Genomic DNA, 113786 nt, shown 5'->3' on the forward strand with positions numbered 1-113786 from the left:
ATCTGCACACCCTGCCGCGCCTTCGATGCCGCGCTGACGCGCAGCACTCAGGCTTGGCGGTAATGGTGGTGGTGGTCGTGATCGGTCGCCGTGGTGTGACAGTCACCTCGCCACGGGGCAACGGCGGGCCACCCCCTCTTTCCCCCTAATGAAGGGGAAAGGGTGTATTATGATTGTGCCCAGTTTCGGGCATTTTCTCTGCAAGCCTGTAGCGCCCGGCCAGCTTGCGCCCCTTGCTCGGTTCGTTGATCTCCACGAGGAACCCGCGTTGCAGAAGCACGTCACGCGCATTCTCGATCCTGCGGCGCGGCCACGGTGGGCTTTTGGCCTCACTCATTGCGCGCGGTGCGATTGCAAAGGAAGGCCGGTTGCTATGCCACCTCTTGAAATACTGGAGCAGCGTGAACGCCTCGGGTTCGTCCAGAAGTGCATCCATCGTCACATCGCCTCTCGTAACCTGCGGTTTGCGCACGCCCAGAAAGTTGCGTCCCGTGCTTTCGTATCCCCACGCGGATCTTGCGCACCGTTCAATTTCACCGGACGACAGCGGATCAGGAAAGGCTTCTGCCCATGTCGCCGCAACGTCGATCAGCGAATCCACCTCGTCGCAATGTCTGGCCTGCACCATGCACCAGCGCCACAAACTCGCGTTGCGCTCGCCCTGAAGCACCGCCTCTGCTGCCCGCGTGAACCCGGCGCCCAGCGCGTTCGGGTCGATCATCGGCAGTTGCGCCAGATCGGCCAAACCGCCATTGCGGAAAGTGTAGGCGGCCCCGAGGTCTTCGCGCCATGAAGGCGGGGCGACGGTGAACCCATTCCCGAGAACGTCGATCGGCAGGCCATCAAAGGGCCGGATGCGCCGCCCCTCGCCATTGTGCCGATACCAGAGCTTTGCCTTGCCGGATGCCGTGCGGATCACGACAGGCGTTTCTCCGAAGCGTTCCAAGGATGCCGCAATCCATGCCTCGCCAGCGGCATCAACGTCGATTTCGGTTAGGCCGGACGCAGCCCCCATAAGCAGCCCCAGCCCGTCCGCATTTCCGAGAGCCTCGATCTGCGCCCATGCCTGCGCCCGCCTCGGTGTTGCCCTCTGCCAGCCCTTGATTGCCGGTCGCTTCGATCTGGTATCAACCGGAAACACGGGCAGCCCTGCGGCGGCATACTCAGGGCCATGTCTGGCAAAGATGCGAAGGGCGCTCATCGCGCCCCCCAGAAAAGAACTGCGTCGGGCGCATATTCTGCGACCAGATCGCGCATAAATTCGAGTTGGCGGGTGCCGGGTTCCCAGCCGGGGCGCCGCCGCTGTTCCTCGATCCGCAGCGCGAATGCGCGTTCCAGCGAATGCTCGGGGGTGCGGGCGAGAACGCGCGGCCAGGCACGCAGGCAGGTTTCGAGGTCAGCCATCACGCAGCCCCCTTCGCTTGGGCCATCTCATCGTCAGTGAGCGTGGGGTATTTGCCGCCGAGGCCCACCCATTCCATGGCGTGCGCCCGTTCGACTTCATCGAGCTTTTCGAGCGCCAGCGTCATCAGCGTTGCGGCATATTTTTGCCGCTCATACTCGGCGGGCAGCCGCGCCAGTTCATCGCTCGCGAACATGAGGGCGCGCAGGTCGTCGAGGCATTCCGCCGTGCGTTCGTAGTTCGTGCGTTGGTGATCAGGGACCATCACGCGGCCCCCTTTTCGGCCTGCGCGTCGATCCATGCGAGGATTTCAGCTTCGATCCAATAGCGGCGGCGCGCGATCACGCGCGGCTTGGGGAATGCCATTTCGGGATTATGGAGCCATCTCCACAGGCTCATGTCAGAGATACCGCCGCAGAGAGCGCGCACGGTGGCGGAGTTGATCAGCTTGTTTTCCACTTGGAAGGCCTCACGTTTTAACGGGTTACGTCAGGCCCCCAGATATTCACACGCTCGGGCTTAGGTCGTGCACACTTGATCCGCTTTTTTCGCCGCAAGTGTGCACGTCTGTCCCGTCATTGCGTAGCTGCCCACGCCCGGAACGCCGCGCGAGGATCGCCCCCGATCTCGAATGCCTCGAACAGATCGCACAGAAACTTTCCAAATCGAGAGGCGGGGTTGAGCGCCTTGTTAGGCGCATCATTTCCGGTCGCAAAACGCCAGACTTCTCGGGCGGATTTCACAAGTTGAATTCCGCTGAAGTTAATTCTCCCGGTTCCTATACGGGCACTGGGGGATTTTTCTATATGCCGCTTCGTCGACCGGATCGCGCCTCGAATTGTCAAGAAATTATCTTCCAACGCCTGCAAGGAATCGGCGGCTTTTCTTCCGACCTTTTCGGGATACGATAGAATTTCTAAATCGAAAGAAGAGGCTTCCTCACCAGATCTTGAAATTAGCGTATCCGTATGCGGGCCCCAAATCAATCTGCGCCCCAAATCATCGCGAGCAGCTTGTGTCATGGCCCCAAAATCAAGCGCCTCAAGAACCAAGTTCAATGCACGTTCTAGGTTTTCAAGATTTTCGACATCACGTTTCAGGTCGTAAATTACAGGGTCATGCCCAAAAGTCAGATTTTCGATGTAATCCACCCAAACGGCTGCCGCTTCTTCATTAACTTCGAGGTGCTGCATAAGCACTCGAATTGCAATGGCATCCCCCATCACCGCGCCCTCTCGATCCGCACCACGTTCTCGGCCTCGCCCTCGATCAGCGCCGCCACGCGCCGCGCCCATGCGTCCAGCGCCGCCCGCTTTTCGTCGGCATAGTCAAAGCGGTTGTAAACGCCCGCCACGCCGCGCCGGGTGCCGCTGCGGTGGTTCAAGACGGCTTCCACGACATGCGGCGGAAACCGCAGCCCCGCCATGCCGGTTGCCGCCGTGCGGCGCAGATCGTGAATTGTGAAGGGCGGGATTTTCACCGGCTCGGCCCCCTCGGGAAGATCCTTGTTCACCGCCTCGCCCATCAGCTTGTCGAGCCGTTCCTTCGCGCGGGTGAAGCCGGAAACCGGGGTTTCGCCCGTGGTCGAGAACAGATAGCGACCAATGCGGGGAAGCCCCCCAAGGATCGCCAGCACCTCGGGCGACAGCGGAATGACGTGTTCGTCACCATTCTTCGAGCGATCGGCGGGCAGGGTCCAAGTGTTTCCGTCCACCTCGCGCCACGTCATTTCGGCCACCTCGCGCAACCGCTGCCCGGTCAACAAGAGGATGCGATAGAGCGGCCCGAAGGGATAGGCCAGCCCGTCGCAGGCATTCCAGAACAGCCGGATTTCGTCGTCGGTCAACACCCGGTCGCGGGGTTTCTCGGGCGCCGGGGGCTTGATGCCGTCCAGCGGGTTCGCCTGCACAATGTCCCGGCCCTTCGCCCAATTGAACAGGGTGTTCAGATGCGCCCGAAGCCGGTTCGCCGTCACGGGGCTGCCCCGGTCAACAATCGCGTCTAGCACCTCGATCACGTCGCGCTTGCCGATCGACTGAATTTCCCGCTCGCCCCATTTCTTCATGATCTCGCGCTTGAACATCGCCGCCACATCGTCGCCGCGCCGGTTGTGGCTCGCGTGCCGCCTCAGAAAGAGTTCGATCACCGCCGCCACCGTGTCGCGGTTGGTTTGCGCCGCCGCTTCCTCCCGTGCCTTTTTCTCGCCAGCCGGGTTGCGCCCGTGGTCGAGAGTATCAAGCGCCTCGGTGGCGGCGGCCCGCGCATCGGCAACACCCATCACGGGCCAGCGCCCAAGGGTCAGTTTCGCAGGCTTGCCGCCGAAGCGGTAGCGCAGCGCCCACGATTTCGAGCCGCTTGGCTGCACCACAAGATAGAGGCCGGAAAGCGCCGGGTCGGGCACTTCGATCCGCTTTTCAGGGTCCGCTTTGAGAGCTTCCACCGCCTTCGCCGTCAGTGCTCGCGCCATGTCAAGAAATCCTCATGCACAGTCAAGAAACCTTGTCGGGGTAACATAGGGGTAACGGATTTGGCTGTTTTGGCTCGTTACCCACCATCCCGAACACCGCCTAACATAGCGACGAAAAGTCAATAAAACAAGGCGCATGGCGGCAATCAGGCGTTTTGATGCGTTATGCCGCGTTGGCACTAGATTTTTGAATGGCATTCAAGAGGTCAGGGGTTCGACTCCCCTTGGCTCCACCAAAATTATCTTGAAAAGTAGCGGATAGTTCTGCCTTTCTCGTCAGAGGATTTGCCTCTTCCAGGCACACCGGTGCTGTTTTCCCTACGAAAATCCATGCTGCTTTGATCCTTGGCTCAGGCCAAGTTGATCCCGTCGCAGCCCTTCCCCTTGTCAAACCCGAAGATGGCCCATGAGCGACCGTTTCTTCGTCGTGACGGGCGGCCCAGGTGCGGGCAAGACCAGCCTGATCACCGAGCTCGCCCGCCGCGGCATTCACACGATCCCCGAATCCGGCCGCGCGATCATCCGCGAGGAGCTGCAGAGCGGCGGAGATGCCCTTCCTTGGGCGGATCGCACCGCCTATGCCGCACGGATGCTGGAACATGACCTGCGCGCCTACAGCGCCGCGCAGGCACTCTCAGGCCCCGTGATCTTCGACCGCGGCATTCCCGACATCATGGGCTACCTGGCCCTCTGCGCCCTCCCCGTGCCGCCCCATGTGGCCAGAGCGGCGAGGGATGCTTGCTACAACGCCCGCGTCTTTCTGGCCCCGTTCTGGGACGAGATTTTCACACAGGACACCGAACGCAAACAGACCCGCGCCGAAGCCGAAACGACCTGTGCCGTCATGCGCGAGACCTACGCCGCGCTCGGATACGAAATTATGGAACTTCCATGCGGCGACATCACAATGCGCGCTGACTTCGTTGAGGCCTGTCTGCGATCGTGACGTGTATTCCGCCTAGGCCTTAGCGCACCGAAGGCACTCGAAGGGTCCCGCCAGTCCCACCCCAATGCCGCAACGGCGCCTATTGTAACATGACATGCCTCTTTGACGGAAAGGGCGGAGAGCCGTCTGATGGCAGTGCGGCGTGGCAGTAGCAGCATCGGACGAAAGCAGCCGTTAGCGCATGGTACCGCGATTCCAGCCGGCTCTTGACGTGGAGGGCGGGAAGCCGCCTGACGGCAGTGCGGCGCTGAAATTGCAGCAACCAGAAAGAAGCAGCCATTCCTTCTAGTCGAGAAAAATGTCATTAAGCATAGCATAGCTCTCCTGGATTCAGTTCAGGAAACCAGTGCTGCTGGTCTAAACGCCAACAAGTCACAATCCGTCACCTCTGCCACGGGAACAAATGCCTTCACGCCGCCAATGGCGTTGAACAGCAAGAGCCGTAGACTTGTCTGAACTTCCGGTTCATCGACGATCTTGCTGCTCACCACATCAGCGTGCGCGTTGCGCTCACTTAGTGGCGTATCGACAACACAGCAGATCTGTTCGATACTTCCCGCTGGCCGTCTAGCAGCTACCGCAGCGAAATCGACCACTCCCAAGACACCGCCGAACTCGCCGTGTTCGCGAACCTGGTATTCATGCAATATCTGAGCGCTAAAGTTCAATTCGGCGCGCGAAGCATGAGTCAAGCGGCAGACAGACATACCCGATTTGAAGCATCTTTTAAAAATACTTGAGGTTATCGACTTCTTTGGGGACCGCTTTAGGTCAATGTCTGACCGTGAAACGGCAAAATAGCGCAGTCGTTCCTCATCGTTAATCGGTCCAAAACCTCCAAGTACGGGGTCAGCCGTTTCACATCCACAGTATGGAAAGGACGTAGCCATATGAGCCGCGTCGCCGTTTTCTTTCCACCAGTCCAGATATGCTCTTTTATGTTCGTCGTCTGTCACGAAACTCTACGCAGCCAAAAAGTTAAAATTCTGAAAGAACTGAATGACTTCTGTCGTCGAGGCAGTATTCAGTTTTCCAGCCGCAGCGATAGAGCTTCCATTGACGATAGAGAAAGCAGCTACGTGATCTTTACCCAAGAAATCAATTGCCCCAACCGCCAAACCATCTTCGTTCAGGACTTCTAAGCTGACCTTTCCGTCGTCGTCGACTTCCACACATGGTGCCGGCAATTCACTCGGCCATGCCTGGGCCACCACGATCGCGTCGTCGATTGAAGCTGACACAACGGTCGTGTGTTCAGAGACCGCAAGAAGAAGAGAGCGAACACGAAGCGTTCTAAGGTCTTTCAAGACCTCATCTCTTGCTTTCGCGACAGATTCGTCTGCAACTGGTGCCGCTGCCGAGCTACTACTTCCAACAGATGGCGCAGGCTGAACAGCGTCAAAAAGGCTATCCACACTTAGCGAAGCAGGCCTAAAGGTGCCCATGTCCCCCCAAAGACCTGCGCGTTCCTGCCATTTAATGGAGTGGTCGTTCAGGAAGTCAGCAGCAGCGGGAGACACGATGGAAATGCTCGTCATGCCTCCAAGTGCGATTGCTCTCCAAGGATCAATAAGGCGGGTTGCTGTGGCTGTCATTGAAGATAATCCAAAATATTCAGGCCAATATTGTTTCTTTGTTCTTCGGTAAGCGACGCGCCAAAGAGAGCAAGACTGCGGCGATGCAGATGATCAAGGGTGCTCTTGCAAGTATGCACGCTATCGATCGCTTGCGTGGCTCGAAGCTCCACAAGTGTGAAAATATTGCATTGGCGGCGAGGACCTGCTGAAGATGCCTCATCGATCACATCTATGTTGCGGTTTACGAGCACAATGCTACCATTATGATCTTCAAACCATCCGGAGTGTGAATGCCATAGCATAGCGCCCGAAACCGCACTTTTTGGAATAACCGGATCAACTGTCGCCAAGAGGTCACGAATATCCGCGCTTGTAGGCTCGCCGTCGAAAACAAAGCGATCCCAGTACTCAAGTTTTATACTGCTGATGTCGGTGCTATCCAGAGCAATCGATAGAGGCACTTCGAAGACATCCCAAAATCGCGTGGCAAGGTTATCCCATCGGCCATATTCCGTTGACAAGTAGCCGAAGACGCCGTCGCGAAAGCCCGCCTCCTCGGTGAGTACGCCGGCGGAGCCTCGCTTCAGAACCCAACCATTCTGAGCGATTTCGGGGGCGATAGGTCCAGGCGGTATCGCGATCATGAAGCCCTGAATCGTGCTTTCAGCACGATGAAGCTGCTCAAATCCAAGTTCTTGGAATTTGGACGTCGCCGGTGCAGCAGCTTTTGTCAGAATTTTGTCGGTCAAAGGGCTGTTGAACTGCACAAGAATGCGCACACGGTCGATCGCGTGCGCTTCATGTATCGGCTTCCAACCCATCAGAACGCTCCTCCAATCTCGAACGAGGCCGTTGTGCCATCTTCGACGACAAGTGTCACTCCTTTTCCTTGACAAAACAAGAAGGCAGCGATCCCAGTCGCGGCGATGTGCAACCGATACATGGTAGGTTAAGTGAAACGTAGCAAGTAGTCTCGATCTGTATGGCCGCCAGCATCAGCGGAAACGACTAGGACTGCTTCAGCTTAACGATGTCAAATTTTTCGATATCCTGCTCACCGTCCTCTGCGACAGCGCCGATCCGCCTGCGGTTGGGGATGCTGTAAGCTCTCAGCGATGGCCGTTGATCGCCGCGGCAAGCCTCAATGTCCGGTCTGGGGAAGCCGCAAGGCAGCATGCCTGCATGCTGAAGGGCAGCAAAGGGCCGATCTGGTCGATACGCCGCGCTGGCCTCAAGAAAGGCTCGCCGCGCCGCCGCCTGGCCGCTTCGAGCCCGGAACGGACGCTGGCATCGGACCGTCCAAATCTATGTTCCCATTCTGTTCTCCCGCGCTACGATGGCCATTAGATCTGTTGCGGAGGAAGCCATGTCGAATCGAGAGACCAAGTTTGAACGCCTTAAAGCTCTTCATGAAGATGACCGGGCCTTTGTGATTCCCAGTCCTTGGGATGCGGGCTCAGCACGTCTGCTTGCCAGCTTGGGGTTCGAGGCGCTTGCAACCACCAGTGCAGGATATGCTTTCGCCAGGGGCAAGCGAGATTCCTTCGCGGGCCTTGGCCGGAGTGAATTACTTGCGAACGCCGCTGAAATCGTCACGGCAACAGAGCTTCCGGTTTCTGCCGACCTGGAGGATGGATTTGGCGCAGCACCGGAGTTTTGCGCAGAGACCATCCATATGGCCTGCGAGGTTGGGTTGGCAGGCGGGTCGATTGAGGATGCTACGGGAAATGAAGACACCCCGATTTATGAGCTGTCACAAGCGATTGAACGGATACAAGCGGCAGCGGAAGCGGCTCGCAGAGGCCGTTTTTTGCTAACGGCAAGAGCAGAGAACTACCTCTGGGGTAAACCTGATCTTGATGACACGATCAAACGTCTTCAGGCGTTTTCCGAGGCGGGCGCAGATGTTTTGTATGCCCCCGGTCTTCCTGATATCGAAGCGATCACAGAGGTGTGCCGCGCGGTCGACAAGCCGGTAAACATCGTGATGGGGCTGAAGGGGAAAACCTATACCGTCGCCGAACTGTCCGAGGTCGGCGTTCGGCGCATCAGCGTTGGCGGCTCGTTTGCGAGAGCTGCTTTCGGCGCGTTGATGCGCGCGGCGCAGGAAGTGAAGTCGTCCGGAACCTTCACCTACGCAGAAGATGCGATCCCCGATGCTGTCCTGAGCCAACTGATGTCGCAGGACAAATGCGCTGAGCGCCTATGACCGTTTTGTCCCGATCAGCGACATTCGCCCCGGATTTTGCTGCACAATGCCACGACCGACCGCTTCGGGGAAGCTGCGCCGCGGCGGCGACGCATGCTCGACCGCCGGCTTAGGGCCGGGGGAACGTCATTTACTCTGTCAGGCCGATCACGCGACCTGCCGCAGTGCCGCATGAAGGCTTGGAGCCCTTCCGGACATTCCCTGAGAGCGTAGTCGGCGAGTGATGCTTCGACTGGTTACGGATGTTATGCCAAGGCCTCCGTCAGAAAGCTTGGAAGGCTTTCGCTCACCGGTGTTGCGTGTTCCTGTGAGTTCAATCTGCGGCATGTGCCCCGGACGTTAACCAGGGCAGAGGCCATGACCGGGCATATGCTTCTCAACTGAGTAGGCCGCATCGCCCCCTTCGATGAGTTTGTGGTCAGCGAACTGTCATGGCGGGAGGGTTGCTTCCGGCCCGTCTTCTGACGGTGTCGGGTAATTGCTCTCAGCGTGGACGGTCTGTCTGGAGGTCAGTCGCTGAAGGGGCAGGCGACAAGCTCCCCATGGGGGCCTGTCGACATGCTGGCAATTACCGAAGGAATGTAATCGACCACAGGGTCAACTGCACTCGTAGACGGCCCCAATCATGTGTGGGTCAAAATAGCTCCCGGTCCAGATCATCGTCCAGTAGATGTCGGGTTCCGGAGCCAGGTCCGAATTTCCGCACACGGCGCTGAGGGTTTCGTAATTTTGATCCGGCGTTTGGAACCAGGAAAACGTCATTCCATGGTCTTCGATTTGGCTGGCCGCGACGACACGCACGACATTTCCGCTTCTCCTGCTTCTCTTTGGAGTCTTCCCAAAGTCTGGGCGCAAGCCTGGGCATCTCCGGAACCGCACATGTATGTATATGGGCTATCCATGTTCAGATCAAAGCCACAGCTGCTGACCGAGATCTTGTCCATTCGGGAAAGATTCTCCAGGAAGGAGTTTGATCCCAGGTACCATTCTTTTGGGAAATTGGCTGGGACCATGATCGGGTTTTCCCCGTTGTTCGTGATCACCCTGCAGACGCCATGTTTGTCCAGTGTGACGGATGTGCCCGGGGCGACCTTGGCGCCGAGTTGCGCAGCCTCCTGTGCGAATGCCGTCTGGGCAGCAGTCATGGAGACCATAGCTGCGGTGATGATGAAGAGGGTTCTGGTGTTCATGTCGGTCCTCGGTGTTTCTGGCTCACCAAGAATTATAAGATGACACTTGGAAAATACGTATGCGCCTGGAGAGAATGGTATGCGGAATTTGTGGATAACTTGGCATTAAATGGCTGGAGGTAGCCTGAGGCGAAATAATTAATTGCAAAAACTCCGTGGTGTTAGGTCATGTTGACAAATGGCGGAGCCAGAGGCGGATCGACGTGATGTCGGTGAAGCTCAGGAATCTCTCGGCGGTCTTGTCGTGGCGGGTGGCGACGCGGCGGGCGTTCTTCAGTTTGTTGAAGCAGCGCTCGATCAGGTTGCGCAATCGGTAGAGGGTGCGATCCACGGCGATGCGCAGCTTTCGGGACTTGCACATCGGGATGACCGGCACGACGTTGCGCGCTTCCATGGTTTCTCGAACCTTGTCAGAGTCATATCCGCGATCCGCCAACAGGACGCTCGGTTCGGGCAAGTTGTCGTCCATGACCAGATCGAAGCCCAGATAGTCTGACGTCTGGCCCGGCGAGATGTCCGGCCTCATGGGCAGGCCTGCGGCGTTGACGCGGAGGTGGATCTTGGTAGTGAAGCCACCGCGTGAACGGCCGAGACCTTGTTGCTGCCCCTCATGGAAGCTTCGCAGACCGTCCGGGTTTTGAGAGCACATCAACGTATGCCACGCCTTGGGCTCCATTGCCGCGCCAGACACTTACCCTTATCCCTGTTCTCAAAGCGACTACAGTCGCGCGAATACCTTTTGGGGCCCTCCATTGAACCAGACTTCCCACAACAGCCTTGTCTCCTTCATCTGGCGCATCGCCGACGACTGCCTGCGCGACGTCTACGTGCGCGGCAAATACCGCGATGTCATCTTGCCGATGGTCGTCCTGCGCCGCCTCGACACGCTGCTTGAGCCGACCAAGGACGCCGTTTTGGACGAGGTCCGGTACCAGAAGGAAGATCTGGCCGCGACGCAGCTGGACGACGAGCCGCTCCGGGACGCCTCTGGATATGTGTTCTTCAACACTAGCCAGTGGACCCTGAAGAAGTTGCACGGCACCGCCACCAACAATCAGCAGATCCTGCTCGCCAACATCGAGGACTACCTCGACGGCTTCAGCGACAACGTCAAAGAGATCATTGGCCGCTTCAAGCTGTTCGAGCAGATGCGCCACATGGCGGAGAAGCAGGTCCTGCTCGACGTCATCGAGAAGTTCGTTTCCCCCTGGATCAACCTGACCCCGCACGACATTGAGGACCCGGAGGGCAACACGCTGCCGGGCCTGTCCAACCTTGGTATGGGCTATGTCTTCGAGGAACTGATCCGAAAGTTCAACGAAGAGAACAACGAGGAAGCCGGGGAACACTTCACCCCGCGCGAGGTGATCCACCTTATGACGCACCTCGTCTTCGACCCGATCAAGGATCGGCTCCCCCCGGTCATCACGATCTACGACCCGGCCTGTGGGTCGGGCGGCATGCTGACCGAGGCACAGAACTACATCAAGGATCCGGGCGGTCCGATCCGGACCAACGCTGACGTCTACCTCTACGGCAAGGAGATCAACGACGAGACCTACGCGATCTGCAAGTCGGACATGATGATCAAGGGCAACGACCCCGCGAACATCCGCGTGGGCTCCACCCTGTCGACCGACGAATTCTCGGCCAACCGCTTCGACTTCATGCTGTCCAACCCGCCCTACGGCAAAAGCTGGAACAGCGAGGTCAAGTACATCAAGGACGGCAATGACGTCATCGACCCCCGCTTCCAGGTCGAGCTGACCGACTACTGGGGCAAGGTCGAGACCATGGACGCCACGCCCCGCTCCTCGGACGGGCAGCTGCTATTCTTGATGGAGATGGTCAGCAAGATGAAGTCCACCAGCGCAAGCCCGCTCGGCTCGCGCATCGCGTCGGTCCACAACGGCTCCAGCCTGTTCACCGGGGACGCGGGCAGCGGGGAATCCAACATCCGCCGCTTCATCATCGAGAATGACTGGCTGGACACCATCATCCAGCTGCCCAACAACCTGTTCTACAACACCGGCATCACCACCTACATCTGGCTCCTGTCCAACGCCAAGCCCGAGGCGCGGCGCGGGCGGGTCCAGCTGATCGACGCCAACCTCATGTTCCGCAAGCTGCGCAAGAACCTCGGTGACAAGAACTGCGAGTTCTCGGACGAGCACATCCAGCAGATCACCGACGCCTTCCTCGCCTTTGCGCCGATCGAGCGCGAGATGGATGCCAACAACGATCCCACCGGCATCGCCGTGCAGGTCTTCGACAACGCGGACTTCGGCTACCACAAGGTCACCATCGAACGCCCGGACCGCCGCCGCGCGGGTTTCAGCGCCGAACGCCTCGCCCCCCTGCGCTTCGATCGGTCGCTGCGCGAGCCGATGGAATGGCTCTACGAGGAACACGGCGATCAGGTCTATCAGCCGGGTTTCCTCAAGGAGCAGACCAAGGCGATCACCGCGTGGTGCGAGGAAGCGGGCATCACCTTGAACGCCAAGGCGAAGGCCAAGCTGCTCGACACCAAGTACTGGGTCAAGCTGCGCGACCTGCTGGCCACCGCGACCCAGATCATGGCTGATATCGGCCCCGAGGAGACCGACGATTTCAACGCCTTCCGCAAGGCGGTGAACGCCGCGATCAAGGCGCGCAAGATCAAACTGGGCGTGACCGAGCAGAACGCCATCCTGAACGCTGTCAGCTGGTATGACGAGAAAGCCAAGAAGGTCATCGCCAAGAAGCACAAGCTGACGGGCGCGGAGGTCGAGGAGCTGACCACGCATCTGGGCTGTGCGGCGGGCGATCTGGCCGATTTCGGTTGGTACCGACAGCCGGACGGCAGCTACCTGACCTACGAGAGCACCTCTGACCTGCGCGATGCGGAAAGCGTGCCGCTGAAGGACGACATCCACCGCTACTTCCTGGCGGAGGTAAAGCCGCATGTGGAGGAAGCCTGGATCAACCTCGACAGCGTCAAGGTCGGCTACGAGATCAGCTTCAACAAGTACTTCTACCGCCACAAGCCGCTGCGCAGCCTCGAAGAGGTGACGCAGGACATCCTGGCGCTGGAGGAAAAGGCGGACGGACTGATCGCCGACATCCTCGGCGTCGAGGTCGCAACCAAGCTGGAGCCGGCGGAATGAACATCGCGGCTTATCCGAAATACGAAAGCTATCACGACAGCGGCGTCGAATGGGTCGGGGCGATCCCGGCAAGCTGGAAGGTCCGGCGCGGCAAATGGCTGTTCAAGAAAATGGACCGCCCCGTTCGAGTTGAGGACGATATCGTGACTTGCTTCCGGGACGGCGTCGTGACCCTTCGCGCCAACCGGCGAACCGAGGGCTTCACCAACGCGCTCAAGGAACATGGCTATCAGGGCATCCGAAAGGGCGATCTGGTCATCCATGCAATGGATGCGTTTGCCGGGGCTGTTGGAGTGTCTGACTCCGACGGCAAATCTACACCCGTTTACTCCGCCTGCGTTCCGAGAGTAGACGGCAGGGTCAATCCACACTTCTACGCCTACTACATGCGCCATATCGCACTGTCCGGGTTGCTCGTAGCGATGGCAAAAGGCATCCGTGAGCGGTCGACAGACTTCCGCTTTAACGACTTCGCCGACCTTGCATTGGCTGCCCCTCCGGTCGAGGAACAGACCGCTATCGTCGCGTTTCTGGATCGGAAATGCGCGACGATTGACGAGGCGGTGCGGATCAAGGAGGAGCAGATCACACTCCTGCGCGAGCGCAGGCAGATCCTGATCCAGCAGGCCGTCACCCGCGGTCTGAACCCTGACGCCCCCATGAAGGACAGCGGCATCGACTGGATCGGCCAGATCCCCGCGCATTGGGAGAGCAAGAAAATTTCACACATCGGAGTTGTCGGAAACGGTTCCACTCCGAGTCGCAGCAACATGCTCTACTGGGATGGCGGGGATATTCCCTGGCTCAATAGCTCCAAGGTCAACGATTTCATCATCACCGAAGCAGAGCAATTCGTAACCGCGAAAGCAAAACGTGAATGCCACTTGCCGTCTGTCGAGCCGAATGACTTAGTGATGGGAATTACCGGTCAAGGTAAAACGCGTGGAATGGTTGCCGTATGCAAGATCGCGACCACCATCAACCAACACCTCGCGTACATTCGGATCAAATCGCCCGATGTGTTCAACGAATATGTCCTGCATTTTTTCGTCGCCGCCTATGACTGGCTACGGAGACAGTCCGACTCTAACGGAAGCACCAAGGGGGCGATAACTTGCGATGACATCAAAGGCTACAGCGTTTTGATGCCCCCTATCGAGGAGCAGAAAGCTATTGTGAGCCATATTCGCGCAGGCAGCGAGGCAATTGAGCGGGCCATCGATCTCAAGCAAACCCAGATCACCGCATTGCGGGAATACAAGACAAGCTTGATCAACGCTGCGGTGACTGGAAAGATCAAGGTGATTTAAGTGTCCGGCCCCGGCATGGGGCCCCGGGCGATATGACGTGAGAGTACAGCCATGAATGTCGCGGTCAGCAACACCAAGGAAATCGCCCTAGAACAAGCGATCGAACGACGGCTCTGCGGCGCGAGCTCCGAAGAGCTGGCCGCCGGGGCCGAGGCGCCGGGCCCCTTCCGCATTGGCCAGCCCTCGGACTTCGACGCGCCCCTCGCGTTCGACCGCGCCAAGTTCTGGGAGTTCCTCGAAACCACACAGTCCAAGGACCTCGACAAGCTCAAGAGCCACAACCCCGCCGACTGGCAGGCCAAGATCACCGGCCAGCTCGACAAGCTGATCAAGTCCAAGGGGCTGCTGCATGTCCTGAAAAAGGGCCTGCCCGTCGACAACGCACATTTCACCCTGATGTACCCCGCGCCGCTGGCGAGCTCGGCGCAGAAGGTTCACGACAACTTCGCCGCCAACATCTGGAGCGTGACCCGACAGGTCCACCACAGCACCGCCAACCCGAATGAATCGGTGGACATGGTGGTGTTCCTCAACGGGCTGCCGCTGGTCACCCTAGAACTGAAGAACGCCTGGACCCACCAGACCGCCCGCTACCACGGCCAGAAGCAATATCGCGAGCGTGACGCAAACCAGACCCTGCTGCGCTTTGGCCGGGTGCTGGTCCACATGACCGCCGACACCGACGAGGTGTGGATGGCGACGAAGCTGGACGGGGCCAAGACCTTCTTCCTGCCGTTCAACAAGGGCCACAACGAGGGCGCGGGCAACCCGCCGAACCCGAACGGCCACAAGACGGCCTACCTGTGGGAAGAGGTGCTGCAACCGGCGAGCCTTGCCGGGATCATCCAGCATTTCGTCCTGCTGGAGGGCAAGAAGACCGACCCGCTGGCGAAGAAGACGCTGATCTTCCCGCGCTATCACCAGCTGAACGTGGTCCGGAAGCTGTTGTCCCACGCCGCCGAGACGGGCGTGGGGCACAGCTACCTGATCCAGCACTCCGCCGGGTCGGGAAAGTCCAACAGCATCACCTGGGCCGCCTACCAGCTGATCGAGACCTATCCTGCGGAATTGGGCCTGCCGGGGGCAAAGGCGCTGGACGCCCCGCTGTTCGACAGCGTGATCGTCGTGACCGACCGCCGCCTGTTGGACAAGCAGCTGCGCGACAACATCAAGGAGTTCTCGGAGGTCAAGAACATCGTCGCCCCGGCCCTGAAGTCCTCGGACCTGAAGGCGGCATTGGAGACCGGCAAGAAAATCATCATCACGACCATCCAGAAGTTCCCGGTGATCTACGACAGCATCGCGGACCTCAGCCACAAGCGCTTCGCCGTGATCATCGACGAGGCGCACAGCGGTCAGAGCGGGCTCGCGAGCGGGAAGATGAACCAGGCCATGGGCGGTCCGGTCGATGATCCCGACGAGGAGGATAACCAGGACAAGATCCTGAAGGCGATGAAAGCCGGGAAAATGCGCGGCAACGCCTCCTACTTTGCCTTCACCGCGACGCCGAAGCCGATCACCCTGGAGAAGTTCGGCGAGAAGCAGCCTGACGGTCGCTTCCGGCCCTTCCATCTGTACAGCATGAAGCAGGCGATCGAGGAGGGCTTCATCCTCGACGTGCTGGCGAATTACACGACCTACAAGGGCTACTACGAGATCCAGAAGTCCATCGAGGACAATCCCCTGTTTGACACGTCCAAGGCGCAGAAGAAGCTGCGCGCCTATGTCGAGCGGAGCCAGCAGACGATCAACACCAAGGCCGAGATCATGGTCGATGACTTCATCGACAACGTGGTCAACCCGAAGAAGCTGCGTGGCAAGGGCAAGGGGATGATCGTCACGCAGAACATCGAGATGGCGATCCGGTACTACAAGGCCGTCCAGGTGGAGCTTGCCAAGCGCGGCACCCCCTTTAAGGCGCTGATCGCCTTTTCCGGCGAGAAGGACGTCGATGGGGTCAAGTACACCGAGGCCGACATGAACGGGGTGGCGGAGGACAAGACCCGCGGTGAATTCGACAAGGACGAGTATCGGCTGCTCATTGTCGCGAACAAGTACCTGACCGGTTTCGATCAGCCGAAGCTATGCGCGATGTACGTCGACAAGAAGCTGCAATCAGTGCTGGCGGTTCAGGCCCTGTCCCGGTTGAACCGGTCCTCGCCGAAGCTGGGCAAGCGGACCGAGGACCTGTTCGTTCTCGATTTCTTCAACTCGACCGAGGACATCAAGGCGGCCTTCGACCCGTTCTTCACAGTGACCACCCTGTCCGAGGCGACGGACGTCAACGTCCTGCACGAACTGAAGGCATCCCTGGACGATGTTGGCGTGTACGAATGGTCCGAGGTCGAGGAATTCTGCACGCGGTTCTTCGACGGCGAGGATGCCGAGAAGCTGAGCCCGCTCATTGATGTTGCTGCTGAGCGTTTCAACACCAGCCTGGAGCTGGATGATCCCGAGAAGATCGACTTCAAGATCAAGGCCAAACAATTCGTCAAGATCTACGGCCAGATGGCCGCGATCATGCCGTTCGAGGTTCTGGCCTGGGAGAAACTGTTCTGGTTCCTGAAGTTCCTGGTGCCGAAGCTGAACATCCAGGACCCCAACCAGGATGCCCTAGATGAGCTTCTCGAGGCCGTTGACCTGTCGTCGTACGGGCTGGAGAGGACCAAGCTGAACCATGCCATCGACCTGGACAGTTCGGAAGCAGAACTAGAGCCGCAGAATCCCAATCCCCGCGGCTACCGCGAAGGAGAGGTGCAGGAAGACCCGCTCGAAGAGATCATCCGCAGCTTCAACGAGCGTTGGTTTCAAGACTGGGGCGCTACACCGGAAGAACAGCGGATCAAGTTCTTGAACATAGTGGAGAGTGTTCAGGCCCATCCAGACTTCGAGGAGAAGTTCGATGGAAACCCTGATCCTTACAGCCGTGATTTGGCGTTCGATAAGATCATGAAGGAAGTCATGCTAAAGCGCCGGAAAGAGGAGTTGGAACTTTACAAGCTGCATAGTCAGGACGAGGCGTTCAGGTCTTCGCTTTATCAAAGCGTCAGGGAAGCGATCGCGAAGAGCGTGGGCTAATCAGCATTGACCTGCCCTCTTGGGGCCCACGGTTAAAACGATGGTCTGCGGGTTTGAGCCTAGCCGTTGGCTCGATGGCATTGGGCTCGGAGGGACATGCTGTGATGCAGCACCCCGCGCGTAGTGACCGTTACCTGGTGTGAAGCCGCACGGTCATCCGAGATCAACCGCATGGCCAGCGTCTTCGAGCATGAAGATCTGCAGCGCGCGCTGGCGCTATGACGCGACCATGCCTCCGCGGATTTGACACGCCATCGGTCAGGGTGCAGCCTCTTGAGGGCGCGTGCCATTTGCTTGCGCCCAGGATGACCTCCAGAAAGGGAAGCCCATGATTGGTCCGTTGATCTGCATAGCTGGCATGGTGATCAGCGTGGTGGGATCCGTCCATTGCTGGCTGGTCTACCGGGAGTCTGCGCGGAGTGCCCACGTCGACCCTGAGAGAGTTCGGCGCTTTGTGGAGAGCGCGCCGCTGCACCGCCTCGAGGAGTTGAAAGCGAAGCGCCCGGTATGTCAGTGCTGCGGTGCGCCGCTCCGGCTGCAAGAAGAGTGACTGTCGGCGCTACATTTTATCTGAAGAGTTATCTGAAAAACTTTTTCGTATAACTTGACGCATGAAATGTCGGGTGGCATAACGCTCCCAACGACACATCGTAAGGGCTCTGTTGCACAAATCCCTGAGGGGATTCATCTTTTGAATCCAGCCTGATAGCTGGGTGGCATGAGCAGACCGACACCCCCGGCCTACAAGACCAGGAACTGGCCAGCCTATAACGAAGCGCTCAAGCGCCGGGGCTCGCTGACGATCTGGTTCGATCCCGAGATGAACTGGGAGGCTGTGCCGGCAGGCGTGGCCGCCAGCAGAGCTTCAGCGGTGAGGAGAATCGGAAAACAGTCCGGCGGACTGTTTTCCCGACGAACGCCATCCAGACCTGCCTCTCCATGAAGGTGCTATTCGGCATGGCGCTCCGCCAAACGACCGGCTTCGTCGAGAGCCTGCTTCGGTTGGTCGGCCTCGACTGGGCGGTGCCTGACTTCAGCACGCTGTCCCGTCGTCAGAAGACCCTGGCGGTGAATATCCCCTATCGCGGGTCCAAGGGGCCACTGCACCTGTTGATCGACAGCACGGGCATCAAAGTCGAGGGCGAAGGTGAGGGACATGCCCGCAAGCATGGCGGCGCCAAACGACGGGTCTGGCGCAAGATCCACCTTGGGATCGACGAGCAAACGCTGGAGATCCGGGCCGTCGAGATCACCGGCAGCCATATCGGCGATGCGCCGGTGCTGCCCGATCTGCTCGACCAGATCCCGGAGGATTAGGAGATCGGCAGCGTCACGGCAGATGGCGCGTATGACATCCGGAAATGCCATGACGCCATCGCCGACCGCGGCGCTCATGCCGTCATTCCGCCCCGCAGGAACGCCAAGCCCTGGAAGGTGATCACTGCTGGTGCCATGGCACGCAACGAGGCCCTCCGCGCCGCGAGATACCTTGGCCGGGCACTCTGGCGACGATGGAGCGGATATCACCGCCGAAGCCGCGTCGAAATATGAGGAGGATCAGAAAACGATCCGGGGGATCGTTTTCCCGACGATTGGATGCACTGCGTGAAACTGCTGGGCCAGCGGCTCATGGCACGGGATTTCGATCGGCAGGTCGCCGAGATCCAGGTCCGCATCATTCGCCATTGTCGCTTGGACCAATGGCGCGACATGGCTCATTCCTGAACGGCTACACCGCGCTCGGCATCCCTGTCACAGAGGCCGCGGGATAGGTCTGTCCGGGGAAAGGGGAGCCCCGGACATCATCCGATTTGTGCAACAGAGCCCAGGGATGACCCCGGAAGGTTTTCGCACTGCGTCGTCGTGAAAGCTGTCATGAACAGCGAAGACAACGCGCAATTTAGAGAAACGTCATCCTGCTCGCGAACGAGCGTTTCTGTCGTGAGCCGACGTTTCAGTAGTGTTCAGCGACCGACAGAGATTGGGGACAAAATCGCCGTTCTATAATTAAGCTGGGGATGTCGGCTTTCCGCCCTCAGTGGCCGCGGGGCAGGAGGCTCGCCGCACCGTGCGCGGATGACCGCTTTCTCAGCTCTGCCGCGGCTGCCATGCTGCACTGCCGTCAGGCGGCTCTCCGCCCTTTGTGTCGGCGCCTGGCGTAAATTTGCGCCTTACACGAATGCCGCTTGGGCCGACACCCGCTATGTGCGGCCGTCAGCCCAAGCGGCTGCTATGGTCTTGACCGACCTAAGGCGCGCGCCTGCACCCACTGCTCAATGCAACAGCGGGCTGCTTGCCATGGCCTCTGCTCTCGCCAGCATTCTGGCCACATGGCGCGGGTTGAGCTCTTGCGTGTCGGCAACTTGCTCAATCACCTCGCAGATGGCGCTCAGGGCAGCAACACCCAGCCCTCGTCGTGCGCCCTCGCGCTCCGTGAAGGAGATGAGGTCTCCCTTGCCGGGGCCGGCAAGACGCAAGATCTCCAGGCGGCTCAGGAATGGGGCCGGAAGCGTCGTCAGACTATTCGAGGTCAGGACCCAGCTGATCCAGGACATGTCGAAGCCGACCTGGTAGTAGGGGCATTTCCAAGCCACGGCAGACGAGCGTTCCAGCAGCGGCAGCAGCCCCTCGGCCAAGCCGTAGGCCTGCCCCTTGGTCGAGGTCGGCGTTCCGGCCTTCTCGATCTCGTCTATCACCACGATCGGGTTCGCGCAGAGGCTCTGCACGATGGTTTGCAAGGGCCGCCCCGGGAAGGCCGAGCCCCAGCCGCGTTGCGAGCCGTTGACAACGAAGGAGGCCTGCTCCGCGGTTCCCTCGATGCCACAGCGCGGCACCCCGAGATGGCGCCCGAGTTCGCGCGACCACACGCTCTTGCCGATCCCCGGCGGGCCATCGAGCAGCACGGGCGGCAGCCGGAATCCGGGCTCCCCCACCCGTACCGAGCGGCGCATCGCTTTCCAGAGGAAGTCGGTCGCCGCCGCCATCCAGGGCATCTCGGCATGGATGGCGGCGGCGATCTCATCGGCACGGTGCTCGCTGGCAATGCCAACCAGATCCGCCCCGCCACGAAACGCCTCGAGCGCGCGCCGGTCATCCGCGCTGAGATGGCTGAGCCCGGAAGCCTTGGCACGCGCGCCCATTACCCGGCGCGCACGGCGCAGCACCCTGGCCCGGTCCTTTTCCGAGAGCGGCACGGCGATGAGGTCCTCGTTCCAGCGCAACTCATCTTCGAAGTCTCCCGGCACCTTCGGGGACACCCCGTCCTGAAGGGCACGGAGCTTGCGCAGGTGCAACTCGAAGCGGCGCTTGAGCGCAAACTCGTTCTCGTCGGGATCCGCGAAGCGGGCATCGATAAACTTGATCTTCGTCATGGAGGTCCTTTCGGCGCATCGCGCCACGCCCTCGGGCAGAGGTTCTGCAGGAGGGGGATGTTGGAAAGAACCCGGCCGGATTGGCCGTGAGGGATGGCGAAAGCGCGGCTGGCCGTCAACGGCGCCCACCAGGACGGAGCGCTAGGACGGCGCATCACAGGCCACAAATCCGCCAGTCACACAAGTCATTGAAATAAAAAGAAACCACCGACTGCAGTGCAGCCGATGGTCATTAATCCTGTGCCGGAATGGTCAAATTACCCCGGAAATGGACAAGATTTAGTGGGTCCTACACACACTTGTGGGGCCGACACCCCTCAGCCGCATTTCGAATGGCCGCAGTCGGCGCAGGTCATGCAGCCCTCGACCTTGCGCATCGCGTAGCTGCCGCAGGCCGGGCAGGCCGGGCCGCGCGGGGCTTCGCCCACCACCATCACCTCGGCCTTCGGGTCGGACTTCAGCCCCATCCCCTCGCCCGCGATGAAACCGATGGCGATCAGGTGGCGCTCGATCACGCCCCCGATCGCGGCGAGGATCGAGGGGATGTACTGCCCCGCCATCCAAGCACCGCCGCGCGGATCGAACACCGCCTTCAGCTCCTCGACGACGAAGCTGACGTCACCGCCGCGCCGGAACACCGCCGAGATCATCCGCGTCAGCGCCACGGTCCAGGCGTAATGCTCCATGTTCTTCGAATTGATGAACACCTCGAACGGGCGCCGGTGGCCGCCCTGCACGATGTCATTCACCGTGATGTAGATCGCGTGCTCGCTCGCCGGCCATTTCAGCTTGTAGGTCGCCCCCTCGAGCGCCGCGGGGCGGTCGAGCGGCTCGGTCAGATAGACCACCTCGGCGCCCCGGTCGGCATCGGGCGCCTTCTCCGAGGTCTCCGACACGCTCAGCACCGAGCCGGTCACGTCGTTCGGCCGGTAAGTGGTGCAGCCCTTGCAGCCGGTCTCGAAGGCTTCCATGTAGACGTTCTGGAACTCCTCGAAGGAAATGTCCTCGGGGCAGTTGATCGTCTTCGAGATCGAGGAGTCGATCCATTTCTGCGCCGCCGCCTGCATCCGCACGTGGTCGAGCGGGGCGAGGGTCTGGGCGTTGACGAAATAGTCGGGCAGCGCCGCATCGCCCTTCAAGTCGCGCCACATCTGCACGGCATAATCGACGACCTCTTCCTCGGTGCGCGAGCCATCCTTCTGCAGCACCTTGCGCTTGTAGGCATAGGCGAAGACCGGCTCGATGCCCGAGCTGACATTGCCGGCATAAAGCGAGATCGTCCCGGTGGGCGCGATCGAGGTCAGCAGCGCGTTGCGGATACCATGGGTGCGGATCGCCGCGCGCACATCCTCGTCCATCTGCAGCATGGTGCCGGTGGCGAGGTATTTCTCGGCGTCGAACAGCGGGAAGGCGCCCTTCTCCTGCGCGATCTCGACCGAGGCGAGATAGCTCGCCCGCGCGATCTCGTGCATCCAGCGCTCGGTCTGCGCCGCCGCCTCGTCCGCGCCATAGCGCAGCCCGAGCATCAGCAGCGCATCGGCCAGCCCGGTCACGCCCAGACCGATGCGGCGCTTGTTCATCGCCTCCTCGGCCTGCTGCGGCAGCGGGAAGCGCGAGGCGTCGACGACGTTGTCCATCATCCGCACCGCGGTGCGCACCAGCCGGTCGAGCGCCACCGGGTCCAGCTTCGCTGCCGGGGTGAACGGATCGGTGACCAGCCGGGCGAGGTTGACCGAGCCGAGCAGGCACGCGCCATAGGGCGGCAGCGGCTGCTCGCCACAGGGGTTGGTCGCCGAGATCTGCTCGCAATAGCCGAGGTTGTTCATCTTGTTGATGCGGTCGATGAAGATCACGCCCGGCTCGGCGTAGTCATAGGTCGAGCGCATGATCCTGTTCCACAGGTCGCGCGCCTGCACGGTGTGATAGACCTTGCCGCCGAATTTCAGATCCCAGGGCCCATCGGCCTTCACCGCCGCCATGAAGGCATCGGTCACCAGAACCGAGAGGTTGAACATCCGCAGCCGCGCCGAATCCTGCTTCGCGGTCACGAACTGCTCGATGTCGGGGTGGTCGCAGCGCATCGTCGCCATCATCGCACCGCGGCGCGACCCGGCCGACATGATCGTGCGGCACATCGCGTCCCAGACATCCATGAAGGACAGCGGGCCCGAGGCGTCGGCGGCGACGCCCTTCACCTCGGCGCCGCGCGGGCGGATCGTCGAGAAGTCATAGCCGATGCCGCCGCCCTGCTGCATGGTCAGCGCGGCCTCCTTCAGCATGTCGAAGATGCCCGACATGCTGTCCGGGATCGTGCCCATGACGAAGCAGTTGAAGAGTGTCACCGTGCGCCCGGTGCCGGCGCCCGCGAGGATGCGGCCGGCGGGCAGGAACTTGAAATCCTCGAGTGCGTCATAGAAGCGCTCTTCCCAGGCCACCGGGTCCGCCTCGACCGAGGCGAGATCGCGCGCCACGCGCCGCCAGCTGTCCTCGACGGTGATGTCGATCGGCGTGCCATCGGCCTCTTTCAGACGGTATTTCATGTCCCAGATCTGTTCGGCGATATTGGCGGCGAATCGGGTCATCGGCTCCTCGGTCCTGTCGTGGCGGCCCCGGTGCAGTGGCAACATCCGGGGCAGAAAAAGAAAAAGCCCCGGAACATCTGGTGTCTGACGGGGCAGAAGGCCACAATAGCATGAGTGCCGGGCGAGATTCCAGCCGCGAAATGGCGCCGCAGTGCAGTTGCCCGCCGGCGCCCTGTGGCCTATGTCGAAAGCCGCGAAACCGGGGGTGCGCGATGATTCACCTGATCAAGCTCTGCGTCGGCGCCGAGAAGGTCGAGGACCTGATCGACTGGCAGGCGCAGCAGTACGGCACGGGCCCCGCCCGCCACGTCACCCGCATGGGCCCGAAACGCGGCGAAGAGCTCGTCGACGGCGGCTCGCTCTATTGGGTGTTCAAGGGCGTGGTGCTGGCCCGGCAGCGGGTGATCGGGCTCGAGGATGTGCTGGGCGCCGACGGCATCCCGCGCTGCGCCATCATTCTCGACCGCGAGGTCGTGCGCACCGAGGCGCTGCCGCGCCGGCCGTTCCAGGGCTGGCGCTACCTGACACCCGAGGACGCACCCGCCGATCTGCGCCCGACGCGCGAGCGCGAGGAGCCGCTGCCGCGCGATCTGCAGGCGGCGCTCTCCGAGATCGGCCTCAGATAGGGGGGCTATCTGCCCCCCTCCCGGCCTGCGGCCGGTTCACCCCCCGAGGATATTTGCAGCAATTGGAAGCGGAGAAGGCACGCCCTGCCCCTTCCAATCGCCCGAAATATCCCGGGGGTGAGGCCGAAGGCCGAGGGGGCAGCGCCCCCTGCCCCGCTCAGCGCAGAATCGGCGGTTTCGACGGGTCCATCCCCGGCGCGGTGATGGTCAGCTCCTGCACCTCTTCCTCGACCGCCTCGGGCAGGTGCAGCACCAGTGCCTTCTCGAGCAGAACTGCCGCTGCCGGGTCCGCCTCGGTCAGGAAGGTGACATCGAGTTCGCCCGCCTCGAGCCCGGAGAAGGCGAGCGCCTCGGCCATCGCCTTGGCGATGCCGGGCTGCGCCGGCTCGGGCGCGCCGAGGAAGGCAAGGACATGGCCGCGCCGGCCGCCCTCATAGGTCACGCCGCCCAGAAGCGCGTGGCTCGCAAGCCCGGCAAGCTGGTCGAATTTCGCCTCGAAGGCCGGCAGCAGCAGCGCCAGCATCGCCGGCGGCAGCGCCGGCGCATCGAAGGCCACCGGGCGCGCTGCGGTGGTCTCGGGCGCATGGGTCAGCGCATGGGTCAGCCACTCCAGCGCCTCGGGCGGCAGCAGCAGCGCCGAAGGGGCGACGCCGAGATTGACACCGAGCCCCACCGCCTCACCCGCGAGGTTCTGCGCGATCACCCGGCCGGGCAGCGCCACATAGGGCGCGGGGGTGGTGGTGAACTCGGCCAGCCGTTCCTCAGTGTCGAAGGCAAGGACGAAATCGCCCTCCTCGGTCTCGAACAGCTGCGGGATGATGTCGTTGTCCTCGTCGGGCTCATGCTCGAGCAGCAGGAACAGCTCGGCATCGGCGAGCCGGTCATAGACGGCAAGCCGCAGCGCCTCGTTCTCGGGATCGGCCTCCATCGCGGCATGGGCGCGGTCATAGGGGGTCTCGGTCATGTCACCTCCTTCACCCGGGCGCGCAGGGCGGGGATCAGCTCCGCCTCGAACCACGGGTTGCGTTTCAGCCATGCCGTATTGCGCCAGGACGGATGAGGCAAGGGAAAGACGCGCGGCGCATGATCGCGCCAGGCGGCGACGGTCGCGGTGACGGCGCGCGTGCCGAGGTGCCAGCGCTGCGCCGCGCCGCCGACGAGCAGCGTGAGGTCCATCGGGCCGAGTGCCGCCATCACCCGCGCCCGCCAGGTCGCGGCGCAGAGCGCCGGCGGCGGCAGGTCCGCTCCCTTCGCGTCATAGCCCGGAAAGCAGAAGGCCATCGGCACGATCGCGATCCGCGCGAGGTCGTAGAACGTGTCGGGCCCCCCCCCATCCAGGCGCGCAGCCGGTCGCCCGAGGGGTCGGTGAAGGGCCGGCCCGAGGCATGCACCCGCGCGCCGGGTGCCTGACCGACGATCAGCACCCGCGCCCCGGGGCGGAACCAGACCACCGGGCGTGGCGCATGTGCCGTTGCGGTTGCGGCAAAGCGCGCCGCACACAACCTGCAGGCGCGGATTTCCTCTTCCAGCGATCCATCGGCGGGCCTGCTCACCCTTCCTTCTCCGTTTCATGCGGCGAAACAGCCGTCACCCGATTGTAACTGGCCGCACAGTTCGGACATAATGTCGCCGGAATGCACATATAGATACCTTTTCACACATGATCCGGTCGTGATCTACGAAACGGACGGGGCACGGTCGGCAGGAAGCGATGCTGGAATTCGAGAATGTCAGCAAGTCGTTCTGGACGGGAAAGCAGCGCAAGGTGATCCTTGACCGGGCGAGCTTCCGCGTCGAACTGGGCCGGTCGCTCGGCATCCTTGCGCCGAACGGCACCGGCAAGACCACGATCATCAACATGATGGCCGGGCTCGAGAAGCCCGACGAGGGCGAGATCCGCAAGACCTGCCGGGTCTCCTTCCCGCTCGGCTTCATGGGCGGTGTGGTGAACAAGCATTCGGCCCGCGAGAACGCGCGCTTCATCGCCCGGCTCTACGGGCTCGACCCCGATTACGTCGAGGCCTTCTGCCGCTGGCTGACCGGGATCGCCGAATATTTCGACATGCCGGTCGGCACCTACAGCCAGGGCATGCGCTCGCGCTTCACCTTCGCGCTGATGCTGGCGCTCGAATTCGACATCTACCTGATCGACGAAGGCATGCCCTCGACCACCGATGTCGAGTTCAACCGCAAGGCCGGCGCGATCCTGCGCGACCGGCTGAAGGAGGCGACGGTGATCGTCGTCTCGCACCAGGCCGCGACACTCGAGAAGTTCTGCCGCTCGGCTGCCGTTCTGCGCGACGGCCAGCTCTACATGTTCGACACTCTGGAAGAAGCGAAGCGGATGTATGATTACACCTCTTAAAGTTGCCAAGTACCGCATTCGCCGCACGCCGATCCCCGGCGTGACCCCGGTGCCGCCCACGGCGGCGGAAACCGGCCGCGGCGCGACCATCGCCGACCTGCTTGCCCATCGCGCCGCCACGCGACGCGGCGTGGCGGCCCCGGCGGATGATCCCTCCGCGCTCTTCGAGCCGCAGGACGACGGCTTTGCCGCGCTCGATTTCCCGAGCGCGCATCCCGATGACGCCCCGCAGGTGCTCGGCCCCTCCGAGATGACGCCCGAGGAGGAGATCGAGGCGATCCGTGCCGAGGGGCTGACCGGCCGGCAGCTGCGGCTGGCGCGGCGGATGGCGAAGAAATACGGCATCGAGGCGACCTCGGATTTCGAGGCGGTGCGGATGCTGCGCCGGCGCGGTCTCGACCCGTTCGACCGCTCGGCGCTGATGCATCTCGAGCAGGACGACGAGGACAGCGCCGACGCGCTGACCGCCTCCGCACCGGCCGGCATGAGGGCGGGCTCGGCCACGACCAAGGCGCTTGCCCGGCTCGACGGTGCCGGCGCCGACACCCGGGTGAAGCTGCCGCAGACGGTGAAGGACGCGCCGCCCCCCGCCGCGCCGCTCGACGAGGGTGCCCGCGCCCGCGAGATCATCAAGATCCAGCGCGACATCGCCCGCCGGCGCCGGCGCAAGCTGCTGCTGCTGGCGGTGCGGCTGGCCTTCTTCATCGTCCTGCCGACGCTGATCGCGGGCTATTACTACTATTCCGTCGCCACGCCGATGTACGCCACGAAAAGCGAATTCGTGATCCAGAAGTCCGAGGGGATGGCGGGCGGCAGCGGCCTTGGCAGCCTGTTCTCGGGCACGCAGCTGGCCACCAACCAGGATTCGGTCACGGTGCAGAGCTATCTGCAATCGCGCGACGCCTACAAGCGGCTCGATACCGACCAGCATTTCCGCGAGGTCTTCTCGGCGCCGAACATCGACCCGCTGCAGCGGCTCGAGCCGGGCGCCTCGAGCGAAGCAGGCTACAAGGTCTATCAGCGCAACGTGAAGATCGGCTATGACCCGTCCGAGGGGCTGATCCGGCTCGAGGTCATCGCCCCCGATCCGCAGACCTCGGAACGGTTCTCGAAATCGCTGATCTCCTATGCCGAGGAACAGGTCGACCAGCTCACCTCGCGGCTGCGCGGCGACCAGATGAAGGGCGCGCGCGACAGCTATGACGACGCCGAGGCGAAGGTCTTTGCCGCCCAGGCCAAGGTGCTCGAGCTGCAAGAACAGGTCGGCGTGCTCGACCCGGTGTCGGAAAGCAGCCTGGTGATGGGGCAGATCTCGGCCTTCCAGACCCAGCTGCAGCAGAAACGGCTCGAGCTCGGGCAGCTGCTCGACAACTCGCAGCCCAGCTCGGCGCGCGTGCAGGGCGTGAAGGGTGACATCGCCCGGCTCGAACAGCTGATCGCCGAGCTGCGCAAGCAGCTGACCGACAAGACCGGATCGACCGACTCGCTTGCGGCGGTCACCGGCCAGCTGCGCATCGCCGAGGCCGAGCTGGAAACCCGCCAGGCGCTGCTCTCCGCGGCCGCCCAGCAGATGGAGACGGCGCGGATCGAGGCGAACAAGCAGGTGCGCTACCTCGAGATGGGCGTGCGTCCGGTCGCCCCCGACGAGCCGACCTATCCGCGCGCCTTCGAGGACACGGTGCTCGCCTTCCTGATCCTGTCGGGCATCTATCTGATGCTGTCGCTCACCGCCTCGATCCTGCGCGAACAGGTCTCGAGCTGAACCAGCGCGCCGGGGTCCGCCCCGGCGCCGCCCGTTCCGGCGGGTTGCTCAGGCGACCTGCCCCGCGGCCCAGCCCGACGACCAGGCCCACTGGAAGTTGTAGCCGCCGAGCCAGCCGGTCACGTCGACCGCCTCGCCGATGAAGAACAGGCCGGGCACGGCGCGCGCCTCCATCGTCTTCGCGTCAAGCGCCTCGGTCGCGACGCCGCCAAGCGTCACCTCGGCGGTGCGATAGCCCTCCGAGCCCACCGGGCGCACCTGCCAGCGATGCACCTGCGCCGCAAGCCGTTCGAGCGCGCGGTTGCCGTGATCGGCCAGCCGCCCCGCAAGCCCCGCCTCGGCCACGGCGAAAGCCGCAAGCTTTTCGGGCAGCAGCCGCGCCAGGGCGTTGTGCAGCGCGACGCGCCCCGCCTCGGCCCGCATCGCGGCAAGCGCGGCGGCGATGTCGCGGCCGGGGGCAAGATCGACGACGATCGCCTCGCCCTCGCGCCAGTAGTTCGACACCTGCAGGATCGCCGGGCCGGACAGCCCGCGATGGGTGAACAGCACCGCCTCGTCAAAGCCGGTGCGCCCGGCGCTCACCCGCCCCGCCACCGCGATGCCAGCGAGCGGCGCGGTCTTTTCAAGGTCCTGCGCCGCGAAGGTCAGTGGCACGAGGCCGGGGCGCGTCTCGGTCACCCGCAGCCCGAAGCTTTCCGCGATGCGGTGGCCGATGCCCGTGGCCCCCATCTTCGGGATCGACTTGCCGCCGGTCGCCACGATCACCCGGCCCGCACGCAGCGGGCCGTCCGAGGTGTCCACCACGAACCCCTCGCCCTCGCGCCGCACCGCCTCGACCGCGGTGCCAAGCCGCAGTTCGGCGGGCCCAAGCGCCGCGAGCAGCATCTCGACGACCTGCGTCGCCTTGCCGTCGCAAAAGAGCTGCCCCGCCGTCTTCTCGTGCCAGGCGATGCCCGCGCGCTCGATCCGGGCCAGGAAATCGGCCGGCGTGAAGCGGCTCAGCGCCGACAGCGCGAAGCGCGGGTTTTCCGACAGGAAGCGTTCGGCGGCATTTTGCCGGGTCAGCTCGCGGTTGGTGAAGTTGCACCGCCCGCCGCCCGAGATGCGGATCTTCTCGCCCGGGCGGGCGGCATGGTCGAGCACGGTCACACGGCGGCCGCGACGGGCGCATTCGCCCGCCGCCATCAGCCCGGCGGCCCCGGCTCCAAGAATGGCGACATCGGTTTCAGACATGCGCGAGCCCTATCCTCTCGGCCGTTGCGACCGCAACAGGATTCGGAAGTTTCTTCTTGCAGCACTGCCCCCCCTTGGCTAAACACCGCCCCACGTTGGGGCGTGGCCAAGTGGTAAGGCAACGGTTTTTGGTACCGTGTACCGTAGGTTCGAATCCTACCGCCCCAGCCAGATCTCCGCAAAATCCTCGGAATATTGAAGAAACCACCGCGGGCATGCGGCCGGGTGCCGGTCTGTCGGGTGCACGCGGCAGGTCGGACGGTCAGCCACAGCTGCCCCATGCAAAGCCCGCCCCCCGGACGCCGGGCAGACGGCGGCAAAGGCCCGGGCCACGCCACGATAAGCGAAGAAGGCGTCGCGCCGGGACGCGAATGCATCGCGCGGCGGAAGACATGCCCTGCCCCGCCGCCCGATGTTGCCTGCCCCCCTTCCGCGGGCGGGCAGGAGGTCAGACGCCGCGCGATACGGCAGATCCCGCCGCGAGCGCGGAAAAGGCGCCGCCGTCAGTTCCCGGGGATCAGGACCTTGTCGATCACCTGAACCTCTCCGTTCGACCGCCGCAGATCCGGCGCCAGGATGGAGACGACGGTGCCGCGCTCATCGCGCAGCTGGATCATCGCGCCATTGGCCTCGACCCCCAGATAGCAGCCGCCGAGGGTCTTGATCATGTAAGGGCCCGCCTGCACCGCAAGCAGCCGCCGCAGCGTTGCCGTGTCGATCCGGCCGAGGAGGATGTGGCAATTGAGAAACCGGGTCAGCTCTGCCCGTTTCGCCGGGTTCGTGTATTGATCCAGCATGCCCGGATGCAAGGCGCTGAACGCCGAATTGACCGGCGCGAAGACCGTGAACATGCCGTTGCCCGCGAGGGTCTGGTCCAGCCCGGTCGTCTGCAGCATCGCCGCCAGGGTCGAATGCTCGGGCGAGCTCGCGATCATCTGCATGACGCTCCCCCCGGAGTAGGAAGACGTGCCGCCCGCAACCGGAATGTTTCCGGAAAGCGCGCCGCCCGCCGAGCCAAGGACAAGACAGCCAGCCAGGAACGCCTTGAGAATGAAATGCATGTGAGATGGTCCTCCTGCTCGGGGCTGCCCCGGCGGCAAGCCTGATGCGCGATCATCATGAATACGATACTTTAGTTTGTGAAGATGTAACTTAATGATATAATCCGTGCAAGGGAGGGATGGCCTGCTCCTGCCATCACAGCGCCGCCCCGGACCGAAAATGCGCACCGGACGCCAAGTTGGCGTTGCGGTCGGCGCGGGCCGCATCCTAGAGTGCCGCCAGAAACCGAAGAGCCCGCCGTGACCCAGAAACCCTCGAAAAACAGATGGTTCTCAGCAGAAGGCTCGATCTCGATCCTGCTGCTCCTGCTCATTCCGGCAATCCTGCTGATCGGCGGCATCGGGACGGACATCTGCCTGATCAACGCGCAGAAGAAATACGTGCAGTCGCAGTCCGACCTCGCGGCACAAAGCGCCGCGCGCGTGCTGCCGAACCTCGCGCTGGCCCGGCAGACGGCTCAGGGCGTGGTCAGCGCGAACAGCGCCTATGGCACGGTGACGCTGGCGCGCGCGGATGTGATCTTCGGCAGCTACAATGCCGGCGTCTTCGTTCCCGCCGCCGACCAGAATTCGGCCGGCGGGGTCAATGCCGTCAAGGTAGTCGTCCCCTCGCCCTACACGCCGCTGCTGCTGCGGCCGGTGATGGCGACGGACCTCACCGTCACCCGCAGCGCGATCGCCACGCAACGGGCGGCCATCGCCTTCAGCCTGCGCAACTCGCTCCTGACCCTGAACACCTCGTCCTCGATTCTGAACGTTGTCCTCAAGAGTCTGCTGGGCGTCGACATCTCGGCCGCGGTTCTGGACGCATCGGGCGTGCTCGGCCTCGGTGTCGACGTGAACAAGCTCCTCGGTCTGCTGAGCCTCGATGTCGCGGGCCAGGTGCTCGACTATCGCGATATTCTCAACCTCGGGATCGGAACGCCGCTGGTCGTGCGGGCGCTGTCGACGCTCGGGGTGCTGCCCGCCGGCACCACTTCGGTTTCGGGCGGAACACTCTCCCTCGGCTCGCTTCTGAACCTGTCCCCCTCCGCCCTCGATGTCGAGATCGGTCAGATCCTGCCGAACCTGTCGCTCAATGCCTTCGACCTGCTGATGGCGACCGCCAGCCTCAACGGCAGCCTGAAAAACGGGCTGGTCAGCGTGCCGCTGAGCCTCGGCATCCCCTATATCCTCAACGTGAACCTGTCGCTTGGCATCGTGCATTCGGCGGTCATGGCGGCCGGTTTCATCGACGATATTCCGCCGGTTACCGCCACGGTCAGCCAGCTCTCGCTGCGGCTGAAAGCCGAGCTGCTGTCCTATATTAAGCTCGACCTCGGCCTTTCCGGCGCGCAGGCCACCGCGACCGCGACCAGTCTGAACTGCGCGGCGCACGCGCCGGCCGACACGCTCGCGACCTTCGACGTGCAGACCGCACCGGTCGCCCTCGACCTCAGCCTGACCGTCCCGGGCATCCTGAACGGCAGCACGAAAAGCGACAGCGACAGCATCTCGCTGTTCGGCGGCTTCCAGCGGGTGTCGGTGCCGCTCGGCTCGCTCGGCGAGAGCGTGCTGGTGGAAACCCCGATCCGGATTTCGGGGCTGACCTCCTTCGTCTCAGGCCTGCTCGGCAATCTCAGCAGCAGCCTGCGCACCGACAAGAACCAGTGCGGTTTCCTCGGGCTCGCCTGTCTGCTCGATCTCGTCAACAGCGTCATCAGCGGGCTGACCTCGCTGATCGCCGGGACCTTCCTCGACACTCTGGTCGACGATCTGCTCAATGCCCTCGGCATCGAGATCGCCCCGGCCGAGCTGATCGTCAGCGACTACAGCTGTTCGTCGCAGCTGGTGCAGTGACGCCTCAGCGGACGATGACCGAGGCGGAGCGGGTGATCTGCCCGAGGTTGACGCCCAGCATCTGCCCGAATTGCGACGCGCCGCCGCCCGCCAGATCGTAGGTCACGCGGATCGTCAGCAGACCCGAGGCCGCGGGCTGGCCGGGGCAGCTGGCCATCGGCTCGAATTTCGCGGCCGAGAGCGTGACGCTGTTCTGGGCAAGCGCCGGCAGATAGTCCTGCCCGAGCTTGAGGCAGATGTCGCCGTCGTAATTCTGTCCGACCAGCGAGAACCCCTTGCGTGCAAGCTCGAAGGCGACCTGCTGCACCTCGCTTTGCGAGGCGATCAGCAGGCTGACGAAGGCGATCAGCGCCAGCATCAGCAGCAGCGCGGGGAAGATGATGACGAATTCGACGGTCACCACCCCCGCCTCCGAGCGCAGCCGGTCGCCGAGTTTTCCGAAACGCCCGCCCCGCATCAGTTTGCCCCGGAGATTGCGGTGATGCTGTCGGTGCCGCCGCTTTGCGTCGGCACCGCCTGCGGCGGCGGCGGCACATGGTAGGTCGGGCGCGCCGTCCCCGAGGGATAGAGCAGCTCGTCCGGATAGGCCATCTGCGCCGCCATGTTGTTGGCGACAGTGCAGCCCGCCCCCGGCGAACAGCCGGACTGATCGACCTCGATCGCGTCGATCTGGATCATCCGCACGATGCCCGTGGTTCCCGAGGCGTCGGCGGGGTCCGGCATGCGCAGATCGACGCGGGGAATGCGGCTGCCGATCAGCTTGCGGACGGCACCGGCCCGCGCCTCGTCCTGCCCGGCCGAGCAGCCACGCGGCACGGTGACGATGACGGCGCCGGCGCGCGCCGCCTCGGCCGAGCCAATGAAGGCACGGATGCGCTTTTGGTCGGCCGACGGGATCCGCGCCGAACACTGGCCGAAGGAATAGCTGATATGGGCGCTGACGATCTCGGGCGAGAGCCGGCCCTGCACGGTCTGCACCGGCTCGCCCTCACAGCCCGACAGCAGCATCAGCGCGAGGCCGGCAGCAACAAGGGGGCGGTCGAAAATTGCAAAGATCATGGCATCACCTGTTGATGAGGAAGCCGGCCTGACTGCGGGGCCGCCCCCCCGTCGCCGCGTCGGGCCGCACCATCTGCCCGGTCACCATCTGCTGCACCCCGTTCGGCGCCAGCGCCGCACCGTCCAGCGGGGTCTTCAGCTGGTTGCGGGTCGTCGGGCGGACGACATAGGGGGTCACGATGATGACGAGCTCGGTCTCGCCGCGCTTGAAGGCGGAAGAGCGGAACAGCGCACCGATGATCGGCAGCTTCGCAAGCCCCGGAAACTCGGTCAGCGACTGTTGCCGGTCGGCGCGGAACATCCCGGCGATGGCGAAGCTCTGCCCGCTGCCCAGCTCGACCGTCGTCGAGGCCGAGCGTTCGGCAATCGCCTTGCCGTCGGGGGTCGACTGCGACTCGTCGATCGACCGCACATTGGTGTCGAGCTGGATATGGATCTGGTCCTTGTCATAGACCGTGGGCGTGAAGGTCAGCTCGACGCCGATCGGCTCGAATTCGATGCGCGTGTCGTCCTGCGTCGCACCGACACGATAGGGAATGCGCCCGCCGGCGAGGAAGGTGGCCTGCTCGCCCGAACGCGCGGTCAGGTTCGGTTCCGACAGGATCGTGGCAAGGCCCGAGCGCGACAGCGCATCCATCACCAGCCCGAGGTTGTTGCCCATGGTCGCCGAGACCGAATAGCCCTCGATCGTCGAGGCGGGCGAGGTCAGGCTGCGGTTCCTCGAACTGCCGGTGACGGAAATGCCCAGATCCTGCTCGATGCTGCGCGAGACCTCGGCGATGGTGACCTGCAGGTTGACCTGCGGCGGCGTCGTCAGCTTCAGATTGTTGACCACCACGGCGGCGTCGCCGGCCAGCTTGGTGACGACGTTCTCGGCCGCCTGCGCGTCGGTGTCGCTCTCGACCGTCCCGTTGACAAAGATCGCCCCGTCGGCGGTCGACAGCCTGATCGCGCTGCCCGGCACCGCCTGGCTCACGGCGGACTGCAGCCGGCCGAGGTCGATGTCGACCTCGACCTTGGCCTCGATCAGCGCCTTGTTGTCGGCCCCCAGAACGAACAGGTCCGACGAGCCGATCCCCTTGCCGACGACATAGACATATTGCGCCGACTGCATATCGACATCGGCGACCTGCGGGCTGGACAGAAAGACCGCACTGGCGGGCTCGGTCAGCCGGATGAACTTGGCCTCGCCGACCCTGAGCCGGATCGCCATGTGCTGGGTCGGTGTTCCGGTCTCGATCTGCGGCGCGGCGGCGCCGTCTCCGCCGCTCTGCGCCCGCACGGGCGGGGCAAGGAAAAGCCCGCACAGCGCCACGGTGCCGGCAAGGATCAGGGGGGGACAGGCGGCAGGAAAGATCGAACGGGTCATCTCATGTCTTTTCAAGGCGGCTTTCGACGCGGCGGAGAACAGGTGAGCACAAGAAATACCGACCGGCCCATGCGCCGGCCTCACAGTTATCGCAGCTGCGCCCGGATCAGCGGGCGGATCAGATAGCTCAGCACTGACCGGCGCCCGGTCTGGATGTCAACCTCGGCAATCATGCCGGGCCGGATCGGGTAGCTCTCCCCGTGCCGTTCCAGATAGGCGCGGTCGGTCTTGACCATGACCTTGTAAAAGCTCTGCGTGCCGTCGGCACCATCGGCATCGACGGTGTCGTCACTGATCTGCTCGACGGTTCCCTTCAGGTCGCCATAGACCGAGAAATCGTAAGCCGTGATCTTCACGCTTGCCGGCATGCCCGGCGCGATGAAGGCCACATCGCGCGGCGCGACATGGGCCTCGATCAGCAGCTGGTCGTCGATCGGCGTCACTTCCATGATCGCCTCGCCCGGCTGCACGACACCGCCGAGCGTGGTGATGTTGACGTTGTTCACCCGCCCCGCCACCGGCGAGCGCAGATCCGTCCGTGCGAGCTGATCCTTCTTCTGCACGATGCTCTGCTGCAAGGACAGAAGCTTCGCCTTGGTGTCCGCCAGCTCGCTGTAGGCGTCCTGCACATAGACGTTGCGGACCTCGGTGATCTTGCCCTCGAGCGTCGTCTTCTGCTGCTGCAGTTTCAGCAGGTCGACCTGGCTGACCGCGCCGCCCTTGGCCAGCGGCGCGGTCAGGTCGATCTGCGTCTGGATCGGCTCGATCTGATTATGGACGGAGTCGATGGACTCCAGCAGCTTGGTGCGGCGCGCGCGGAACAGCCGCTCTTCCGTCGCCTGGATCTCGGTCATCGGCTCGGAAAAGCCGACATCCTCCTTCTCCAGCACCTCGGCCTCGAGCCGCTGCACCTCGGCCGCCAGCACCTCCATCTCGGACTTCGCCTGCAGATAGGCCGAGCGGAACTGCGTCGGGTCCATCTTCACCAGGATCTGCCCGGGCTGGACGGTATCGCCCTCGCCCACCTGCAGCTCCGAGATGATGCCGCCCTCGAGGCTCTGGATCGTCTGCTGGCGGCGCAGCGGCACGACGCGCCCCTCGCCGCGCGTGATGTCGTCGATCTGCGCCAGCGCCGCCCAGATCAGCGCGATCAGCGCCGTCGCGGCGATCACCCAGATCGTCTGCCGTGCGACGCGCACCGCCTGCAGCCGGCGCGAACCGTCGGCGAAGCTCGGGGTATCGGTGGACAGGCTGCTCATTTGACGGTCTTGATCCCGTTGGCATGGGCGCCGAGGTCGATGACCTGACCGAGCGGCCCGTGATAGGCAACGCCTCCATCCTTGAGAACGAGAGCCGTCTCGGCCAGCGCCAGAACCTCGCGCTTGTGGGTGGCGATGATCGCCGTGCGCGAGCCGAGCCATTCGCGCAGATAGCCGATGACGTGCTTCTCGGTGATCTGGTCGAAGGCCGCCGTCGGCTCGTCGAGCAGCACGATCCGCGGGTCCTGCAACAGCACGCGCGCAAGCCCGATCGCCTGACGCTGCCCGCCCGAGACATTGGCGTTGCTGTGGATGCGCAGGTCGAGGCCGCGCACATGGCGCCGCACATAGGCGCCAAGCCCCACCGCATCGAGCGCGGCCATCAGCTCGTCATCCGAATGCATGCCGCGGTCGAGCAGCAGGTTGTCGCGCAGCGTGCCCTGAAACAGCGCGACGGATTGCGGCAGATAGCCGATCTGGCGGCGCCGGTCGATCGGGTCGATCTGGCTGAGCGACAGGTTGTCGATCAGCAGGCTGCCGCTGGTCGGATTGGTGAACCCCGCCAGCATCCGCAGCAGCGTCGATTTGCCCGCGCCATTCGCCCCGATCAGCGCGGCATGCTCGCCGGCGGCGATCTCGAGGCCGTTGATCGTCAGCTCGGGCGGTGAATCCTTCTCATGCGAGAAGGTGATGTCCTGCATCCGGTAGGCGCCGGCGAAATGCGGCGCGCGCAGGTATTGCCGGTCGGTCGGGCGTTCGACGGGCATCGCCATGATCCGGTCGAGCCCCTCCATTGCCGCGCGCACCCCCTGCCAGCGGGCCAGAAGCCCCGCCACCCGGCTCATCGGCGACAGCGCCCGCCCCGACAGCAGCGTGCAGGCGATCAGCGCGCCGACCGTCATGTGCCCCTCGCTGATGCGGTAGACGCCCACGATCACCACGCCGCCATAGCAGATCTGCTGCGTCGAGGCGACGAATTGCGAAATCAGCGTGGTCAGCTCGCGGCTGCGGATCGACGAGCCCGCGATCGTCGCCGAAAGCTGCGCATAGGCGCGCTGCAGCCGGTTCTCGGCGCGGGCGGCCTTCACCGTCTCGAGGTTCGACACCGCCTCGAGCAGGATGCCGTTCAGCGCGGCGCTTTCCTGATTGTGCTCGCGCGAGACCTTGGCGAGATGCTTTTGCATCACGATCCCCGGCAGCACGATGGCGATCGAGCCGCACAGCGTCACCAGCGCCACCGGCCCGCCGATGAAGGCGATGATGCTGATGAAGATCAGGGTGAAGGGCAGGTCCGACAGCGCGGCAACGGTGCTCGAGGTGAAGAATTCCCGCACCACGGCGAAATCGCGCACCTGATTGGCGAAGACCCCGGTCGACTTGGGTTGCTGCGACAGGTGCAGGTTGGTCACCTGCTCGAACAGCTGCGACGACAGCCGCAGGTCGAGATCGCGCCCGGTCACGTCGACCAGCCGCGCGCGCATGATGCGCAGCACGAATTCGAGGCAGATCGCGATGGCGACGCCGCTGGCAAGGATCCACAGCGTGTCGAAGGCGCCGCTCGGCACGACGCGGTCATAGACCTGCATCGAGAACAGCGACGAGCCGATCGCCAGCAGGTTCGCCATGAACGCGGCAAGGACCACATCGCGGTAGATCCCCAGATTGTCGAGGACCGGACCGATGATCCAGTGCCGCCGCTCGCCGACGGTCTCGCCGAGCCGGTCGGACAGCACGTCGATCGGCCGCGCGAACAGCGCCCGTCCGGCATAGCGCGCGCCCAGATCGGCAAGCGCGCACTCCTCGCGCCCGCCACCGGTCTCGGGATGGACCAGCGTGCAGCGCCCGTCGCCCACCCATTCCAGCACGGCATACTGGCCATCGTGCAGGAACAGCAGCGCCGGCAGCGAGGCCGCGGAAATATCGTCCAGCGCCCGGGCACCGATCCGGCAGCTCATGTTCGCCCGGCGGAGCGCGATGGCCGCGTGGTCGGGCGGCAGGCGCCCGTCCGCGTTGACCAGACCGTCGGTCAGCCGCTCGGGCGGAACCTGGATGCCATTGAGCCGACACAGCTCCATCAGTCCGACGACGAAGGGGTCGGTCGTGCTCTGTCCTGTCATGGCGAAACCGTGCCCCGGCGTTTCATGTCATTTCACCCGATGCTGCCCGCCCGCCGCAACGACCAGCGATCCGAGCACCCCGATCGACTGAGCCGCCTCGTATTCGGTCTGCTTCAGCGTGCTGAAGGTGTCGATCGAGCTGACCTGCGCGTCATACTGGTCGCGCCCGGTGGTCAGCAGGTCGACCAGCTCGCGCTTGCCGGCCACGAACTGCTGCTCGTAGGCCTCAAGCACCTGGTCCGCCTGCGCCAGCTGCTTTTCCTGCGCGACCCCGGTCTGTTGCAGCACCAGAATCTGCTGCACCGAGGCGCGCACCTTGTTCTGCAGGTCACGCTCGGTCGACAGCAGGCTCGATTTCGCCGCGTCGAGATCCTGTTCCGCGCCCTTGATCGCACGACCGCGGAAATTGCCCGCGTCGAGATCCATCGAGGCCGCAAGGCCGATCGACCCGCTCTGCGACCGCTCGCCGTTCAGCGCCTGTTTGCCCTGTGCCTGGATCGAGATCGTCGGCAGGCGCGCGGCCTTGGCCTTGTCGATGCCCTTCTCGGCGATGCGCACATCGGCCTTGGCCGAGATGTAGTCGGGGGCCACGATGACCGCCGAGATGATCGCCGCACTGTTGCTGTACATCCTGGCAAAGCCGAGATCGGGCAGCGGATCGACACGGTCCGGCTGCTTGCCGACGAGATACTCGATCTGCGCCAGGGCCATCTGCCGGTCGGCCTGGATCTGCGCGAGCTGATCCTCGGCCCGGGAAATCTCGAGCCGCGCCCGGGCGATCTCGGCGGAATCGGCGAGGCCCGCGTCGACGCGGTCCTGCGAATACTTGGCAATCCGGCGCGCGAAGGTTGCGTATTGCTCGGTGCAGGCGAGCTTCTGGTCCATCGTCTCGACGGTCAGGAACTGCAGCGCGATCTCATAGGCCAGCTCCTCGACCGCGCCTTTCAGCTTGGCGACGGCCTTCACCCGGTCATAGGAGGCGATGCTGACCTTGCTGCGGGTCAGCCCCCAGTCGAACAGCACCTGCGACAGCGTCACCAATGCCTTGGGCCCGCCGGTGGAGGTGGTGTTGGTCTCCGCCGCGAAGCTGACCGAGGGCAGCCATGCGTCCTTCGCCGCCTCGATGTCGGTCGTGGCCCGGGACACCTTCTTGCGCAACGCCGAGACGCTCGCATCGTATTCGGTCGCGGCGCGGAGCGCCTCGCGATAGCTCATCGCCGCCACATCCGTCGCGAGGAGGGCAAGGCAGGCAGCGCTTCCGGCCAGGAGGGACAACAGTCTCATCGCGTCAGCAGGTCCCCGCATCGGCGGCCCGGGCAGCCCGCGCGGGACCGCGCGACGCGCCCCCGTCCTTACGCACCATGAACATCATCATGCCCCTGCATCAGATCGGCCAGGGTCGTGTCGCTCTCCGACAGCGGCGGCGTGGTGTCCGCTTCGGCGCCGGAGGTCTCGGTCGTGCTGTCGAACATCCCGCCGGCAAGGCTGCTGCCCGTGGCCGGGGTCTGCGAACTCGCAGCCGCCTCCCCGCTGTCGGAGGAAAGCAGCGAGGCGATGTCGATGGTCAGGGACTCGCCGCCGATGAGGTTCGCCACGAGGCTGGCGGGGTCGGCCGCACTTTCCGCCGCGGAGACCTCCGATACCGGAGTGTCGTCGGCCTTGGTCGCTTCGGTCAGGCTGGCGGGCTCGAGCGCATCGGCCGCGGTCTCGCCTGCGGCCGGCGCAGCGTCCGCATGCGACGAATGGTCATTGCCACCGTCCGAAACGATGATCTCGCCAAGGATCGCACCGAGCGCGGTCGCAAAGGCCAGCTTGTCCAGCCCCACCCCGAACAGGGTCCAGCCGCCGGCGCCATCCGAAGCGCTCGCGGCCTCGGTGACCGCCTCGCCATGCACAGCGCCTGCGACCTCGGCCTCGGGCGCCGCCGGAGCCGCCGCCGCCGCCCCGGCCTCGGCATGGGCGGTGTCGACCTGGTCGGGTTCGGCAGGATGAATCACCCCGGTCTCGGGCTGGAAAGGTTCGGGTGCCAGAAGGCCGGTGACCTCGACCGGGCCGCCGGCGCCGTCAAGAAGGCGGCTGGCATTGCCTTCCGGGCCGATCACGAAGAAATCGTGCAGCAGAACCTGCTGGCCGTCGAGCAGCGTCACGCGCAGATCGGTGCCGGCCTTTTCATAATAGGCGATGCCGGGCGCGCCCTTCCCGAAGTAGACGTCGGACGGTGCCGTGATGGAGATTTCCGACCCGTAGGCCCGGACAGTCCCCCCCGTCGACGACGTTGCGGAAAAGATTTCGACCGCCATTTTGCCTCTAGTTCCCTGATTCCCCGCCCGTTGCGGTGGTTGTAGCGACTGTCAGGTGATCAGAACAAGCCCCAACGCCGCCGGTCGCCAGACCGGATGCCGGGCGATGCCCGGATCCCGCACCGGATCGGCGCCTCGCCTGCATCTTTTCTGAAAGGCAGCTGCGCCTCCCGGGGAAAACTCCGGAAGGCGCCGTTTCAGGTCCGAAGAGCGCCTGCGCTCTGCGGCGCCGGTCAGCCGAGCAGCGAATGGCCGCCCAGCAGCGAGTCGAGCGTATCCGACACGGTGTCGAGGGTATCGCCCAGCAGACCGCCGTTGCTGTCCGAGCCGCCGAGCAGACCGCCCAGCAGACCGCCCGACCCGCCGAGGAGGCCGCCGAGCAGACCATCCGAGCCGGTATCGCCGCCGAGCAGACCGTCCACGGTATCGGTCACGCCACCCAGCAGGCCGTCGGACCCACCGAGCAGACCGCCCAGAAGCCCATCCGAGCCAGTGTCGCCACCGAGCACACCGCCGAGCAACCCGTCCACGGTGTCGGTCACACCCCCCAGCAGACCGTCGGACCCACCGAGCAGACCGCCCAGAAGCCCATCCGAACCGCCGAGGAGGCCACCAAGCAGACCATCCGAGCCCGCGTCGCCACCCAGAAGACCGCCGAGCAGACCGTCCACGGTGTCGGTCACACCACCCAGCAGACCATCGGACCCGCCGAGGAGGCCGCCCAGAAGCCCGTCCGAGCCGGTGTCGCCACCGAGAACGCCGCCGAGCAGACCGTCCACAGTGTCGGTCACGCCACCCAGCAGGCCGTCGGACCCACCGAGCAGGCCGCCCAGAAGGCCGTCCGAGCCGGTGTCACCACCGAGAACGCCGCCGAGCAGGCCGTCCACGGTATCGGTCACGCCACCCAGCAGACCGTCGGACCCGCCGAGAAGGCCGCCCAGAAGCCCATCCGAGCCGGTATCGCCGCCGAGAACGCCGCCGAGCAGACCGTCCACGGTGTCGGTCACGCCACCCAGCAGACCGTCGGACCCACCGAGCAGACCGCCCAGAAGCCCATCCGAACCGCCGAGGAGGCCACCAAGCAGACCATCCGAGCCGGTGTCGCCACCGAGCACACCGCCGAGCAGACCGTCCACGGTGTCGGTCACACCGCCCAGCAAGCCGTCAGACCCGCCGAGGAGGCCACCCAGAAGGCCGTCCGAGCCGGTGTCGCCACCGAGAACGCCGCCGAGCAGACCGTCCACAGTGTCCGTCACGCCGCCCAGCAGGCCGTCAGACCCACCGAGCAGGCCGCCCAGAAGCCCATCCGAGCCAGTGTCGCCACCGAGAACGCCGCCGAGCAGCCCGTCCACGGTGTCGGTCACGCCACCCAGCAGACCGTCAGACCCGCCGAGAAGGCCGCCCAGAAGGCCGTCCGAGCCGGTGTCACCACCGAGAACGCCGCCGAGCAGCCCGTCCACGGTGTCGGTCACGCCCCCCAGCAGGCCATCGGACCCGCCGAGGAGGCCGCCCAGAAGCCCGTCCGAGCCGGTGTCGCCACCGAGAACGCCGCCCAGCAGACCGTCCACGGTGTCGGTCACGCCCCCCAGCAGACCGTCGGACCCGCCGAGCAGACCGTCCAGCGTATCCGTCACGCCGCCCAGCAGGCCGTCAGACCCGCCGAGGAGGCCGCCCAGAAGGCCGTCCGAGCCGGTGTCGCCACCGAGAACGCCGCCAAGGAGACCGCCGAGGAGACCATCCAGAAGGCCGCCCCCGGTCGAGGTGCCGTCGCCCAGAAGCCCTTGACCGAGCAGATCCCCCACGAGGCCATCCGAACCGGTCACCGCGCCGAGCAGGCCGTCGTCGCCAACAAGCCCCCCCAGCAGACCGTCCGAACCGGTGACCGCACCCAGCAGCCCCGAGTTCCCCGTCAGGTCGCCCAGCAGACCGCCATCGGCGATCAGCCCATCGAGCAGGCCGGTGCTGCCCGCGTCGCCACCCGAACCGATGTCCGTCAGCCCGCCCAGAGTGCCGGACAGCGCATCCGTCAGCCCGCCGACAACATCGGTGACATTGCCGAGCAGGTTGTCGACCGTCGTCCCGAGATCCCCCGTCACCCCTCCGAGAGTGGTGCCGAGGTTATCGACCAGCCCGGACACCGCGTCCGTCACGCCATTGCCATCGGTGGTGCCGTCGCCCAGCAGGCCCGCGCCCAGCAGACCGCCCAGCAGGCCATCCGAGCCGGTCACCGCGCCGAGCAGGCCATTGTCGCCGACAAGCCCTCCCAGCAGACCATCCGAACCGGTGACCGCGCCCAGCAGCCCCGAGTTCCCGGTCAGGTCGCCCAGCAGACCGCCGTCGGCGATCAGCCCGTCGAGCAGGCCGGTGGAGCCGTTCCCCGTGAGACCGTCGACCAGATCGCCGACCGTACCGCCAAGGTTATCGACCAGATCGCCAACCAGGTTCCCGGCATCGCTCACCACGTCGCCAACCGTATCGAGCAGGTTGTCAAGCAGCGACGAATCCGAGGCATCCGTCGGCTCGGTCATATCCGTCGGCTCCGTGGTATCCGTCGGCTCGGTGGTGTCCGTCGGCTCCGTGGTATCCGTCGGCTCCGTGGTGTCCGTCGGCTCCGTGGTGTCGGTCGGTTCCGTCGTGTCGGTCGGTTCCGTCGTGTCGGTCGGCTCCGTGGTATCCGTCGGTTCCGTGGTGTCGGTCGGCTCCGTGGTGTCCGTCGGCTCCGTGGTATCCGTCGGTTCCGTGGTGTCCGTCGGCTCGGTGGTGTCCGTCGGCTCCGTGGTGTCCGTCGGCTCCGTGGTGTCGGTCGGTTCCGTGGTGTCGGTCGGCTCCGTCGTGTCGGTCGGCTCCGTCGTGTCGGTCGGCTCCGTCGTGTCGGTCGGCTCCGTCGTGTCGGTCGGCTCCGTCGTGTCGGTCGGCTCCGTCGTGTCGGTCGGCTCCGTCGTGTCCGTCGGCTCCGTGGTGTCGGTCGGCTCCGTCGTGTCGGTCGGCTCCGTGGTGTCGGTCGGCTCGGTGGTGTCCGTCGGCTCGGTGGTGTCGGTCGGCTCCGTCGTGTCGGTCGGCTCCGTCGTGTCGGTCGGCTCCGTCGTGTCGGTCGGCTCCGTGGTATCCGTCGGTTCGGTGGTATCCGTCGGCTCCGTGGTATCCGTCGGCTCGGTGGTGTCCGTCGGCTCCGTCGTGTCGGTCGGCTCCGTGGTGTCCGTCGGCTCGCTCGAGCCATTGCCGTTGTCATCCGACAGGATCAGCACCGCGCCGAGACCGGCCAGACCCGCCGCAATCATCCCGCCAACGCCGTCCATGCCCGCGCCGATCCCGGCGGCCCCCGACTCGACCGCCTCCGTCAGGCTCGTCACGCCCGAGAACGAGCCGTCCGAGAACAGCAGGCGGCTCACCTCGCCCTTCGGGCCGGTCTGGAAAAAGTTGTCAACGACGATCTGGTCACCGCTGTTCAGCTTGAGAACCAGGTCATCGCCGCTCTTCTCATAGCTTGCCACATCCGCTCGAAGCGTCGGGACACGCACATCCATGGGCTGGGGGACGGAAATCTTCGTGGTGTTCATTTTCAGCTCTCTTGGCTCTGGATCTTTACGGACAATGGCTGAGGTGGCGGCGACTCTGCCCCACATCACATACTTTCGTATCGTCTATAGATCGAAAGATGTGATCTTTCTATCTTTAATTTGTGAACACATGGGCCTAATAGTTTCCGGAAGCGCATACGTCTTGCCGTCACCCCCGAACCAGATCAGCGAAAGGATATTTCCGAAGGGAAATACCGAGCTGGACGGCGCGACTTCTGGATTTTATGAGTTGCCGGGGGCCAGCCGAAGGAACGAGCACCGTGATCCGAAATGCGCTTCTGACCGTCACACTCTGTCTTGCCGTCGGAGGCTGTGCCGACGGCGGCTTTTCCATCGGCGCCGGATCGTCCTCGACACGAAACACCGAGAAGGTCGCAGACGCCGCCCTCGGGGTCGGCGATTACACTGAAGCCGCCCGCCTTTATGAGCGCGCCGTCGCGACCTCGCCGCGATCGGTCGAGGCCTGGCTCGGGCTTGGCCGGGCCTATGGCGCGACCGGGCAGTTCATCCGCGCGCAGAACGCCCTGGCCGCCGCGCAGAAACTGGCGCCGCGCAACACCGAAGTCCTTGTCGAGCTTGGACATCTGCAGCTCTCGCAGATGCATCCGCGCGATGCGCTCGCGTATTACGACAAGGCGCTGGCGGTCGATGGCCGGAACAAGGCGGCGCTGACCGGCAAGGGCGTGGCCCTCGATTACCTGTCGCGGCACGGCGAGGCGCAGCAGGTCTACCAGCAGGCCCTGGCGCTCTATCCGACCGATTTTCCGCTGCTGAGCGACGACGCGCTGTCGCATGTGCTGTCGGGCAATATCGGCGAAGGGATCCGCCTGATGGAGCAGCTGCTGCGCGATCCGACCAAGGGCCGCACGGTGCGGGCGAACATGGCGCTGGCCTATGCCCTCGATGGCCGCGAAGCGGATGCCCGCGCGATGATGAGCGGCGACGTCGCACCGGACGAGATCAACCGGACGCTGGCCTATTACCGCCAGATCCGGAAGGACTACCTGGCCGGAAAGCCGATCGGCTATCTGGTGTTCCGCTGACCGCCTGCGCGTCTTGCGCAGCCGATCCAGATTGTAAGAGTACCCCCGGCCGACAGGCCAAACAGTAGCCAGTTCAGTTATTTGATGAACAGTCGCCCAGTGGCGAGAGACGGACCTTCCGGTCCCGATTCTCGCCATGCCTCGCCCGTTTGAGACCTTGTCTCTGTACTGATCCGGATGGACACGACATGCGTTTGAAAGTCGCCCTGCTCGTCACTCTCGGAACGATCCTGATCCTGGTATCGTCCGCATTGCTGCTGGTGCGCGTGCGGGCCGCCGATCAGCGCGCCGAGGAGATGAACCGTGCCATTGCCGTCTTCGGCGACATCGTCGCGCTGCCGACGCTCGAGCGCGACGTGAAACGCGGCGACGAGATCACCGCCGCGGATCTCGCCGATCTCCGCATCCCCTCGGTCTATGTGCCGGAGGGCGTGCTGCGCGCCTGGCCCGAGCGCAGCGATCCGGCACAGAAGTATTACGCGCTGCGGGACCTGAAGGCGCATGCCCTGCTTGACGCCGAAGAGGTCTGGCTCGGCAAGGCAGGCGACGGCCCGCTGTTCGCCGCCGGCAAAGGCGCGGTGCCGATCACGCCGAAGAACCTCGAAGAGGTGGCCCCGGCGCTGAAGGTCGGGGATTACGTCGACGTCTACTGGCAGCGCGCCGCCACCAATGGCCAGCCCGAGGTGCGACAGGTTGCCGCCGGGCTGCGCGTTCTCGGTCTGCCCGGCAGGCCCGCGGCAGCGACTGCGCCGACCGCGCCGACCGCGCCGAAGAACGCCTTCGACGGGCGCTTCGTCGTCGAGGCCGGGCAGGACCGGATCCCGGTTCTGCTTCAGGCCGGCGCCCAGGGCGACCTCTATGTCACGGTTGCCGGCAGCTCGTCGACCGATGGCACGGGCACTGTCGTCGTCGACAACACCGTGCTGCGCACGCTGCCGCTGGTCACCCGCGCCGGCACCGCCCCCGCCCCGATCGCGGCCGCGGTCGACCGGATCACCGAGGCACAGAAGGGGCCGCAGCTGTGCAACCTTTCGGTGGTGCGATCGTCGCAGCGCTCGGTCATCCAGGTTCCCTGCAACTGAGAGAAAGGATCCGCCCATGCCGGCTCTCAGAATCTGCACGGTAACCGACGGGCTCGACGCGGTGCTGCAGGTGGCGCTGCTCCTGTCCTCGGTGGGGGACGACACGACGCGCACCGACCTGCGGCTGAATGTCGCACAGGAGGCTCTCGGCAAGACCGGGGCAGAAGATTTCGACCTCATCGTCCTCGCCGCGACGGATGATGGCCGGAGCCCCGACACGCTGCGCGAGGTCGCCCGGATCGCCGTGGCGCGCGGCGCGACGGTGTTGCTGCGCGGCCCCGATGCCACATTGCCGGAGGGGCTGCCGCCCGACCTCGGCATCCTGCGGGGCCCGCCCTTCCCCACGGGCAGCCTCGGGCAGATCCTCGCCGCCGCCGCCCCCGTCGGCGGGACGACGGCCGCGCTTCGGCCGGAACCGGGCACCGGCTCCGGGCAGCGGGTGCCGCTGCGCCGGCTGATCGCCCGCCTCGCCGGCCAGGAGGAGGCGGTCCCGCCGCCGCTCCCCCCCGACGCGCCACAGGTTCACGTGATCCAGCCCACCTGCGGCGGCGCCGGCAGCACCACGCTGAGCGTCAACTTCGCCGTCGCGCTGGCGGAACGGGCAAAGCTCGGGGACGGCCGCACCGCCGTCTGTGTGCTCGATCTGAATCTGCAGTTCGGCTCGGTCGGGACCTATTTCAACCTGCCGGAAAACTCGCAGCTGCGCGACGCCTACCGCAACATCCGGCGAATCGATGCCGAGGTCTTCCAGAACTGTCTGCAATATCCCGCCCCCGGAGTCGCGGTGCTGCAGACGCCCGCCGAGATCATGCCCTTCGATGCCCTCACCGCCGCGTCGGTCGGCGAGCTGATCGCCCTCGCACGCGGCACCGCGCCGCTGGTGATCGTCGACATGCCGCATTGCATCGCCGACTGGGCCGAACAGGTCTTCGTCGAGGCGGATCAAATCCTGTGCGTCAGCACGCTCGATGTGCGCTGCGCGCGCAATGCGCGTCTGCTCGAACGGCTGCTGGCGGCGTCCTCGGCCACCCGGACCCCACCCGAGCATGTGCTCAACCGCGCGCCCTCCCGCCGGTCGCGCGAATGGGAGGAGAACCGCACCGCCTTCGAAACCGCGATCGGCCGCCCGCTTAGCGCGGTCTTCTCCGACGGCGGGGCACAGGTCGCGGCCTCCTGCGACGAGGGCAATCCGCTGTGCAGCAGCTCTCCGAAAACGGCCCTCGCGCAGGAAATCCGGGCTTTCGTCGGGCGGTTCCCGATGCCCCTGGCGCAACAGGGAGAGAGGTGATCCATGTCGATGTTCGACAAGTTCCGACAGGAGCAGAACGAGCAGAATTCGGGCGTCGCCTCATCCGCGACGTCGCCGCCTCCCCTGCCGGGTCTCGCCCCGGCCGCATCGCAACCGGCCGTCCCCACCGCCGAGACGGTGCGCGACGACGCGGCACGCGAGCGGCGCCACAAGCTCGGCGAGCTGCGCCAGGCGGCCCATGCGCGGCTGCTTGAAACCTTCAACCTGCCCGCGCTGCTGCAGGCGAGCGAGCCCGAGATCAAGATCGAGATCGGCAATATCGTCCGCGAGCTGATCCCGAACACGGCGGTGGCGATGAGCCGCTCGGAACGCGAACAGCTTGTCGACGAACTCTATTACGAGGTCATGGGCCTTGGTCCGCTCGAGGTGTTGCTGAAGGACGAGAACATCGCCGACATCCTGATCAACGGCCCGAACATGGTCATCGTCGAGCGCAACGGCATGCTCGAGGAAACCGACGTCCAGTTCCAGAGCGAGGCGCACCTGCGCCGCATCTTGCAGAAGATCCTCGCCAGTTCCGGCCGGCGTCTGGACGAATCCACCCCCTATGTCGATGCCCGTCTGCCCGACGGCTCGCGCCTGAACGCGGTGATCTCGCCGATCGCCATCGACGGCACGCTGGTCTCGATCCGCAAATTCCGCAAGGACAAGCTGACGCTCGAGCAGATGGTGCTGTTCGGCTCGCTCAGCGAGGCGATGGCCAGCTATCTGCGCGCCGCGGTGCAGGCGCGGCTGAACATCATCGTCTCGGGCGGGACCGGCTCCGGCAAGTCGACGCTGCTGAACGCGTTGTCGGCCTATATCGGCAAGCGCGAGCGGATCCTGACGATCGAGGATACCGCCGAGCTGCAACTGCAGCAGCGCCACGTCGGCCGGATGGAAAGCCGGCCCGCCAATGTCGAGGGCAAGGGCGCCGTGACCCAGCGCGATTGCCTGCGCAATGCGCTGCGGATGCGTCCCGACCGGATCATCGTCGGCGAGACCCGCGGCGAGGAAGCGATCGACGTGATGCAGGCGATGAACACCGGCCACGACGGCTCGATGACCACGATCCACGCGAACACGGCGCGCGACGCGACCAGCCGTCTCGAAAGCATGGTGCTGATGGCGGGGCTCGAGATCCCGCTTGCGGCGCTGCGTCGGCAGGTCGCCTCGGCCGTCAACCTGATCGTGCAGGTCGAGCGGATGCAGGACGGCTCGCGCAAGGTCGTCTCGATCACCGAGATCGTCGGCTGCGAGGGCGACGTGATCTCGATGCAGGAGCTGTTCTATTTCCGCCACGACAGCATCACCCCCGAGGGGCGGGTCGAGGGCCGGTTCCTCGGTTCGGGCGTGCGTTCGTATTACACCGAGCGATTCCGCCGCTGGGGCATCCGCCTGCCCGATTCCCTTTACAGCGGAGAAGGCTGATGGGCGGATCAATGCTGCTTCTCGGCCTGTTCATGACCGGCGGTGTGCTGCTGGTGATGGCGCTGTGCCTTTATGTCATCACCGATTACCGCCGGCTGCGCCGGCGCGTGCTCGAGCGGTTCTCCGGCACCCCGGCCGCCACCGCCCCGGCCGCGGCCCCCGGACGGCCCGCGCCGCTGCGCATCAGCGACCCGGTCGCCTCCCGCGGCACGGCCGGCAGCGCGCTGCCGGGAATGCGGCTGTGGCATGACCATCGCCGGCTGATCGTGATCGGTGCGCTCTCGCTGTGCGGGGTCATCCTGCCGCTCGGCATCGGCCTGCTGCAGATCGGCGTCTGGTGGAGCCTGCTCGCCTGCGCCCTCGCGCTTGGCGCCGCCGCGGCGGCGCTGCCGCGCTGGCACGCGCGCAAGCTGCAAGGCGAGATCGAGGCGAGCGTGCCCGATGCTCTCGACATCGCGGTGCGCAGCCTGCGGATCGGCATTCCGATCAGCGTCGTCATCCGCACCCTCGCCGAGGACACGCCCGGGCTGCTCGGATCGGAATTCGCCTTCACCGCGGACCAGATCAACTTCGGCAAGGACACGATCCAGGCGCTCGAGGAACTCGCGCAGCGCTGCGACAACCAGACCTTGCGCTTCCTCGCCGCGGCGGTCGCGATCCAGAGCGAAACCGGCGGCAATCTGGCCAGCCTCGTGGAGAAGCTCTCGACGCTGGCCCGCTCGCGCATCCAGCTGCGGCGCAAGATCGATTCGATCACCGCCGAGGCGAAATGGTCTGGCCTGTTCCTGTCGGGCTTTCCGGTGGTCGCCGCCGGCGGCATCTGGCTGCTGGCGCCGGACTACTTCGCGCCGATGAAGGACCACCACCTGACCGTGCCGGTTCTCACCGCCGTGGTCCTCCTGCTCGTGCTCAATATCCTCTTCATGCGCCGCATCGTGCGCTTCGACACCTGAGGGCCGGATGGAAAACTTGGCCATACTCGGGGTTGCGATCGGCGAGGCACTGCTGCTGAGCGGACTGCTCCTGTGGCGCCTTGCACCGCGCGCCGAAACCGCCGTCGGCGCAGACGATGCCGAGACGCTCCCCTTCCTCACCGGCGATTTCTCGCCGCTGCAGCGGCAACTGGCGCAGGCGGGCTTCACCAACCCGAGTGCGGTTCCGCTGTTCAACCTGTCGAAGGTCGTCGCCGGGGCGCTTGGTTTCGCCGCCGGATATCTCGGGCTGACCTGGTTCCGGGGCGACACGCCGGAGTTCTCGACGATGACCATCGCCGCCTGCACGGCGGCCTTCTGCATCGGCTATATGCTTCCCGCACTGTGGATCAGCGCGCGCCAGGAAGCCTATAAGCAGCGCCTGGAAAAGGCCCTGCCCGACGCCCTCGACCTGCTGCAGATCTGCATGGAGGCCGGCCAGTCGCTCGACCAGTCGATCATCCGCACCGCACGCGAGCTGCATCCGGTGCACCCGGAACTTGCCGCGCATCTCGACTGGGCCGCCGAGGCGATCCTTGCCGGCATGGACCGCGGCGAGGCCTTCCGCCGGATCGCCGCCGAAACCGAGAACGAGGACATCGGCGCACTCGGCAATGCTCTAGTGCAGACGGTCCGGATGGGCACGCCGGTCGCGCAGATCCTGATTGTCTACACCGACGACCTGAGGGACAAGCGGCTGCGCAAGGTCGAGAGCAGGGCCAACGTCCTGCCGACGAAGATGACGCTCGGCACCATGGCGTTCACGGTGCCGCCGCTGCTGCTGCTGCTGCTGACCCCGGCAATCCTTCGTATCATGGGAATGGTGTGATGAGCACGACGACACGCGGAGCTGGCCGGGCGCTGTTCTGGCGGCACGGCACCTCGACCCCGGAACAGAACGGCGCCGGTGCCGGGCAGGGGCTCGCGCTCACGCTGCTGGCGCTGCTCGGCGCGGGCTTCCTGCCGGCGCAGATCTGGCAACAGCCGGGACTTGCGGGTTTCGCGCTCAGCTGCGCCTTCGGCCTGACCGTGCTGACCGCATACCGCCGCCGCGCGCTGACCGGACGCGGGGCGCTGGCGGCGACGGCGGGGCTCGGGCTCGTCATGGCGCTCCGCTTCCTGCCGGTGGTGTCGCCGCTCGCCGAGGGCGGGCTGCAGCGCATGCTTCTCGGCGCGGTCCTCGGGCTGGGCGCGCTCGGGCTGAACGAGCGCCTGCCGAGCCTCGGCGAAACGCGGACGGAGCCGGATCGATCGCCGGGGTTCCTGAGCTTCACCCTCGGCTGGCAGGCAATCGCCGTCGTGGCGATTGCGGTGCTTCTGCTCGAACTCATGCTGTTCAACGTGCCCGTCGACATCAGCTCCGCCCTGCACGCCGAACTGATCGCCCTGTGCATCCTCACGGTGCGGAACTTCACCGGCTACGCCCTCGCCCGGCAAGACCGCGTCGGCCGGGGATCGGCCGGGACGATTGCCGCACTCGGTCTCGGGCTCTTCACCCTGCTCCCGGCCGCGCTCAAGCTCGCCAGCGTCACACCGGGCACGGTCCCCGCCATCGTCGCCTTGCTGGCCTCCGCGATGATGCTGCTTTTGGTCAGCGTGCTGCGCACCGCCCGCGCCGCAGCGGCCTGCGCGGCGGCGAGCTGCGCCGCGCTTGGCGAGATGACGGACCATGTCCCGGACATCGGCAGCTCGATCCCCGAGCTTGCGGCGATCGCCGCCTTCATCATGGTGTTCGTGGCGCTGAACCGGTTCGCGCAATGGGGGATGGGGGACGGGCTGGCAGCGGCCGGCGCCGGGCGCCGCTTTCAGGCGGACGAGGGCCGCTGGCTCGCCGTGCTGGATCTCGACCGCCGGCTGATGAGCTTTCCGCTGTCGCGCGAGGCCGATCTGCGCGACGTGCCGTTCTCGCACCTCTTCGCCCATGCCGAGCTGCCGCCGCTGATGGAGCTGTTCCGCCGGCTGAACGCCCCGGCCTCCTCCCTGCCCGACAGCGGGGACCCGACCCCGCTGACGATCACCATCCCCGGCGAGGCCCCCACGCTGATGCGGGCGCGGGTGTTGTCGCGCGAGGACGGGCAGATCTGGCTCAGCCTCGCCGCCGAGCAATCCGACCGCAGCCTGGCGGACCGGCTTCAGGCCTGCGAGGCCAGCCTCGTCGAGGCGCGCAGCCGCGAGGAGCACCTGCTGGCCGTCGCCTCGCACGAGCTGCGCACCCCGGTCGCGATCCTTGCCATGCTGGTCGAGGACATGAAGGCCGGATCGAGCTGGGACGAGATCGGCATCAGCATGGAAAGCACCGTCCGGCGGCTGACCGGGATCATGGAAAACCTGCGCGCACAGACCGACAGCCAGGGCCGGGGCGAGATCTTCACCCTCGCCGAAATCGGCTTCCAGATCCTCGAGACGTTCAGCAGCTCGGCCGCGAACATGCGGCTGCGCCTCGACCAGTCGCAGGACTCCGAACTGCTGCTGCAGGGCGCGCCGGTGCGCATCGTCGTCGCATTGTCGAAGCTCGTGCATAATGCGATTGTGCATTCGCACGGCACCGAGGTCACGATCAGCTCCTTCCTCACCCCGGGCGAGGGCAACACGGCGACGGTGACCTGGATGGTGCGCGACGACGGAACCGGCATCGCCGAAGCGGCGCGCGGCCGGATCTTCGAGGCATTCCGCGCCGCGGGCAACGAGGGCACCGGCGACGCGACCCCGGGGCTCGGGCTCTATTACGCGCGCAAGTCCATCGGCATGATCGGCGGCAAGCTCTGGCTCGACGAGGCGGTCCGGCCGGGCGCCTGCTTCGTCATGACCCATCCCGTCCGGCTGCTGCGTGAAGAGCCGGAAACCGACGAACCGAGGCAAGAAATGACCCAAGACAGTGTTCCCTATGCATCGAAATCCGCCCTCCTGGTCGAGGACAACAAGCTGGTGGGCGAGTTGACCGCGAACCGGTTGCGCCGGCTGTTCGGCACCGTCACCTGGGTCGAGACCGGGGTCGAGGCGCTGGCGAGCTTTCGCGCCGCACAGCCCTCGATCATCTTCGTCGACCAGCTTCTGCCCGGCATGACCGGCAGCGAACTGGTCGAGGAGATCCGCCGGATCTCGCCCTCGGTGCCGGTCGTCGGGATCACCGCCTCGACGCTCGGATCGGAATGCGAGCGGCTGGAGGCGGCGGGCGCGAACCTCGCCGTCGAAAAGCCGCTGAGCTTCGATCAGACCCGGCTGATCGCGCAGCAGTTCTTCGGCACCGCAGACTGATCCGCGCCCGCTGCACCCGGCCCCCCGGTGCACATGTGCGGTGCGGGATTGCGCCCGGCCCTCAGTCGTGCGCGAATCCGGTATCTGCCCCGTCCCTCCGCCCGGAAAGGCTGTCGCTGTGGCGCTCACAGAGAACCCGTCGCTGAAGAACCTGATCGACACCCTGTCGCATGCCGAAGCTGCAGACGATCGCGCGCTGCTGCTGCTGAGCGACAGCGGCGACGCGCTTTTCGCCAACCCGGCCGGCGACGCCCTGCTGCGCCACTGGTCGCACGGCGCAGAGCTGCCGCCGGCGCTGCGCGCGGCGATGCGCGACGCCCCGCTCTATCTGCGCCGGCCCCTGCCCGACGCGGCCGGGGCAGAGCTGATCTGCCTGCCGCTCGACGACAGGACCGGTCAGCGCGTCTATCTTTTCCGGGCGGACCGGCCCACGCCCGAGGCCGAGGCCTACCGCCTGATCCGCCGGTTTGCGGTGCATGACCTGCGCAGCCCGCTGCAGGCGCTGCTGGCGACGACCGAAGGACAGGCCCCCGCCCTTTCCGCGGCCGCCCGCACGGCCCTCGACCGGATCACCGACATTCTTGCGCTGTCGCGCGCCGAGACGCTCGCAGAGCTGTCCTGCGCCTTCGATCCGGCCACCACCATCGCGGCGGTGGTGACGATGCTGCAGCCGCTGGCGCAGTCCCGGCAGGTCCCCCTCGTCTTCGAGCCGCCGCCGCGGCGGGCCGAGGTGCAGGGGCCGGAACCGATCTTCCGCCTGCTCGCGCAGAACCTGATCGGCAATGCCGTGCGGCATGGCGCGGGCCTGCGGCGGATCAGGCTGCGGATGGAGCTTGATCGTCCCGGCCTCTGGACGATCACCCTCGAGCAATGGCAGCAGGCGGGCACGATCCCGCGGGCCCTCTTCGAAGGGCTGACCCGGGGAACCGCCGAAACCTCGGAGGGGGTGCGGCTGATGCACGCCGCGGGGCAGATCCTGCACGGCAGCTGGGACCTGCTGTCGCGCCCGGGGGAGGAGGCGATCGCCCTCTCCTTCGCGCTGCCCGAGGCGGCCGAGCTTGCCCCGGCGGAGGCGACGCCCGCCGCGCCGCCCCACGACCTCGCCGGCGCCCGCATCCTGATCATCGAGGACAATACGGTCGTCCGCGACTGGCTGGCGCAGGCCTTCCGCCGCGCCGGGGCCCTGGTCAGCACCGCCGCCGACGGCATGGCCGGGCTGCTTCTGGCCGAAACCGCCGCGCCGGCATTCGACGCGGTGCTGCTCGACCTCGTCCTGCCCGGGCTCGACGGGCTGTCGATCGCCCGGCGGCTGCGGCTGCGCGAACGGCGCGGCCGGCCGCGCCTGATCGGCTTCTCGGCGCAGGACGACGCCGAGACGCGCGCCGCCTGCGCCGAGGCGGGGATCCGCCTGCTGCTGCCCAAGCCCCTGCCCGCGGCGCAGCTTCTGACCCGTGTTGCGCATGAAATCCACGACCTCAGATCATCGGAGCCCCCCATGGACCAAAGCCCGGCCGTGCCGTCATCGCCGGCTCAGCGTGTCGCGCTGTTCAGCGACGCGATCGTGCAGGAACTGCTGACCGATCTTGGCGCAGAGGGGGCAAGACGGTTCATGGGCCGCGCCCTCGACGAGGCCGAGGAAACCCTGCGGGCGCTGCAGGACCAGGGCTTCGGGGCGACGACACGCGCCCAGCTGCATTCTTCGGTCGGCTCGTGCGGCATCACCGGGCTGCGCCTGGTCGAGGCCTGCCTGCGCCGGATTCAGGACACCGGGCGGGAGAATGGCGCGCTCGCGCCCCGATACTGCGAGCTTGCCGAGGCGATCGAAAAGACCCGGACAGCGCTGAAGGATGGCGGACCGCCGGGCCCGTCGCCGACCGGGCGGTGAGCGCCGCTGTTCGCAGCTCCGCAGAAAATCCCTACTTGTTGTTTCGCGATGACGTTATATGGCTCGACGAGGAAAAGGGGCGACGCACCGAATGACACCTGAGAACAAACTGCATCTCCTCATTGCCGACGATCATGCGATGATCCTGGAAATGTTCCAGATGTTCGTGGGGCAGACCGCTGACATGGAGCTGAGCACCGCGCAGGACTTCGACGGCGCCTTCGCGCTGATCGGCGCACAGGGACCGTTCGACATCATCTTGCTCGACCTGCAGATGCCCGGGATGAACGGGCTCGAGGGGCTCGACCGCGCCCTTGCCGCAAATGGCGGAAAGCCGGTCGCGATCCTCACCGGCAATCCGACGGCGCATCTCGTCGACGAGGTTCTCGGGCGCGGTGGCGCCGGTGTCGTGCCGAAGACCATGCCGCTGAAGTCGCTGGCGAATGCGATCCGTTTCATGGCCGCGGGCGAGCGATACGTGCCGCTCGAGCTGCTGAATGACCGCAACACGGCGCGCGACTCGCTCGAACATCCGCTGACCGATCGCGAGTTCGGTGTGCTCGAGCATCTGGCGGAAGGGCGCTCGAACCGTGACATCGCAACGGCGCTGAACCTCGCCGAGCAGACGGTCAAGATGCATGTGAAGTCGATCTGCCGCAAGCTCGGGGTCAGCAACCGCACCCAGGCGGTGATCGCCTCGCGCGACCGCAACCTGCTCTGAACCGCCCAAGCGGCCGCCGGGAGGCGACCGCGGGCCGCCTCCGGAGATTGCCGCCTCAGAACCGGGTCGAGAAGCTCAGCCCGAAGCTCTGGGTGTCGTCGCCCTTTTCCTTCTCGGTCGCCTTCGCCAGGTAGATCGACAGCGGCGAGCCATGCACGTCGAAGGTCAGCGTCACACCGACCGAGCTGCGCAGGTTCTTGCCATCGTCGATCATCCCGCCCAGCGTGTCATTCAGCCCCCAGACCGAGCCCGCGCTCACGAAGGCGCCGATCCGGGTCGGGGTATGGAACACCTCGCCGACCGAATGCTGCACGTCGATGCTGCCGACCGCATAGTAGTTGCCGCCGAGGAAGTCCTTGCCGTCCTTCGGGCCGATGCCGCGCGGCGCAAAGCCGCGGAACATCGCCCCGCCGGCCTGATAGCGGTCCACGATCCGCGTCGCCGCACTGCCCTGTTGGGACAGCGCCCCGCCCTGGAAGCTGAACATCACCAGAGTATCCGGGCTGAGCGGAACGCTCGACTGCGCCGAGACCCGGCTGTCGGCAAATGCATGCTCGTCGCTGAGGTTCCAGAAATACTGGTCGAAGCGGAACGAATAGGCCGGCGCGGCAAGCGTCGAGACCGACTCGTCCGAATGGACGGAATAGCTGAACCTCAGATAGGGGCGCACCACCGACCCCTCTTCCGCGCGGATCAGGGCGCTCGCGTCGCTGTCGACATTCTCCAGCGAGTCGCGGCGATAGCCGAGCCCGCCCTCGAACCGGCCGAGCACCGGGTCGACATGGGCGAGGTAGCCCTCGATCCGGGCGCTGCGGTGCCCGAAGCTCTGGTCGTCATACTCGGTGTTCAGGAAGGCCGCATCCAGCCCGAAGTCCAGGCGACCGGGCGTGTCGCCGCTGTAATAGGCATTGGTCTCGAGGCTTTGCGATTCCGCACCAAGGCGCATGTCGATCGAGCCATAGGTGTTCGGGAACAGGTTGTAGCGCTCGAAGAAGACCGAGCCGACGACCCCGTCCTCGCTGTCATAGGCGATGCCGAAGCTCGCCCGCCCCGGACGCAGCTGCTTTTCCTGCACATCCACCACCAGCGTCCGGCCATCCGCCGTCACCTTGGCCGCGCTGAACACGCCCGACTCTTTCAGGCAGGTCTCGATCTGGCGCAGATCATCGGCGGAATAATCGGTGCCGGGCGCGATGCCGCAAGAGGCCTTGAGCTGATCGTCGGAGACCATCCGGGTGCCGTGCACCGCCACGGCGTCGAAGCTGCGCGCCTCGGCAAGCGGTGCGATCACCGCGCAGGACAGCAGGGCGGCCCCGCCGAGCAGACCAACACAAGCCCCCTTGGTTTTGCGGTCAATGTGCATCGTCTCTGCTCCTCGGATCTCTGTCGCGTCTTTCGCGCCCCTCGTGAGTGAAGCGGCGCGAGGTGTCAACGCTTCGCCTCTCCGGGGCGCGATATCGGTGTGATGCTGTGACCCGCAGGAAACGGCGCGGCCATCTCATCCGGGCAGGTGGATGAGTTTGGCCCAATGCGGCATCCGTTTCACGCCGCCGCCGACATGGATGGCGCCGGGCAGCTCGTATCCGGCAGGAAATCCCGCGGCTTCGGGGAAGCCGAAGACCGAGTCATGCACCCGCACGTCGTCGAGAATCATCGGCCAGACCTGTTCCCCCAGAAACGCCTGATCCATGAACCTGTTGTCGTGATATCCCTTGGCGCCGAGAAGATAGTCGCGGATGTTGGGCAGGACCCCGGCGGTGCCGCCCCACATGCCGGCAAGGATCAGTTCGTGATGGAGGACATGGTCGCGCATCACGTGGAACCGCTTGCCCGACCCGAGCCAGTCCGAAACCGCAAGAAGCTCCTTCGCATTCAGGCGCGAATCCGCATCGCGACAGACGAAGACATTCACCCCCGGGTCGTCCGACGCGAAGAAGCGCCACATCGGCCGGAGCCCGGCAAGATCGGGATCGTCCATCATCACGACCTGGGCGCCATAGGCCTTCAGCGCCTCGATCGCGTCGGCGGGCACGCTGCGGTCGCAATAGAACCGTGCGGTCCAGCGCAGATACAGATGCTTGGCAATCTGCGCGTTGACGATCGCCCCGGTCACATATTCCGGCCGGTCCCCCCAGAGCGAGAAGGCGATGATGTTGCGCTCGGGATGTTCCGGGTCGAAGCCGCGCCCGCCGGGTTTCAGACCGGCCTGGGCGAAGGGGCTCTGGCGCGCGCAGTCCAGCGCGTGCCGGTGCTTGTCGCGCAGGTTTGTCAGCCCCTCGCGGCGGGCGTCTTCCTGATGGCCGGAGCGGCCGAGGCAGGAGATGTAGGTGTTCCGGGTCGCGATGTCCTCGCGCAGCTGCAGCGCCGTGCGCAACGGCGCGATCGCCGCCTCGTATTCGCCGCGCTGCTTGAGGAACAGCCCGAGCGCGACCTGGCCGTCGAAATCGGCGGGGTGATGGAGCGCATAATGCTCGAAGGCGCGGCGCGCCGTCAGGTCATCGCCCGCATCGCGCAGGCTGTAGGCCATGAACAGGCCGGCATTTCCGTCGGGATCGCATTTCGCCGCGACGCCATAGACCTTCGCGGCATCGAGGAAGCGGCCCTCGGCACGCAGATCCCGCGCCATCCTGCGGATCTCTTTGACAGGAGGATAGCTGCTGGTTCCGGCCGCGGCCTGCGCGGCAGACTCGTAGACGGGCTGTTCGGACATGCAGGTCATTGCCATTCGGGAGGACACTTGAATGAATACGCAAGAAAAAGGCGGCCGCCTGACGCGGCCGACCGAGGCAGTCTCACGGCCGCGGCCGGCGCGTCAGGCCCACGCTGCCGCGTCCACCAGCGACCGAAGGTAATGCGCGTTGTTGTGTTTCGCCGCATGCAGCCCGTAGGAAAAGGCCGCCCGCGAAAGCGGCGTGCGCAGCGTCGCGTCGCAGATCGCCATTCTCTCGGTGCTGAAATCGTCATCCTTGACCGAGGAGGACAGCAGCAGCAGCGGCATGTTCGGAACCGCCCGGCGCAGGAACAGGCATTGCTCGACCACCTGGCAGACATCGCCGATCGAGCTTTCATCGACGAGGCAGAAGTCGACCCGGTGCACGCTTCGGCGCAGCCGCCGCTCGGAGGTGCTCTCGAGATCGGTGAGCATCAGATTGCCGCCCATCCGCCGCACCCAGTCGTTCACGCAACTGGAGACGTCGCCGGCCTTGCCGAAAAACAGCGACAGCCCCCGGGGACAATAGGCCGAGATATAGCCCAGACGCGAGACCTGGCGCTCGCGCCCGCCCCAGTAGAACAGCGACGGGCGGGCCTGCCGCGCCTGGCGCCGGGGAACAGCGGTGTCTCTGTCGATCATTCCATTAGGATATTCGAACATTTGATGCCTCACCTCACAGAGTGCCCCCACTCCGATACCGACCAGGAAGGCGTGGACTGAGTCGCCTGCCGCCACCCTGGCGCGTTATGGATAAGATACGAACCAAATCTTCTCGTGTATATACTAAAGTATGTTCATTTGGAATTTTGGTTGGGTCTCGCCGTTTTTCCTCGCCGGTGTCTTCGCGGCGATGACGCACCGCAGGGGGCATCCGGGGCGCGCGCAGCAGCGCACGCCAACGTCATTTGGCACCGGAAAAACGCGCTTGCACTCGGAATGCCGCCTTGTCATACGTAGCGGCGCAACGCGCTTGGCCCTTGTTCTACAGGACAAAAGAAGCCAGGCGTGTTCAATGCATTGCAGAACATGGCCGCGGCACGGACCGCCCCGGCCGCCCGCCTGCCCGGCACCGGATGGCACCGCCCGCCAAAAGACGGGCCGCGCAACCCGGAATCGGAGCGGGTCCAGACCGAAAGACATTCGCCGTGAAACGTCGCGCTTTCGTCCTCCTCGCGCTTCTTCCCCTCGCCGCCTGCGGCGGCAAGAACGGGGAGATGCAGTTCTACCCGATCGCCGGGCCGATCGCCGATGCCGATTCCTCGATCGTCATCGCGGCCAAGGCGACCAATATCGACACCTCCTCGGGGCAGCTCTACTTCCGCCTGCCGACGCCGAAGCTGAAATGCGAAGGCACCTGGAGCTCGGTCACCCCCAAGGTCACCTCGCACGAGCGCGGCCTGTCGCTGACGATCCGCGACACCGGTGGCAAGTACAAGAACGCGACCGAGGATGTGGGCGGCGTCAACCGCGGCGAGATCTACGCCGTGTGCGAGGACGGCACCCGGATTCAGGGCAGCTTCATTCAGGGCTCGGGCACGAAGAGCGGCACCGGCACCGCCACCGACACCCTCGGCAACAGCTACAAGCTGCTGTTCTGACCTCTGACTGCAGCGGCGCGGCGCGCGGGCTCTGGCCCGGCGCGCCCGGCTGCGCTATGGCTCGGCGATGACCGACACGCCCTTCCCCACCCCCGAAAGCCTGGCCGCCTGCGCCGTCGACGTGCTGACCACCGCCGATGCGATGGAGAAAACGGCGAAATCGCGCGCCCATGCCAAGGCCTGGTTCGATGCCCGCGCCGCCGGCACGCCGATGCCGGTCGGCACCGCCACGCCGCCGCTGCGCCCCGCCCGCCCGGAGCGGCCCGAGCTGCTCGCTCCGCGCGACGTGCCGCGCCGCCGACCGGGCTCGGAGGCCGGGCGCAAGGCGCTGCTGCATGCGCTTGCCCATATCGAGCTGAATGCCGTCGATCTGCACTGGGACATCCTCGCGCGGTTCACCGCGACGCCGATGCCGATGGGCTTTTACGACGACTGGGTGAAGGCGGCCGACGAGGAATCGAACCACTTCCGGCTGGTGAACGCCTGCCTCGGCACGCTCGGCTCGTTCTATGGCGAGCTGCCGGCCCATGCCGGCATGTGGCGCGCCGCCGAGGATACCGCCGAGGATCTGATGGGGCGGCTGACCGTGGTGCCGATGGTGCTCGAGGCGCGCGGGCTCGACGTCACCCCGGGCATGATCGAGATCTTCCGCAAGGCCGGGCTGCCCGATGCGATCGCCGCGCTCGAGACGATCTATGCCGAAGAGGTCGGCCACGTCGCCTATGGCTCGAAGTGGTTCCACTTCCTGTGCGGCCGGCACGAACTTGACCCGAAGGAGACCTTCCACGGGCTGGTGCGGAAATACTTCCACGGCGCACTGAAGCCCCCCTTCAACGAGGAAAAGCGCGCCGAGGCCGGGCTGCCGCCCGATTTCTACTGGCCGCTGGCCGAGCGCGACGACGAGGTCTGAGCCGCTTGCACCCGCGGCGGAAACGGGGTAGGCGAGGCGCCCTTCCAGCGGAGCCCGCGCCATGCCCGATTTCCCCCTCGCCATCGACTTCGGCACCTCGAACTCCGCCGCGGCGGTGCTGATGGGTGGCCTGCCGCGCCGCATCCCGATCGAGACCGGCGCCGACACCCTGCCCACCGCGGTCTTCTTCCCGGCAAACGGCGGGCCGATGCGGATCGGCGCAGCGGCGGCCGAAGCGCTGATCGCCGGCACCGAGGGGCGCTACATGCGCGCGCTGAAAAGCGTGCTCGGCACCTCGCTGCTGAACGAACCGCGGCTGATCGGCGGCAAGCGGCGCAGCGTGGCCGAGATCATCACCGCCTTCCTGATCGAGCTGCGCAGCCGCGCCGAGGCGACGAGCGGGCTGCGCTTCACCCGCGCGCTTTCGGGCCGACCGGTGCATTTCCACACCAACGACCCCGCGCGCGACCGCCGCGCCGAGGATGACCTGCGCGCCTGCTATCTGGCCGCGGGCTTCGAGGCGGTCGAGTTCCTGCCCGAGCCCGAGGCGGCGGCGCTGGCCAGCACCGGCAATGCCGCGGCGGGCGAGACCGGGCTCGTCGTCGACATCGGCGGCGGCACCTCCGACTTCACCCTGTTCCGCACCACCGGCGCCCGGCCCGAGATCATCGCCAGCCACGGCATCCGTCTGGGCGGCACCGATTTCGACCATGCGGTGTCGATGGCCCATGTGATGCCGGCCCTCGGCCTTGGCGGCAGCCTGCGGCGCGAGCTCGGCTCGGGCCTACTGCCGGTGCCGCAGGCGCTTTATGTCGATCTCTCGACCTGGGCGAAGATCCCCTTCCTCTACACCCCCGAGACCCGGCGGATGGTGGCCGGCATGGTCCGCGTCGCGGTCGAGCGCAAGCCGATGGAGCGCCTTGCCACGGTGCTTGAGGAAGAGCTCGGCCACGAGATCGCCTTCGCCGTCGAGAAGGGCAAGATCGCCGCGAACAAGCGCGAGGAGGCGGCCCGCATCGCGCTCGGCTTCGTCGAGCCGCGGCTTGCCTGCGACGTGACGCCGGCCTCGCTCGATGCCGCGCTTGCCCGCTACCGCGCCGAACTGACCGAGGCGATGGCCGAGACGCTGCGCCTTGCGGGGCTGACGCCCGCGGATGTTTCCCGCGTCGTCTTCGTCGGCGGCGCCAGCCTGATGCATCTGGTGACGGAAGAGGCGGCGCGGCTGTTCCCGCATGCCACGATGCAGCAGGGCGACGCCTTCACCGCCGTCGTCGACGGGCTCGCCCTTGCCACCGCGGCTGAGACGGCGGCCTAGAAGCTCGCCAGCACCCGCAGATGGCTGTGGGCGTGGTTGCCGCCGCCCTCGTGCACATGGTGGTGATGCGCGTCCTCGGCCACCGGGATCAGCCCGAGCGTGCCGTGCAGCACGCCGCGTTCGAGGAACAGCGCCTCGGCATAGGCGCGCACCTCCGCCACCCGCCCGCGCATCACCGCCACCTCGAGCGCATGACGATGGTCAAGCGGCACCGACAGCGCCGCCACCGTCTGGTCGTGCCGGTCGAGCCGCCCCTGCGGCAGCCGCGTCGCGAGGCTGCGCACCGAGGGGTCGACGACATAGCTCACCGTGCCGAAGCATTCCGCCTCTTCGGGCGCCCCCGGCCGCGCCGCCAGCGCCCGGCGCAACAGGTCGCGGATCGCCTCTGACCGGCTTTGCGCGCCGGTCTGGGCGAGATGGGCGTCAAGCTCTGCCGCCAGGTCGTCGTCAAGCGTGATCGTGGTGCGCTGCATCCTGCCTCCGTCTGTCGCGACCAGCCTAGCACCCGGGCGCGGCGAACAGAAGCGGCGCAGGCTTCGGCCTTGCCCTGCCGGGCTCGGTATGCATAACTTTCAAAAAACGCATACTTCAGGACTCGCCATGACCCGCCTCCTCCCGCTGCTTCCGCTCGCCCTGATGCTGGCCGCCTCCCCTGCCGCCGCGCATTTCCAGGAGATCCTGCCCTCGGCCGATGTCCTGCCCGAGGGCGGCAAGGTCACCTTCGACCTCGTCTTCACCCATCCGGTCGAGGGCGGCCCGGTGATGGCGATGCAGAAACCCGCGGGCTTCGGCATGGTGATGAACGGGCAGAAAACCGACCTGTTGCCGGCGCTGCGCGCCGCGCCCGTGGGCGGCACCCCCGCCTGGAGCGCCGAGGCCGATCTCACCGAGCCCGGCGCCGCAGTGGTCTGGGTCGCGCCGCAGCCCTATTGGGAACCCGCCGAGGGCAAGTTCATCGTCCATTACGCGAAGGTGGTGGTCGATTCCTATGCCTCGGGCGAGGGCTGGGACGCGATGGTCGGCCTGCCGGTCGAGATCGCGCCGCTGGCCCGCCCGAACGGGCTGTGGACCGGCAACGCCTTCACCGGCGTGGTGATGAAGGCCGGCAAGCCGGTGCCCTTCGCCGAGGTCGAGGTCGAATTCGTCAACGACGGCACGGTCGTGCCGCCGAATGACGATTTCATTACCCAGGTGCTGAAGGCCGACGCGAATGGCACCTTCAGCTATGTGATGCCGCGCGCCGGCTGGTGGGGCTTTGCGGCGCTCGTCGAGGGCGATACACCGATGGCATCGCCCGACGGCACCGAGGTGCCGGTCGAGGAAGGCGGGCTGATCTGGGTGAGGGCGACCGACATGGGCGGCAACTGATGGCACATATCCCCGACGGGATCCTGGCGGCGCCGGTGCTGATCGGCGGCGCGGTGCTGGCAGCAGGCGGCGTCGCGCTCGCGCTGCGCCAGATCGACGACCGCGCGATCATCCGCACCGCGATCCTGTCGGCCACCTTCTTCGCCGGTTCGCTGATCTCGGTGCCGGTCGGGCCCTCGAGCGTGCACCTGCTGCTGGCCGGGCTGATGGGGGTGATGCTGGGCAGCGGCGCGTTTCTCTCGGTGCTGGTCGGGCTGGTGCTGCAGGCGCTGCTGTTCGGGTTCGGCGGGCTGACCACGCTCGGCGTCAACACGGTCAACATCGCGCTGCCCGGCGTGGTGCTGGGTCTTGCCCTTGGCCCGGCGATCCGCCGCACGACGCGCCCCGGCCTGCGCGCCGCGCTCGCCGCCATCGTCGGCGCGCTGTCGGTTCTGGGCACCGGCGGGCTGGTCGCCGCCTGCCTTGCGCTCTCCTCCCCCGCCTATGCCCCGGTGGCAAGCGTGCTGCTTGCCACCTATCTGCCCCTCGCCCTGGTCGAGGCCGCGATCACCGCCGCGGTGGTCGGCTTCCTCGCCCGGGTCGAGCCCGACGCCCTGAGGCCCGCCGCATGACCCGCATCCCCCTTGCCCTCGCCCTGCTGATCGCGCTCGCCTCGCCCGCCGCGGCGCACAAGCTCAAGGTCTTTGCCACCGTCGCCGGGGCCGAGGTCACCGGCTATGCCTTCTTCGTCGGCGGCGGCCGGGCGCAGGGCACCGGCTGGGTGGCGCAGGACGCGACCGGCGCCACGCTAGCCGAGGGCAAGACCGACGCCGAGGGCCGCTATCGCTTCACCCCGCCCCAGGGCGCGGGCGACATCACCGTGATCGTCAACACCGAGGAAGGCCATATCGCGCAGGCCGTGCTGCCCGCCGCGCGGCTCGAGGGCAGAGCCGAGGCCGCGGGGTCCGGCAGCGCCGGCCCCGCGGCCGGCGCCTCGCTCGCCGCCGCGGGCGTGGTGACCGCCGCCCCCGCCACCCCGGCCCGCGACGATGCGGCGCTTGCTGCCCTCGTCGAGGCTGCGGTGCAACGGCAGGTCGAGCCGCTGCAGGAACAGATCGAAGCGATGGATGCCCGCCTGCGCCTGACCGACGTGATGTCGGGGATCTTCCTGATCATCGGGCTGGCCGGCATCGGGCTGTTCCTGCGCGGGAGACGCCGATGATCCCGGCCGATCTGCGGCTGCGGCTGCTGGCGGCGGTCCTGCTGGTACTTGTCGCCTCGCAGCTTGCCCATCTCGGCCCGGCGCTGGCCGCGCTCGCACTCGCCCTGATCCTCGCCCTTGCCGCCCGCCCGGGCCCCGCGCTGTGGCGCCGGTTGCGCCATGTCGAGGGCTTCGTGGCGCTCTTGTTGCTCACCCTGCCCTTCGCCGTGCCGGGCGCGCCACTGTTCAGCCTCGGCCCGCTCGGCGCAAGCCTCGAGGGGCTGGCCCGCGCGGCGCTTCTGGCCGCCAAGGTCAGCACCGCGGCGCTGGTGCTGCTCGCCCTTCTCGGCACCGTCGAGCCGATCCGCCTTGGCGCCGCGCTCCATGCCCTGCGCCTGCCCGAGCCGCTGGTGCGGCTTTTCGTGCTGACCCTGCGCTATCTCGGCCTGATCGGCGACGAGGCGCGGCGCCTGCGCGAGGCGATGCGCGCCCGCGCCTTTCGCGCCCGCACCGACCGCCACACCTGGCGCAGCTTCGGCAACCTGATCGGCATGCTCTTGGTGCGCGCCCTCGACCGCGCCCGCCGGGTCGAGGAGGCAATGCGGCTGCGCGGCTTCTCGGGCCGCTTCCCCCATGCGGCCCTCGCCGCCCCCACCGCACGCGACTGGACCGGCTTTGCGCTGCTGACCTGCCTTGCCACCACCACCCTGCTCTTCGACCGGCTATGATCCCGCTTCTCACCCTCAGCGATGTGCGCGTGTCGCGCGGCGAGACCCCGGTGCTCGACGCCGTGTCGCTGAGCCTGCGCCGGCGCGACCGGCTGGCGATCGTCGGGCCGAACGGGGCCGGCAAGACCACGCTTCTGCGCACCCTCGTCGGGCTCGAGCGCCCCGCCTCGGGCCGCGTGCGGCTCTTCGGGCAGGACTGCGCGACCGAGGCCGATTTCCGCGCCGCCCGCCCGCGCATCGGCTTCCTGTTTCAGGACAGCGACGACCAGCTGTTCTGCCCGACCGTGCTCGAGGACGTGGCCTTCGGCCCGTTGAACACCGGCTGCACGCTCCGCGAGGCCGAGGCGCGCGGCCGCGACACGCTCGCCGCGCTTGGCATCGCCCATCTTGCCGAGCGTGTCACGCACCGGCTCTCGGGCGGCGAGAAGCGGCTGGTCTGCCTTGCCGGCCTGCTCGCCATGCGCCCCGAGGTGCTGCTGCTTGACGAGCCGACGAACGGCGTCGATGCCGCGAACGGGGCGCGGCTGCGCGCCGCACTGGCGGGGTTCGACGGCGCGATGATCCTTGTCTCGCATGACGAGGGCTTCGTCGCCGAGCTTGCCACCCGCGCGCTGCTGATCGCGGGCGGTCGCCTGACCGAGGCCGAGATCCACACCCATCCGCACCTGCACGCCCACCCGCACCTGCACCCCCATCCCTGAGTGGCAGGGCAGCGTTTCTGACCCTTTGTGCGTTGGCATTTCCACATTCCCTGCGCTAAGACGGCCCGAGCCGCCACGCGGCGCGAGAGGTCCCGGAGGAAGCCAGATGCCCTATTACCGTTCCCGCAAATCGACCCATGGCCGCAACATGGCCGGCGCGCGTGGCCTTTGGCGCGCCACCGGCATGACCGACGGCGACTTCGGCAAGCCGATCATCGCGGTCGTCAACTCCTTCACCCAGTTCGTGCCGGGCCACGTCCACCTCAAGGACCTTGGCCAGATGGTCGCGCGCGAGATCGAGGCTGCGGGCGGCGTCGCCAAGGAATTCAACACCATCGCCATCGACGACGGCATCGCCATGGGCCACGACGGGATGCTCTACTCGCTGCCCTCGCGCGAGATCATCGCGGATTCGGTCGAATACATGGTGAACGGCCACTGCGCCGACGCGATGGTCTGCATCTCGAATTGCGACAAGATCACCCCCGGCATGATGATGGCCGCGATGCGGCTGAACATCCCGGTGATCTTCGTCTCCGGCGGGCCGATGGAAGCAGGCAAGGTCACGGTGAACGATCTCGAGCACGCGGTCGATCTGGTCGACGCGATGGTGGTGGCGGCGGACGACGCCTATACCGATGCGCAGGTCGACGAGTTCGAGAAGAACGCCTGCCCGACCTGCGGCTCTTGCTCAGGCATGTTCACCGCGAACTCGATGAACTGTCTGGCCGAAGCGCTTGGCCTTGCGCTGCCGGGCAACGGCTCGATGCTGGCGACGCATGCCGACCGCAAGGAGCTGTTCCTCGAGGCCGGGCGCAAGATCGTCGAGATCACCAAGCGCCATTACGAGGGCGAGGAAAAGGGCCTGCTGCCGCGCGACATCGCCACCTTCGAGGCCTTCGAGAATGCGATGAGCCTCGACATCGCCATGGGCGGCTCGACCAACACCGTGCTGCACCTGCTGGCGATCGCGCACGAGGGCGGCGTCGACTTCACCATGGATGACATCGACCGGCTCAGCCGTAAGGTGCCCTGCCTGTGCAAGGTCGCGCCGGCGAAGCAGGACGTACACATGGAAGACGTGCACCGCGCCGGCGGCATCATGGGCATTCTGGGCGAGATGGGCCGCGCCGGCCTGCTGCACATGGGCGTGCGCACCGTGCACAGCGACAGCCTCGGCGAGGCGATCCGGAAATGGGACGTGATGACGGCGAACGACCCCGGCGTCGAGGAATTCTACCGCGCCGCGCCGGGCGGCGTGCGCACCACGCAGGCGTTCTCGACCGGCAACCGCTACAAGGCGCTCGACCGCGACCGCGCCGCGGGCGTGATCCGCGACCTCGACCATGCCTTCTCGAAGGATGGCGGGCTGGCGGTGCTGTTTGGCAATATCGCGCTGAACGGCTGCATCGTGAAGACCGCGGGCGTCGATGACTCGATCCTGAAATTCTCGGGCCCGGCCAAGGTCTTCGAAAGCCAGGACGACGCTGTCTCGGGCATCCTCACCGGCAAGGTGCATGAGGGCGAGGTCGTGGTGATCCGCTTCGAGGGCCCGCGCGGCGGCCCGGGGATGCAGGAAATGCTCTACCCGACGAGCTATCTGAAGTCGAAGGGGCTCGGCAAGAAATGCGCCCTGCTGACCGACGGCCGCTTCTCGGGCGGCACCTCGGGCCTCTCGATCGGCCACGTCTCGCCGGAGGCGGAGGAAGGCGGGCTGATCGGCCTCGTCGAGACCGGTGACACGATCGAGATCGACATCCCGAACCGCACGATCAATCTCGCCGTCGACGAGGCGGTGCTCGCCGCGCGCCGCGCCGCCAAGGGCCCGCTGCCGTGGAAACCCGCCGCACCGCGCCCGCGCCAGGTCTCGACCGCACTCAAGGCCTATGCGATGTTCGCCTCCTCGGCGGCCAAGGGCGGCGTGCGCATCCTGCCGGAATGAGCCAAACGGCATCGCAATGACGAAGGCCCCCGCAAGGGGGCCTTTTGCATCGGCATGGGGCGCGCCTTGTAGGGAGGTCGCATCCACCCGTCGGGGCCCCATCCCGGCCACGATCAGGAGCACGACGTGCCAGTTCTCATCTCCTTCGCCGGCCTGCCCGGCACCGGCAAGAGCACCCTCGCCCGCGCTCTCTCCGTCGCGACCGGCGCGGTCTACCTGCGGGTGGACGAGATCGACGCGGCAATCTGGGCACACGACCCCGACCGCGACATCGGGCCTGAAAGCTATCATATCGCGGCAGCGCTGGCGGCCTCAAACCTCGGACTCGGCCACACGACGATCATCGACTGCGTGAATCCCTGGGAGATCACCCGGCAGATCTTCGCCGCCGCAGCACAGCGGGCCGGGGTGCGGCTGCTTGGCGTCGAGCTGACCTGCTCCGACCCCGCCCTGCACCGCCACCGCGTCGAAAGCCGCAAGATCGACGTGCCCGGCCTCACCCCGCCCGACTGGGCCAAGGTGGTCCGCCGCGACTACACGCCGTGGACGCAAGCGGATCTGCGGCTCGACACCGCCCGGCAGCCGGTCCCCGAGGCCGTCGCCGAAATCACCCGGCACCTCTGAGAATCCCGCCCCCGTTCCGACAGGCCCCGGAGCCCGTCACAGCACCGGATGCCCCTCGGATTGCGGCGCACCATCGCAGATCTCGTACCAGCCCGGCTTTTCCGAGGTGAACTCGTGGAACTGGTTGCGCAGCCCGGTCTCGGTATCGAGCGCATTCGCCGCGATCGGAAAGCTCTCCTCTTCGGACAGGATCTCGCCCAGCGAGGTGCCGCACAGCGAACAGAAGCAGCGACCATATTTGTAGGGCGCCTCCGGCTGATAGCGCGCGACCAGCTCCCTGCCCCGAAGCCAGCGCAGATCGTCGCGCTTCACGAAGACGATCGTGCTCGCCCCCACCTTCCGGCAGCGCGAGCAGTGACATGTCCCCATCATCGACGGCACGGCGAGCAGCTCGAACTGAACCGCGCCGCAACAGCAGCTTCCCCTGATCATCCTGTCCCTTTCCCGAACACTACAGGCCGGAACATTTCATGAACACCTGGCGGATGCAAGCCCGCCCAGAAGCACTCTTCCAGCGCAGTCCCGCCCCCCCCTTTTTCTTGGCCCCAATACTCCGGGGGTCCGGGGGCAGCGCCCCCGGCGGGTCGCCTCACACCAGCGAGGCGAAACCCGGCTCTCACACGGGGTGCGCGATCGTCCCCCCCGCCCCGGCCTGCGCCGGCATCAGGCGGCGGAAGAGTGCATCGACAAGAAAATGGATCGCTGCGCCGGTCAGCCCGCCCACCAGCACCTCGGCGCCGCGCCACAGCCCGTCGACAAGCGGCTGCGGATCGGCCGCATGCGAGAGATAGACGATCGGCACCGTCCACATCGCCACCTTCAGCTGCGGCCATTTCCGCGCGATCCAGGCGGCAATCGCGACGCCGGCTGACATCTGCACCACCGTGCCGAAGTGCAGCTGCTCGAGCGCGATCCCGGTGACCATCGCCGTCACCACCCCGGCAAGCGTGCCGGCGAGCCGTTGCAGCGTGGCGCTGCGGGTGTCGGAGATCCGCTCCTGGGTGACGATGATCGCGCTCACCGAAGCCCAGGACGGGTAATCGAGCCCCAGCCACAGCGCGATCAGATAGGCCGCCGCCGCCGCCAGCGTGCAGCGCAGAACGAAGAGAGCATCACGCAACGCCGTCTGCATCCGCCGGGCCTTACAGATAGCGCCCGCCGCGTTCGAGCACCTCGATCTGATAGCCATCCGGGTCGGCGATGAAGAAGAAGCGCGCGATCACCGTGCCCGCCGGGGCGAAATCGACGATCTTGCGCGGGGCAAGCCCCGCCGCCTCCATCCGCGCATGCTCGGCCGCGACATCGGCGACCGACACCGCCAGATGGCCATAGCCGTTGCCCAGATCGTAAGGCTCGGTGCGGCCCTTGTTCACCGTCAGCTCGAGCTCGAACGTGCTTTCCGCATTTGCCAGATAGATCAGCGTGAACTCGGGAAAGTCGAGCCGCTCGGCCACGCCCAGCCCGAAGGCCGCCTCGTAGAACGCAAGCGCGCGCGCCTCGTCGAGAACGCGGATCATCGAATGGATCATCTTGGCCATGTCTGCCCTCCGTTTTGCCCCTGTCTGGCAGGGGCCGCGGCGAAGGGCAAGGTCAGGACTGAAGGAACGGGATCGGCAGGCCGAAGGCCTGGGCGAGCAGCACGAAGTTCAGGCACAGCACCACCAGCGCCCCGCCCCCGGCCGCAATGCGCACCTTCAGGCTCGAGACGAAATCGCCCATCACCGAGCGCTGCGCGGTCAGCCACAGCAGCGCCAGCATCGGCACCGGCAGCGCGATCGACAGCACCACCTGGCTCATCACCAGCGCCTCGGTGGCATTCACCCCGGCGAGCACCACGGCAAAGGCCGGCAGCATGGTGACCGCCCGGCGCAGCCACAGCGGAATGCTCATCCGCAGGAAGCCCTGCATGATCATCTGCCCCGCCATCGTGCCGACCACCGAGGAGGAGATCCCCGAGGCGATCAGCGAGACGAGGAACACCCCGGCCGAAGCCGCGCCCAGAAGCGGTGTCAGCGTGTGATAGGCGGTCTCGATCTCGGCCACCTCGGCATGGCCCTGATGGAAGGCCGAGGCCGCCATCATCACCATCGCCAGGTTCACCATGCCGGCAACCGAGAGCGCGACAATCACCTCGATGTTCGAAAACCGCAGCACGGCGCGGCGCTCGGTGTCGTTGCGCACCCGCGCGCGGTGCTGCGTCAGCCCGGAATGCAGATAGATCGCATGTGGCATCACCGTGGCGCCGATGATCCCCACGGCGATCGTCAGCGCGCCAAGATCGGGCAGCCCGGGCGTCACCAGCCCATGCACCGCATCGCCCCAGTTGATCGGCGCGATCAGCACCTCGGCGAGGTAGCAAAGGCCGATGACGCCCACGAGCGCACCGATGATGATCTCCATCGGGCGAAAGCCGAAAGCCTCGAAGGTCAGGATCAGATAGGTGGCGACGGCGGTGATCGCCATGCCCCACAGCAGCGGAATGCCCAGAAGCAGCGACAGCCCGATCGCACCGCCGAGAAACTCGGCGAGGTCGGTGGCCATCGCCGCCACCTCGCTCACCGCCCACATCGCCATCACCAGGGGCTTCGGCAGATGCTCGCGGCTGAGCTCGGCGAGGTTCTTGCCGGTGACGATACCGAGCTTCGCCGAGAGTGCCTGGAACAGCATCGCGATCAGGTTGGCGAACAGCACCACCCAGAGCAGCGCATAGCCATAGCCCGCGCCCGCCTGGATGTTCGTCGCGTAATTGCCCGGGTCCATGTAGGCCACCGAGGCAATCACCGCCGGTCCGAGGAACACCAGCCACACCCGCGGTCCGCGCATCCGGCCATGGATCGCGGCGGTCATCACCGTCTGCGTGCGTCGCGTCAGCCTGTCGCTCGGTTCCATGGTGCTCCCTGCTCTTCTGGACTGCCCGGCCGGAATTTAAAGCCTCGGCTACACTTCTGTCAAATGGCTTCCTTCCCCGCCGCGACCTTTCACATGGTTTTCAAAGTAAAGCCGAGGCTGTAAAGTGTTCCAGACCGGAGGAACCCATGACCGAAGCGATCCAGACCGACGCCGCCGGGGCAGCGCCCGACCCTTCCGCGCGTTTCAGCCAGGCCCGCGCCGCCCAGTCGATGGCGGTGCTCGAGGATTACGCCGAGATGATCGACGACCTCACCGCGGAGATGGGCGAGGCGCGAATCACCGACATCGCGGCACGGATGGGGGTGACGCATCCGACCGCGACGAAGGCAGTGGCGCGGCTGAAGCGCGAGGGGCTGGCGAATTCGCGCCCCTATCGCGGCGTGTTCCTGACCGCGGCCGGGACGGCGCTGGCGGCACGGGTGCGGGCGCGGCACCGGGTGGTGGTCGACCTGCTCGTCGCCGTGGGCGTGCCGAACGAAACCGCCGAGCTTGATGCCGAAGGGCTCGAGCACCACGTCTCGGAGGTCACGCTGCGCGCCTTCGAGGCCTTCCTCGACGCGGCGCGCGGCGGCGGCGCCGCCTGATCCCGCCCGGGCGTGACGCTGCGGCAACGCCGCCACGCCGATGATGCACAGCCCTCTTGCGAAATGGCGACTTTCGGTCACACTTGCGTGAGGGTCGGAGCTTTTCGGCCTGCCGTTCCCGGGGCGGGCGAACGGATTTTCAACACGTCTGACAGGCCCGGCGCAGCCGGGAACTTCGTTCCAAAAGGATCACAGCAGCATCATGCACTTCAGAAACGCAACTGTGGCAGGCCTCGTTCTTCTCACCCTGTCTGCCGGCGCCAGCTTCGCGCTGGACCGCAAGCTGACGGTCTACAACAAGTCCGGCTACACGATCACCGAGTTCTACGGCTCGAACAGCGGCTCGGACAACTGGGAGGAAGACATCCTCGGCAAGGATGTGCTGCCCCCCGGCGGCTCGGTCACCATCGATTTCAACGATGGCACCGGCTATTGCATGTTCGACTTCCTGGTGAAGTTCGAGGATGGCGACGAGATGACCGACAAGATCGACGTCTGCACCGTCGGCACCTACAACATCACCAACTGAACCGGCCCCGACCGACCCCGGCCGCGGCCGAAATGCGAACGGGGGAGGCGCCGCCTCCCCCGTTTTCCATTTTTCCCTGCGGGCCTTGCGGGCTCACATGTTGGGATAGTTCGGGCCGTCGCCGCCCTGCGGCGTGGTCCAGGTGATGTTCTGCGACGGGTCCTTGATGTCGCAGGTCTTGCAATGCACGCAGTTCTGGAAGTTGATCTGGAAGCGCGGATTGCCGGCCTCGTCGGTCAGCACCTCATAGACCCCGGCCGGGCAGTAGCGCTGCGCCGGCTCGGCGTATTTCGGCAGGTTCACCGCAATCGGGATCGACGGGTCCTTCAGCTTCAGATGGCACGGCTGGCTCTCCTCATGGTTGGTGAAGGAGAAGGCCACGTTCGTCAGCCGGTCGAAGCTGATCTTGCCGTCGGGCTTCGGATAGTCGATCGGCTTGAAGTTCTTCGCCTCGCCGGTATGCGCGGCATCGGTCTTGCCGTGCTTGATCGTGCCGAAGAACGAGAAGCCGAAGAGATTGTTCGTCCACATGTCGAGCCCGCCGAGAACCAGCGAGGCGGCCAGCCCCCAATGCGACCACATCGGCTTGACGTTGCGCACCTTCTTCAGGTCGGCCGCGATCGGGCCCGAGCGCAGGTCGGCCTCGTACTCGACCAGCTCGTCGCCCTCGCGCCCGGCCTTGATCGCCGCCGCAGCGGCCTCGGCCGCCGCGATGCCCGACAGCATCGCGTTGTGGTTGCCCTTGATCCGCGGCACGTTCACCAGCCCCGCCGAACAGCCGAGCAGCACGCCGCCCGGGAAGGTCACCTTCGGGATCGACTGCCAGCCGCCCTCCGAGATCGCCCGCGCGCCATAGGCCACGCGCTTGCCGCCCTCGAGCAGGCCCTGCACCATCGGGTGGTGCTTGAAGCGCTGGAACTCCATGTAGGGGAAGAGATACGGGTTCTCGTAATTCAGGTGCACCACGAAGCCGATGAACACCTGGTTGTTCTCGAGATGGTAGATGAACGCACCGCCGCCCGCGTTCTTGCCGAGCGGCCAGCCCATGGTGTGGGTCACCGTGCCCTCGCGGTGCTTCGCGGGGTCGATCTCCCAGATCTCCTTCATGCCGAGGCCGAATTTCTGCGGGCAATGGCCCTTCGACAGCTCGAACTTCTCCATCACCACCTTGGAGAGCGAGCCGCGCACGCCCTCGGCCAGCATCACGTATTTGCCGCGCAGCTCCATGCCGGGCTCATACTGCGGGCCGGGCGTGCCGTCCGACTCGAGCCCCATCTCGCCGGCGACGACGCCGGCGACCCGGTCACCGTCCCAGACGATTTCCGAAGCCGACATGCCCGGGAAGATCTCGACGCCCAGCTCCTCGGCCTGCTCGGCCATCCAGCGGCAGACATTCGCCATCGAGACGATGTACTTGCCGTGGTTCGACATCAGGGGCGGCATCGGCCAGTTCGGAATGCGCATGTGCCCGGCCGGCCCGAGGATGAAGAAATTGTCCTTCTTCACCTCGGTCTTGATCGGCGCGCCCTTGTCGCGCCAGTCCGGGATCAGCTTGTCGAGCCCGACCGGGTCGAGCACCGCACCCGACAGGATATGCGCGCCCACTTCCGAGCCCTTTTCGAGCACCACGACGTTGAGATCCGGGTCGATCTGTTTCAGACGGATCGCCGCCGACAGCCCCGCGGGACCGCCACCCACGATCACCACATCATATTCCATCGACTCGCGTTCGATCGCCGCCATGGCCTGGCTCCCTCGACTGGCTTCAGCTCTACGGCCCCGTTGCTAACTTACCTGACGGAACGAAGCAATTGTGACGCAGCGACTATGCGCAACATTCTTTCGCTTTTTTACGCCGGACAGGTGGCGCAGTCCGACGTGGCCGGCAAGCACGACGAGACAGGCCACATATCCGTCAACCGCGTAGTGATAGCCCGTGTAGACGGAGACAAAGAAGATCGACAGCAGGAACAGCCCGCCCAGCGGCGCCAGCCAGCGTGAGCGCTCGGCAAGATAGAGCGCGACAATCGTCGCGACGGCGACATGCATCGACGGGAAGGCCGAGATGCCAAGACCGAAGTCGAGCCCACCGCCAAGGTAGCGGTGCCAGAGACGTTCCTGGATCACCCCGATCCCGGTCTCGGAAAGGCCGGAAGCCGCAAGCGCCTGCGTCAGTTCCCCGAACCGCTCGGTGCCGGTCAGCCGGTCGTAATAGACCGGCCCGACGGAAGACCCGGCGAGCGCCAGAACGTTTCCGATCCCCAGCCAGGAGGCGAAGAACAGCCACAGATATCGCCGCGCCCGCGCGAAATCGGGATCGGTCGCGGCCACGACCACCGGGAAGCCGATCGCACACAGCCCCCAGACCATCAGGTAAAGCCACGGCATCCCGCCCGGCCCGCGATCCCCCAGCAGGTCATGCGCGATGCGCCAGGGGTCGCGGCCGAAATGCAGCCAGTTGTCGAAGGCCGCAAGCGCTGCATCCGCATAATAGGGCACGAGGACCGGAATGGCATTCTTGGCGAAGGAAAAGCCAAACGTCAGCAACAGGGTCGCACCGGTGACGAAGACAAGCGGCGCCATCCGCGCGACGATCCGGCGCCGGCCGAGGAGCGCGAAACCGATCAGCAGCCACGGCCAAATCTGCCCCGCCGCCCCGATCATCATCCCTGCCGAAGCATGCACCGTCGCGCCGGCCTCCCAAATCAGGCGCGCAGCGTCACCATAAAGCCACCCTGTCAGCGCAAGCGCACTCAAAGCATAGGCGATCGAAGCCCTGAAAATTCCCTGCATGTTAATGTCTCGTGCAATTCCAATGCCTGACCCCTCGCGCATCGATGCGGCGAAAATAGGGCGCAGCCCTTGACTTCGGGGGGGGATGGCGGATTTACACTCCAGTCAACACGATGTTGCCAGCAAGCTCGGAGCAGGGGCTCTCAATGGAAAAGATACCGATGACGCGCGCGGGTTTCGACGCGCTCGATGCCGAACTGAAGACCCTCAAGACGGTCGAACGCCCCACCGTCATCAAGGCGATCGCCGAGGCCCGCGAGCACGGCGACCTGTCGGAGAATGCCGAATACCACGCCGCGCGCGAGAAGCAGAGCTTCATCGAGGGCCGGATCAAGGAACTCGAGGCGATTCTCGGCCGTGCCGAGGTGATCGACCCCTCGCGGATGACCGGCGCGATCAAGTTCGGCGCCACCGTCACCCTCGTCGACGCCGACACCGACGAGGAGCGCACCTATCAGATCGTGGGCGAGGCCGAGGCCGATCTCGAGCGCGGCCTGCTGAACATGAAATCGCCCCTCGCCCGCGCCCTGATCGGCAAGGACGAAGGTGACAGTGTCGAGGTCCGCACCCCCGGCGGCGAACGCAGCTATGAAATCCTCTCGGTCCGCTACATCTGAGGACCAGCCCGAAAGGTTTGCCGTGATGAGCGACGCCAAACCGGATCGCATCGCCCCCGAGCCGCCGGCCGCCGTCGGCGCGACCCCGATCGCCGACGTGCGTGCGCGCGCCGCGGCCCGGCAGGGCTTCGGCCCGATCGAGCGGATCGCCACCGGGCTCAGCCTTGCCTGGCTCGTCCTCGTCGCGGCGTTCTGGCTCTTCGTGCCGGGCCCCGGCGCCGGGCTCGATGCCGCCGCGCTGGTGATGGCGGTGACCGGCATCCTTCTGCCGCTGGTGATGATCTGGATCGCGGCGATCACCGCGCGCACCGCCGCCGAGATGCGTGCCGAGGCGCAGGCGCTGAAGGCCTCGGTCGAGACGATGCGCACGGCCTGGCTTGCCCAGGCCCAGCTGCGCCCCGGCAGCACGATCGAGAAGAAGCTCGACGAGGTGGCGCAGGTCGCCCGCCAGGCGGAAACCGCGATCGCCACCTTCACCTCGCGGCGCGATGCCGGCGCGACGCAGCCCTCGGCCGACCGCAAGGCGGCGCTGGTGGCCCCCGCCCCCGCCGCCCCCGGCGAGGACCAGCCCGCCCTCGCCCTCGGCACCCCGGCCGAGGCGCTCGCGCAGCCGGTCTCGGTCGCCGATTTCATCCGCGCGCTCAATTTCCCCGACAATGCCGACGACCGCGAGGGCTTCCGTGCGCTGCGCCGCGCGCTCGAGGACCGGACGATGGCCAAGCTGATCCGCGCCGCGCAGGACGTGCTCAACCTGCTCTCGCAGGACGGCATCTACATGGACGACCTGCGCCCCGACCGCGCCCGGCCCGAGCTGTGGCGCCGCTTCGCCCAAGGCGAACGCGGCCGCGAGATTGCCGCGCTCGGCGGCGTGCGCGATCGCTCCTCGCTGGCTCTCACCGCCGGGCGGATGCGCTCGGACACGATCTTCCGCGACGCCGCACATCACTTCCTGCGCCAGTTCGACCGCACCTTCACCGAGTTCGAGGCGAACGCCTCCGATCAGGAAGTGGCGGAACTCGCCGAGACCCGCACCGCGCGCGCCTTCATGCTGCTCGGCCGCGTCACCGGCACCTTCGACTGAGCCGCCCGGGCTTTCTTCCGGGCCGAAATACCTCGGGGGGCGGGGCAGCGCCCCGCGACCGGGCCGGTCACAGGTGGCGCACCATGGTGAGGCTCGAGCGATAGCCGAAGATCAGCGCCTTCACCCGGCTCTCGCAGCGCGCCGTCACCTCGAAGCCGAGCCGGTCATAGAGCGCCCGCGCCCGCAGGTTCTCGCCGATCACCTCGAGCCGCAGCCGGGCAAAGCCGCGCATCGCCGCCTCGGCCGACAGCGCCTCGACCAGCGCGGCGCCGACCCCGGCGCCGCGCGCGCCCTCGGCCACGGCAAGCCCGTCGACGGCGATCGTGCCGGGCTCCAGATCCTCGGCCAGCACGCCAAGCGCATGGCCCCGCCACCAGGCACCGAAGCGGCCGTAGACCGCCACCAGGTCCGACATCCGCCCGCCGACGAAGGATCCCCGCGCGGTGCGATAGCCGATCACCCCCAGCAAGGCCCCGGCCGCGTCGCTCGCCGAGATCACGTGATCGGGCGCCATCACCCGCTCGATGAAGGCCATCGCCTTCGCCTCGGGCCCCATCACCATGCCAAGCTTGCCACCGAAGGCCTGCCAGTAAAGCCGCGCTGCCTGTGCGCGCTGCTCGGGATCGACGCCGTGGCGGATGACCGGCCTCACCGCGCGCCCCCGATCCGCAGCGCGGCGGCGGCAAGGTCCTCGGGCGTGTTGAGATTGGCAAAGGGATCCTCGGGCAGGTCGTCGAAGGCAACCTCCGTCGCCGCGCCAAGCGCCACCCGCAGCCGCCGCTCACCGGCCGCGAACAGCGCCCCGATCCGCGCCGCCTCGGACAGCGGCCAGAAGGCTGCGGTGTAATGCGCCCGGCCGCGCCAGGTCGCGAAGGCCGCCCCCCCCGGGGCGGCGAGCCGCGCCACCAGGTCGCCGGGCAGGAAGGGCGTGTCGGTCGCCGCGCTCACCAGCGCCTCGGCGCCCACGGTTTCGGCCCAGCGAAGCCCCGCCCGCAGCCCGGCCAGCGGCCCCTCCCCGGCCTCGCCCGGCAGGTCGGCAAGCACCGGCAGGCCGACCCCGGCAAAGCGCGCGGGATCGCCATTGGCCGACAGTGCCAGCGCCCCGATCTGCGGCGCCAGCCGCGCGATGACATGGACCGCCAGCGGACGGCCGGAGAGCGGCAGCAGCGCTTTCGCGACACCGCCCATGCGGCGGCCCTGCCCGCCGGCCAGGATCAGCCCGGCGATCCGCATAATGCCTCCGATACAATCGCGCCCTTGGCGCCCTTCGTCGCTGCCCCTAGAACTGGCGCAACACGCCGCAGCGAGCAAGCCACCATGACCGACCGCCCCTCACTTTCCGCCGCCTACTGGCGCGGCCTGCGCAACGGATTGCCCTTCATGCTGGTGATCGTGCCCTTCGGCACCCTCTTCGGCGTCGCCGCGACCGAGGCCGGGCTGAACCTCGTCGAGGTGATGGGGTTCTCGGTTCTGGTCATTGCGGGCGCATCGCAGTTCACCGCGGTGCAGCTGATGAACGACCATACGCCGGCGCTGCTGGTGATCCTGACCTCGCTCGCGGTCAACCTGCGCATGGCGATGTATTCGGCCTCGCTCGCGCCGCATCTGGGCGCCGCGCCGCGCTGGCAGAAGGCGCTCGTCGCCTATTTCATGATCGACCAGAGCTTTGCCGTCGCCGCGCAGGATTACGAGCGCGCGCCGCAGCAGAGCCTGGCCGAGAAGCTCGCCTATTACGCCGGGGCCTGCACGCCGAACTGCCCGACCTGGTATGTCGCAACACTCGCGGGCGCGCTTCTGGGCGCGGCGATCCCGGCCGAATTCGCGCTCGATTTCGCCGTGCCGGTGACCTTCCTCGCAATGATCGCGCCGCTGCTGCGCTCGCTGCCGCATCTGGTCGCGGCGACGGTCTCGGTCGTCGCGGCGCTCGTCTTCTCGTTCCTGCCCTCGGGGCTGGGCGTGCTGGTGGCCGCGGTGCTGGCGATGGCCGCGGGTGCGCGGGCCGAAACCTTCCTGACCCGGAGGGCCGCCCGATGACCGCAGACTTCTATGGCCGGGCCGAGATCTGGACGATTATCCTCGCCCTCGGCATCGGCACCTTCTTCCTGCGCTATTCCTTCCTCGGCCTCGCCGGGCGCCGACCGCTGCCGGAATGGGCGCTGCGCTATCTGCGCTATACCGCGGTGGCGGTGCTGCCGGGGCTGGTCGCGCCGCTGGTGCTCTGGCCGCAGGCGACGGGCGGCGCCCCCGACCCCGCGCGGCTGATTGCTGCCGCGGTGACGGTGCTGGCGGGGCTCGTCACGCGCAACACCCTCGCCGCGATCCTTGGCGGCTTCGTTTCGCTCTATCTCGCGCTCTGGCTGGTCGGCTGAAATGAAAACGCCCGGGGCGCAGGCCCCGGGCGCACATCGTCTGACCGGTCTGCCGCCGGATCAGAACGGCAGATTGGTGCCGTGCTTGATCTCTTCCTGCTGCACCATCAGCACGCCCGAATTGTCATCGGGGTCGTTGTCGTAGTGATCCTTGGTCACCACGCCGGGCAGCTTGCCGAAGGCCTTCGACAGCTTCAGCGGCGAGAAGGTGTTCGGCAGCGATTCGAACCCCGGGATGTCGCGCAGCACCGCCGAGGTGTCATTGGCGCACATCATCTTGTTCACCGCGCCATTCGCCTCGGCCCGGCGGATCATCGCATCCGCCTGCGCAAGCGTCACCGGCACGCGCTGCTCGCGCACATACCAGGTCTCGCGCGCGTGGTAGTCGATGTAGAACTTGTACATCCGCTCGGTGATGCCGTAGTCGACGTCATTGCGCTCGGGCACCCAGGGGTGGTTCCAGGTCCCGGCCGGGTCGAAGATCACCCGCTGCGTGCCGTCGATCATCAGCGACGAATGCCCGCCCGAGCCGGTATGGGTGCCGATCACGGTGAACAGCGTCACCGAGGGCGGGTTGCCGGTGTGCACCGCCGCCTTCTGCACCACATCGTCCGGTGCCCAGACGGGTTGTGCCCCGCACGCGGCCAGCGCCAGCGGCAGGATCAAGCAGATGATAAGTCGGCGCATCTGCCGTCCTCCTCAAACTCGTGACAGGGCTGACGGATCAGCCGTTTGCCAGAGCGAGGAACACCAAAAATGCCACGATGACAACCGCCCCGACGGTCACGAAGCGCAGGAATCCGGCGAATGTTCTCTCCTGAGCACGGATGTCCATGCTGCCCATTCTGTAATCGGCCATCGTTTCCTCCCGACTGTCTCCCAAGGCAAGCCTAGCGCAGCGCCGTGCGCCTGTCATCCATGCGATGCGCCGCGTCTCAGCCCTTGCGCTCGGCCGTCAGTCCCCGGGCCAGGCGGAAGCCGATCCGCCGCGCCTCGTCCTCGGCCGCGGGCTTCGGGATCGCCACCAGCATCACGTTGAGCTGGCTCACATGCTGGATCAGCTGGGTGCGCGCGCCGTCCTCGTCGCGGCCATAGAAGGTCAGGATGTCGGGAGCGAAATAGCCGAGCCCCTCGATCTGCAGCACCCCGACATCGCCGCCGGTGATGCCCAGCGCCACCTCCTCGTCAGGCTGCAGCTGGTTCTCGAAGTTCTGGATATAGAGGACCAGCCGCTCATAGGCCCATTGCGCGGGCGACTTGTCCTCGAATGGCTCGTCGGCCATTCCGGGCGGCAGCGGCAGGGTCTCGAAAGGCGCCCCGGCATCGTCATTGGTCAGCACCGCATGGGCGCGCGGCAGCGCGCTTTCCTCATGCGCCTCGGCAACGGTGCGGATCGGGGTGTCGCTCATGCGAGGGACCAGTGCCAGATATCATCCTCGGTCAGCGTGCGGCGGACCTCGCCCCGGTGCAAGAGGTGATTGAGATGCGCCACCGCCTCGACCAGCGCGAGCCCATATTCGCCCTCGCCGATCGGCCGCTTGAAGAGCGCGGGGAAGCAGGCGGTGGCCGGCCGCGGCCCTTCGGCCAGCAGCGTGCGCAGACGGGCGAGCGCGCCCTCGTGGTTCTCGATCATCTGCCGCAGCCGCAGCGGCAGGCCGGTGAAGGGCGTCTTGTGGCCGGGCAGCACCAGATGGTGGCGATGCGCGAAAGGCTGGAAGGCGCGGCAGCTCTCCAGCCAGTCGGCGACCGGATCGGCCATCGGCTCGGTCGCATAGACACCGAGATTGGCCGAGATCGAGGGCAAGAGCTGATCGCCGCCAAGGATCAGCTCGTCGTCCTCGGACCAGAGCGTGGCATGATCGGGCGCATGCCCCTCGCCGATCCGCACCCGCCAGCGCCGGCCGCCGGCCACGACCCGGTCGCCCTCGCGGATCCGGGTGAAGCCCAAGGGCAACGGATGCACGCAATCGGCGAAGTTGAAGGGGCGCTCGAGGGTGCGGCGGGCGTGCAGGTCGGCGGGCATCCCGGCGCGGCGCCAGAAGTCGAGCGTTTCGGCGACCGGCACCGGCTGCTCGTCAAGAACCAGCATCCGGGCGAAGAGCCAAGAGGTGCGGGTGGTCACCAGCTCGGCGCCGCGCGCCTGCAACCAGCCCGCCAGGCCGATGTGATCGGGGTGGTAATGGGTGACGAGAACGCGGGTGACGGGCTTGCCCGCAAGCCGCCCGTCGAGCGCCGATTGCAGCGCAGCACGACAGGCCGGGGTGTCGATGCCGGGGTCGACCAGCGTCCAGCCGTCGCCATCATCGAGGGCATAGGCATTGACGTGGTCGAGCGCCATCGGCAGCGGAAGGCGCAGCCACAGCACGCCCTCCGCAATCTCAACGGTTTCACCCGGGGCGGGCGGATCGGGCCAGGGGTAGTGCAGCCCTTTCCGCGCGGTCCCGTGGCTCATGCGCTCAGGTCTTCGACCGACAGCGCATAGAGCCCCTCGGCGCCCTCGCGCGCCTCGGCCAGCGCCGCGGCGAACTGCGGCAGCAGGCGGCGGATATAGACCGCGGCAAGCTTCGCATGACGCGACCCGGCACCCTCGGCGATCGCCGCACGCAGATGGAAATGCGCGCCGAGCACCCGGGCGAAGGCCTTGAGATAGGGCACGGAGCCCGCAAAGCGGTCCTGCATGTCCTGGCCGATCATCCATTCGGTGTGCTCGCGCAGCGTCTCCGCGGCCTGCCAGACGGCGTCGGCGAGATCGGGCAGCGCCTCGCGCCCGGCCTTGGCGTCTTCCTCGACCTCCTGCAGCAGGCGGAACGCGGCCTTGCCACCGTCCATCATCTTGCGCCCGACAAGGTCCATCGACTGGATGCCGTTGGTGCCCTCGTAGATCGCGGTCACACGCACGTCGCGGAAATACTGCGCGGCGCCCGTCTCCTCGATGAAGCCCATGCCGCCGTGCACCTGGATGCCCTGATCCGAGACCCACATGCCGGTGTCGGTGCCATAGGCCTTGGCGATCGGGGTCAGCAGCGCGGCGCGCGCCGTCCAGGCCTCGTCCCCGGTCGCGTGCCCCATGTCGATCGCCACGGCGCAGGCAAGCGCGATCGAGCGCGCCGCAAACACCTCGGCCTTCATCGAGGCGAGCATCCGGCGCACGTCGGCATGCTCGATGATCGGCTTGAACTGCACCCGGTCCTGCGCATATTGCAGCGCCTTCTGATAGGCGCCCTCGGCGATGCCGATGCCCTCGACGCCGACGTTCAGACGCGCGTTGTTCATCATCGTGAACATCGCGGCCATGCCCTTGTTCGGGCCGTCGACCATCCAGCCCTTCGCGCCCTCGAAGCTCATCACGCAGGTGGGCGAGCCGTGCAGGCCCATCTTGTGCTCGAGCGAGACGACCTTCAGGCTGTTCGCCACGCCCGGCTCGCCGTTCGCGTCGGGGAGGTATTTCGGCACCATGAAGAGCGAGATCCCCTTCGTGCCCGGCGCGCCGTCGGGCAGGCGGGCGAGGACGAGGTGGCAGACGTTCTTCGTCATGTCCGAATCGCCCCAGGAGATGAAGATCTTCTGCCCGGTGACGGAATAGGTGCCGTCGCCATTCGGCTCGGCCTTGGTGCGCAGCGCGCCGACGTCGGAACCGGCCTGCGGTTCGGTCAGGTTCATCGTGCCCGACCATTCGCCCGAGATCAGCTTCGGCAGGTAGAGTTCCTTGATCTCGTCCGAGGCGTGATGCTCGAGTGCGTCGATCTGGCCCTGGGTCAGCAGCGGATTGAGCTGCAGCGCGAGGTTGGCGCCCGACATCATGTCATTGACCGCGATCGCCATCGTCAGCGGCAGGCCCATGCCGCCGTATTCGACCGGCGAGGAGATCCCGACCCAGCCGCCCTCGGCGATCTGCTCATAGGCTTCCTTGAACCCCGGCGAGGAGCGCACCACGCCGTTTTCCAGCTTCGCCGGATGCAGGTCGCCGTTGCGGATCAGCGGCGCCATCACCTCGTCGCACAGCTTTGCCGCCTCGGTCAGGATCGCATCGACGGTCTCGCCGGTCGCCTCGGCGAATTTCTCGGTCGCCGAGACCGGCGCGAGCGGCACCACCTTGTCGAGAATGAACCGCAGTTCCGCGACGGGCGAACGATAGGACATGGCTTCCTCCTGGGGGCGCTTGGCAAGGGGCGCCAGCGCGCTTATGACCGAGTTTACTCGGGCGACAAGTTACCGCAAGGGAAGGCGCCTTCAACCGCAACGCAGCGTCACCGGAGGTGAATGGATCGCATGACCGAACGTCTCGCAGCCGATGCCACGGGGATCGCACGGGCCGCCGAGCTGCTGGCCGCGGGTGATCTCGTGGCCTTTCCGACCGAGACCGTCTACGGCCTTGGCGGCGATGCCCGCTCGGGCGAGGCGGTGGCGCGGATCTATGCGGCCAAGGGCCGGCCGCGCTTCAACCCGCTGATCGTGCATGTGCCCGACCTTGCCGCGGCGGAACGGGTGGCCCTGTTCCCGGACCGGGCGCGGGCGCTTGCCGCGGCGTTCTGGCCCGGCCCCCTGACCCTCGTGCTGCCGCTGCGCCCCGAGGCGGGGATCTCGGATCTCGTCAGTGCCGGGCTTGACACGGTGGCGGTCAGGATGCCCGCCCATCCGGTCGCGCGCGCGCTGCTTGCGGCCTTCGGCGGCCCGGTCGCGGCGCCCTCGGCCAATCCCTCGGGCAAGGTCAGCCCGACGACCGCCGAGCATGTGCTCGAGGGGCTCGACGGCAGGATCGCCGCGGTGGTCGATGGCGGGCCCTGTGCGGTGGGGCTCGAATCGACGATCCTGATGCTCGATCCGCCGACGCTGCTGCGCCCGGGCGGGCTGCCGGCGGAAGCGCTCGAAGCGGCGCTTGGCTGTGCCTTGCCGACGGGCGGGGATGCGGCGAAACCGAACGCCCCCGGTCAGCTGAAATCGCATTACGCCCCCGGCGCCGCCGTGCGGCTGAACGCCACCGAGAAACGCCCGGGCGAGGTCTTCCTCGGCTTCGGCCCCGGCCCCGCGGCCGATCTGACGCTCTCCGCAAGCGGCGATCTGATCGAGGCGGCAGCCCGCCTGTTCGGCGCGTTGCGCGCGGCTGACCGGCTGGCGCAGGCACGCGGCGCTGCAACGATCGCCGTCGCCCCCATCCCCGACACCGGGCTTGGCCGCGCGATCAACGACCGGCTGCAGCGCGCCGCGGCGCCGCGCAGCTAGGGGGCGCTGCCCCCTCGCGCCAGAGGCGCTCACCCCCGAGGTATTTTTGCCAAGATGAATGCAAAGGCACGTTTCGCTTGCGTTCTTCCTGGGAAAATACCTCGGGGGGAGGCGAAGCCGGGGGGCAGCGCCCCCCTTCTGCGCTCAGGCGTGGCCCGCCGCGGCCGAAAGCGTGCGCGGATCGACGCCCATGGTGGCGAGGGCGCGCGTCCATTTCGTCGCGTGATCGGCACCGAGCACGATCTCGGCGTCGCCATCCGCGATGAGCCAGCCGTTCGACAGGATCTCGGCCTCGAGCTGCCCCGGCCCCCAGCCGGCATAGCCAAGCGCAAGGAGCGCGCGGTCCGGGCCACGGCCCTGTGCGATATCCTCGAGGATGTCGCGCGTTGCGGTCATCGCCATCTCGGGCATCACCTCCATCGCCGGCCCCTGCCCCGTCCAGTCGCGCGAATGCAGCACGAAGCCGCGCCCGGTCTCGACCGGGCCGCCGAACAGGATCGGCGCACGCTCGGGCCGGTCCGAGGCGGTCACCGGGATGCCAAGCTGGGTGAGCAGGTCGCTCAGCCCCGGCGTCGGCAGCGGCTTGTTGACGATCACCCCCATCGCGCCCTCGGGCGAATGGGCGCAGACCGCCACCACCGCATGCTCGAAGCGCGGGTCGCCCATGCCGGGCATCGCGATCAGGAGTTTTCCGGTCAGGTCCATGTCGGCCTCCACGGGCGCGGGATGCGCCATTCCTCAAAAGGTGGTCGCGTGCCCCCGCGCGATCAAGCCCCCGCCCCGCGCCGACTGTGGCAAAGCCGCACACAAAGACCGCGCTGGCGCGTTTGTGACTTGGACTGCCCGGCCCCGAGGCGCTATCGGAAGCACATGCCCAGACATCTCGCCCCGCTGCTTCCGCTCTGCCTCTGCCTTGCCGCGCTTTCCGCCCGCGCCGAGGAGCCGCTGCCCCCCGGCATGGAGGGGGCCGAGGTGCTGCCCGGCTGGGAGGCCCCCGACGGCAGCCGGATCGCAGCCCTGAAGATCGCACTCGATCCCGGCTGGAAGACCTACTGGCGCAGCCCGGGCGATGCCGGGGTGCCGCCGGTGATCGATTTCGCCGGGTCGGACAATGTCGCCAAGGTGCAGGTGATCTGGCCCGCGCCGCAGGTCTTCGACCAGAACGGGCTGCGCACCGTGGGCTATCACGACGAGATGATCCTGCCGCTCAAGATCACCCCCACGGATCCGGCGAAACCGGTGACGCTGTCGGCCGATCTCGACATGGGGATCTGCCACGATGTCTGCGTGCCGGTCTCGCTTGAACTTGGCGCCGATCTTGCCGGGCCGGGCGCGCCCGATGCCGAGATCCGCGCGGCGATGGCGGCGGTGCCGCTGCGCCAGCCCGGCCTTGCGCATTGCACGGTCGAGCCGATCGCCGACGGGATGCGGGTGAAGGCGGCGATCGACCTGCCCGAGGCGGCGGGCGAGGTGGCGCTGTTCGAACTGCGCTCGACGCCGATGTGGGTCTCGGATTCGGAGGCCGAGCGGCAAGGGAACACGCTGCTCGCCAGCGCCGAATTCGTGCCCGACAGCGGCAAGCCCTTCCCCCTCGATCAGTCCGATCTGCGGATCACCGTGCTGAGCGACGCGGGCGCGATCGAGATCGACGGCTGCCCCGCGAACTGAGACGCCTCAGCGCGCCGCACCGAGCCGTGCGCGCGCGATCCGCGGCGCGACGAGCCCCGCGCCCGCCACCACCAGCGCCGCAAGCCCCACGAACAGGCCAAGTGCCGCCGCGACGCCCTGCCCCGCCAGCATCGCGCGGCCGAGCGTTGCGACGAAGGCGAGCACGATCAGCCCCGCCGCCGCACCCAGCACCCCGCGCAGCGGCCGCGCCCGCAGCCCGTGGCGCAGCGCCCGCAGCTGTCGCGTCACATCGAGCTGGATCGCCAGCACCGTCGGCACCACCAGCAGCACGATCACCATGCCGAAGCCGAGCCCGTAGCACAGGGTGATGACCGTGGGTTTCAGGAACAGCGCCGAGGCCGAGGTCTCGTAAAGCAGCGGCGCCAGCCCCAGCACCGTCGTCAGCGTGGTCAGCAGCACCGGCCGCAGCCGGTCCGCCACCGCATCGACGATCGCCGGGCCAAGGCCGCGCTTCACCGCATATTCATCGACGGTCGAGATCAGCACGATCGCATCGTTGATGATGATCCCGGTCATGCCGATCAGCCCGACGACCGAGAACATCGACATCGGCAGCCCCCAGAGCGCATGGCCCCAGATCGCGCCGACAAGGCCGAAGGGAATCACCGACATCACCACCACCGGCCGGGTCCAGCTGGCAAAGATCCAGGCGAGCACGATGTAGATGCCGACGAGGCACAGGATCAGCCCGGTCATCGCGTCCGACATGAAGTCGCGCTCCTGCTCGGCCGCGCCGGTCAGGGTGAAGACGACGCCGCGCTCCTCGGCGATGCGCGGCAGGATCTCGTCGCGGAGCATGCGCTGGATCTCGTTCGCCCGCGCCGGATCATCCTCGGAGATGTCGCCGGTGACGCCCACGCGCCGCACCCCGTCCTCGCGCCGGATCGTCGAGAAGCCGGTTTCCGAGCGCAGGGTGACGATGTCGGAGAGCGGCACCCAGTTGCCCGCCGGCGTGCGCATCTGCATCCGCTCGATGAAATCGGCGGTCAGCTCGCGTTCCGGCAGCTCGACCCGGATCGAGGCCGAGCGCACGCCGTCGGGATAGGTTGCCGCCTCGGTGCCGTTCAGCCGCGCCCGCAGTTCGCGCCCGAGGCTGTCAATGTCGAAGCCGAGCGCCGCACCCTGCGGGGTCAGCGACAGGATCAGCTCCTCCTTGTCATAGGCGAGCGTGTCCTCGAGGGCCGAAACCTCGGGGAAGGCCGCAAGCGCCGCCTTCAGGTCTTCGGCCGCCTCCTTCAGCACCCGGCTTTCGGCGCCCGAGAACTGCACCGAGATGCCGTCCGACGAAGGCCCGCTGCGGAAGCCGCGGAAGCTGAGCTCCTCGAGCAGCGGCATCCGCTCGGCCTCGCGCTGCAGGCGGGCGACGAAATCGGCCGAGGAGAAGGGGCGCAGGTCGGCATCGATCAGCTCGACCGAGATCGAGCCCAGAAGGTCGGTGTCCTTGCCCTCGGCCGAGGCAAGCGCGCGGACCGAGGCGCCGCCGATCTGGCCCAGCACATATTCGACCGGGTTGGTGCCGGTCTCGGCCGCGTACTCCTGTCCGACCCGGTCGACGGCGCGCTGCAGCGCCTGCATCTGCGCCATGGTGTCGGCGCGCGAGGCGCCCGCCAGCATGGCAAAGGCGCCCGAGACCGTCGACTGTTCGGGCGGCGCGAAGAAGCGCCACTGCACCGTGCCGCCGATCAGCAGCGCGACCTGGCTGAGCAGCAGCGCAAGCGCGCCCGCCACGACCGCATAGCGCGCCCGCACGATCAGCCGCACCATCGGCCGCATGATCTGCACCCGCACCCAGTCGAGCCCGCGGTTCACCCCCCGCGAGGGCGCGTCATACCAGGCGCCCTTCGCAGTATGGGCAAGCGCGTGGCTCATGTGGTTGGGCAGGATCAGGAAGCACTCGATCAGCGAGGCGGCGAGCACCGCGATCACCGTCCAGGGGATATCCTCGACCATCCGCCCCATCGGCCCGCCGACCACCGTCAGCCCGGCAAAGGCGATGATCGTGGTCAGCGACGAGGCGAGCACCGGCGCCGCCATCCGCCAGGCCCCCTGCTCGGCCGCGAGAACCGGGTGCTCGCCCAGCTCGCGGGCGCGGAAATCGGCGTGCTCGCCGACCACGATCGCATCGTCGACGACGATGCCTAGGGTCAGGATCAGCGCGAAGATCGAGATCATGTTGAGCGTCATGCCGCCGAGGTACATGACCGCCAGCGCCGCCGCCATCGAGGTGGGAATCCCCATCGCCACCCAGAAGGCGGTGCGCGCATTCAGGAACAGGAACAGCAGCACCAGCACCAGCGCCAGCCCCTGCGCGCCGTTCTTCATCAGGAGTTCGAGCCGCTGGATGATCGCGGCCGAGCGGGTGCGCACAAGGTCGATGGTGGTGCCCGCAGGCAGGGTCGGGCGGATCTCGGCCACCACCGCCTCGACTTCGTGCTGCAGCGCGATCGCATCGCCCGCCGCCGAGCGCGAGACATTCACCGTCATCGCCGGGTTCGCGCCGACGAAATAGGCCCGCGCCCGGTTCGCCCCCTCGACGCGGATCTGCGCCACATCGCCGATGGTCAGCAGCGAACCGTCCGGGTTGGTGCGGATCACGATCCCCGCGATGTCGCGCGCCGCGCGCCGCTCCTCGCCGGTACGCACACGCGCCGCGCCCCCCGCCACGTCGCCCGCGGGGCTCGTCGCCGCCTCGGCCGCGATCAGCGCCGAGATCTGGCTCAGCGTCACGTTGTGGCGCATCATCTGCGCCGTCGGCACCTCGACCAGCGTGCGCGGCGCGGCCATGCCCTGCACCGTGGTGCGCGTCACCCCCGCCGCGTAGAGCCGCACCACCAGCTCGTCGGCCAGCCGGCCCAGCTGTTCGGGCGAGATCGGGCCGGTCAGCACCACATCGGTCACCGTGTCGCGCCAGACGCCGCGGGTGACGACGGGCTCGTCGGCGGCCTCGGGCAGATCGCCCGCGGCGGTGATCGCCTGCTCGACATCGTTCACCGCGCGGCCCATGTCCCAGCCCGGCTCGAACTCGAGGGTGATCGTCGCCTTGCCCTCGATCGCCCGGCTTTCGGAACTGTCGACGCCCTCGACCGAGAGCAGCGAAGGTTCGAGCACCTGCACGACAGCGCGGTCGACATCCTCGGCGCCGGCGCCCTCCCAGGTCACCTCGACCTTGACCTCTTCGGTCACCGAATCGGGGAAGAACTGCGCACGCATCTTCGGCAGCACGGCAAGGCCGGCGCAAAGCATGATGACAAGCACGATATTCGCCAGCGTGCGGTGCCGGGTGAAGCGGCCGATGATCCCGCGCGGCGGCGGCAGGGGCTCGTCGGGGCGCACAAAGGCGCCCTCGGCCCGGGCGGCCTCGGCCGCGGCAGCATTCGCCTCGGTCGCGGTGGCGGTCGCGATGCTGTCGGGGGTATCCTCGGGGCGTGCGCTCACCGGCTCAGCCCCCGGTCCGCGCTTCGAGCCGGTCGATCAGCTCGGCCGGCACCGCCTCCTCGGCGAGCTGGGCAAGGAGGCGCGCCTTCGTCTCGGAGGGCATGCGCGCATTCGCCTCGACCTGCGCAATCAGCCGCGCGCGGTGCGCGGCGTCGAGCGGCACCAGCGCCGGCGCGGTGGCGGCCGCGCCCGGCCGCAGCGGGCGCAGCTTCAGCCCCTCGCCCAGAAGCGGCGTGCGTTCGGCGACGATCTCCTGCCCGGTGGCAAGCCCTGCCGCGCGGATCAGCACCGTGTCGCCCTGCCGGTGCAGCACCTCGACCGGCACCGCGGCAAGCCGGTCGCCCGCGCCAAGGAGCAGCACCCGGCCATCCGCGCCGACGGCGGCCGACGGCACCTCGGCCACCGCCTCGAGCGGCGGCGCGTCGAGGGTGACGGTGACGAAATCGCCGGCCTTGAAGCCCGCAGGCGCATCGAGCCGGGCGAAGAGCTGACGCCCGGTCTGCCCGGTCTCGACCGCCGCCCCCACCCGCACCAGCGTCGCGGGCGCGCTGAGCGTGCGCCCCTGCAGATCCAGCGCCACCTCGGCCTGCATCGGCACCAGCGCGCCGGCGGCATCGGTCAGCCGGGCGAATTGCGCCGTCGAGACCCGGAACGAAACCTCGAGCGCGGCGGGGTCGATCAGCTCGCCGAGCATCTCGTTCGTCGCCACGACCCGCCCCTTCACCGCGCTGATCCCGGCGAGGTTGCCGGCAAAGCCCGCGCGGATCATCGTGTCGCGCAGCTTGCGCTCGGCCTCGCCAAGCGTGATCTCGGCGCGGCGCAGCGTGTTGCGCGCCTGATCGAGCCCGGCCTCGGCCGCCGAGAGCGCCGTGCGCTTCGTCAGCACCGCCTGATCGGCGGCCGAAACGGCAAGCTCGGCGGTCTCGGTGTCGGCCGCCTTGCCGAAACCCTTCGCGTCGATCGAGCGTTGCCGGTCGAGCGCCGAGCGGCGCAGGTCCGCCTGCCGGCCGGCCGCGGTCAGGTCATCCGAGGCGATCGCCATGGTGCGCTCGGCCAGCGCCAGCGCCGCCTGCGCCTCGCCGCGCGCCGCGGCCGCGGTGTCGCGCGCCGCCTGTGCCTCGGCCGGGTCGAGCTGCACCAGCAGTTCGCCCGCCGAGACCGTGCCGCCCTCGACGAAATTCGGCGACAGATCCCGGATCCGCCCCGCCGCCGCCGCCCGCAGTTCGAGCCGCCGCACCGCGCGGATCTCGCCATAGGCGGTAAGCCGCGGCACCCGCGTGCCGAAGTCGAGCGTCACCACATTCGCCGCAAAGACCCGCTCGCGCGCCTGCGCCGGGCGCTCGGGCGCGGCATTGCGTGCGCTGATCGCCGCGATGACGGCATAGCCCCCCGCCGCCAGCAGCCCAAGGGTCAGCGCAGTGAGAAACAGCCCCATCAGGGAGCGGGTGAGAAACTTCATCGTCCGTGTCCTGTCGGTCGGTGCGGCGGAAAGGGGCTGGCCCTGGCCTGGTCCTTACGCAAAGTCTAGCGCGCATCCTACGGGACGGAGTGTCGCTTCACCCGCCGTTCACGCATTTGTCAGGGCGCGCGCGCATTCAGCCGCGCGCGCAGGTCGAGCAGATCGGCCCAGGCCTCGCGCTTGGCATGGGGCTGGCGCAGCAGATAGGCCGGGTGGGTCATCGGCAGCGCGGGCCGGCCGAAGGCCTCGGCCCAGTGTCCGCGCAGCCGCAGGATGCCGCGCTTGTTCAGTGCCGCGGCGCAGGCGGCATTGCCCATCAGCACGATCAGATCGGGATCGGCGAGCTCGACATGGCGGGCGAGGAAGGGCAGCATCTGCGCAATCTCGGCCGGTTCCGGGTCGCGGTTGCCCGGCGGGCGCCAGGGCAGCACGTTGGTGATGTAGAAGGCCGCCTCGGCATCGGGGCTGGTCCGGGCAAGCCCGATCGCGGCGAACATCTTGTCGAGCAGATGCCCCGCCCGGCCGACGAAGGGCTTGCCCTGGATGTCCTCGTCGCGGCCCGGCGCCTCGCCGATGATCATCACCCGCGCCTTCGGGTTGCCGTCGGCAAAGACCGTGGTCTTTGCCCCCTTCTTCAGCTCGCACAGATCATAGGCCGCAATCGCCTCGCGCAGCGCCTCGAGGTCTTTTGCCGCAGCCGCCGCCCGGCGCGCCTCGGCGACCGGATCGGGGCCGGCCTCGGGCACAGGCAGTGGCCGCGGGCCGGGGCCCTGCGAGGCCACCGCGGCGGCCGCGGGTTTCGGCGTGTTCAGCGTCTCGGGCAGCGCATAGGCGTCGACCGGCTCGTCGAGCACAGCCGAATCCACCCCGAGCTCGATCAGCCATTCGAGCGCGGCGCGGGCAGCGTTGTAATCGAGATCGGCTCCGGCGGTCATGCCGCCAAGCTATGCCGGGGCGCGGCCGGGGTAAAGCACCCGTCCCATCGGATGCCCGCCCCGATCGACGCGCAGCATCACCTCGGCTCGCCCGAGCGCCCGCTTGCGCCAGGCGGGATAGGCCAGGAAGGGCGAGACTAAGACACCGATACCCATCAGATAAAGCACCAGAACCACCAGCGCGCGGGCATAGAACCCGTGTACGAGATAATAAAGCGGGCCAAAGAGCAGCGCCCAGAACCAGCTCAGCGCGGTCGATTCGTCGAAGCTGTCGGCAAGCTGCCAGGCTTCGGCCCGGCTCGCCGCGGCCTCGCGCCGCAGCCGCCGCCGCCGATCCTGGGCGGAGATCGGAACATCCGGCATGGCACCTCTCCTGAAATCAGTCCGTCAAAGTCCCATTCTGCCCCGGCGCCATGGCAAAACCGGGGCAAGGATGCGACGTTTTCCACCCCCGCCCCGGCCGCTTCATGCTGGACGGATGCCCCCCCTTTTGCCATAAGCGGCCCCGGACAACTTCGGAGGCAGTCATGTCATTCCGCGCAAGGCATCTTCTGGGCATCGAGCATCTGGCGCCGGAGGAGATCCGGACCGTCCTCGATCTCGCCGACCGCTACGTCGAACTGAACCGCCGCACGGTGAAGCGCACCGACGTGCTCGCCGGCATGACGCAGATCAACATGTTCTTCGAGAACTCGACGCGCACGCAGTCGAGCTTCGAGCTGGCCGGCAAGCGGCTCGGCGCGGATGTGATGAACATGTCGATGCAGACCTCGTCGGTGAAGAAGGGCGAGACCCTGATCGACACCGCGCTGACGCTGAACGCGATGCACCCCGACCTGCTGGTGGTGCGCCACGCCAGTTCGGGCGCAGTCGAGCTGCTGTCGCAGAAGGTGAACTGCGCCGTCATCAACGCCGGCGACGGCAAGCACGAGCACCCGACGCAGGCGCTGCTCGATGCGCTGACGATCCGCCGCAGCAAGGGCCGGATCGAGGGGCTGACGGTGGCGATCTGCGGCGACGTCGCGCACAGCCGGGTGGCGCGCTCGAACCTGATCCTGCTCGGCAAGATGAAGAACCGCATCCGGCTGATCGGGCCGCCGACGCTGATGCCCTCGGGGATCTCGGAGTTTGGCTGCGAGGTCTACGAGAACATGCGCGAGGGGCTTGCGGGCGCCGATGTGGTGATGATGCTGCGCCTGCAGAAGGAACGCATGGACGGCGGCTTCATCCCCTCGGAACGCGAGTATTTCTTCCGCTACGGGCTCGATGCCGAAAAGCTCGCCTGCGCCAAACCCGAGGCGATCGTGATGCACCCCGGCCCGATGAACCGCGGCGTCGAGATCGACGGCACCATCGCCGACGACATCACCCGCTCGGTCATCCAGGATCAGGTCGAGATGGGCGTCGCGGTGCGCATGGCGGTGATGGACCTCTTGGCGCAGAACCTGCGCGCCGAACGCGGCCGCGCCGCCGTCGGGGATGTCTATGTCTGAGATCAAGCGCGACAGCGTGCACGACTATCGCCCCGGCCCGGCCTCCGAGCTGCCGCTCGATCCGGGCGAGACGGTCGCGGCGGTGTTCAGCGCCGATCCCCGGCGGTATTGGTATGACACCGCGGTTCTCGCCGGCATCGGCATCGTGCTGGTCTCGGCGGCGCTCGTGTGGATGGGCCATACCGACCAGATCGCGGTGGCCGCCGTCGCCATCGCCGCCGGCATGGCGCTGCGCGCGCTCTACTTCCGTTCCGAGGTCTTCGCGCGGCGCTGGCAGCTGACCGACCGGCGCCTTGTCGGGCCGCAGGGCCGGCAGGTGATGCTGCTCGAGATCGCCGCCGTGCGCCGGCTGATGGGCGACGTGCAGATCGTCACCAAGGCGGGCGACAAGCACCTGATCAAGCATCTTGCCGACAGTGTCGCCGTGAGCGCGGCGATCGAGGCGGCGCGGACGAAACGCGCGAAGGTGAAACGGTGAGCGATGCGCCCGCCTCCGCCTCCGCCTCCGCCCCCGGCCCGGCCGGAGAGGAGAGCCCCCTGCCCCGGGTGGGCCGCGATGGCGCCACTTTCTGGGGCGGGCTGATCACCCCGGGTGAGGCGCTGCGCTGGCACGGCGCGCCCGATCCGCGGCTGTTCACGCCCGTCGGCGGGCCGGCGATCCTTGCGGTGCTCGCGGGCGGCGCGGCGACGGGGCTTGTCATCACCCTGCGCGCCGGAGGCTCGGCCGCGCAGGCGGTGGCGGGGATCGGGCTTTTCGTGCTCTCGGCGCTGCAGCTTGTCCGGCGCAGCGGTTTCGGCAACCGCCGGCTTCATGACCAGCGCTACGCGCTCACCGACCGGGCGATCTACATTGCCACGCTGCGCCCGGGCGCCGCGCCGTACCTCGAGCGCTACCCGCTGACGCCGCATCTGGCGGTCGGGCTCGGCCGCAATTCGGTCACCTTCCCGGTCGGCGTGACCCGGCACCGTAACGAGCCCGAGCGCCCGCTGATGCGCGGCTTCTTCCACATTCACGACGCGGCGGCGGTGCAGTCGCTGGTCCGCGAGATCCAGAGGGGAATGACATGACCCTGTTCCTGCAGAACGCCCGCCTGATCGACCCGGAGCGCCTGAGCGAGACCCCCGGCAACCTGCTGATCGCGGAGGGCCGCATCGTGGCGCTTGGCGACATCGCCGCGCCCGGGGGCGCCGAGGTGATCGACTGCGCCGGCAAATGCCTTGCGCCGGGCATCGTCGATCTCGGCGTGAAGATCGGCGAGCCGGGCGAGCGCCACAAGGAAAGCTTCCGCACCGCGGGGCGCGCGGCGGCCGCCGGCGGCGTCACCACGGTGATCGCCCGCCCCGACACGCTGCCCGCGATCGACACCCCCGAATCGCTCGAATTCGCCACCCGGCGCGCGGCCGAGGCGCCGGTGCGCATCCGCCACATGGCGGCGCTGACCAAGGGCCGCGACGGCCGCGAGATGACCGAGATCGGCTTTCTCATGGACGCGGGTGCCGTCGCCTTCACCGATGCCGAGGCGGTGACCACCGACGCCAAGGTGCTGAGCCGCGCCTTCACCTATGCCCGCGCGCTCGGCGCGATGGTGGTGGGCCACCCGCAGGAGCCGGGGCTGAGCCACGGCGCCGCCGTCACCTCGGGCAAGTTCGCCTCGCTGCGCGGCCTGCCCGGCGTCAGCCCGATGGCCGAGCGGATCGGGCTCGAGCGCGACCTCGCCCTCGTCGAGATGACCGGCGTGCGCTATCACGCCGACCAGATCACCTCGGCCGCGGCGCTGCCGGCGCTTGCCCGCGCCAAGGCCGCAGGGCTCGACGTCACCGCGGGCGTCTCGATCCATCATCTGACGCTGAACGAATTCGACGTCGGCGATTACCGCACCTTCTTCAAGATGACCCCGCCGCTGCGGTCCGAAGAGGACCGTCTGGCCGCGGTGCAGGCGGTGGCCGACGGGCTGATCGACGTGATCTGCTCGATGCACACGCCCGCCGACGAGGAAAGCAAGCGCCTGCCCTTCGAACAGGCAGCCTCGGGCGCGGTCGGGCTCGAGACGCTGCTGCCGGCGGCGCTGCGGCTCTATCACGCCGGCGCGCTGAGCCTGCCGCAGCTCTTCCGCGCGATGGCGCTGAACCCGGCGAAACGGCTCGGCCTGCCGCAGGGCCGGCTGGCCGAAGGCGCGCCCGCCGACCTCGTTCTCTTCGATCCGGACGCGCCTTTTGTCCTCGACCGCTTTACCCTGCACTCGAAATCGAAGAATACCCCGTTCGACGGCACCCGGATGGAAGGCAAAGTTCTTGCCACATTCGTCGCCGGGGTGCAGGTTTATCCGCATAACGAAAAATAAAAGAACGAGGCAGAGCAGTGATGCCTGGAATGGAGAACGGGGCCGCGGTGCTGACCGGGGTGGCGGTGCTGGGCTATCTGCTCGGCGCCATTCCCTTTGGGGTGGTGGTCACCCGGGTGATGGGGCTGGGCGATCTGCGCACGATCGGCTCGGGCAATATCGGCGCAACGAACGTGCTGCGCACCGGGCACAAGGGCGCGGCGCTGGCCACGCTGCTGCTCGATTCGGGCAAGGGTGCGGTGGCGGTGCTGCTCGCACGCCATTTCCTTGACGACACCGCGGCGCAGATCGCCGGCGGCGCGGCCTTCGTCGGCCACCTCTACCCGGTCTGGCTCGGCTTTCGCGGTGGCAAGGGGGTGGCGACCTTCCTCGGCACGCTGATCGCGCTCGCCTGGCCGGTGGGGCTTGCCGCCTGCGCGGTCTGGCTGGTGACCGCGGCGCTCAGCCGGATCTCGTCGCTTTCGGCCCTCGTCTCGGCCGCCACCGCGGTGCCGCTCGCCCTCGCGCTCGGCCACCGCGAGATGATGCTGCTTGTCGCGGCGATGGCGGTGCTGATCTTCTGGCGCCACCGCGCCAATATCCAGCGCCTTGCCCAGGGGCGCGAGCCGCGGATCGGAAAGAAGGGTTGATCCCGACGCACTTCGCGGGCCAGATGCAGGCATCAGCCAGGAGGCCCCGATGGATTTCAAGACCGCCGTTCGCACGTCGCTGACGAAATACGCCACCTTTTCCGGCCGCGCCGCGCGCTCGGAATACTGGTGGTTCGTCCTTTTCGCCTTTCTCGGCCAGATCGTGCTGAGCATCGTCGATTCGATGCTGTTCGGCACCGGCCGCTTCATGCACGGCCCGGGCTATGCGAGCTGGGTCAGCAATGGCGGCCCGCTGAGCACGATCTTCACCCTGGCACTTCTGGTGCCGATGATCGCCGTCGGGGTGCGGCGGTTGCATGACCTCGACAAGTCGGGCTGGTGGCTGCTGATCGCCTTCATCCCGCTCATCGGCGGGCTGATCTTGCTGTTCTTCTTCGTCCAGCCCTCGCAGCCCGGCACCAACCGCTTCGGGCCGCAGCCGGGCAACACCCCGCCGCCGGTGCCGATGGGCTGAGCCGTCGCGGGGGCGCTGCCCCCCGGCTGCATCCGCAGCCTCCCCCCGAGGTATTTGGGGCAAGATGAAACACGCCCATTCATCTTGCCCCAAATACCTCGGGGTGAACTGGCCGCAGGCCAGGAGGGGCAGCGCCCCTCCCTGTCCGTCTCAATAGCTGTAATCGGCGTAGATCTTCGTCAGATCGCCGTTCCAGTCGCCCCTGTAGCGATCGAGCAGCTCGTCGGCCGGCACCTTGCCGGTCTCGATCGATTCCTCGAGCGCGTTGAGGAAATGCGTCTCGTCCGGGATCAGCCCGTTCGCCGAGGGCCGCGCCCGCGCGGCCAGCCCGGCCTTGGCGATCGCCACCACCTCGCGCGCGAGGTCATGAAGCTTCACGCCCCCAGCCTCGCCCTGCAGCGCGTCGCTGGCGGCGGCGCGGCGCAGGCCCTCGCGGGTGGCGTCGTCCCAGCCCTTCACCAGATCCCAGGCGGCATCGAGCGCGCCCTGATCGTACATCAGCCCGACCCAGAGCGCCGGCAGCGCGCACAGCCGCCGCCACGGCCCGCCATCGGCGCCACGCATCTCGATGTATTTCTTCACCCGCGCCTCGGGGAAGACGGTGGTCAGGTGATCGGCCCAGTCGGAGAGCGTCGGCTTCTCGCCCGGCAGCGCCGGCAGCTCGCCCTTCAGGAAGTCGCGGAAGGACTGGCCGAGCGCGTTGATGTACTGGCCGTCGCGGTAGACGAAATACATCGGCACATCGAGCACGTAATCGACATAGCGCTCGTAGCCCGCGCCCTCTTCGAACATGAAGGGCAGCATGCCGGTACGCGCCGGGTCGAGGTTCTGCCAGACATTCGCGCGCCACGACTTGAAGCCGTTCGGCTTGCCGTCGAGGAAGGGCGAGTTCGCGAACAGCGCCGTCGCCACCGGCTGCAGTGCCAGCGCCACGCGCATCTTCTGCACCATGTCCGCCTCGGAGGCGAAGTCGAGGTTCACCTGCACCGTGCAGGTGCGGTACATCATCGTCTTGCCCATCGTGCCGACCTTGTCCATGTAGTCGGTCATCAGCCGGTAGCGGCCCTTCGGCATCATCGGCATCTCGCCCGCGCCCCAGACCGGCGCGGCGCCAAGGCCGATGAACTTCGCCCCGATCCGGTCGGCCACGGCGTGCACCTCGCGCAGGTGTTCGCCGACCTCGGAGCAGGTGTCGTGGATCGTCTCGAGCGGCGCGCCCGACAGTTCGAGCTGCCCGCCCGGTTCCAGGCTGACATTGGCGCCGTTCTGGGTCAGGCCGATGATGTTGCCCTGCTCGAGCACCGGCTCCCAGCCGAAGCCGTCGCGCAGCCCCTCGAGCATCGCCTTGACCGAGCGCGGCCCCGCGTAGGGCAGCGGCGTCAGGCTGTCGGCGAGATAGCCGAACTTCTCGTGCTCGGTGCCGATGCGCCAGTCGGCGCGCGGCTTCTCGCCCGAGGCGATGTATTCGGCGAGCTGCTCGAACCGTTCGATCGGGCCTCCGCCCTGCTGGGGAATGGACATGCAGACGCCTTTTTCTTGCGGAAACCGAGCGCAACAGGTGGCGCTATCAGCGCGCCAAGTCAAGGGAGGCGCGCGCAGGACGGTGCCATAGGCTCTGTGCGGCCACGCGCTGGTCGAGCGCGGCGGCAAGCCGGCCCATGTCGATGCCGGGCAGCGCCGCGAAGGCATCATAGAGCGCCGGGGCCCCCGCGGCGGCGACCGGGATCAGCAGCGCCTGGCCATCGCCCGTCTTCAGCCGCCAGTGCTGCGCACCGCGCAGGGTGAGCAGGCGGATCTCGGCCAGATCGGCGAGCGCGATATACCCGCCCAGCACCGTGCTGCCGGCGCCGAAATAGCCGATCCGTCCCTCGTCGACCTCGACAAGGCCCGGATCGGTCACCACCCGGGCAAAGCGGGCGCGGCGCAGCGCCGTCGCCGCCCAGCCGAGCGCCAGCGCGCACAGGCCGAGCCCGAGCGGACCGAGCAGCCAGCCGCCGAGGGACGCGATCCAGAGCCCGAGCCCGGCCACCCCCGCCGCCGCGAGGGTCTCGCGGTGGCGCAAGAGCGCGGCGCGCAGCTCGGGACGGATCACCGCCAGTCTCCGAGCGCCGATTGCCACAGGGTGATCGCGGCGCAGGCGGCGGTATCGGCGCGCAGGATGCGCGGGCCGAGCGAGACCGGCGTCACGAAGGGCCGCGCCCGCAGCCACGCCCGCTCGGCCTCGGAAAACCCGCCTTCGGGGCCGATCAGGATCGCCCAGGGCCCGGGGACGAGCCCCGCAAGCGTCTCGGCCGTCCCGACCAGGCTTTCGTCCGCCCACAGGATGCGCCGCGCCGGGTCCCAGCCCTCGAGCAGGCGGCGCAGCGGCACGAGGTCGGTGACCTCGGGCACGAAGGTGCCGAGGCATTGCTCGGCCGCCTCGAGCGCATGGGCCTGCAGCCGGTCCTGGCGGATCCGCTGCGAATTGGTGAACTCGGTCGCGACCGGCACGATCCGCGCACAGCCAAGCTCGGCCGCCTTCTCGACGATGAAGTCGGTGCGCTCCTTCTTGATCGGCGCGAAGATCAGCCACAGGTCGGGCGGGTCCAGCTGTGGCGCCGCCTGGCCAAGGCAGCTGAGCGTGCCCCCCTTCTTCGCGGCAGCGACGACCTCGGCGGTCCATTCGCCGTCGCGGCCGTTGAAGAGCGCCACCCGCGCCCCCGGTCCCTCGCGCATCACCGAAAACAGGTAATGCGCCTGCTCGGGCGTCAGGGGCACGGCTTGCCCCGGCCCCAGCGGGTGATCTACACACAGTCTGATCTTGGCGCGGTCCATGCGCGGAAATCTAGGGGAGGCACGGAGCAAATGCCAGAGCTTCACGGCACGGTCGCGGATGCGGTGCGGGGCAACTGGGTGGACCGGCACGCGCCGCCCGCGACGCGGCCCTATCTGCGGCTTGCGCGCGCCGACCGGCCGATCGGCACCTGGCTTCTGCTGATCCCCTGCTGGTGGGGGATTGCACTTGCCGCAGCCGCCGATGCGCCGCGGCTTTCGGACCTGTGGTGGGCGCTCGCCTGCACCGCCGGGGCGTTTTTGATGCGCGGCGCGGGCTGCACCTGGAACGACATCACCGACCGCGACTTCGACGGCTCGGTCGCCCGCACCCGCTCGCGCCCGATCCCCTCGGGGCAGGTCACGGTGAAACAGGCCCTCGCCTTCATGGTGGCGCAGATCGCGCTGTCGGCACTGCTGCTGCTGACCTTCAACGGCGCCGCGATCGTGATCGGCATCGTCGCGCTGGTGCCGGTGGCGATCTATCCCTTCGCCAAGCGCTTCACCTGGTGGCCGCAGGCCTTCCTCGGCATCGCCTTCAACTGGGGCGCGCTGCTCGGCTGGGTCGCCCATACCGGCAGCCTGAGCCCTGCGCCGGTCCTCCTTTATCTCGCGGGGCTGATCTGGACGCTGTTCTACGACACCATCTACGCCCATCAGGACAAGGAGGACGACGCGCTGATCGGGGTGAAATCGACGGCGCGGCTGTTTGGCACCGACACGGTGAAATGGCTCTCGGGCTTCCTTGTGGCCGTGGTGGCGCTGATGACCGCCGCGGTGCTGGCGGCGCTTCTGCCCGCCGGAGCGCCGCCCCTCGTCCTCGCGCTCGCGCTCTGCGCGCCCTGGGGGATGGGCTGGCACATGCTGTGGCTGCTGCGCCAGCTCGACATCGACAACGGCGACACCTGCCTGCGCCTGTTCCGTGCCACCCGCGACACCGGGCTGATTGCTGCGCTGTTTCTCGCCGTTGCCGCAATCGTGTGATTGATCCGCCCGCCCCTGCCCCGTAAGAGATTGCCCACACACCGGAGGAGGCCCCGACTGCATGCGCTTGCGCACCACTCTCCTGACCACCGCCGCCGTCGCTTCCGCGCTCGTGCTCTCCGCCTTCGTCGCCGGCGGCTCGGCCACGATCATCGAGAAGCGCTCGCGCCTGGCGGTGCGCGTCGCGCTTGAAAGCGCGGGCATCAGCTGGGTGCGCACCGAGGCGGACGGGCTGCAGGTGATCTTGCTCGGCACCGCGCCCTCCGAAGCGGCGCGCTTCCGCGCCATCACCATCGCCGGCACCGTGGTCGACAGCGCCCGCATCGTCGACAGCACCGATGTCGAAAGCACCGCGGCCATTGCGCCGCCCCAGTTCTCGCTCGAGATGCTGCGCAACGACGACGGCATCTCGCTGATCGGCCTCGTCCCCGCCGAGACCGACCGCAAGGCGCTGATCGAGGGGCTGCAGGCCGCGCTTGGCGATCAGGGCACGGTCACCGACATGCTCGAACGCGCCGACTATCCGGTGCCCGCAGGCTGGCAGATGGCGCTCGACTTCGCGGTCGAGACGCTGAAGACCCTGCCGCGGGCGAAGATCTCGGTCGATCCGGGTCGGGTCGAGGTGCAGGCGATCACCGACAGCCCGACCGAGAAGGCGCGGATCGAGACCACCCTCGCCCGCCGCCGCCCGGTCGAGCTGAAGCTGACCTCGGACATCTCGGCGCCGCGGCCGGTGATCACCCCCTTCACCCTGCGCTTCCTGATCGACACGGCCGGCCCGCGCTTCGACGCCTGCTCGGCCGACACCACGCGGGCCCGCGACCGCATCCTTGCCGCTGCGCGCGCGGCCGGCGCGACCGGCACGCTGGGCTGCACCGTGGGCATGGGCACGCCCTCGCCGCAATGGGCCGATGCGGTGGTGATGGGGATCAATGCGCTGAAGGAGATCGGCGCCGGCACGATCACCTTCTCGGATGGCGACATCGCGCTTTCGGCCAATGACGGCGCCGACCCCGCCGTCTTCGACAAGGTCGTGGGCGAGCTCGAATCGAACCTGCCCGAGGTGTTCTCGCTCAAGGCCGAGCTGCAGAAGAAGGCCGAAAAGGGCGGCAACCGGCCCGAATTCTCGGCGCTTCTCGGCGAGGACGGCAAGGTCGAGCTGCGCGGCCGGGTGACGAACGCGCTTGGCCGCGAGGCGGTCGAAAGCTTCGCCCGCGCCCGGTTCGGCGCGAAATCGGTCTATGGCGCGACCCGGATCGACGGCGAGCTGCCGCAGGGCTGGCCGGTGCGCACCCTTGCCGCGCTCGAGGCGCTCGACAGCCTCGCCCAGGGCAGCGTGACGGTCACCCCCGACCTCGTCACCGTGACCGGGGTGACCGGCGATGCCCAGGCCTCGGACACGATCTCGCGGGTGCTGACCCGGCATCTCGGCCAGGGCGCGCGGATCGCGCTCGACGTGCGCTACGACCGCCGGCTCGACCCGGTGCTCGGCCTGCCCGACGGGCCCGAATGCGTGACCCGGCTGAACGCCGTTCTGGCCGAGCAGAAGATCAGCTTCGAACCCGGCTCGGCAGTGATCGCGGCCGAGGGCGAGAAGCCGATCGAGGCGCTGGCGAAGGCGATGAAGGATTGCCAGGATTTCCGCATGGAAATCGCCGGCCATACCGACAGCCAGGGCCGCGAGGAGATGAACCAGAAGCTGAGCCAGGACCGGGCGCTCGCGGTGCTGCACGCGCTGCGCGACCGCCGGGTGCTGACCGAGAATCTGGTGGCGAAAGGCTATGGCGAGAGCCAGCCGATCGCCGACAACGGCACCGAGGAGGGGCGCGAGGCGAACCGCCGCATCGAATTCGTGCTGCTCGACGCAAAGCCGGTCGAGACCGAGGGCGCGCCGCTGCCCGCGACCGAGGCCGCCCCGGTCACCGCGCCCGAGGAGCACGCCGCGCAGATCGCTCCCGATGCCGCGGCGGCCGCCCCCGACACCGCCACCGAGGTCCCGGCCGAGGACATGGCGCCCGACTTCTCCCCACTCGACGCGCCGGATTTCTCCGGCAATGAGGGGCCGATGGAGGATGCGACGGGCGAGCCGCTCGCCGGCGTGGGCGAGGAGCCTCCGCCCGCGGCCCTGCCGCCGGCCGAGACCGCCCCGGCGCTGACCCCGGATCCCGCCAAGCCTGCTGAAGCCACTGCGCCGGAAGCGGCAACCGGAGCCACGCCGCCAGCCGTGCCGCCGGCCGAGACCGCCCCGGCGGCTCTGGCCGAACCGGCCGCCGAAAGCACGGCGACGCCCGCGCTGCCGCCCGATGTCGCCGCCGCCCAGGACCCGACGATCGAGATCCCGGTCGCCCCGGCCAAGGATTCGCCCGGCACGCCAAAACCCCGCCCCAAGGGGCTGAAGACCGACCAGAACTGAGGACGCGAGGGACCGCCATGAACAGACCCGAATTCATCTTCGCGACGGCGCTGATCCTGCTCGTCTTCTTCTTCCTCGGCTGGTTCGCCTCCTGGCTGATCCACCGGCTCACCCGGGTGAGCCGGGCCGACATGGGCGAGCTCGAGCAGATGGCGCAGGCGCTGCACGAGGCCGAGGAGACCCGCGACCGCGCCGTCGCCTATGCCGAAAGCCGCGAGGGTGAGCTGACGAACCAGCTGAACCAGGCCGAGGCCGAGCTGCGCGCCGCGATGGACGGGCTGCGCGACGCGCGCCGCGAGGCCGAGGAACTGCGCGACCACATCGAGCGGATGCAGAAGCGGATCGAGTGAAAAAGGGGGCTCCCGCCCCCTCCTTGCCTGCGGCAAGGTCACCCCCGGGAGTATTTCCCCCAAGAAAAAGCCGAAACCCCGGTGCTTTTCCTTGCCGAAATACTCCGGGGGAGTCTTCGGAACGAAGACGGGGGCAGCGCCCCCTCAGCCCGCGACGGGCATGCGCAGGGTGCGGATCAGCGGCCCGGCCTCGGCCAGCAGCGGATGCACGCCTTCCGCCCCGGCCCTGATCTGCGCGATCAGCCCCGCGCGCATCGGCACCGACCAGTTCTCGTTCAGATGTGCGGCAACGGCTGCGGCGCGCTCGCCCGGCTGCACCTCGAAGAAGGTGGCGATCTGGTTCGCCATGCGGATCAGGCGGTCCTCGCTCATGCGGCACTCTCCTCTGCCCCGGCGGGGCCTGTGTATCGGGTGAAACCGTCGCGCCCGCGCGCGATCAGCGCAAGCCCCGCGGCCCCGGCCTCGGCCACGGCCAGCGCGGTCGGCGCGGACGGCGAGATCAGCGCCGCGGCGCCAAGGGTGGCGGCCTTCTGCACCAGATCGACCGAGAGGCGCGAGGTCATCACCACCGCCCCGCCTTCGGTCGCGATGCCCGCGAGCGCGAGCGCGCCGGCGAGCTTGTCGAGCGCATTGTGCCGGCCGACGTCCTCGCGCAGAGCGATCAGCCCCCCGGCCTCGGTCCAGAAGCCCGCGGCATGGACGGCGCGGGTCGCATCCTGCAGCGCCTGCGCGGCGCGCAGATCGTCAAGCGCCCGGATCGCCTGTGCAGGCCCCGGCGCCGCACGCATCGGCCGCGCCGGCAGCTGCCGCAGTGCCTGATCGAGACTGTCGAGCCCGCACAGCCCGCAGCCCACCGGCCCCGCCATCGCGCGGCGCCGCGCGGCGAAACGGGCGCCCGCGGGCGCGGCAAGCCAGGCCCGCGCCTCGATCCCGCGCGGCTGCGCGACGATCTCGGTCCGGATGATCTCGGCCGGGCTGTCGATCAGCCCTTCGGCCAGCGCAAAACCCAGAACGAAGTCCTCAAGGTCTGCGGGCGTCGCCATCATCACCGCCTGCGTCGCACCGTCATAGACGAGCGCCACCGGCACCTCCTCGGCCAGCACCTCGGTGCCGGCCGGGACGGGAACGCGCGTGGCGCCCGCAGGCAGGCTCATTCCGCGGCCTCGATCCGGCGCGCAGCCTCGCTCAGCGCCTCGTAGCCCTCCTGCCAGTCCGAGGGCCCGTTCGAGCGCCCCACCTGCACCGCCGTCACCTTGTATTCCGGGCAATTCGTCGCCCAGTCGGAATTGTCGGTGGTGACGACATTCGCCTGCGTCGTCGGGTGGTGGAAGGTGGTGTAGACGACGCCGGGCGAAACGCGCGTGGTCAGCGTCGCGCGCAAGGTGGTCTCGCCGGCGCGGCTGGCCAGCCGGACCCAGTCGCCGTCCTTGATGCCGCGCATCTCGGCGTCATGGGGATGGATCTCCAGCCGGTCCTCGGCGTGCCACACCACGTTCTCGGTGCGCCGGGTCTGGGCGCCGACGTTGTACTGGCTGAGGATCCGGCCGGTGGTCAGCAGCAGCGGGAAGCGCGGCCCGGTGCGCTCGTCGGTCGGCACATAGGCGGTGCGGATGAACCGGCCCTTGCCGCGCACGAAGCCCTCGACATGCATGATCGGCGAGCCCTCGGGCGCCGTGTCGTTGCACGGCCATTGCACCGAGCCGCGTTCGTCCAGCATCTCGTAGGTGACGCCGGCAAAGCCCGGGGTGGTTTCGGCGATCTCGGCCATGATCTCCCGCGGGTGGGTATAGCTCCAGCCCGCACCCATGGCGTTCGCCAGAAGCTGCGTCACCTCCCAGTCGGCATAGCCCGCCTTCGGCGCCATCACCCGGCGCACCGGGTTGATCCGGCGCTCGGCATTGGTGAAGGTGCCGTCCTTCTCGAGGAAGGTCGAGCCGGGCAGGAAGACATGGGCGTAATTCGCGGTCTCGTTCAGGAAGAGATCGTGCACGATGACGCAGTCCATCGCCGCAAGGCCCGCCGAGACGTGGCGGGTGTCGGGATCGGATTGCAGGATGTCCTCGCCCTGGACGTAAAGCCCCCTGAACTGCCCGGCCACCGCGGCGTCGAGCATGTTCGGGATCCGCAGCCCGGGTTCGGGATCGAGCGCCACGCCCCAGGCCTTCTCGAAGATCGCCCGCGCGGTGTCGTCCGAGACATGACGATAGCCCGGCAGCTCGTGCGGGAAGCTGCCCATGTCGCAGCTGCCTTGCACGTTGTTCTGCCCGCGCAGCGGGTTCACGCCCACGCCCTCGCGACCGATATTGCCGGTCATCATCGCGAGGTTGGCGATGGCGATGACGGTGGTCGAGCCCTGCGAATGTTCGGTCACGCCGAGGCCGTAATAGATCGCCGCATTGGGCGCGGCGGCATAGGCGCGCGCGGCGTCGCGGATCGTCGCCGCGGGCACGCCGGTCAGCGCCTCGACCGCCTCGGGGGCATAGTCGGGGTTCGCGACGAATTCAGCGTAATCGGCCCATTCATCGAGATCGCAACGCTCGGCGATGAAGGTGTCATCGGTCAGATGCTCGGTCACGATCACATGCGCCATCGCGGTCAGCACCGCGACATTGGTGCCCGGGCGCAGCGGCAGGTGCCAGCTTTGGCCGAGATGCGCGGTGTCGAGCAGGTCGATCCGGCGCGGGTCGATGACGATCAGCTTCGCCCCCGCGCGCAGCCGCTTGCGCAGCCGCGAGCCGAAGACCGGGTGGCCGTCGGTCGGGTTCGCGCCGATGATCAGCGCAAGGTCGGTCTTCTCGACCGAGTCGAAATCCTGGGTGCCGGCCGAGGTGCCGAAGGTCTGCTTCAGCCCGTAGCCGGTGGGCGAGTGGCAGACCCGGGCGCAGGTGTCGGTGTTGTTGGTGCCGAAGACCGCGCGGGCCAGCTTTTGCACCAGGAAGGTTTCCTCGTTGGTGCAGCGCGACGAGGTGATGACCCCGACCGCATCCTTGCCATGCGCCGCCTGGATCGCGCGCAGGCGGGTCGCGGCGAAGCTCAGCGCCTCGTCCCAGCTCACCTCGCGCCAGGGGTCAGTGATGCGCTCGCGCACCATCGGCTTCAGGATCCGGTCGCGGTGCGTGGCATAGCCCCAGGCGAAGCGGCCCTTCACGCAGGAATGGCCGCGGTTCGCCTTGCCGCCCTTCCAGGGCACCATCCGCACCAGTTCCTCGCCGCGCATCTCGGCCTTGAAGGCGCAGCCGACGCCGCAATAGGCGCAGGTGGTGATGACCGATCGTTCCGGCGTGCCGATCTCCTCGACCGATTTCTCGACCAGCGTCGCGGTCGGGCAGGCCTGCACGCAGGCGCCGCAGCTGACGCAGTCGGAGGACAGGAAATCGGGCGCGGCGGGCGAGATCCGGGCGTCGAAGCCGCGCCCCTCGATGGTCAGCGCGAAAGTGCCCTGCACCTCCTCGCAGGCCCGCACGCAGCGCATGCAGACGATGCACTTCGCCGGGTCATAGCTGAAATACGGGTTCGAGACGTCCTTCGCGATGTAACGCGGGTTCGCCTCGCCGTTCGCGCGCACCTCGAAATGGTTCTCGCCCCTGGCATAACGCACCTCGCGCAGGCCGACGGCACCGGCCATGTCCTGCAACTCGCAATCGCCGTTCGCGGCGCAGGTCAGGCAGTCGAGCGGGTGGTCGGAGATGTAGAGCTCCATCACCCCGCGGCGCAGTTTCGCCAGTTGTGCGGTCTGGGTGTGGACCTGCATCCCCTCACTGACCGGCGTGGTGCAGGAGGCCGGCGTGCCGCGCATGCCGTCGATCTCGACCATGCACAGCCGGCACGAGCCGATCGGCTCGAGGCTGTCGGTGGCGCAAAGCTTCGGGATGGTGATCCCGGCCTCGGCCGCGGCGCGCATCACCGAGGTGCCCGCGGGCACGGTGACGGCCACGCCGTCGATCAGCAGATGCACCGGCTTGCCCGCGCGCGCGGGCGTGCCCATGTCCTTCGTCCAGCCGGGTTCGGGGATGATGAAGTCCTTCATTCTGCCGCCTCCCGGACAGGGGTGAATTCCTCGGGGAAATGTCGCAGCGCGCTTTGCACCGGGTAGGGGGTGAAGCCGCCAAGGGCGCAGAGCGAGCCGGTCTTCATCAGCTCGCACAGGTCATCGAGCAGGGCGAGCGCCGCGCCGTCGCCCGCCGCGATACGGTCGAGCGTCTCGATGCCGCGCACCGCGCCGATCCGGCAGGGCGTGCACTTGCCGCAGCTTTCGACAGCGCAGAATTCCATCGCGAAACGGGCAAGTGCCATCATGTCGGCCGTGTCGTCATGCACGACAAGCCCGGCGTGGCCGACCAGCCCCTTCTGCTCGGCGAAACATTCGTAGCAGAAGGCCAGCTCGAAGTCCGACACCGGGTGATAGGCACCGAGCGGGCCGCCCACCTGCACCGCCTTCACCGGCCTCCCCGAGGCCGTGCCGCCCGCGATGTCATTGACGATTTCACCCAATGTGATGCCGAAACCGGTCTCGAACAGGCCACCGAATTGCACATTTCCTGCAATCTGCAGCGGAATGGTGCCGCGCGAGCGACCGATGCCGATGGCGCTGTAGGCCTCGGGCCCCTCGGCCATGATCCACGGCACGGCGGCGAGCGAGAGCACGTTGTTGACCACCGTCGGCGCGGCCATGAAGCCCTGAAGCGCCGGCAGCGGCGGCTTCGCGCGCACCACGCCGCGCTTGCCCTCGAGGCTGTTCAGCAGCGAGGTCTCCTCGCCGCAGACATAGGCGCCCGCGCCCTCGCGGATCTCGATGTGGAAGGCGTGGCCGGTGCCCAGCACGGCGTCCCCGATCACCCCCGCCGCGGTCGCGATCCCGACCGCGCGGCGCATCACCGCGATCGCGTCGGGATATTCCGAGCGGATGTAGACGAAACCCTGCGTCGCGCCGGTGGCGAGGGCGGCAATCGCCATCCCCTCGATCAGGCAGAACGGATCGCCCTCCATCAGCATGCGGTCGGCGAACGAGCCGCTGTCGCCCTCGTCGGCATTGCACACGATGTATTTCTTCGGCGCGCGGGCAAGCTGCACGGTGCGCCACTTGATCCCGGTCGGGAAGCCCGCGCCGCCGCGTCCGCGCAGCCCCGAGGTGACGATGTCGTCAATGATCTCCTCGGGCTTCTTCGCCAGCGCCGCGCGCAGCCCCGCAAGCCCGCCGCCCGCCTCGTACTCGGACAGGCTGAGCGGGTCGGTGCGGCCGCAGCGGGCGAAGGTCAGCCGGGTCTGGCGCTTGAAGAAGGGGATTTCCTCGGTCGGGCCAAGCGCCTTCGGATGCTTCGCGGGCGCCGCGAACAGCGCGGCCACGTCGGCCACGGTCATCGGGCCGAAGCCAAGCCGGCCCTCGGGCGCCTCGACCTCGACCAGCGGCTCGAGCCAGACCATGCCGCGCGTGCCGTTGCGGATGATCTCGACCGGAATGCCGCGCCGCGCCGCCTCGGCCGCGATCGCCGCCGCCACCGCATCCGCGCCGCAGGCCTTGGCCGCCGCATCTGCCGGAACCCAGAACCTCATGCCCGCATCTCCTCGGCCAGCGCCTCGACCGCGGCGGCATCAAGCCGCCCCACCAGCCGCCCGTCGACCTGCGCCGCCGGCGCACAGGCACAGAGCCCGAGGCAATAGACCGCCTCGAAGGTGATGCCGTCCTTGGTCTCGCCGATCTTCTGGCCGAGCGCGCGCTCGAGCCGCGCCTGCAGCGCGACGCCACCCATCGCCTGACAGGCCTCGGCCCGGCACAGCTTCAGCACATGGCGCCCGGCGGGCTGGCGGCGGAAGTCGTGGTAGAAGCCAATCACCCCCGCCACCTCGGCCCGGCTGAGCCGCAGCGCCGTGGCAATCGGGTCAAGCGCCGTCTCGGGGATGAAGCCGAACTCCGCCTGCACGTCATGCAGAATCGGCAGCAGCGCGCCCTCGCGCTCGGCATGGGAAGCGACGATCTCGCTCAGTCGCGCCGTGTCGGTCATGGCTCTCCTCCCTCAGGTCAGGGCCGGTTGGCTTATCGCCCGATACCGCAGCGCGATAGACCGATCAACATCGAGACCCCCGTCAACCGATAGACAATGTCTATCAATCCGCGACCCGTTCAGCCTCTTCCAGCAGCGCGCGCAGGCTCGGCGTGCGGATCGCGCGATGGCCGACGACAAGACCCACGGCATGGCCCGCCTCGGGCGCGGTCAGCGGCCGCGCGACACAGCCCGCAGGCAGCGCAGAGCCCTCGCTCAGCGCTTCGGCGAGGATCGCGGCCCAGCTGCCGGTCGCGACATGCGACAGAAGCGCAAGCGTCGAGTTCGACTCGACCCGCGGCGCCACCTCGACCCCGGCCGCGGCCAGATGCGCGTCGATCAGCCGGCGGTTCTGCATGTCGGGGGTGAGCAGGCACAGCGGCCGGGTCGCGACCTCGGCCCAGCGCAGCGGCCCGGTCTCGCTGCCGCGCTCGACCAGCCGGTAGCGCTCGACCCAGAGGGCCACGGCATCGAGCCGCCCGGGCTCCGCCCCCTCGAGATAGGTGATCCCGGCATCGAGCGCCTGCGCCGCGATCCCCTCGCGGATCTCGGCCGAGCTGCGCGACAGAAGCGTCACCCGCGCGGCGCGGTTGCGCGCCAGAAACGGCCCGGTCAGCCGCGCCACCCGCGGCAGCGCGGTGGGAATGACGCCGATGCGCAGATGCCCCGCCACGCCAAAGCGCGCCTCGCGCATCTCGTCCTGCATCGCGCGCGCCTCGCCGACGATGCGGCGGGCATGGTCGAGCACCCGCTGCCCCTCGGGCGTCAGCCCCTGAAACCGCGCGCCACGCAGCACCAGCTGCACGCCGAGGCTGTCCTCGAGCGAACGGATGGCCGAGCTGAGCGTCGGCTGCGTCACACCATAGACGGCCGCCGCGCGACCGAAATGGCCCTCGCGCGCCAGCACCATGAACATTTCGAGCTTGTCGATCATCGCGCCACGCTAGCCGCCCGCGCGGCCCCGCGCCAGTGCCCGCGCCGCCGCTTTCCCGGGCAGGCCCGGCCGGTGGCGGGGAAATGTGGCGGGGAAATTCGGGGAAACCCTCCCACCGCGGCTTGTTCACGCGATTGTGCCCCCCTACATCGAGGCACATGGACCTTGCCCGCCTTTTCCTGCGCCGCCGCGCGCCCCGTGTCGCCCTGATCCGCCTGCAAGGCGCGATCGGCATCAGCCGCCCCGGATCGCCGGGCCTGTCGGACGCGGCGCTTGCGCCGGTGATCGAGCGCGCCTTTCGCAAGGGCAAACCGGCTGCCGTGGCGCTGGTGGTCAACTCGCCCGGCGGCTCGCCGGTGCAAAGCTCGCTCATCGCGGCGCGGATCCGGCGGCTGGCCGACGAGACTGGCGTGCCGGTCTATGCCTTCGTCGAGGATGTGGCGGCCTCGGGCGGCTATTGGCTGGCCTGCGCGGCCGATGACATCTGGGCAGACGAGACCTCGGTCGTGGGCTCGATCGGGGTGATCTCGTCGGGCTTCGGCCTTGACGGGCTGATCGCGAAACACGGGATCGAGCGGCGGGTGCACACCGCAGGCGGCTCGAAAAGCTTCCTCGACCCGTTCCGTCCGGAAAAGCCCGAGGACATCGCCCGGCTGACCCGGCTGCTCGAGGACATGCACCGCGCCTTCAAGGCCCATGTCATCGCGCGGCGCGGCACCCGGCTGAGCGGCGAGGACCTGTTCACCGGCGAGATCTGGACCGGCGCACAGGCCGTCGCCACCGGGCTCATCGACGGCACCGCCCATGCCGTGCCGAAGCTGAAGGCGCTCTACGGTGACAAGGTGCGGATCGTGCCGGTGAACGGGCCGCGCCGGTCCTGGCTGCGGCTGCCGGGCACGGGGCTTGGCGCCGAGGTCGCGGGCGCCCTGCTCGACACCGCCGAGGAGCGCGCACTCTGGGCACGTTACGGGCTGTGAGATGCTGATCAAGGGCATGACGCTTTTCCTCGTGGCGATGGCGGTGCTCGCCATCTTCGGCAAGCTGCGGCTGCCGGGCGGGAAGGCGCGGCGGCTGGCGGGGCGCTGCCCGGCCTGCGGCCGGCCGAAGATCGGGCCGGGGCCCTGCCCCTGTGGACGAAACGCAAAGAAGGGGGCCTGAGTGCTCATTGATCTGCTGAAGATCCTGGCCGGTCTCGGCCTGCTGGTGGTGGCCGGCGACCTTCTGGTGAAGGGCGCGGTGAACCTGGCGCTGCGGCTTGGCATTCCGGCGCTGATCGTCGGGCTGACGGTCGTCGCCTTCGGCACCTCGGCGCCCGAGATGATGGTCTCGGTCGCCGCCGTGCTCGACCACAACCCGGGCATCGCGCTTGGCAACGTGGTCGGCTCGAACACCGCCAACATCCTGCTGGTGCTGGGCATCCCGGCGATCATCTCGATGATCCGCACCGACGCCACAGACACCCGCGAGAGCTATTTCATCATGCTCGGCGCCTCGGTGCTGTTCATTCTGGTCTGTTTCATGGGGCCGATCCGCTGGCCACATGCCGCACTGCTGCTCGCCACACTCGCGGTGATCCTGTTCCGGCAGGGGCGCCAGGCGCTTGCCCATCGCGCCAGCCGCTCCGAGGAAGAGATCGAGGGCGTCGATGTCGACATGAGCCTGACCAAGGTCGCGCTCTTCATCGCGATCGGCCTCGTCGGCCTGCCCTTCGGCGCCGATTTCCTGGTCGACGGGGCAAGCTCGATCGCCCGCGCCGCGGGCATTCCCGACACGGTGATCGGCCTCACCCTCGTCGCCATCGGCACCTCGCTGCCCGAGCTCGCCACCTCGGTCACCGCCGCGGTGAAGGGGCGCGCCGATGTCGCGCTTGGCAATGTCATCGGCTCGAACATCTTCAACCTGCTGGGCATCATCGGCGTCGCCGGCTTCTTTGGCCAGCTCGACGTGCCGGGGCCGATGCTGCGGCTCGACCTGTGGGTGATGCTGGGCGCGACGCTGCTGATCGCCCCCTTCATCCTGCACCGCTGGCCCTTCACCCGGCTGGTGGGCGTGGGCTTCACCCTGATCTACGCCACCTATGTGGTGGTGCTGATGACCGCCCATGCGGGCTGAGGAGGACAGCATGGGCAAGGCCCTGATCACCGGCGCGGCGAAACGGCTTGGCCGCGCGATGGCACTTTACCTTGCCGGCCGCGGCCATGACGTCGCGATCCATTGCAACGGCTCGGTCGAGGCGGCCGAGGCAACCGCCGCCGAGGCCCGCGCCCTTGGCGTGACGGCCGTGGTGCTGCCCGCCGATCTCCTCGACGAGGCGGCGGTCGCAGCGCTGGTGCCGCGCGCCGCCGAGGCGCTTGGCGGGCCGCTCACTGTGCTGGTCAACAACGCCTCGATCTTCGAATACGACACTCTCCGCACCGCCACGCGGGCGGGCTGGGACCGGCACTTCGGCTCGAACCTGCGCGCGCCCTTCGTGCTGACCCAGGCCTTCGCCGCACAGGCCCCCGCGGCCGACCGCAGCGGCCCCGAGCCGCGGGCGCAGGCGCTTGTCGTCAACATGATCGACCAGCGCGTGCTGAAGCCCACACCCGAATTCATGACCTACTCGCTCGCCAAGGCCGGGCTCTGGGCGCTGACCCGCACCGCGGCGCAGGCGCTGGCTCCCGCAATCCGTGTAAATGCCATCGGCCCGGGCCCGACGCTGCAGGGCGCGCGGCAGAGCGAGAGCCATTTCACCCGCCAGCGCGCCGCCACCATTCTGCAGCGCGGCGCCGATCCCGACGATATCTGCGCCGCGCTTGGCTATCTGCTTGACGCCAAGGCGGTCACCGGACAGCTGCTCTGCGTCGACGGTGGCCAGCACCTCGGCTGGCAGACACCCGATGTGCTCGGCCCGGAATAGGGCCGTTTCGGCCCCTTTAACGATGACCATGCGGCAAGTTGTCCACGTCACCGCTTCCTGTCACGCGAGCGTTACGAATCTCTCAGTATTTTCAGCCACTTGTGTGATGCCTGAAAATTATTTGCATGATTTCAATAACTTGCGTGATCGCCTAAAATTTGGGCGATCCAAAGAACAACCCCTGATTCAAGGGAAA

The 113786-nt window shown here is 67.2% G+C and carries 103 protein-coding genes, 1 tRNA gene and 3 pseudogenes; 51 read left to right on the plus strand and 56 right to left on the minus strand.

Annotated elements, in window-relative coordinates:
* Nucleotides 1-145 precede the first annotated feature (145 nt).
* The 6 genes from EOW66_RS06375 to EOW66_RS06400 all read right to left on the minus strand — a co-directional run bounded on the left by EOW66_RS06375 (nt 146) and on the right by EOW66_RS06400 (nt 3869).
* Nucleotides 146-1201 (minus strand): bifunctional DNA primase/polymerase, encoded by a 1056-nt coding sequence (locus tag EOW66_RS06375; protein ID WP_128155596.1) that lies wholly within the window; start codon nt 1199-1201, stop codon nt 146-148.
* Nucleotides 1198-1404, minus strand: coding sequence for a hypothetical protein (locus EOW66_RS06380; protein WP_128155597.1), 207 nt, complete (start codon nt 1402-1404; stop codon nt 1198-1200). The genes EOW66_RS06375 and EOW66_RS06380 overlap by 4 nt, the downstream gene beginning before the upstream one ends.
* Entirely contained in the window at nt 1404-1667 is a 264-nt protein-coding gene (locus EOW66_RS06385; protein ID WP_128155598.1) for a hypothetical protein, read from the minus strand. Before EOW66_RS06385 ends, EOW66_RS06380 begins: the two co-directional genes overlap by 1 nt.
* A complete protein-coding gene (locus EOW66_RS06390; protein WP_128155599.1) occupies nt 1667-1861 on the minus strand; it encodes a helix-turn-helix transcriptional regulator in 195 nt (64 codons plus the stop codon). Before EOW66_RS06390 ends, EOW66_RS06385 begins: the two co-directional genes overlap by 1 nt.
* A 116-nt stretch (nt 1862-1977) precedes the next feature.
* Complete coding sequence (locus tag EOW66_RS06395) at nt 1978-2625, minus strand: hypothetical protein (protein ID WP_128155600.1); 648 nt, start codon at nt 2623-2625, stop codon at nt 1978-1980.
* On the minus strand, nt 2625-3869 hold the full coding sequence (locus EOW66_RS06400) for a tyrosine-type recombinase/integrase (RefSeq protein WP_128155601.1): 1245 nt from the start codon (nt 3867-3869) through the stop codon (nt 2625-2627). Before EOW66_RS06400 ends, EOW66_RS06395 begins: the two co-directional genes overlap by 1 nt.
* 406 nt (nt 3870-4275) lie before the next feature.
* Here EOW66_RS06400 and EOW66_RS06405 point away from each other — a divergent pair, with 406 nt between their 5' ends.
* A complete protein-coding gene (locus EOW66_RS06405; RefSeq protein WP_128155602.1) occupies nt 4276-4815 on the plus strand; it encodes an AAA family ATPase in 540 nt (179 codons plus the stop codon).
* A gap of 335 nt (nt 4816-5150) precedes the next feature.
* On the opposite strand, the gene EOW66_RS06410 is transcribed toward EOW66_RS06405, so the two are convergent.
* Genes EOW66_RS06410 through EOW66_RS06420 form a run of 3 tightly spaced genes read right to left on the minus strand, consistent with a single transcriptional unit; the run spans nt 5151 to nt 7213 of the window.
* Complete coding sequence (locus EOW66_RS06410; RefSeq protein WP_128155603.1) at nt 5151-5771, minus strand: hypothetical protein; 621 nt, start codon at nt 5769-5771, stop codon at nt 5151-5153.
* Nucleotides 5772-5777: 6 nt separating this feature from the next.
* A complete protein-coding gene (locus EOW66_RS06415) occupies nt 5778-6353 on the minus strand; it encodes a hypothetical protein (RefSeq protein ID WP_164881046.1) in 576 nt (191 codons plus the stop codon).
* A 53-nt stretch (nt 6354-6406) separates the two neighbouring features.
* Complete coding sequence (locus EOW66_RS06420; RefSeq protein WP_128155605.1) at nt 6407-7213, minus strand: TIGR04255 family protein; 807 nt, start codon at nt 7211-7213, stop codon at nt 6407-6409.
* 545 nt (nt 7214-7758) lie between these two features.
* Here EOW66_RS06420 and EOW66_RS06425 point away from each other — a divergent pair.
* Entirely contained in the window at nt 7759-8601 is an 843-nt protein-coding gene (locus EOW66_RS06425) for an isocitrate lyase/PEP mutase family protein (protein ID WP_128155606.1), read from the plus strand.
* A 758-nt stretch (nt 8602-9359) separates the two neighbouring features.
* On the opposite strand, the gene EOW66_RS06430 is transcribed toward EOW66_RS06425, so the two are convergent.
* Both EOW66_RS06430 and EOW66_RS06435 read right to left on the minus strand, forming a co-directional pair.
* Complete coding sequence (locus EOW66_RS06430; protein ID WP_128155607.1) at nt 9360-9791, minus strand: hypothetical protein; 432 nt, start codon at nt 9789-9791, stop codon at nt 9360-9362.
* A 166-nt stretch (nt 9792-9957) separates the two neighbouring features.
* Nucleotides 9958-10392, minus strand: a pseudogene (locus tag EOW66_RS06435) (IS5 family transposase); the annotation flags it as partial.
* A 151-nt stretch (nt 10393-10543) separates the two neighbouring features.
* Here EOW66_RS06435 and EOW66_RS06440 point away from each other — a divergent pair.
* The 4 genes and pseudogenes from EOW66_RS06440 (at nt 10544) to EOW66_RS06455 (ending at nt 19097) form a co-directional block, all read left to right on the plus strand.
* On the plus strand, nt 10544-12937 hold the full coding sequence (locus EOW66_RS06440) for a type I restriction-modification system subunit M (RefSeq protein ID WP_128155608.1): 2394 nt from the start codon (nt 10544-10546) through the stop codon (nt 12935-12937).
* Nucleotides 12934-14247 carry a restriction endonuclease subunit S gene (locus EOW66_RS06445; protein WP_128155609.1) on the plus strand — a complete coding sequence of 438 codons (1314 nt, stop codon included), beginning with the start codon at nt 12934-12936 and terminating at the stop codon, nt 14245-14247. The genes EOW66_RS06440 and EOW66_RS06445 overlap by 4 nt, the downstream gene beginning before the upstream one ends.
* A gap of 51 nt (nt 14248-14298) precedes the next feature.
* Complete coding sequence (locus tag EOW66_RS06450) at nt 14299-17325, plus strand: type I restriction endonuclease subunit R (RefSeq protein WP_128155610.1); 3027 nt, start codon at nt 14299-14301, stop codon at nt 17323-17325.
* Nucleotides 17326-18043: 718 nt separating this feature from the next.
* Nucleotides 18044-19097 (plus strand): annotated as a pseudogene (locus EOW66_RS06455) (IS5 family transposase).
* Between the two features lie 501 nt (nt 19098-19598).
* On the opposite strand, the gene EOW66_RS06460 reads toward EOW66_RS06455, so the two are convergent.
* Complete coding sequence (locus EOW66_RS06460) at nt 19599-20696, minus strand: AAA family ATPase (protein ID WP_128155611.1); 1098 nt, start codon at nt 20694-20696, stop codon at nt 19599-19601.
* 317 nt (nt 20697-21013) lie between these two features.
* Nucleotides 21014-23278: an adenosylcobalamin-dependent ribonucleoside-diphosphate reductase gene (locus EOW66_RS06465; RefSeq protein WP_128155612.1), complete on the minus strand. Its 2265-nt coding sequence runs from the start codon at nt 23276-23278 to the stop codon at nt 21014-21016.
* A gap of 212 nt (nt 23279-23490) precedes the next feature.
* Between EOW66_RS06465 and EOW66_RS06470 the strand changes: the two genes are divergently transcribed.
* Nucleotides 23491-23904, plus strand: a complete 414-nt coding sequence (locus tag EOW66_RS06470; protein WP_128155613.1) for a DUF1489 family protein — start codon at nt 23491-23493, stop codon at nt 23902-23904.
* A 157-nt stretch (nt 23905-24061) separates the two neighbouring features.
* Here EOW66_RS06470 and EOW66_RS06475 read toward each other — a convergent pair whose 3' ends face one another.
* The gene (locus tag EOW66_RS06475; protein WP_128155614.1) at nt 24062-24868 is read right to left on the minus strand and encodes an SseB family protein; all 807 of its coding nucleotides are present in this window, start codon (nt 24866-24868) and stop codon (nt 24062-24064) included.
* Nucleotides 24865-25457, minus strand: a pseudogene (locus tag EOW66_RS20875) (uracil-DNA glycosylase family protein). The gene EOW66_RS06475 and the pseudogene EOW66_RS20875 overlap by 4 nt, the downstream one beginning before the upstream one ends.
* A 158-nt stretch (nt 25458-25615) precedes the next feature.
* On the opposite strand from EOW66_RS20875, the gene EOW66_RS06485 reads away from it, so the two are divergent.
* Entirely contained in the window at nt 25616-26269 is a 654-nt protein-coding gene (locus EOW66_RS06485) for an ABC transporter ATP-binding protein (RefSeq protein ID WP_128147685.1), read from the plus strand.
* Nucleotides 26253-28031, plus strand: coding sequence for a capsule biosynthesis protein (locus EOW66_RS06490; protein WP_128155615.1), 1779 nt, complete (start codon nt 26253-26255; stop codon nt 28029-28031). The genes EOW66_RS06485 and EOW66_RS06490 overlap by 17 nt, the downstream gene beginning before the upstream one ends.
* A gap of 48 nt (nt 28032-28079) precedes the next feature.
* Here EOW66_RS06490 and EOW66_RS06495 read toward each other — a convergent pair whose 3' ends face one another.
* Nucleotides 28080-29264 (minus strand): BaiN/RdsA family NAD(P)/FAD-dependent oxidoreductase, encoded by a 1185-nt coding sequence (locus EOW66_RS06495; RefSeq protein ID WP_113901262.1) that lies wholly within the window; start codon nt 29262-29264, stop codon nt 28080-28082.
* A 96-nt stretch (nt 29265-29360) separates the two neighbouring features.
* Between EOW66_RS06495 and EOW66_RS06500 the strand changes: the two genes are divergently transcribed.
* Nucleotides 29361-29435: transfer RNA gene (locus EOW66_RS06500), tRNA-Gln, on the plus strand.
* 332 nt (nt 29436-29767) lie between these two features.
* Here EOW66_RS06500 and EOW66_RS20335 read toward each other — a convergent pair.
* Nucleotides 29768-30205: a fasciclin domain-containing protein gene (locus EOW66_RS20335; RefSeq protein ID WP_164881047.1), complete on the minus strand. Its 438-nt coding sequence runs from the start codon at nt 30203-30205 to the stop codon at nt 29768-29770.
* Nucleotides 30206-30565: 360 nt separating this feature from the next.
* Between EOW66_RS20335 and EOW66_RS06510 the strand changes: the two genes are divergently transcribed.
* Entirely contained in the window at nt 30566-32164 is a 1599-nt protein-coding gene (locus EOW66_RS06510) for a pilus assembly protein TadG-related protein (protein WP_128155617.1), read from the plus strand.
* Nucleotides 32165-32168: 4 nt separating this feature from the next.
* On the opposite strand, the gene EOW66_RS06515 is transcribed toward EOW66_RS06510, so the two are convergent.
* The 8 genes from EOW66_RS06515 to EOW66_RS06550 form a co-directional block, all read right to left on the minus strand.
* The gene (locus EOW66_RS06515; RefSeq protein ID WP_128155618.1) at nt 32169-32621 is read right to left on the minus strand and encodes a TadE/TadG family type IV pilus assembly protein; all 453 of its coding nucleotides are present in this window, start codon (nt 32619-32621) and stop codon (nt 32169-32171) included.
* Entirely contained in the window at nt 32621-33223 is a 603-nt protein-coding gene (locus tag EOW66_RS06520) for a hypothetical protein (protein WP_128155619.1), read from the minus strand. Before EOW66_RS06520 ends, EOW66_RS06515 begins: the two co-directional genes overlap by 1 nt.
* A gap of 4 nt (nt 33224-33227) precedes the next feature.
* Nucleotides 33228-34592 (minus strand): type II and III secretion system protein family protein, encoded by a 1365-nt coding sequence (locus tag EOW66_RS06525; protein WP_128155620.1) that lies wholly within the window; start codon nt 34590-34592, stop codon nt 33228-33230.
* Nucleotides 34593-34678: 86 nt separating this feature from the next.
* Nucleotides 34679-35851, minus strand: coding sequence for an HlyD family efflux transporter periplasmic adaptor subunit (locus EOW66_RS06530; protein WP_128155621.1), 1173 nt, complete (start codon nt 35849-35851; stop codon nt 34679-34681).
* Nucleotides 35848-37968 carry a type I secretion system permease/ATPase gene (locus EOW66_RS06535; RefSeq protein ID WP_128155622.1) on the minus strand — a complete coding sequence of 707 codons (2121 nt, stop codon included), beginning with the start codon at nt 37966-37968 and terminating at the stop codon, nt 35848-35850. Before EOW66_RS06535 ends, EOW66_RS06530 begins: the two co-directional genes overlap by 4 nt.
* Nucleotides 37969-37995: 27 nt before the next feature.
* A complete protein-coding gene (locus EOW66_RS06540; protein WP_164881048.1) occupies nt 37996-39252 on the minus strand; it encodes a TolC family protein in 1257 nt (418 codons plus the stop codon).
* A gap of 68 nt (nt 39253-39320) precedes the next feature.
* Entirely contained in the window at nt 39321-40268 is a 948-nt protein-coding gene (locus EOW66_RS06545) for a hypothetical protein (protein ID WP_128155624.1), read from the minus strand.
* A 233-nt stretch (nt 40269-40501) separates the two neighbouring features.
* Nucleotides 40502-43825: a BapA/Bap/LapF family prefix-like domain-containing protein gene (locus EOW66_RS06550; RefSeq protein WP_164881049.1), complete on the minus strand. Its 3324-nt coding sequence runs from the start codon at nt 43823-43825 to the stop codon at nt 40502-40504.
* Nucleotides 43826-44106: 281 nt separating this feature from the next.
* Between EOW66_RS06550 and EOW66_RS06555 the strand changes: the two genes are divergently transcribed.
* The 9 genes from EOW66_RS06555 to EOW66_RS06595 all read left to right on the plus strand — a co-directional run bounded on the left by EOW66_RS06555 (nt 44107) and on the right by EOW66_RS06595 (nt 55522).
* Nucleotides 44107-44889: a tetratricopeptide repeat protein gene (locus EOW66_RS06555; RefSeq protein ID WP_164881050.1), complete on the plus strand. Its 783-nt coding sequence runs from the start codon at nt 44107-44109 to the stop codon at nt 44887-44889.
* A gap of 188 nt (nt 44890-45077) precedes the next feature.
* On the plus strand, nt 45078-45971 hold the full coding sequence (locus tag EOW66_RS06560) for a hypothetical protein (protein ID WP_128155627.1): 894 nt from the start codon (nt 45078-45080) through the stop codon (nt 45969-45971).
* Between the two features lie 16 nt (nt 45972-45987).
* Nucleotides 45988-47259 (plus strand): AAA family ATPase, encoded by a 1272-nt coding sequence (locus tag EOW66_RS06565; protein WP_128155628.1) that lies wholly within the window; start codon nt 45988-45990, stop codon nt 47257-47259.
* Nucleotides 47260-47268: 9 nt separating this feature from the next.
* Nucleotides 47269-48690: a CpaF family protein gene (locus EOW66_RS06570; RefSeq protein WP_128155813.1), complete on the plus strand. Its 1422-nt coding sequence runs from the start codon at nt 47269-47271 to the stop codon at nt 48688-48690.
* Nucleotides 48690-49643 (plus strand): type II secretion system F family protein, encoded by a 954-nt coding sequence (locus tag EOW66_RS06575; RefSeq protein WP_128155629.1) that lies wholly within the window; start codon nt 48690-48692, stop codon nt 49641-49643. Before EOW66_RS06570 ends, EOW66_RS06575 begins: the two co-directional genes overlap by 1 nt.
* Before the next feature lie 7 nt (nt 49644-49650).
* On the plus strand, nt 49651-50490 hold the full coding sequence (locus tag EOW66_RS06580; protein ID WP_128155630.1) for a type II secretion system F family protein: 840 nt from the start codon (nt 49651-49653) through the stop codon (nt 50488-50490).
* The gene (locus EOW66_RS06585) at nt 50490-52916 is read left to right on the plus strand and encodes a response regulator (protein WP_128155631.1); all 2427 of its coding nucleotides are present in this window, start codon (nt 50490-50492) and stop codon (nt 52914-52916) included. The genes EOW66_RS06580 and EOW66_RS06585 overlap by 1 nt, the downstream gene beginning before the upstream one ends.
* 118 nt (nt 52917-53034) lie before the next feature.
* On the plus strand, nt 53035-54801 hold the full coding sequence (locus EOW66_RS06590; protein ID WP_128155632.1) for an ATP-binding response regulator: 1767 nt from the start codon (nt 53035-53037) through the stop codon (nt 54799-54801).
* 91 nt (nt 54802-54892) lie between these two features.
* On the plus strand, nt 54893-55522 hold the full coding sequence (locus EOW66_RS06595) for a response regulator transcription factor (protein ID WP_128155633.1): 630 nt from the start codon (nt 54893-54895) through the stop codon (nt 55520-55522).
* Between the two features lie 55 nt (nt 55523-55577).
* Here the strand turns inward: EOW66_RS06595 and EOW66_RS06600 are convergent, their stop codons facing one another.
* The 3 genes from EOW66_RS06600 to EOW66_RS06610 all read right to left on the minus strand — a co-directional run bounded on the left by EOW66_RS06600 (nt 55578) and on the right by EOW66_RS06610 (nt 58874).
* On the minus strand, nt 55578-56885 hold the full coding sequence (locus EOW66_RS06600) for a BamA/TamA family outer membrane protein (protein ID WP_128155634.1): 1308 nt from the start codon (nt 56883-56885) through the stop codon (nt 55578-55580).
* A 135-nt stretch (nt 56886-57020) separates the two neighbouring features.
* Nucleotides 57021-58148, minus strand: a complete 1128-nt coding sequence (locus tag EOW66_RS06605) for a UDP-N-acetylglucosamine-peptide N-acetylglucosaminyltransferase (RefSeq protein ID WP_128155635.1) — start codon at nt 58146-58148, stop codon at nt 57021-57023.
* Between the two features lie 186 nt (nt 58149-58334).
* Nucleotides 58335-58874, minus strand: a complete 540-nt coding sequence (locus EOW66_RS06610) for a hypothetical protein (protein WP_128155636.1) — start codon at nt 58872-58874, stop codon at nt 58335-58337.
* Nucleotides 58875-59380: 506 nt separating this feature from the next.
* Between EOW66_RS06610 and EOW66_RS06615 the strand changes: the two genes are divergently transcribed.
* From EOW66_RS06615 to EOW66_RS06625, 3 genes are all read left to right on the plus strand, one after another.
* Nucleotides 59381-59833 (plus strand): hypothetical protein, encoded by a 453-nt coding sequence (locus EOW66_RS06615; protein WP_128155637.1) that lies wholly within the window; start codon nt 59381-59383, stop codon nt 59831-59833.
* A 67-nt stretch (nt 59834-59900) separates the two neighbouring features.
* Complete coding sequence (locus EOW66_RS06620; protein WP_128155638.1) at nt 59901-60743, plus strand: ferritin-like domain-containing protein; 843 nt, start codon at nt 59901-59903, stop codon at nt 60741-60743.
* Between the two features lie 61 nt (nt 60744-60804).
* A complete protein-coding gene (locus EOW66_RS06625; RefSeq protein ID WP_128155639.1) occupies nt 60805-62058 on the plus strand; it encodes an Hsp70 family protein in 1254 nt (417 codons plus the stop codon).
* On the opposite strand, the gene nikR is transcribed toward EOW66_RS06625, so the two are convergent.
* Nucleotides 62055-62531 (minus strand): nickel-responsive transcriptional regulator NikR, encoded by a 477-nt coding sequence (gene nikR, locus EOW66_RS06630; protein ID WP_128155640.1) that lies wholly within the window; start codon nt 62529-62531, stop codon nt 62055-62057. The two genes, EOW66_RS06625 and nikR, sit on opposite strands and share 4 nt — an antisense overlap.
* 127 nt (nt 62532-62658) lie before the next feature.
* Here nikR and EOW66_RS06635 point away from each other — a divergent pair, with 127 nt between their 5' ends.
* The 7 genes from EOW66_RS06635 (at nt 62659) to EOW66_RS06665 (ending at nt 68601) form a co-directional block, all read left to right on the plus strand.
* On the plus strand, nt 62659-63426 hold the full coding sequence (locus EOW66_RS06635) for a DUF4198 domain-containing protein (protein WP_128155641.1): 768 nt from the start codon (nt 62659-62661) through the stop codon (nt 63424-63426).
* Nucleotides 63426-64037 carry a cobalt transporter CbiM gene (gene cbiM, locus EOW66_RS06640; protein WP_128155642.1) on the plus strand — a complete coding sequence of 204 codons (612 nt, stop codon included), beginning with the start codon at nt 63426-63428 and terminating at the stop codon, nt 64035-64037. The genes EOW66_RS06635 and cbiM overlap by 1 nt, the downstream gene beginning before the upstream one ends.
* On the plus strand, nt 64034-64627 hold the full coding sequence (locus EOW66_RS06645) for a cobalamin biosynthesis protein CbiL (protein WP_128155643.1): 594 nt from the start codon (nt 64034-64036) through the stop codon (nt 64625-64627). The genes cbiM and EOW66_RS06645 overlap by 4 nt, the downstream gene beginning before the upstream one ends.
* The gene (gene cbiQ / locus EOW66_RS06650) at nt 64624-65334 is read left to right on the plus strand and encodes a cobalt ECF transporter T component CbiQ (RefSeq protein ID WP_128155644.1); all 711 of its coding nucleotides are present in this window, start codon (nt 64624-64626) and stop codon (nt 65332-65334) included. Before EOW66_RS06645 ends, cbiQ begins: the two co-directional genes overlap by 4 nt.
* A complete protein-coding gene (locus tag EOW66_RS06655; RefSeq protein ID WP_128155645.1) occupies nt 65331-66035 on the plus strand; it encodes an energy-coupling factor ABC transporter ATP-binding protein in 705 nt (234 codons plus the stop codon). Before cbiQ ends, EOW66_RS06655 begins: the two co-directional genes overlap by 4 nt.
* A 106-nt stretch (nt 66036-66141) precedes the next feature.
* Nucleotides 66142-67977 carry a dihydroxy-acid dehydratase gene (ilvD, locus tag EOW66_RS06660; RefSeq protein ID WP_128155646.1) on the plus strand — a complete coding sequence of 612 codons (1836 nt, stop codon included), beginning with the start codon at nt 66142-66144 and terminating at the stop codon, nt 67975-67977.
* A 126-nt stretch (nt 67978-68103) separates the two neighbouring features.
* Nucleotides 68104-68601: an AAA family ATPase gene (locus EOW66_RS06665; protein ID WP_128155647.1), complete on the plus strand. Its 498-nt coding sequence runs from the start codon at nt 68104-68106 to the stop codon at nt 68599-68601.
* 36 nt (nt 68602-68637) lie between these two features.
* Here the strand turns inward: EOW66_RS06665 and EOW66_RS06670 are convergent, their stop codons facing one another.
* The 4 genes from EOW66_RS06670 to EOW66_RS06685 form a co-directional block, all read right to left on the minus strand.
* Nucleotides 68638-69033 carry a GFA family protein gene (locus EOW66_RS06670; protein WP_128155648.1) on the minus strand — a complete coding sequence of 132 codons (396 nt, stop codon included), beginning with the start codon at nt 69031-69033 and terminating at the stop codon, nt 68638-68640.
* A gap of 184 nt (nt 69034-69217) precedes the next feature.
* Nucleotides 69218-69721: an FUSC family protein gene (locus EOW66_RS06675; RefSeq protein WP_206363671.1), complete on the minus strand. Its 504-nt coding sequence runs from the start codon at nt 69719-69721 to the stop codon at nt 69218-69220.
* Between the two features lie 22 nt (nt 69722-69743).
* A complete protein-coding gene (locus EOW66_RS06680) occupies nt 69744-70139 on the minus strand; it encodes a VOC family protein (RefSeq protein WP_128155650.1) in 396 nt (131 codons plus the stop codon).
* Nucleotides 70140-70191: 52 nt separating this feature from the next.
* Nucleotides 70192-71490, minus strand: a complete 1299-nt coding sequence (locus tag EOW66_RS06685) for an Nramp family divalent metal transporter (RefSeq protein ID WP_128155651.1) — start codon at nt 71488-71490, stop codon at nt 70192-70194.
* A gap of 146 nt (nt 71491-71636) precedes the next feature.
* Here EOW66_RS06685 and mntR point away from each other — a divergent pair, with 146 nt between their 5' ends.
* Nucleotides 71637-72095: a manganese-binding transcriptional regulator MntR gene (gene mntR / locus EOW66_RS06690; RefSeq protein ID WP_128155652.1), complete on the plus strand. Its 459-nt coding sequence runs from the start codon at nt 71637-71639 to the stop codon at nt 72093-72095.
* Nucleotides 72096-72318: 223 nt separating this feature from the next.
* On the plus strand, nt 72319-72624 hold the full coding sequence (locus tag EOW66_RS06695) for a hypothetical protein (RefSeq protein ID WP_239017522.1): 306 nt from the start codon (nt 72319-72321) through the stop codon (nt 72622-72624).
* Nucleotides 72625-72717: 93 nt separating this feature from the next.
* Here EOW66_RS06695 and EOW66_RS06700 read toward each other — a convergent pair whose 3' ends face one another.
* A complete protein-coding gene (locus tag EOW66_RS06700) occupies nt 72718-74367 on the minus strand; it encodes an electron transfer flavoprotein-ubiquinone oxidoreductase (RefSeq protein ID WP_128155654.1) in 1650 nt (549 codons plus the stop codon).
* Between the two features lie 42 nt (nt 74368-74409).
* The gene (locus EOW66_RS06705; RefSeq protein WP_164881051.1) at nt 74410-75417 is read right to left on the minus strand and encodes a phosphatase PAP2 family protein; all 1008 of its coding nucleotides are present in this window, start codon (nt 75415-75417) and stop codon (nt 74410-74412) included.
* 146 nt (nt 75418-75563) lie between these two features.
* Here EOW66_RS06705 and greA point away from each other — a divergent pair, with 146 nt between their 5' ends.
* Together greA and EOW66_RS06715 are read left to right on the plus strand one after the other, a co-directional pair.
* Nucleotides 75564-76034 carry a transcription elongation factor GreA gene (gene greA / locus EOW66_RS06710; RefSeq protein WP_164879987.1) on the plus strand — a complete coding sequence of 157 codons (471 nt, stop codon included), beginning with the start codon at nt 75564-75566 and terminating at the stop codon, nt 76032-76034.
* Nucleotides 76035-76059: 25 nt separating this feature from the next.
* A complete protein-coding gene (locus tag EOW66_RS06715; protein ID WP_128155656.1) occupies nt 76060-77115 on the plus strand; it encodes a hypothetical protein in 1056 nt (351 codons plus the stop codon).
* A gap of 67 nt (nt 77116-77182) precedes the next feature.
* Here EOW66_RS06715 and EOW66_RS06720 read toward each other — a convergent pair whose 3' ends face one another.
* Entirely contained in the window at nt 77183-77767 is a 585-nt protein-coding gene (locus tag EOW66_RS06720; protein WP_239017523.1) for a GNAT family N-acetyltransferase, read from the minus strand.
* Nucleotides 77764-78348 (minus strand): molybdenum cofactor guanylyltransferase MobA, encoded by a 585-nt coding sequence (gene mobA, locus EOW66_RS06725; RefSeq protein ID WP_128155657.1) that lies wholly within the window; start codon nt 78346-78348, stop codon nt 77764-77766. The genes EOW66_RS06720 and mobA overlap by 4 nt, the downstream gene beginning before the upstream one ends.
* An 84-nt stretch (nt 78349-78432) precedes the next feature.
* On the opposite strand from mobA, the gene EOW66_RS06730 reads away from it, so the two are divergent.
* The gene (locus tag EOW66_RS06730) at nt 78433-79149 is read left to right on the plus strand and encodes an AzlC family ABC transporter permease (protein WP_128155658.1); all 717 of its coding nucleotides are present in this window, start codon (nt 78433-78435) and stop codon (nt 79147-79149) included.
* On the plus strand, nt 79146-79484 hold the full coding sequence (locus tag EOW66_RS06735) for an AzlD domain-containing protein (protein WP_128155659.1): 339 nt from the start codon (nt 79146-79148) through the stop codon (nt 79482-79484). The genes EOW66_RS06730 and EOW66_RS06735 overlap by 4 nt, the downstream gene beginning before the upstream one ends.
* 60 nt (nt 79485-79544) lie before the next feature.
* Here the strand turns inward: EOW66_RS06735 and EOW66_RS06740 are convergent, their stop codons facing one another.
* From EOW66_RS06740 to EOW66_RS06760, 5 genes are all read right to left on the minus strand, one after another.
* Nucleotides 79545-80171: a hypothetical protein gene (locus tag EOW66_RS06740; RefSeq protein WP_128155660.1), complete on the minus strand. Its 627-nt coding sequence runs from the start codon at nt 80169-80171 to the stop codon at nt 79545-79547.
* 37 nt (nt 80172-80208) lie between these two features.
* A complete protein-coding gene (locus EOW66_RS06745; protein ID WP_128155661.1) occupies nt 80209-80343 on the minus strand; it encodes an aa3-type cytochrome c oxidase subunit IV in 135 nt (44 codons plus the stop codon).
* Between the two features lie 76 nt (nt 80344-80419).
* The gene (locus tag EOW66_RS06750; RefSeq protein WP_128155662.1) at nt 80420-80893 is read right to left on the minus strand and encodes a DUF6173 family protein; all 474 of its coding nucleotides are present in this window, start codon (nt 80891-80893) and stop codon (nt 80420-80422) included.
* A complete protein-coding gene (locus EOW66_RS06755; protein WP_128155663.1) occupies nt 80890-81936 on the minus strand; it encodes an MBL fold metallo-hydrolase in 1047 nt (348 codons plus the stop codon). Before EOW66_RS06755 ends, EOW66_RS06750 begins: the two co-directional genes overlap by 4 nt.
* Nucleotides 81933-83624 (minus strand): acyl-CoA dehydrogenase, encoded by a 1692-nt coding sequence (locus EOW66_RS06760; RefSeq protein ID WP_128155664.1) that lies wholly within the window; start codon nt 83622-83624, stop codon nt 81933-81935. The genes EOW66_RS06755 and EOW66_RS06760 overlap by 4 nt, the downstream gene beginning before the upstream one ends.
* Before the next feature lie 129 nt (nt 83625-83753).
* Here EOW66_RS06760 and EOW66_RS06765 point away from each other — a divergent pair, with 129 nt between their 5' ends.
* Nucleotides 83754-84704 carry an L-threonylcarbamoyladenylate synthase gene (locus tag EOW66_RS06765; protein WP_128155665.1) on the plus strand — a complete coding sequence of 317 codons (951 nt, stop codon included), beginning with the start codon at nt 83754-83756 and terminating at the stop codon, nt 84702-84704.
* A 144-nt stretch (nt 84705-84848) separates the two neighbouring features.
* Here the strand turns inward: EOW66_RS06765 and EOW66_RS06770 are convergent, their stop codons facing one another.
* On the minus strand, nt 84849-85409 hold the full coding sequence (locus EOW66_RS06770; RefSeq protein ID WP_128155666.1) for a YqgE/AlgH family protein: 561 nt from the start codon (nt 85407-85409) through the stop codon (nt 84849-84851).
* 165 nt (nt 85410-85574) lie between these two features.
* Between EOW66_RS06770 and EOW66_RS06775 the strand changes: the two genes are divergently transcribed.
* The gene (locus EOW66_RS06775) at nt 85575-86372 is read left to right on the plus strand and encodes a protein-disulfide reductase DsbD domain-containing protein (RefSeq protein ID WP_164881052.1); all 798 of its coding nucleotides are present in this window, start codon (nt 85575-85577) and stop codon (nt 86370-86372) included.
* A gap of 6 nt (nt 86373-86378) precedes the next feature.
* On the opposite strand, the gene EOW66_RS06780 is transcribed toward EOW66_RS06775, so the two are convergent.
* The 4 genes from EOW66_RS06780 to EOW66_RS06795 form a co-directional block, all read right to left on the minus strand.
* Entirely contained in the window at nt 86379-89726 is a 3348-nt protein-coding gene (locus tag EOW66_RS06780; protein ID WP_239017532.1) for an efflux RND transporter permease subunit, read from the minus strand.
* A gap of 106 nt (nt 89727-89832) precedes the next feature.
* Nucleotides 89833-91287 carry an efflux RND transporter periplasmic adaptor subunit gene (locus EOW66_RS06785; RefSeq protein WP_128155668.1) on the minus strand — a complete coding sequence of 485 codons (1455 nt, stop codon included), beginning with the start codon at nt 91285-91287 and terminating at the stop codon, nt 89833-89835.
* Between the two features lie 119 nt (nt 91288-91406).
* Entirely contained in the window at nt 91407-92222 is an 816-nt protein-coding gene (locus EOW66_RS06790) for a uracil-DNA glycosylase (protein ID WP_128155669.1), read from the minus strand.
* Nucleotides 92223-92231: 9 nt separating this feature from the next.
* Nucleotides 92232-92585 (minus strand): DUF2628 domain-containing protein, encoded by a 354-nt coding sequence (locus EOW66_RS06795; RefSeq protein ID WP_128155670.1) that lies wholly within the window; start codon nt 92583-92585, stop codon nt 92232-92234.
* 164 nt (nt 92586-92749) lie between these two features.
* On the opposite strand from EOW66_RS06795, the gene EOW66_RS06800 reads away from it, so the two are divergent.
* From EOW66_RS06800 to EOW66_RS06825, 6 genes are read left to right on the plus strand one after another with little or no spacing between them, the layout of a single operon-like run.
* Complete coding sequence (locus EOW66_RS06800) at nt 92750-93715, plus strand: aspartate carbamoyltransferase catalytic subunit (RefSeq protein WP_128155671.1); 966 nt, start codon at nt 92750-92752, stop codon at nt 93713-93715.
* Nucleotides 93708-94193: a hypothetical protein gene (locus EOW66_RS06805; RefSeq protein WP_128155672.1), complete on the plus strand. Its 486-nt coding sequence runs from the start codon at nt 93708-93710 to the stop codon at nt 94191-94193. Before EOW66_RS06800 ends, EOW66_RS06805 begins: the two co-directional genes overlap by 8 nt.
* Nucleotides 94190-94783 (plus strand): hypothetical protein, encoded by a 594-nt coding sequence (locus EOW66_RS06810; protein WP_128155673.1) that lies wholly within the window; start codon nt 94190-94192, stop codon nt 94781-94783. Before EOW66_RS06805 ends, EOW66_RS06810 begins: the two co-directional genes overlap by 4 nt.
* Entirely contained in the window at nt 94780-96057 is a 1278-nt protein-coding gene (gene pyrC / locus EOW66_RS06815) for a dihydroorotase (protein ID WP_128155674.1), read from the plus strand. Before EOW66_RS06810 ends, pyrC begins: the two co-directional genes overlap by 4 nt.
* 20 nt (nt 96058-96077) lie before the next feature.
* Entirely contained in the window at nt 96078-96686 is a 609-nt protein-coding gene (gene plsY, locus EOW66_RS06820) for a glycerol-3-phosphate 1-O-acyltransferase PlsY (protein WP_128155675.1), read from the plus strand.
* Nucleotides 96687-96735: 49 nt separating this feature from the next.
* Nucleotides 96736-97161: a DUF805 domain-containing protein gene (locus tag EOW66_RS06825; RefSeq protein WP_128155676.1), complete on the plus strand. Its 426-nt coding sequence runs from the start codon at nt 96736-96738 to the stop codon at nt 97159-97161.
* A 150-nt stretch (nt 97162-97311) separates the two neighbouring features.
* Here EOW66_RS06825 and EOW66_RS06830 read toward each other — a convergent pair whose 3' ends face one another.
* The 3 genes from EOW66_RS06830 to EOW66_RS06840 are packed head-to-tail and all read right to left on the minus strand — an operon-like array spanning nt 97312 to nt 99975.
* Entirely contained in the window at nt 97312-98682 is a 1371-nt protein-coding gene (locus tag EOW66_RS06830) for a glutamate--cysteine ligase (RefSeq protein WP_128155677.1), read from the minus strand.
* 46 nt (nt 98683-98728) lie between these two features.
* Nucleotides 98729-99253, minus strand: coding sequence for a hypothetical protein (locus EOW66_RS06835; protein ID WP_239017524.1), 525 nt, complete (start codon nt 99251-99253; stop codon nt 98729-98731).
* Nucleotides 99250-99975 (minus strand): 16S rRNA (uracil(1498)-N(3))-methyltransferase, encoded by a 726-nt coding sequence (locus EOW66_RS06840; protein WP_128155678.1) that lies wholly within the window; start codon nt 99973-99975, stop codon nt 99250-99252. Before EOW66_RS06840 ends, EOW66_RS06835 begins: the two co-directional genes overlap by 4 nt.
* Nucleotides 99976-100005: 30 nt before the next feature.
* On the opposite strand from EOW66_RS06840, the gene ubiA reads away from it, so the two are divergent.
* The 3 genes from ubiA (at nt 100006) to EOW66_RS06855 (ending at nt 103719) form a co-directional block, all read left to right on the plus strand.
* Complete coding sequence (gene ubiA / locus EOW66_RS06845) at nt 100006-100956, plus strand: 4-hydroxybenzoate octaprenyltransferase (RefSeq protein ID WP_239017525.1); 951 nt, start codon at nt 100006-100008, stop codon at nt 100954-100956.
* 61 nt (nt 100957-101017) lie between these two features.
* Entirely contained in the window at nt 101018-103369 is a 2352-nt protein-coding gene (locus EOW66_RS06850) for an OmpA family protein (RefSeq protein ID WP_128155680.1), read from the plus strand.
* Nucleotides 103370-103386: 17 nt separating this feature from the next.
* Nucleotides 103387-103719: a hypothetical protein gene (locus EOW66_RS06855; RefSeq protein WP_128155681.1), complete on the plus strand. Its 333-nt coding sequence runs from the start codon at nt 103387-103389 to the stop codon at nt 103717-103719.
* Nucleotides 103720-103863: 144 nt separating this feature from the next.
* On the opposite strand, the gene EOW66_RS06860 is transcribed toward EOW66_RS06855, so the two are convergent.
* The 6 genes from EOW66_RS06860 to EOW66_RS06885 form a co-directional block, all read right to left on the minus strand.
* A complete protein-coding gene (locus tag EOW66_RS06860; protein ID WP_128155682.1) occupies nt 103864-104091 on the minus strand; it encodes a formate dehydrogenase subunit delta in 228 nt (75 codons plus the stop codon).
* On the minus strand, nt 104088-104873 hold the full coding sequence (gene fdhD, locus EOW66_RS06865) for a formate dehydrogenase accessory sulfurtransferase FdhD (RefSeq protein ID WP_128155683.1): 786 nt from the start codon (nt 104871-104873) through the stop codon (nt 104088-104090). Before fdhD ends, EOW66_RS06860 begins: the two co-directional genes overlap by 4 nt.
* Nucleotides 104870-107746, minus strand: a complete 2877-nt coding sequence (gene fdhF / locus EOW66_RS06870) for a formate dehydrogenase subunit alpha (RefSeq protein WP_128155684.1) — start codon at nt 107744-107746, stop codon at nt 104870-104872. Before fdhF ends, fdhD begins: the two co-directional genes overlap by 4 nt.
* Nucleotides 107743-109269, minus strand: coding sequence for an NADH-ubiquinone oxidoreductase-F iron-sulfur binding region domain-containing protein (locus EOW66_RS06875; RefSeq protein ID WP_128155685.1), 1527 nt, complete (start codon nt 109267-109269; stop codon nt 107743-107745). The genes fdhF and EOW66_RS06875 overlap by 4 nt, the downstream gene beginning before the upstream one ends.
* Complete coding sequence (locus tag EOW66_RS06880) at nt 109266-109718, minus strand: formate dehydrogenase subunit gamma (protein ID WP_128155686.1); 453 nt, start codon at nt 109716-109718, stop codon at nt 109266-109268. The genes EOW66_RS06875 and EOW66_RS06880 overlap by 4 nt, the downstream gene beginning before the upstream one ends.
* 103 nt (nt 109719-109821) lie before the next feature.
* On the minus strand, nt 109822-110691 hold the full coding sequence (locus EOW66_RS06885; protein WP_128155687.1) for a LysR family transcriptional regulator: 870 nt from the start codon (nt 110689-110691) through the stop codon (nt 109822-109824).
* Nucleotides 110692-110849: 158 nt separating this feature from the next.
* On the opposite strand from EOW66_RS06885, the gene EOW66_RS06890 reads away from it, so the two are divergent.
* The 4 genes from EOW66_RS06890 to EOW66_RS06905 are packed head-to-tail and all read left to right on the plus strand — an operon-like array spanning nt 110850 to nt 113590.
* Complete coding sequence (locus tag EOW66_RS06890; protein ID WP_128155688.1) at nt 110850-111668, plus strand: S49 family peptidase; 819 nt, start codon at nt 110850-110852, stop codon at nt 111666-111668.
* A gap of 1 nt (nt 111669) precedes the next feature.
* Nucleotides 111670-111849, plus strand: a complete 180-nt coding sequence (locus EOW66_RS06895) for a hypothetical protein (RefSeq protein WP_128155689.1) — start codon at nt 111670-111672, stop codon at nt 111847-111849.
* Nucleotides 111850-112803 carry a calcium/sodium antiporter gene (locus EOW66_RS06900; RefSeq protein WP_128155690.1) on the plus strand — a complete coding sequence of 318 codons (954 nt, stop codon included), beginning with the start codon at nt 111850-111852 and terminating at the stop codon, nt 112801-112803.
* A 10-nt stretch (nt 112804-112813) separates the two neighbouring features.
* Complete coding sequence (locus EOW66_RS06905) at nt 112814-113590, plus strand: SDR family oxidoreductase (RefSeq protein ID WP_128155691.1); 777 nt, start codon at nt 112814-112816, stop codon at nt 113588-113590.
* Nucleotides 113591-113786 lie beyond the last annotated feature (196 nt).

Source organism: Paenirhodobacter huangdaonensis (assembly GCF_004022465.1).
Lineage (GTDB): Bacteria > Pseudomonadota > Alphaproteobacteria > Rhodobacterales > Rhodobacteraceae > Rhodobacter > Rhodobacter huangdaonensis.

Coding starts and splice junctions, on each gene's coding strand:
- EOW66_RS06430 (WP_128155607.1), bottom strand. CDS start 9,791: ATGAACACCAGAACCCTCTTCATCATCACCGCAGCTATGGTCTCCATG.
- EOW66_RS06705 (WP_164881051.1), bottom strand. CDS start 75,417: ATGCAGGGAATTTTCAGGGCTTCGATCGCCTATGCTTTGAGTGCGCTT.
- EOW66_RS06565 (WP_128155628.1), top strand. CDS start 45,988: ATGCCGGCTCTCAGAATCTGCACGGTAACCGACGGGCTCGACGCGGTG.
- EOW66_RS06450 (WP_128155610.1), top strand. CDS start 14,299: ATGAATGTCGCGGTCAGCAACACCAAGGAAATCGCCCTAGAACAAGCG.
- EOW66_RS06535 (WP_128155622.1), bottom strand. CDS start 37,968: ATGACAGGACAGAGCACGACCGACCCCTTCGTCGTCGGACTGATGGAG.
- EOW66_RS06875 (WP_128155685.1), bottom strand. CDS start 109,269: ATGAGGTTCTGGGTTCCGGCAGATGCGGCGGCCAAGGCCTGCGGCGCG.
- EOW66_RS06770 (WP_128155666.1), bottom strand. CDS start 85,409: ATGGACCTGACCGGAAAACTCCTGATCGCGATGCCCGGCATGGGCGAC.
- EOW66_RS06515 (WP_128155618.1), bottom strand. CDS start 32,621: ATGCGGGGCGGGCGTTTCGGAAAACTCGGCGACCGGCTGCGCTCGGAG.
- EOW66_RS06790 (WP_128155669.1), bottom strand. CDS start 92,222: ATGACCGCCGGAGCCGATCTCGATTACAACGCTGCCCGCGCCGCGCTC.
- EOW66_RS06775 (WP_164881052.1), top strand. CDS start 85,575: ATGCCCAGACATCTCGCCCCGCTGCTTCCGCTCTGCCTCTGCCTTGCC.
- EOW66_RS06785 (WP_128155668.1), bottom strand. CDS start 91,287: ATGAAGTTTCTCACCCGCTCCCTGATGGGGCTGTTTCTCACTGCGCTG.
- EOW66_RS06655 (WP_128155645.1), top strand. CDS start 65,331: ATGATCCCGCTTCTCACCCTCAGCGATGTGCGCGTGTCGCGCGGCGAG.
- fdhD (WP_128155683.1), bottom strand. CDS start 104,873: ATGAGCCTGCCTGCGGGCGCCACGCGCGTTCCCGTCCCGGCCGGCACC.
- EOW66_RS06750 (WP_128155662.1), bottom strand. CDS start 80,893: ATGAGCGACACCCCGATCCGCACCGTTGCCGAGGCGCATGAGGAAAGC.
- EOW66_RS06700 (WP_128155654.1), bottom strand. CDS start 74,367: ATGGCGGCGATCGAACGCGAGTCGATGGAATATGATGTGGTGATCGTG.
- ilvD (WP_128155646.1), top strand. CDS start 66,142: ATGCCCTATTACCGTTCCCGCAAATCGACCCATGGCCGCAACATGGCC.
- EOW66_RS06520 (WP_128155619.1), bottom strand. CDS start 33,223: ATGATCTTTGCAATTTTCGACCGCCCCCTTGTTGCTGCCGGCCTCGCG.
- EOW66_RS06575 (WP_128155629.1), top strand. CDS start 48,690: ATGGGCGGATCAATGCTGCTTCTCGGCCTGTTCATGACCGGCGGTGTG.
- EOW66_RS06885 (WP_128155687.1), bottom strand. CDS start 110,691: ATGATCGACAAGCTCGAAATGTTCATGGTGCTGGCGCGCGAGGGCCAT.
- EOW66_RS06415 (WP_164881046.1), bottom strand. CDS start 6,353: ATGACGAGCATTTCCATCGTGTCTCCCGCTGCTGCTGACTTCCTGAAC.
- ubiA (WP_239017525.1), top strand. CDS start 100,006: ATGCCAGAGCTTCACGGCACGGTCGCGGATGCGGTGCGGGGCAACTGG.
- EOW66_RS06760 (WP_128155664.1), bottom strand. CDS start 83,624: ATGTCCTATCGTTCGCCCGTCGCGGAACTGCGGTTCATTCTCGACAAG.
- EOW66_RS06465 (WP_128155612.1), bottom strand. CDS start 23,278: ATGACCCGATTCGCCGCCAATATCGCCGAACAGATCTGGGACATGAAA.
- EOW66_RS06625 (WP_128155639.1), top strand. CDS start 60,805: ATGCCCGATTTCCCCCTCGCCATCGACTTCGGCACCTCGAACTCCGCC.
- EOW66_RS06490 (WP_128155615.1), top strand. CDS start 26,253: ATGATTACACCTCTTAAAGTTGCCAAGTACCGCATTCGCCGCACGCCG.
- EOW66_RS06540 (WP_164881048.1), bottom strand. CDS start 39,252: ATGAGACTGTTGTCCCTCCTGGCCGGAAGCGCTGCCTGCCTTGCCCTC.
- EOW66_RS06730 (WP_128155658.1), top strand. CDS start 78,433: ATGACCGACCGCCCCTCACTTTCCGCCGCCTACTGGCGCGGCCTGCGC.
- EOW66_RS06395 (WP_128155600.1), bottom strand. CDS start 2,625: ATGGGGGATGCCATTGCAATTCGAGTGCTTATGCAGCACCTCGAAGTT.
- EOW66_RS06400 (WP_128155601.1), bottom strand. CDS start 3,869: ATGGCGCGAGCACTGACGGCGAAGGCGGTGGAAGCTCTCAAAGCGGAC.
- EOW66_RS06560 (WP_128155627.1), top strand. CDS start 45,078: ATGCGTTTGAAAGTCGCCCTGCTCGTCACTCTCGGAACGATCCTGATC.
- EOW66_RS06385 (WP_128155598.1), bottom strand. CDS start 1,667: ATGGTCCCTGATCACCAACGCACGAACTACGAACGCACGGCGGAATGC.
- pyrC (WP_128155674.1), top strand. CDS start 94,780: ATGACCCTGTTCCTGCAGAACGCCCGCCTGATCGACCCGGAGCGCCTG.
- EOW66_RS06670 (WP_128155648.1), bottom strand. CDS start 69,033: ATGATCAGGGGAAGCTGCTGTTGCGGCGCGGTTCAGTTCGAGCTGCTC.
- EOW66_RS06645 (WP_128155643.1), top strand. CDS start 64,034: ATGACCCGCATCCCCCTTGCCCTCGCCCTGCTGATCGCGCTCGCCTCG.
- EOW66_RS06405 (WP_128155602.1), top strand. CDS start 4,276: ATGAGCGACCGTTTCTTCGTCGTGACGGGCGGCCCAGGTGCGGGCAAG.
- EOW66_RS06860 (WP_128155682.1), bottom strand. CDS start 104,091: ATGAGCGAGGACCGCCTGATCCGCATGGCGAACCAGATCGCCACCTTC.
- EOW66_RS06570 (WP_128155813.1), top strand. CDS start 47,269: ATGTTCGACAAGTTCCGACAGGAGCAGAACGAGCAGAATTCGGGCGTC.
- EOW66_RS06620 (WP_128155638.1), top strand. CDS start 59,901: ATGACCGACACGCCCTTCCCCACCCCCGAAAGCCTGGCCGCCTGCGCC.
- EOW66_RS06850 (WP_128155680.1), top strand. CDS start 101,018: ATGCGCTTGCGCACCACTCTCCTGACCACCGCCGCCGTCGCTTCCGCG.
- EOW66_RS06755 (WP_128155663.1), bottom strand. CDS start 81,936: ATGAGCCACGGGACCGCGCGGAAAGGGCTGCACTACCCCTGGCCCGAT.
- EOW66_RS06740 (WP_128155660.1), bottom strand. CDS start 80,171: ATGCGCCGACTTATCATCTGCTTGATCCTGCCGCTGGCGCTGGCCGCG.
- EOW66_RS06425 (WP_128155606.1), top strand. CDS start 7,759: ATGTCGAATCGAGAGACCAAGTTTGAACGCCTTAAAGCTCTTCATGAA.
- cbiM (WP_128155642.1), top strand. CDS start 63,426: ATGGCACATATCCCCGACGGGATCCTGGCGGCGCCGGTGCTGATCGGC.
- EOW66_RS06890 (WP_128155688.1), top strand. CDS start 110,850: ATGGACCTTGCCCGCCTTTTCCTGCGCCGCCGCGCGCCCCGTGTCGCC.
- EOW66_RS06580 (WP_128155630.1), top strand. CDS start 49,651: ATGGAAAACTTGGCCATACTCGGGGTTGCGATCGGCGAGGCACTGCTG.
- EOW66_RS06610 (WP_128155636.1), bottom strand. CDS start 58,874: ATGATCGACAGAGACACCGCTGTTCCCCGGCGCCAGGCGCGGCAGGCC.
- EOW66_RS06880 (WP_128155686.1), bottom strand. CDS start 109,718: ATGACCGACACGGCGCGACTGAGCGAGATCGTCGCTTCCCATGCCGAG.
- EOW66_RS06825 (WP_128155676.1), top strand. CDS start 96,736: ATGGATTTCAAGACCGCCGTTCGCACGTCGCTGACGAAATACGCCACC.
- nikR (WP_128155640.1), bottom strand. CDS start 62,531: ATGCAGCGCACCACGATCACGCTTGACGACGACCTGGCGGCAGAGCTT.
- EOW66_RS06680 (WP_128155650.1), bottom strand. CDS start 70,139: ATGGCCAAGATGATCCATTCGATGATCCGCGTTCTCGACGAGGCGCGC.
- mntR (WP_128155652.1), top strand. CDS start 71,637: ATGACCGAAGCGATCCAGACCGACGCCGCCGGGGCAGCGCCCGACCCT.
- fdhF (WP_128155684.1), bottom strand. CDS start 107,746: ATGAAGGACTTCATCATCCCCGAACCCGGCTGGACGAAGGACATGGGC.
- EOW66_RS06550 (WP_164881049.1), bottom strand. CDS start 43,825: ATGAACACCACGAAGATTTCCGTCCCCCAGCCCATGGATGTGCGTGTC.
- EOW66_RS06495 (WP_113901262.1), bottom strand. CDS start 29,264: ATGTCTGAAACCGATGTCGCCATTCTTGGAGCCGGGGCCGCCGGGCTG.
- EOW66_RS06905 (WP_128155691.1), top strand. CDS start 112,814: ATGGGCAAGGCCCTGATCACCGGCGCGGCGAAACGGCTTGGCCGCGCG.
- EOW66_RS06585 (WP_128155631.1), top strand. CDS start 50,490: ATGAGCACGACGACACGCGGAGCTGGCCGGGCGCTGTTCTGGCGGCAC.
- EOW66_RS06475 (WP_128155614.1), bottom strand. CDS start 24,868: ATGACCGAGACCCCCTATGACCGCGCCCATGCCGCGATGGAGGCCGAT.
- mobA (WP_128155657.1), bottom strand. CDS start 78,348: ATGCGGATCGCCGGGCTGATCCTGGCCGGCGGGCAGGGCCGCCGCATG.
- EOW66_RS06485 (WP_128147685.1), top strand. CDS start 25,616: ATGCTGGAATTCGAGAATGTCAGCAAGTCGTTCTGGACGGGAAAGCAG.
- EOW66_RS06685 (WP_128155651.1), bottom strand. CDS start 71,490: ATGGAACCGAGCGACAGGCTGACGCGACGCACGCAGACGGTGATGACC.
- EOW66_RS06855 (WP_128155681.1), top strand. CDS start 103,387: ATGAACAGACCCGAATTCATCTTCGCGACGGCGCTGATCCTGCTCGTC.
- EOW66_RS06830 (WP_128155677.1), bottom strand. CDS start 98,682: ATGTCCATTCCCCAGCAGGGCGGAGGCCCGATCGAACGGTTCGAGCAG.
- plsY (WP_128155675.1), top strand. CDS start 96,078: ATGCCTGGAATGGAGAACGGGGCCGCGGTGCTGACCGGGGTGGCGGTG.
- EOW66_RS06735 (WP_128155659.1), top strand. CDS start 79,146: ATGACCGCAGACTTCTATGGCCGGGCCGAGATCTGGACGATTATCCTC.
- EOW66_RS06525 (WP_128155620.1), bottom strand. CDS start 34,592: ATGACCCGTTCGATCTTTCCTGCCGCCTGTCCCCCCCTGATCCTTGCC.
- EOW66_RS06530 (WP_128155621.1), bottom strand. CDS start 35,851: ATGAGCAGCCTGTCCACCGATACCCCGAGCTTCGCCGACGGTTCGCGC.
- EOW66_RS20335 (WP_164881047.1), bottom strand. CDS start 30,205: ATGCAGATGATCGCGAGCTCGCCCGAGCATTCGACCCTGGCGGCGATG.
- EOW66_RS06420 (WP_128155605.1), bottom strand. CDS start 7,213: ATGGGTTGGAAGCCGATACATGAAGCGCACGCGATCGACCGTGTGCGC.
- EOW66_RS06635 (WP_128155641.1), top strand. CDS start 62,659: ATGACCCGCCTCCTCCCGCTGCTTCCGCTCGCCCTGATGCTGGCCGCC.
- EOW66_RS06895 (WP_128155689.1), top strand. CDS start 111,670: ATGCTGATCAAGGGCATGACGCTTTTCCTCGTGGCGATGGCGGTGCTC.
- EOW66_RS06380 (WP_128155597.1), bottom strand. CDS start 1,404: ATGGCTGACCTCGAAACCTGCCTGCGTGCCTGGCCGCGCGTTCTCGCC.
- EOW66_RS06460 (WP_128155611.1), bottom strand. CDS start 20,696: ATGACGAAGATCAAGTTTATCGATGCCCGCTTCGCGGATCCCGACGAG.
- EOW66_RS06595 (WP_128155633.1), top strand. CDS start 54,893: ATGACACCTGAGAACAAACTGCATCTCCTCATTGCCGACGATCATGCG.
- EOW66_RS06800 (WP_128155671.1), top strand. CDS start 92,750: ATGTCATTCCGCGCAAGGCATCTTCTGGGCATCGAGCATCTGGCGCCG.
- cbiQ (WP_128155644.1), top strand. CDS start 64,624: ATGATCCCGGCCGATCTGCGGCTGCGGCTGCTGGCGGCGGTCCTGCTG.
- EOW66_RS06715 (WP_128155656.1), top strand. CDS start 76,060: ATGAGCGACGCCAAACCGGATCGCATCGCCCCCGAGCCGCCGGCCGCC.
- EOW66_RS06470 (WP_128155613.1), top strand. CDS start 23,491: ATGATTCACCTGATCAAGCTCTGCGTCGGCGCCGAGAAGGTCGAGGAC.
- EOW66_RS06600 (WP_128155634.1), bottom strand. CDS start 56,885: ATGCACATTGACCGCAAAACCAAGGGGGCTTGTGTTGGTCTGCTCGGC.
- EOW66_RS06840 (WP_128155678.1), bottom strand. CDS start 99,975: ATGGACCGCGCCAAGATCAGACTGTGTGTAGATCACCCGCTGGGGCCG.
- EOW66_RS06605 (WP_128155635.1), bottom strand. CDS start 58,148: ATGGCGCGGGATCTGCGTGCCGAGGGCCGCTTCCTCGATGCCGCGAAG.
- EOW66_RS06795 (WP_128155670.1), bottom strand. CDS start 92,585: ATGCCGGATGTTCCGATCTCCGCCCAGGATCGGCGGCGGCGGCTGCGG.
- EOW66_RS06545 (WP_128155624.1), bottom strand. CDS start 40,268: ATGGCGGTCGAAATCTTTTCCGCAACGTCGTCGACGGGGGGGACTGTC.
- EOW66_RS06805 (WP_128155672.1), top strand. CDS start 93,708: ATGTCTGAGATCAAGCGCGACAGCGTGCACGACTATCGCCCCGGCCCG.
- EOW66_RS06375 (WP_128155596.1), bottom strand. CDS start 1,201: ATGAGCGCCCTTCGCATCTTTGCCAGACATGGCCCTGAGTATGCCGCC.
- EOW66_RS06445 (WP_128155609.1), top strand. CDS start 12,934: ATGAACATCGCGGCTTATCCGAAATACGAAAGCTATCACGACAGCGGC.
- greA (WP_164879987.1), top strand. CDS start 75,564: ATGGAAAAGATACCGATGACGCGCGCGGGTTTCGACGCGCTCGATGCC.
- EOW66_RS06745 (WP_128155661.1), bottom strand. CDS start 80,343: ATGGCCGATTACAGAATGGGCAGCATGGACATCCGTGCTCAGGAGAGA.
- EOW66_RS06765 (WP_128155665.1), top strand. CDS start 83,754: ATGACCGAACGTCTCGCAGCCGATGCCACGGGGATCGCACGGGCCGCC.